The 115343-nt window shown below is 73.0% G+C and carries 103 protein-coding genes and 1 riboswitch (1 of these 104 running past the window's edge); of the genes, 63 read left to right on the forward strand and 40 right to left on the reverse strand.

The annotated features are described in order from the left end of the window. Nucleotides 1-120: 120 nt before the first annotated feature. On the forward strand, nt 121-825 hold the full coding sequence (locus tag IC607_RS14530; protein WP_191788139.1) for an alpha/beta fold hydrolase: 705 nt from the start codon (nt 121-123) through the stop codon (nt 823-825). Between the two features lie 3 nt (nt 826-828). Here the strand turns inward: IC607_RS14530 and IC607_RS14535 are convergent, their stop codons facing one another. Beyond that, nucleotides 829-1629, reverse strand: a complete 801-nt coding sequence (locus tag IC607_RS14535; protein WP_370526273.1) for an ROK family protein — start codon at nt 1627-1629, stop codon at nt 829-831. 38 nt (nt 1630-1667) lie between these two features. On the opposite strand from IC607_RS14535, the gene truA reads away from it, so the two are divergent. Next, on the forward strand, nt 1668-2561 hold the full coding sequence (gene truA / locus IC607_RS14540) for a tRNA pseudouridine(38-40) synthase TruA (RefSeq protein ID WP_191788140.1): 894 nt from the start codon (nt 1668-1670) through the stop codon (nt 2559-2561). Nucleotides 2562-2576: 15 nt separating this feature from the next. Here truA and IC607_RS14545 read toward each other — a convergent pair whose 3' ends face one another. Both IC607_RS14545 and IC607_RS17545 read right to left on the reverse strand, forming a co-directional pair. Beyond that, nucleotides 2577-3023 carry a DUF5709 domain-containing protein gene (locus tag IC607_RS14545; RefSeq protein ID WP_191788141.1) on the reverse strand — a complete coding sequence of 149 codons (447 nt, stop codon included), beginning with the start codon at nt 3021-3023 and terminating at the stop codon, nt 2577-2579. A gap of 39 nt (nt 3024-3062) precedes the next feature. Continuing rightward, on the reverse strand, nt 3063-3362 hold the full coding sequence (locus IC607_RS17545; protein ID WP_370526274.1) for an excalibur calcium-binding domain-containing protein: 300 nt from the start codon (nt 3360-3362) through the stop codon (nt 3063-3065). A 114-nt stretch (nt 3363-3476) separates the two neighbouring features. Here IC607_RS17545 and IC607_RS14555 point away from each other — a divergent pair, with 114 nt between their 5' ends. Both IC607_RS14555 and IC607_RS14560 read left to right on the forward strand, forming a co-directional pair. Continuing rightward, the gene (locus tag IC607_RS14555; protein WP_191788142.1) at nt 3477-5159 is read left to right on the forward strand and encodes an ATP-binding cassette domain-containing protein; all 1683 of its coding nucleotides are present in this window, start codon (nt 3477-3479) and stop codon (nt 5157-5159) included. 99 nt (nt 5160-5258) lie between these two features. Next, complete coding sequence (locus IC607_RS14560) at nt 5259-6224, forward strand: AraC family transcriptional regulator (RefSeq protein ID WP_191788143.1); 966 nt, start codon at nt 5259-5261, stop codon at nt 6222-6224. A 27-nt stretch (nt 6225-6251) separates the two neighbouring features. Here the strand turns inward: IC607_RS14560 and IC607_RS14565 are convergent, their stop codons facing one another. Further along, complete coding sequence (locus tag IC607_RS14565) at nt 6252-6851, reverse strand: LysE/ArgO family amino acid transporter (protein ID WP_191788144.1); 600 nt, start codon at nt 6849-6851, stop codon at nt 6252-6254. A 72-nt stretch (nt 6852-6923) separates the two neighbouring features. On the opposite strand from IC607_RS14565, the gene IC607_RS14570 reads away from it, so the two are divergent. From IC607_RS14570 to IC607_RS14595, 6 genes are all read left to right on the forward strand, one after another. Next, entirely contained in the window at nt 6924-7859 is a 936-nt protein-coding gene (locus IC607_RS14570; protein ID WP_191788145.1) for a LysR family transcriptional regulator ArgP, read from the forward strand. A 230-nt stretch (nt 7860-8089) separates the two neighbouring features. Continuing rightward, nucleotides 8090-8539 carry a 50S ribosomal protein L13 gene (gene rplM / locus IC607_RS14575; RefSeq protein ID WP_191788146.1) on the forward strand — a complete coding sequence of 150 codons (450 nt, stop codon included), beginning with the start codon at nt 8090-8092 and terminating at the stop codon, nt 8537-8539. A 32-nt stretch (nt 8540-8571) separates the two neighbouring features. Continuing rightward, nucleotides 8572-9060: a 30S ribosomal protein S9 gene (gene rpsI / locus IC607_RS14580; protein ID WP_191788147.1), complete on the forward strand. Its 489-nt coding sequence runs from the start codon at nt 8572-8574 to the stop codon at nt 9058-9060. A gap of 126 nt (nt 9061-9186) precedes the next feature. Then, nucleotides 9187-10533 (forward strand): phosphoglucosamine mutase, encoded by a 1347-nt coding sequence (gene glmM, locus IC607_RS14585; protein WP_191788148.1) that lies wholly within the window; start codon nt 9187-9189, stop codon nt 10531-10533. Between the two features lie 15 nt (nt 10534-10548). Next, entirely contained in the window at nt 10549-11196 is a 648-nt protein-coding gene (locus IC607_RS14590) for a peptide deformylase (RefSeq protein ID WP_191788149.1), read from the forward strand. A 183-nt stretch (nt 11197-11379) separates the two neighbouring features. Next, entirely contained in the window at nt 11380-11988 is a 609-nt protein-coding gene (locus IC607_RS14595; RefSeq protein ID WP_191788150.1) for a hypothetical protein, read from the forward strand. A gap of 46 nt (nt 11989-12034) precedes the next feature. On the opposite strand, the gene coaA is transcribed toward IC607_RS14595, so the two are convergent. Further along, complete coding sequence (gene coaA / locus IC607_RS14600; RefSeq protein WP_191788151.1) at nt 12035-12982, reverse strand: type I pantothenate kinase; 948 nt, start codon at nt 12980-12982, stop codon at nt 12035-12037. A 113-nt stretch (nt 12983-13095) separates the two neighbouring features. Between coaA and glmS the strand changes: the two genes are divergently transcribed. Genes glmS through IC607_RS14615 form a run of 3 tightly spaced genes read left to right on the forward strand, consistent with a single transcriptional unit; the run spans nt 13096 to nt 15646 of the window. After that, a complete protein-coding gene (gene glmS / locus IC607_RS14605) occupies nt 13096-14952 on the forward strand; it encodes a glutamine--fructose-6-phosphate transaminase (isomerizing) (protein ID WP_191788152.1) in 1857 nt (618 codons plus the stop codon). Then, nucleotides 14952-15296 (forward strand): MazG-like family protein, encoded by a 345-nt coding sequence (locus IC607_RS14610; protein WP_191788153.1) that lies wholly within the window; start codon nt 14952-14954, stop codon nt 15294-15296. Before glmS ends, IC607_RS14610 begins: the two co-directional genes overlap by 1 nt. Then, nucleotides 15293-15646 (forward strand): holo-ACP synthase, encoded by a 354-nt coding sequence (locus IC607_RS14615; RefSeq protein ID WP_191788154.1) that lies wholly within the window; start codon nt 15293-15295, stop codon nt 15644-15646. The genes IC607_RS14610 and IC607_RS14615 overlap by 4 nt, the downstream gene beginning before the upstream one ends. A gap of 18 nt (nt 15647-15664) precedes the next feature. Here IC607_RS14615 and IC607_RS14620 read toward each other — a convergent pair whose 3' ends face one another. Next, nucleotides 15665-16432, reverse strand: coding sequence for an SDR family oxidoreductase (locus IC607_RS14620; protein WP_191788155.1), 768 nt, complete (start codon nt 16430-16432; stop codon nt 15665-15667). A 127-nt stretch (nt 16433-16559) separates the two neighbouring features. Between IC607_RS14620 and IC607_RS14625 the strand changes: the two genes are divergently transcribed. After that, complete coding sequence (locus IC607_RS14625; RefSeq protein ID WP_191788156.1) at nt 16560-17405, forward strand: helix-turn-helix transcriptional regulator; 846 nt, start codon at nt 16560-16562, stop codon at nt 17403-17405. 16 nt (nt 17406-17421) lie between these two features. Here the strand turns inward: IC607_RS14625 and IC607_RS14630 are convergent, their stop codons facing one another. Next, nucleotides 17422-18408: an LLM class F420-dependent oxidoreductase gene (locus tag IC607_RS14630; protein WP_191788157.1), complete on the reverse strand. Its 987-nt coding sequence runs from the start codon at nt 18406-18408 to the stop codon at nt 17422-17424. Nucleotides 18409-18467: 59 nt separating this feature from the next. On the opposite strand from IC607_RS14630, the gene IC607_RS14635 reads away from it, so the two are divergent. From IC607_RS14635 to IC607_RS14665, 7 genes are read left to right on the forward strand one after another with little or no spacing between them, the layout of a single operon-like run. Beyond that, complete coding sequence (locus IC607_RS14635; RefSeq protein ID WP_191788158.1) at nt 18468-19976, forward strand: NAD(P)H-hydrate epimerase; 1509 nt, start codon at nt 18468-18470, stop codon at nt 19974-19976. Further along, nucleotides 19973-20596: a nucleoside/nucleotide kinase family protein gene (locus tag IC607_RS14640; RefSeq protein ID WP_191788159.1), complete on the forward strand. Its 624-nt coding sequence runs from the start codon at nt 19973-19975 to the stop codon at nt 20594-20596. Before IC607_RS14635 ends, IC607_RS14640 begins: the two co-directional genes overlap by 4 nt. Before the next feature lie 46 nt (nt 20597-20642). Then, entirely contained in the window at nt 20643-21806 is a 1164-nt protein-coding gene (gene alr / locus IC607_RS14645) for an alanine racemase (RefSeq protein ID WP_191788160.1), read from the forward strand. Beyond that, nucleotides 21803-22357 carry a tRNA (adenosine(37)-N6)-threonylcarbamoyltransferase complex ATPase subunit type 1 TsaE gene (gene tsaE, locus IC607_RS14650; RefSeq protein WP_191788161.1) on the forward strand — a complete coding sequence of 185 codons (555 nt, stop codon included), beginning with the start codon at nt 21803-21805 and terminating at the stop codon, nt 22355-22357. The genes alr and tsaE overlap by 4 nt, the downstream gene beginning before the upstream one ends. A 4-nt stretch (nt 22358-22361) precedes the next feature. After that, nucleotides 22362-23036: a tRNA (adenosine(37)-N6)-threonylcarbamoyltransferase complex dimerization subunit type 1 TsaB gene (gene tsaB, locus IC607_RS14655; RefSeq protein WP_191788162.1), complete on the forward strand. Its 675-nt coding sequence runs from the start codon at nt 22362-22364 to the stop codon at nt 23034-23036. A gap of 7 nt (nt 23037-23043) precedes the next feature. Then, nucleotides 23044-23535 (forward strand): ribosomal protein S18-alanine N-acetyltransferase, encoded by a 492-nt coding sequence (gene rimI / locus IC607_RS14660; protein ID WP_191788163.1) that lies wholly within the window; start codon nt 23044-23046, stop codon nt 23533-23535. Beyond that, nucleotides 23532-24368: a sulfurtransferase gene (locus IC607_RS14665; protein ID WP_191788164.1), complete on the forward strand. Its 837-nt coding sequence runs from the start codon at nt 23532-23534 to the stop codon at nt 24366-24368. Before rimI ends, IC607_RS14665 begins: the two co-directional genes overlap by 4 nt. A 38-nt stretch (nt 24369-24406) precedes the next feature. Here IC607_RS14665 and IC607_RS14670 read toward each other — a convergent pair whose 3' ends face one another. Further along, entirely contained in the window at nt 24407-24949 is a 543-nt protein-coding gene (locus IC607_RS14670; RefSeq protein ID WP_191788165.1) for a hypothetical protein, read from the reverse strand. A 121-nt stretch (nt 24950-25070) separates the two neighbouring features. Beyond that, a complete protein-coding gene (locus IC607_RS14675; RefSeq protein WP_191788166.1) occupies nt 25071-25712 on the reverse strand; it encodes a malonic semialdehyde reductase in 642 nt (213 codons plus the stop codon). An 87-nt stretch (nt 25713-25799) separates the two neighbouring features. Between IC607_RS14675 and tsaD the strand changes: the two genes are divergently transcribed. Continuing rightward, the gene (gene tsaD / locus IC607_RS14680) at nt 25800-26840 is read left to right on the forward strand and encodes a tRNA (adenosine(37)-N6)-threonylcarbamoyltransferase complex transferase subunit TsaD (protein ID WP_191788167.1); all 1041 of its coding nucleotides are present in this window, start codon (nt 25800-25802) and stop codon (nt 26838-26840) included. A gap of 55 nt (nt 26841-26895) precedes the next feature. On the opposite strand, the gene IC607_RS14685 is transcribed toward tsaD, so the two are convergent. Together IC607_RS14685 and IC607_RS14690 are read right to left on the reverse strand one after the other, a co-directional pair. Continuing rightward, the gene (locus IC607_RS14685) at nt 26896-28044 is read right to left on the reverse strand and encodes a glutamate--cysteine ligase (protein ID WP_191788168.1); all 1149 of its coding nucleotides are present in this window, start codon (nt 28042-28044) and stop codon (nt 26896-26898) included. After that, nucleotides 28044-29225, reverse strand: a complete 1182-nt coding sequence (locus IC607_RS14690; protein WP_191788169.1) for a class I SAM-dependent methyltransferase — start codon at nt 29223-29225, stop codon at nt 28044-28046. The genes IC607_RS14685 and IC607_RS14690 overlap by 1 nt, the downstream gene beginning before the upstream one ends. Nucleotides 29226-29468: 243 nt before the next feature. Here IC607_RS14690 and groES point away from each other — a divergent pair, with 243 nt between their 5' ends. Further along, entirely contained in the window at nt 29469-29765 is a 297-nt protein-coding gene (groES, locus tag IC607_RS14695; RefSeq protein WP_191788170.1) for a co-chaperone GroES, read from the forward strand. A 90-nt stretch (nt 29766-29855) separates the two neighbouring features. Here the strand turns inward: groES and IC607_RS14700 are convergent, their stop codons facing one another. After that, the gene (locus tag IC607_RS14700) at nt 29856-30110 is read right to left on the reverse strand and encodes a hypothetical protein (protein ID WP_191788171.1); all 255 of its coding nucleotides are present in this window, start codon (nt 30108-30110) and stop codon (nt 29856-29858) included. A gap of 119 nt (nt 30111-30229) precedes the next feature. Beyond that, nucleotides 30230-30526, reverse strand: coding sequence for a WhiB family transcriptional regulator (locus tag IC607_RS14705; protein WP_191788172.1), 297 nt, complete (start codon nt 30524-30526; stop codon nt 30230-30232). A gap of 345 nt (nt 30527-30871) precedes the next feature. On the opposite strand from IC607_RS14705, the gene IC607_RS14710 reads away from it, so the two are divergent. From IC607_RS14710 to guaB, 3 genes are all read left to right on the forward strand, one after another. Further along, entirely contained in the window at nt 30872-31891 is a 1020-nt protein-coding gene (locus tag IC607_RS14710; RefSeq protein WP_225225114.1) for a MerR family transcriptional regulator, read from the forward strand. 138 nt (nt 31892-32029) lie between these two features. Continuing rightward, complete coding sequence (locus tag IC607_RS14715; protein WP_191788173.1) at nt 32030-32704, forward strand: LuxR C-terminal-related transcriptional regulator; 675 nt, start codon at nt 32030-32032, stop codon at nt 32702-32704. Nucleotides 32705-32783: 79 nt separating this feature from the next. Beyond that, nucleotides 32784-34292: an IMP dehydrogenase gene (guaB, locus tag IC607_RS14720; protein ID WP_191788174.1), complete on the forward strand. Its 1509-nt coding sequence runs from the start codon at nt 32784-32786 to the stop codon at nt 34290-34292. A 72-nt stretch (nt 34293-34364) separates the two neighbouring features. Here the strand turns inward: guaB and IC607_RS14725 are convergent, their stop codons facing one another. Both IC607_RS14725 and IC607_RS14730 read right to left on the reverse strand, forming a co-directional pair. Next, nucleotides 34365-35936 (reverse strand): UDP-N-acetylglucosamine 1-carboxyvinyltransferase, encoded by a 1572-nt coding sequence (locus IC607_RS14725; protein WP_225225115.1) that lies wholly within the window; start codon nt 35934-35936, stop codon nt 34365-34367. Between the two features lie 107 nt (nt 35937-36043). Beyond that, the gene (locus tag IC607_RS14730) at nt 36044-36763 is read right to left on the reverse strand and encodes an exonuclease domain-containing protein (protein WP_191788175.1); all 720 of its coding nucleotides are present in this window, start codon (nt 36761-36763) and stop codon (nt 36044-36046) included. 153 nt (nt 36764-36916) lie between these two features. On the opposite strand from IC607_RS14730, the gene IC607_RS14735 reads away from it, so the two are divergent. Beyond that, nucleotides 36917-38041, forward strand: a complete 1125-nt coding sequence (locus IC607_RS14735) for a GuaB3 family IMP dehydrogenase-related protein (RefSeq protein ID WP_191788176.1) — start codon at nt 36917-36919, stop codon at nt 38039-38041. 13 nt (nt 38042-38054) lie between these two features. Here IC607_RS14735 and IC607_RS14740 read toward each other — a convergent pair whose 3' ends face one another. Next, complete coding sequence (locus tag IC607_RS14740) at nt 38055-39068, reverse strand: glycosyltransferase family 4 protein (protein ID WP_191788177.1); 1014 nt, start codon at nt 39066-39068, stop codon at nt 38055-38057. Between the two features lie 235 nt (nt 39069-39303). On the opposite strand from IC607_RS14740, the gene IC607_RS14745 reads away from it, so the two are divergent. From IC607_RS14745 to IC607_RS14760, 4 genes are read left to right on the forward strand one after another with little or no spacing between them, the layout of a single operon-like run. After that, nucleotides 39304-40431 (forward strand): glycosyltransferase, encoded by a 1128-nt coding sequence (locus IC607_RS14745; protein ID WP_370526282.1) that lies wholly within the window; start codon nt 39304-39306, stop codon nt 40429-40431. Next, nucleotides 40431-41444 carry a glycosyltransferase gene (locus IC607_RS14750; protein WP_191788179.1) on the forward strand — a complete coding sequence of 338 codons (1014 nt, stop codon included), beginning with the start codon at nt 40431-40433 and terminating at the stop codon, nt 41442-41444. The genes IC607_RS14745 and IC607_RS14750 overlap by 1 nt, the downstream gene beginning before the upstream one ends. Next, nucleotides 41441-42931, forward strand: a complete 1491-nt coding sequence (locus IC607_RS14755; RefSeq protein ID WP_191788180.1) for a glycoside hydrolase family 130 protein — start codon at nt 41441-41443, stop codon at nt 42929-42931. Before IC607_RS14750 ends, IC607_RS14755 begins: the two co-directional genes overlap by 4 nt. Further along, nucleotides 42928-43326, forward strand: a complete 399-nt coding sequence (locus tag IC607_RS14760; protein WP_191788181.1) for a cupin domain-containing protein — start codon at nt 42928-42930, stop codon at nt 43324-43326. The genes IC607_RS14755 and IC607_RS14760 overlap by 4 nt, the downstream gene beginning before the upstream one ends. Nucleotides 43327-43353: 27 nt before the next feature. Here IC607_RS14760 and IC607_RS14765 read toward each other — a convergent pair whose 3' ends face one another. From IC607_RS14765 to IC607_RS14780, 4 genes are read right to left on the reverse strand one after another with little or no spacing between them, the layout of a single operon-like run. Next, nucleotides 43354-44220 carry an ABC transporter ATP-binding protein gene (locus IC607_RS14765; protein WP_370526317.1) on the reverse strand — a complete coding sequence of 289 codons (867 nt, stop codon included), beginning with the start codon at nt 44218-44220 and terminating at the stop codon, nt 43354-43356. Beyond that, on the reverse strand, nt 44211-45272 hold the full coding sequence (locus IC607_RS14770) for a FecCD family ABC transporter permease (RefSeq protein WP_370526283.1): 1062 nt from the start codon (nt 45270-45272) through the stop codon (nt 44211-44213). Before IC607_RS14770 ends, IC607_RS14765 begins: the two co-directional genes overlap by 10 nt. After that, nucleotides 45269-46321, reverse strand: coding sequence for an iron ABC transporter permease (locus IC607_RS14775; protein WP_191788182.1), 1053 nt, complete (start codon nt 46319-46321; stop codon nt 45269-45271). The genes IC607_RS14770 and IC607_RS14775 overlap by 4 nt, the downstream gene beginning before the upstream one ends. A gap of 7 nt (nt 46322-46328) precedes the next feature. Further along, nucleotides 46329-47387: an iron-siderophore ABC transporter substrate-binding protein gene (locus IC607_RS14780; protein ID WP_191788183.1), complete on the reverse strand. Its 1059-nt coding sequence runs from the start codon at nt 47385-47387 to the stop codon at nt 46329-46331. Between the two features lie 207 nt (nt 47388-47594). Between IC607_RS14780 and IC607_RS14785 the strand changes: the two genes are divergently transcribed. The 8 genes from IC607_RS14785 to IC607_RS14820 all read left to right on the forward strand — a co-directional run bounded on the left by IC607_RS14785 (nt 47595) and on the right by IC607_RS14820 (nt 56049). Then, the gene (locus IC607_RS14785) at nt 47595-48356 is read left to right on the forward strand and encodes a DeoR/GlpR family DNA-binding transcription regulator (protein WP_191788184.1); all 762 of its coding nucleotides are present in this window, start codon (nt 47595-47597) and stop codon (nt 48354-48356) included. After that, a complete protein-coding gene (pfkB, locus tag IC607_RS14790; protein ID WP_225225116.1) occupies nt 48353-49300 on the forward strand; it encodes a 1-phosphofructokinase in 948 nt (315 codons plus the stop codon). The genes IC607_RS14785 and pfkB overlap by 4 nt, the downstream gene beginning before the upstream one ends. Continuing rightward, nucleotides 49297-49752, forward strand: a complete 456-nt coding sequence (locus IC607_RS14795; RefSeq protein ID WP_191788185.1) for a fructose PTS transporter subunit IIA — start codon at nt 49297-49299, stop codon at nt 49750-49752. Before pfkB ends, IC607_RS14795 begins: the two co-directional genes overlap by 4 nt. Beyond that, nucleotides 49749-51275 carry a PTS fructose transporter subunit IIC gene (locus IC607_RS14800; RefSeq protein WP_191788186.1) on the forward strand — a complete coding sequence of 509 codons (1527 nt, stop codon included), beginning with the start codon at nt 49749-49751 and terminating at the stop codon, nt 51273-51275. The genes IC607_RS14795 and IC607_RS14800 overlap by 4 nt, the downstream gene beginning before the upstream one ends. 26 nt (nt 51276-51301) lie before the next feature. Beyond that, nucleotides 51302-51589: an HPr family phosphocarrier protein gene (locus IC607_RS14805; RefSeq protein WP_191788187.1), complete on the forward strand. Its 288-nt coding sequence runs from the start codon at nt 51302-51304 to the stop codon at nt 51587-51589. After that, nucleotides 51586-53292: a phosphoenolpyruvate--protein phosphotransferase gene (gene ptsP, locus IC607_RS14810; protein WP_191788188.1), complete on the forward strand. Its 1707-nt coding sequence runs from the start codon at nt 51586-51588 to the stop codon at nt 53290-53292. Before IC607_RS14805 ends, ptsP begins: the two co-directional genes overlap by 4 nt. A 113-nt stretch (nt 53293-53405) precedes the next feature. Next, nucleotides 53406-55052: a succinic semialdehyde dehydrogenase gene (locus tag IC607_RS14815; RefSeq protein WP_191788189.1), complete on the forward strand. Its 1647-nt coding sequence runs from the start codon at nt 53406-53408 to the stop codon at nt 55050-55052. A 52-nt stretch (nt 55053-55104) separates the two neighbouring features. Then, the gene (locus IC607_RS14820; RefSeq protein WP_191788190.1) at nt 55105-56049 is read left to right on the forward strand and encodes an RDD family protein; all 945 of its coding nucleotides are present in this window, start codon (nt 55105-55107) and stop codon (nt 56047-56049) included. A 35-nt stretch (nt 56050-56084) separates the two neighbouring features. Here the strand turns inward: IC607_RS14820 and IC607_RS17920 are convergent, their stop codons facing one another. The 4 genes from IC607_RS17920 to IC607_RS14840 all read right to left on the reverse strand — a co-directional run bounded on the left by IC607_RS17920 (nt 56085) and on the right by IC607_RS14840 (nt 62370). Beyond that, nucleotides 56085-56267 carry a hypothetical protein gene (locus tag IC607_RS17920; RefSeq protein ID WP_370526284.1) on the reverse strand — a complete coding sequence of 61 codons (183 nt, stop codon included), beginning with the start codon at nt 56265-56267 and terminating at the stop codon, nt 56085-56087. Nucleotides 56268-56465: 198 nt separating this feature from the next. Beyond that, entirely contained in the window at nt 56466-57710 is a 1245-nt protein-coding gene (locus IC607_RS14830) for an acetate/propionate family kinase (protein WP_191788191.1), read from the reverse strand. Continuing rightward, nucleotides 57707-59791 carry a phosphate acetyltransferase gene (gene pta / locus IC607_RS14835; protein WP_191788192.1) on the reverse strand — a complete coding sequence of 695 codons (2085 nt, stop codon included), beginning with the start codon at nt 59789-59791 and terminating at the stop codon, nt 57707-57709. The genes IC607_RS14830 and pta overlap by 4 nt, the downstream gene beginning before the upstream one ends. Before the next feature lie 101 nt (nt 59792-59892). Next, nucleotides 59893-62370 (reverse strand): phosphoketolase, encoded by a 2478-nt coding sequence (locus tag IC607_RS14840; protein WP_191788193.1) that lies wholly within the window; start codon nt 62368-62370, stop codon nt 59893-59895. A gap of 281 nt (nt 62371-62651) precedes the next feature. Between IC607_RS14840 and IC607_RS14845 the strand changes: the two genes are divergently transcribed. After that, nucleotides 62652-63584, forward strand: coding sequence for an SURF1 family protein (locus IC607_RS14845; protein ID WP_370526286.1), 933 nt, complete (start codon nt 62652-62654; stop codon nt 63582-63584). Nucleotides 63585-63591: 7 nt separating this feature from the next. On the opposite strand, the gene arfB is transcribed toward IC607_RS14845, so the two are convergent. The 3 genes from arfB to IC607_RS14860 are packed head-to-tail and all read right to left on the reverse strand — an operon-like array spanning nt 63592 to nt 67686. After that, nucleotides 63592-64023 carry an alternative ribosome rescue aminoacyl-tRNA hydrolase ArfB gene (gene arfB, locus IC607_RS14850; protein ID WP_370526287.1) on the reverse strand — a complete coding sequence of 144 codons (432 nt, stop codon included), beginning with the start codon at nt 64021-64023 and terminating at the stop codon, nt 63592-63594. Nucleotides 64024-64030: 7 nt separating this feature from the next. Beyond that, on the reverse strand, nt 64031-65770 hold the full coding sequence (locus IC607_RS14855) for an ABC transporter ATP-binding protein (RefSeq protein ID WP_191788195.1): 1740 nt from the start codon (nt 65768-65770) through the stop codon (nt 64031-64033). Continuing rightward, nucleotides 65767-67686, reverse strand: a complete 1920-nt coding sequence (locus tag IC607_RS14860; RefSeq protein ID WP_191788196.1) for an ABC transporter ATP-binding protein — start codon at nt 67684-67686, stop codon at nt 65767-65769. The genes IC607_RS14855 and IC607_RS14860 overlap by 4 nt, the downstream gene beginning before the upstream one ends. A gap of 171 nt (nt 67687-67857) precedes the next feature. Here IC607_RS14860 and guaA point away from each other — a divergent pair, with 171 nt between their 5' ends. The 3 genes from guaA to IC607_RS17925 all read left to right on the forward strand — a co-directional run bounded on the left by guaA (nt 67858) and on the right by IC607_RS17925 (nt 71026). Next, nucleotides 67858-69429, forward strand: a complete 1572-nt coding sequence (gene guaA / locus IC607_RS14865; protein WP_191788197.1) for a glutamine-hydrolyzing GMP synthase — start codon at nt 67858-67860, stop codon at nt 69427-69429. Between the two features lie 88 nt (nt 69430-69517). Further along, nucleotides 69518-69982 (forward strand): DUF3817 domain-containing protein, encoded by a 465-nt coding sequence (locus IC607_RS14870; protein ID WP_191788198.1) that lies wholly within the window; start codon nt 69518-69520, stop codon nt 69980-69982. A gap of 204 nt (nt 69983-70186) precedes the next feature. Next, entirely contained in the window at nt 70187-71026 is an 840-nt protein-coding gene (locus IC607_RS17925) for a hypothetical protein (protein ID WP_370526288.1), read from the forward strand. Between the two features lie 91 nt (nt 71027-71117). On the opposite strand, the gene IC607_RS14880 is transcribed toward IC607_RS17925, so the two are convergent. Both IC607_RS14880 and IC607_RS14885 read right to left on the reverse strand, forming a co-directional pair. Then, nucleotides 71118-71714 carry a hypothetical protein gene (locus tag IC607_RS14880; RefSeq protein WP_191788199.1) on the reverse strand — a complete coding sequence of 199 codons (597 nt, stop codon included), beginning with the start codon at nt 71712-71714 and terminating at the stop codon, nt 71118-71120. Beyond that, the gene (locus IC607_RS14885) at nt 71711-73243 is read right to left on the reverse strand and encodes a PspC domain-containing protein (RefSeq protein ID WP_191788200.1); all 1533 of its coding nucleotides are present in this window, start codon (nt 73241-73243) and stop codon (nt 71711-71713) included. Before IC607_RS14885 ends, IC607_RS14880 begins: the two co-directional genes overlap by 4 nt. 158 nt (nt 73244-73401) lie before the next feature. Here IC607_RS14885 and IC607_RS14890 point away from each other — a divergent pair, with 158 nt between their 5' ends. The 5 genes from IC607_RS14890 to pcrA all read left to right on the forward strand — a co-directional run bounded on the left by IC607_RS14890 (nt 73402) and on the right by pcrA (nt 79258). After that, nucleotides 73402-74772 (forward strand): PspC domain-containing protein, encoded by a 1371-nt coding sequence (locus IC607_RS14890; RefSeq protein ID WP_370526289.1) that lies wholly within the window; start codon nt 73402-73404, stop codon nt 74770-74772. 46 nt (nt 74773-74818) lie between these two features. Continuing rightward, entirely contained in the window at nt 74819-75481 is a 663-nt protein-coding gene (locus IC607_RS14895; protein WP_191788201.1) for a response regulator transcription factor, read from the forward strand. Between the two features lie 56 nt (nt 75482-75537). Then, entirely contained in the window at nt 75538-75885 is a 348-nt protein-coding gene (locus tag IC607_RS14900) for a hypothetical protein (RefSeq protein ID WP_191788202.1), read from the forward strand. Nucleotides 75886-75997: 112 nt separating this feature from the next. Next, a complete protein-coding gene (locus IC607_RS14905) occupies nt 75998-76477 on the forward strand; it encodes a DUF456 domain-containing protein (protein ID WP_191788203.1) in 480 nt (159 codons plus the stop codon). Nucleotides 76478-76570: 93 nt separating this feature from the next. Next, nucleotides 76571-79258, forward strand: a complete 2688-nt coding sequence (gene pcrA / locus IC607_RS14910; protein ID WP_191788204.1) for a DNA helicase PcrA — start codon at nt 76571-76573, stop codon at nt 79256-79258. Nucleotides 79259-79290: 32 nt separating this feature from the next. Here pcrA and IC607_RS14915 read toward each other — a convergent pair whose 3' ends face one another. Both IC607_RS14915 and IC607_RS14920 read right to left on the reverse strand, forming a co-directional pair. Beyond that, nucleotides 79291-79932, reverse strand: a complete 642-nt coding sequence (locus tag IC607_RS14915) for a Clp protease N-terminal domain-containing protein (protein ID WP_191788205.1) — start codon at nt 79930-79932, stop codon at nt 79291-79293. After that, nucleotides 79932-80141, reverse strand: a complete 210-nt coding sequence (locus tag IC607_RS14920) for a helix-turn-helix domain-containing protein (protein WP_191788206.1) — start codon at nt 80139-80141, stop codon at nt 79932-79934. Before IC607_RS14920 ends, IC607_RS14915 begins: the two co-directional genes overlap by 1 nt. A 209-nt stretch (nt 80142-80350) precedes the next feature. Here IC607_RS14920 and IC607_RS14925 point away from each other — a divergent pair, with 209 nt between their 5' ends. The 4 genes from IC607_RS14925 to IC607_RS14940 all read left to right on the forward strand — a co-directional run bounded on the left by IC607_RS14925 (nt 80351) and on the right by IC607_RS14940 (nt 86203). After that, complete coding sequence (locus IC607_RS14925; RefSeq protein WP_191788207.1) at nt 80351-82345, forward strand: acyltransferase family protein; 1995 nt, start codon at nt 80351-80353, stop codon at nt 82343-82345. Nucleotides 82346-82508: 163 nt separating this feature from the next. Continuing rightward, entirely contained in the window at nt 82509-83696 is a 1188-nt protein-coding gene (gene sucC / locus IC607_RS14930) for an ADP-forming succinate--CoA ligase subunit beta (protein WP_191788208.1), read from the forward strand. Nucleotides 83697-83727: 31 nt separating this feature from the next. After that, entirely contained in the window at nt 83728-84606 is an 879-nt protein-coding gene (gene sucD / locus IC607_RS14935) for a succinate--CoA ligase subunit alpha (protein WP_191788209.1), read from the forward strand. A 325-nt stretch (nt 84607-84931) separates the two neighbouring features. After that, nucleotides 84932-86203, forward strand: a complete 1272-nt coding sequence (locus IC607_RS14940; RefSeq protein WP_191788210.1) for a DUF6350 family protein — start codon at nt 84932-84934, stop codon at nt 86201-86203. A 44-nt stretch (nt 86204-86247) separates the two neighbouring features. Here the strand turns inward: IC607_RS14940 and IC607_RS17930 are convergent, their stop codons facing one another. Continuing rightward, nucleotides 86248-86940: a hypothetical protein gene (locus IC607_RS17930; RefSeq protein WP_225225117.1), complete on the reverse strand. Its 693-nt coding sequence runs from the start codon at nt 86938-86940 to the stop codon at nt 86248-86250. A gap of 180 nt (nt 86941-87120) precedes the next feature. Here IC607_RS17930 and IC607_RS17935 point away from each other — a divergent pair, with 180 nt between their 5' ends. Then, complete coding sequence (locus IC607_RS17935) at nt 87121-87588, forward strand: formyltransferase family protein (RefSeq protein ID WP_370526290.1); 468 nt, start codon at nt 87121-87123, stop codon at nt 87586-87588. Between the two features lie 70 nt (nt 87589-87658). Here IC607_RS17935 and IC607_RS14955 read toward each other — a convergent pair whose 3' ends face one another. Then, entirely contained in the window at nt 87659-88726 is a 1068-nt protein-coding gene (locus IC607_RS14955; RefSeq protein WP_191788212.1) for an NAD-dependent epimerase/dehydratase family protein, read from the reverse strand. 233 nt (nt 88727-88959) lie between these two features. Here IC607_RS14955 and IC607_RS14960 point away from each other — a divergent pair, with 233 nt between their 5' ends. Beyond that, a complete protein-coding gene (locus tag IC607_RS14960) occupies nt 88960-89688 on the forward strand; it encodes a TetR/AcrR family transcriptional regulator (RefSeq protein WP_191788213.1) in 729 nt (242 codons plus the stop codon). 42 nt (nt 89689-89730) lie between these two features. Further along, nucleotides 89731-89818: riboswitch (ZMP/ZTP riboswitch) on the forward strand. Between the two features lie 40 nt (nt 89819-89858). After that, the gene (purH, locus tag IC607_RS14965) at nt 89859-91496 is read left to right on the forward strand and encodes a bifunctional phosphoribosylaminoimidazolecarboxamide formyltransferase/IMP cyclohydrolase (RefSeq protein ID WP_191788214.1); all 1638 of its coding nucleotides are present in this window, start codon (nt 89859-89861) and stop codon (nt 91494-91496) included. A 110-nt stretch (nt 91497-91606) separates the two neighbouring features. Here the strand turns inward: purH and IC607_RS14970 are convergent, their stop codons facing one another. After that, the gene (locus IC607_RS14970; RefSeq protein ID WP_370526292.1) at nt 91607-92980 is read right to left on the reverse strand and encodes an NAD(P)/FAD-dependent oxidoreductase; all 1374 of its coding nucleotides are present in this window, start codon (nt 92978-92980) and stop codon (nt 91607-91609) included. A gap of 43 nt (nt 92981-93023) precedes the next feature. On the opposite strand from IC607_RS14970, the gene IC607_RS14975 reads away from it, so the two are divergent. Then, a complete protein-coding gene (locus IC607_RS14975; RefSeq protein ID WP_370526293.1) occupies nt 93024-93566 on the forward strand; it encodes a DUF3017 domain-containing protein in 543 nt (180 codons plus the stop codon). Nucleotides 93567-93713: 147 nt separating this feature from the next. Here the strand turns inward: IC607_RS14975 and IC607_RS14980 are convergent, their stop codons facing one another. Continuing rightward, entirely contained in the window at nt 93714-94826 is a 1113-nt protein-coding gene (locus tag IC607_RS14980; protein WP_191788217.1) for an aquaporin, read from the reverse strand. A gap of 323 nt (nt 94827-95149) precedes the next feature. On the opposite strand from IC607_RS14980, the gene IC607_RS14985 reads away from it, so the two are divergent. After that, entirely contained in the window at nt 95150-96367 is a 1218-nt protein-coding gene (locus tag IC607_RS14985; RefSeq protein WP_191788218.1) for an NADP-dependent isocitrate dehydrogenase, read from the forward strand. Nucleotides 96368-96723: 356 nt separating this feature from the next. Here the strand turns inward: IC607_RS14985 and IC607_RS14990 are convergent, their stop codons facing one another. After that, nucleotides 96724-98310, reverse strand: coding sequence for an HNH endonuclease signature motif containing protein (locus IC607_RS14990; protein WP_191788219.1), 1587 nt, complete (start codon nt 98308-98310; stop codon nt 96724-96726). 162 nt (nt 98311-98472) lie between these two features. Between IC607_RS14990 and IC607_RS14995 the strand changes: the two genes are divergently transcribed. Together IC607_RS14995 and pulA are read left to right on the forward strand one after the other, a co-directional pair. Continuing rightward, the gene (locus IC607_RS14995; protein WP_191788220.1) at nt 98473-99477 is read left to right on the forward strand and encodes a malate dehydrogenase; all 1005 of its coding nucleotides are present in this window, start codon (nt 98473-98475) and stop codon (nt 99475-99477) included. Nucleotides 99478-99910: 433 nt separating this feature from the next. Then, nucleotides 99911-106951, forward strand: coding sequence for a pullulanase-type alpha-1,6-glucosidase (gene pulA / locus IC607_RS15000; protein WP_191788221.1), 7041 nt, complete (start codon nt 99911-99913; stop codon nt 106949-106951). 53 nt (nt 106952-107004) lie between these two features. On the opposite strand, the gene IC607_RS15005 is transcribed toward pulA, so the two are convergent. The 3 genes from IC607_RS15005 to IC607_RS15015 all read right to left on the reverse strand — a co-directional run bounded on the left by IC607_RS15005 (nt 107005) and on the right by IC607_RS15015 (nt 110206). Then, a complete protein-coding gene (locus IC607_RS15005; RefSeq protein ID WP_191788222.1) occupies nt 107005-107898 on the reverse strand; it encodes a carbohydrate ABC transporter permease in 894 nt (297 codons plus the stop codon). Next, nucleotides 107895-108800 carry a carbohydrate ABC transporter permease gene (locus IC607_RS15010; RefSeq protein ID WP_191788223.1) on the reverse strand — a complete coding sequence of 302 codons (906 nt, stop codon included), beginning with the start codon at nt 108798-108800 and terminating at the stop codon, nt 107895-107897. The genes IC607_RS15005 and IC607_RS15010 overlap by 4 nt, the downstream gene beginning before the upstream one ends. Before the next feature lie 104 nt (nt 108801-108904). Further along, entirely contained in the window at nt 108905-110206 is a 1302-nt protein-coding gene (locus tag IC607_RS15015) for an ABC transporter substrate-binding protein (protein ID WP_191788224.1), read from the reverse strand. Nucleotides 110207-110555: 349 nt separating this feature from the next. Between IC607_RS15015 and IC607_RS15020 the strand changes: the two genes are divergently transcribed. From IC607_RS15020 to IC607_RS15035, 4 genes are read left to right on the forward strand one after another with little or no spacing between them, the layout of a single operon-like run. Then, the gene (locus tag IC607_RS15020) at nt 110556-111737 is read left to right on the forward strand and encodes an ROK family transcriptional regulator (RefSeq protein WP_370526294.1); all 1182 of its coding nucleotides are present in this window, start codon (nt 110556-110558) and stop codon (nt 111735-111737) included. Continuing rightward, the gene (locus IC607_RS15025) at nt 111734-112828 is read left to right on the forward strand and encodes a substrate-binding domain-containing protein (protein WP_191788226.1); all 1095 of its coding nucleotides are present in this window, start codon (nt 111734-111736) and stop codon (nt 112826-112828) included. Before IC607_RS15020 ends, IC607_RS15025 begins: the two co-directional genes overlap by 4 nt. Then, on the forward strand, nt 112825-113589 hold the full coding sequence (locus IC607_RS15030; RefSeq protein ID WP_225225118.1) for an ATP-binding cassette domain-containing protein: 765 nt from the start codon (nt 112825-112827) through the stop codon (nt 113587-113589). The genes IC607_RS15025 and IC607_RS15030 overlap by 4 nt, the downstream gene beginning before the upstream one ends. Then, on the forward strand, nt 113586-114779 hold the full coding sequence (locus tag IC607_RS15035; protein ID WP_191788227.1) for a sugar ABC transporter permease: 1194 nt from the start codon (nt 113586-113588) through the stop codon (nt 114777-114779). The genes IC607_RS15030 and IC607_RS15035 overlap by 4 nt, the downstream gene beginning before the upstream one ends. A gap of 46 nt (nt 114780-114825) precedes the next feature. On the opposite strand, the gene IC607_RS15040 is transcribed toward IC607_RS15035, so the two are convergent. Then, nucleotides 114826-115343, reverse strand: the 3' portion of a protein-coding gene (locus IC607_RS15040) for a PHB depolymerase family esterase (RefSeq protein ID WP_191788228.1). The gene runs 874 nt beyond the window's last position; 518 of the gene's 1392 nt are visible here — the last part of the coding sequence; the start codon falls outside the window, past its right edge; the stop codon is at nt 114826-114828.

Consider the following 115343-nt stretch of genomic DNA (forward strand, 5'->3'; position numbering starts at 1 on the left):
CACCGAGACCTACCGGTGCCTAAGACGTCAACTCGCCCGCACCATCTACAACACCCTCAACCACAGCCGAGCAGCCCACAGTGGCGCCCTCTCGGCCGCGGCTTGACATAGGAGATTCGCATGGCCGTCCCCGTCGTCCTGGTGCACGGCCTGCGCACGTCGTCGACGATGTGGCGCCCGCAGGTCGACGCGCTGCGGTCGGCGGGCCACGAGGTGACGGCGGTGGACCTGCCCGGCCACGGGCGCAGGGTCGACGAGGAGTTCACGCTCGACGGCGCGGTGGAGACGGTCGCCGAGGCCGTGCACGGCTCGGGCGGCCGGGCGCTCGTCGTCGGACTGTCGCTGGGCGGCTACACGGCGATCGCGCACGCCGCGCGACATCCGGAGCAGGTCGCGGGGCTGGTGGCGGCGGGGTGCTCGACACGGCCGACCACCGTGGTGCTGCGCGGCTGGGAGGTGCTCGCCCGCGGCATCGGCCTGCTGCCGGACCGGGGTGCCTGGCTCAACCAGGCCCTCGTGGACGTGACGCTGCCGGCCGACGGCGCGTTCGACGTGGGCGCGGGGGGCTTCGCGCTCGACGTGACGGTCCCGGTGCTGCGCGCGATGCGGGCGGCGCGGCCCCTGGAAGACCTGGCGCAGGTCCAGGCGCCTGTCTGGGTCGTCAACGGCCGCTACGACCACTTCCGCGCGCAGGAGCGGCGGTTCGTCGCGGCCTGCACGGACGCCCACCTCGTCGTGATCCCGCACGCGACGCACCTGGTCAGCGTGCTCGCGCCGGTCGCGTTCACGCGCGTGCTCCTGGAGGTGGCGGCGCAGGTGGCGTGAGCGTCAGTGGGCGTCACCGGCGCCGCGCGGCAGGTCCCAGGCACGCACGCCGCCGACGATGCCCGCCTGGTTGGGCACGACGACCACGTGCTCGCCGAGGCGTTCGAGCACGGTGGGGGAGATGTTCCGTGAGTTCCCGCCGCCCAGGTAGAGCCGGTCCCAGCGGAACACGGGCCACAGGCCCTCGACGACGCGCTGGACACGACGTGACCACAGGCCGTTGCCGAGGCGTCGACGCTCCGTCTGGCCGACGTACGCGTCGTACGTGACGCCCCACCGCACGGGCGCGTGGGAGAGCTCGAGGTGCGGGGCGAGGCGGCCGCCGTCGAAGAGGGCGGCGCCCAGGCCCGTCCCGAGGGTGAGCATGAGCTCGAGGCCCGTGCCGGAGACCACGCCGGCGCCGTGCACCTCGGCGTCGTTGAGGACGAGCGTCGGCAACGCGAGGCGCTGCTCGACGAGCGCGCGGACGTCGCACCCCGTCCACGCTGCCTCGAGGACGGGGTCGACGGCCGTCCGCGGGCCGGCGCGCGTGACGTAGTGGGGGGTCGCGACGACGACGCCGTGGCGGATCATCCCCGGCACACCGACGGTGACGCGCTGCGCGGCAGGTAGGTCGGCGGCGATCTGCGCGATCGTCTCGACCAGCACGGCAGGGGGCAGCGGGTACGGCGTGGGGACCCGGACCGCGGGTGCGTGCAGCGTCCCGTGCGCGTCGAGCACGGACGCCTTGATCCCGCTGCCGCCGCAGTCCACGGCCAGCGTGTAGGGAGCCACGTCGTGCGCGGCGGCGTCCGGGCGGGTCACAGAGGTCACCGTATCCGCCCGTCGCCTACCGTGGGCGGGTGATCAGGCTGCGCTTGGACCTCGCCTACGACGGCACGGACTTCGCCGGGTGGGCGTCGCAGCCGGGCCTGCGCACCGTGCAGGGCACGCTGGAGGCGGGCCTGGCGACGGTGCTGCGCACGGGTCCGCGGGGCACGCCGGCGCCGCGCGTGACCGTCGCCGGCCGGACGGACGCCGGGGTGCACGCGCGCGGCCAGGTGGCGCACGTGGACGTCGACGACGACGGCCTCGCCGCCGCCCGCGGCCGCAGCGAACGCGATCCGCTCGACGCGCTCACGTCCCGGTTGGCGGGTGTGCTGCCCGACGACCTGGTGGTGCGTCGCGTCGTGACGGCGCCGCGCGGGTTCGACGCGCGCTTCGGCGCGGTCCGACGGCGGTACGCGTACCGGATCTGCGACGACCCGGGCAGCCGCGACCCGTTGGCCCGCGCGCACGTCCTGTGGCACCGGCGTCCGCTGGACGTCGAGGCGATGGCCGCCGCCGCTCGCCCGCTCGTCGGGCTGCACGACTTCGCGGCGTTCTGCAAGCCGCGCGAGGGTGCGACGACCATCCGCACGCTCGAGGTGTTCGGCTGGCGCCGTGACGAGCAGGGGCTCGTGGTGGCCGACGTGCAGGCGGACGCCTTCTGCCACTCGATGGTCCGTGCGCTCGTCGGGGCGGCGGTGGCGGTCGGCGAAGGCCGGCGGCCGGTGGCGTGGCCGGCCGACCTGCTGGCCGGGCGGCGCCGCGACGCCGCCGCCCACGTGGTGGCCGCGCGCGGTCTGACGCTCGAGGCCGTCGAGTACCCCCCGGATGCCGAGCTGGCGGATCGCGCCGCGCAGACCCGGGCGCGTCGCGGCGCGATCGAGGGGATGGCTCAGGGCGCGGCAGCCGACGCGCTCGGCTGCTGCTGACGTCGTCGGGCGAGGTCAGTCCTCGTCGTCGTCGTGGTACCTGTCCTCGTCGACGTACTCCTCCTCGACCAGGTGCACGGCCGCCTCCTCGGCGCTCGCGGCGCCGCCCGAGACGCCCGCATCGAGGGCGAACGAGTCGTTCCCGCCGGCCTCGACGGCCTCGTCGTCGGCGACCAGGCGGCCGGCCCGGAACTCCTCGCGGTCGCCGCTGACCTTGGGACGCTTCTCCCAGACGTCGGGCTCCTCCTGTCGCGCCCGCTGGTCGATCGTCTCGCGGTGCGACTCCTCCCACGCGGTCTCGCCGTAGTGGGTGGCGCGGTCGCGCTGCGGCGGGCTGTAGCCCTCGTCGAGCAGGTCGTCGACGCCGCGGTCGACCAGCGTGTCCTCGCGCGAGAGCTGGTCGGTGTCGCCCTCGCTGCCGAGCTCGGGGTCCTGGCTGGTTCCGGAGGTGTCATCACTCATCCCACGACCTTCGCACCCCGACGCGGGGTCCGCCAGAGGTCAGCGCTCGCAGGCGATGCCGTCCTTGTCACGGTCCAGCTTCTTGTTGGCGGCGTAGAGCGCGGCGCTGACCTTGGGCTTGTACGTCGAGGCCGCGCGGACCTTCTTTCCGTGCGAGGTCTTGGTGTTGTGGACCTTGGAGCTCTTGGCGACGCCGCCGGCGTACTTCTTGTGCAGAGCGGTGCAGTTCTTGTAGCTCGTCGCGTGGGCGGCGGTGTGGACGGGGGCGGCCTGGGCGGCGGCCGCCGGGACGACGAGCAGGGCGGCGGCCGTCACGACGGCGGCGAGGGTGCGGCGCACGAGGACTCCTTCGAGGTGGGTGACGAGAGATGTATCGGCACAGCGGTGCTGTGTGATGACGGCGACGGTCGAAAGGATTCGTCGTGGGGGAGCAGCACCGTCCACACTCATCATGTGGGACACATCGACATCGCAGGCGTGACCTACGTCCTGTCCGACGGACGCCAGCTGCTCGACGAGGTCACGTTCCGGGTGGCGGACGGGGCGCGCGTCGCCCTCGTCGGCCCCAATGGCGCGGGGAAGTCGACGCTCCTGCGGATCGTCGCGGGTGACGAGGCGCCACACGGCGGCACGGTCGGTCGAAGCGGCGGGCTGGGCGTCATGCGGCAGGACATCGGCCGGGTCGACGACGACCGGACGATCCGGGACCTGCTCGCGTCGCTCGCGGCGCCGGCGATCCGGGACGCGGCGATGGAGCTGGCGGCCGCCGAGCTGGGGATCATGACGGTCGACGACGAGCCGGCGCAGATGCGGTACGCGCAGGCGCTCGTCGACTGGGCGGACGTGGGTGGCTACGAGGCCGAGGCGGGCTGGGACCGTGTCACCGACGCCGTCCTGTCGATCCCGTTCGACCGCGCGCAGGACCGCGAGGTCCGCACGTTGTCCGGCGGTGAGCAGAAGCGGTTGGTGCTCGAGGCGCTGCTGCGCGGGCCTGACGAGGTCCTGCTGCTCGACGAGCCCGACAACGCGCTGGACGTGCCCACCAAGCGCTGGCTCGAGGAGCGGCTGGTCGCCTCGGACAAGACCATCTTGTTCGTCAGCCACGACCGCGAGCTGCTGGCCCGCGTCGCGACGCAGGTGGCGACGTTGGAACCGACCGTCGTGGGGGCGTCGGTCTGGGTCCACGGCGGGAGCTTCGCGACGTACCACCAGGCCCGCGAGGACCGCCGCAACCGGCTCGAGGAGCAGCTGCGCCGCTGGGACGAGGAGCACGCCAAGCTCAAGGAGCTCGTGCTCACGCTGAAGACGAAGTCGGCTTTCAACGACGGGCTCGCCTCCCGCTACTCGGCCGCCCAGACCCGCCTGCGCAAGTTCGAGGAGGCCGGCCCGCCGACCGTCCTGGCCCGCGAGCAGCGCGTGCACGTGCGCCTCCGGGGCGGCCGGACCGCGAAGCGCGCCGTGGTGGCGACGCACCTGGAGCTGACGGGCCTCATGAAGCCGTTCGACCTCGAGGTGTGGTTCGGCGAGCGGGTCGCCGTGCTCGGGTCCAACGGATCGGGCAAGTCGCACTTCCTGCGCCTGCTGGCGGGCGGCGGCAGCGACCCCGGCCCCGAGCACCTGCCCGCGGGAGAGACGCCGGTGGCTCCGGTGAACCACGCCGGCCGGGTGGTCCTCGGGTCGCGCGTGCGGCCGGGCTGGTTCGCGCAGAACCACGCGCACCCCGAGCTCGTCGGGCGCACGCTGCTGGAGATCCTGCACCGCGGCGACGACCACCGATCGGGCCTGGGGCGCGAGCAGGCGAGCCGAGCGCTCGACCGGTACGAGCTCGTCGGGGCCGCCGAGCAACGGTACGAGACGTTGTCGGGGGGCCAGCAGGCGCGCCTGCAGATCCTGCTGCTCGAGCTGGGCGGCGCGACCCTCCTGCTGCTCGACGAGCCGACGGACAACCTGGACCTCCACTCGGCGGAGGCGCTCGAGGCCGGGCTGGAGGCGTTCGAGGGCACGGTCATGGCGGTCACGCACGACCGGTGGTTCACGCGCACGTTCGACCGGTACCTCGTGTTCGGTGCCGACGGATCGGTGGCCGAGACGCCCGAACCGGTGTGGGACACGGCGCGCGTGGTCCGCGCGCGCTGACCGCGGCGCCATGCCGACCCGGAGGACGGCTCCGGCGAGCTCCGCAGCACGGCAATCCCTGCAGGGACACGGACTCGGTCCCCGTTGCAGGATCGAGACATGACAGAGACGAACCGTCTGCGGGAGATCCTGCAGCTGGTCGAGGACTCCTTGGACGAGCCCCGTCTCGCCGGCAGCGACCTGGCGCGGCGGGCGTACCTCTCGCGGTTCCACTTCGACCGCCTGGTGCACGCGACCCTGGGCGAGCCGACCGGACGTTTCCGGCGCCGTCTGCTGCTCGAGCGGGCGGCCTACCGGCTGGCCCGGGGGAACGACACCGTCATCGACGTCGCTGCCGAGGCCGGCTACGAGTCCCCCGACGCCTTCACCCGCGCCTTCGTGCGTGCCTACGGCTGCACGCCGAGCGCCGCCCGTCGCGGTGGTCCTCCCGGACCACGTCGTGACTTCCGGCTGCCGACACCGAGCAGCATCCACTTCCACCCGCCCGGCGGGCTCCGCCTGCCGGCACCCGAGAGGAGCGACGCCATGGACGTCCTCACGAAGATGTACGAGCACCACGTCTGGTTGACCGGCCAGATCGTCGACCGCCTGGACGGCGTGGACGACACCGCCCTCGACCGGTCCATCGGGCTGGACGTCGAGGGCATCGACGAAGCCCCGTCGCTGCGCGTCCTGACCGACCGCCTCGTGCGCCAGCTCGAGATGTGGGCGGCGGCCGTCGAGGGTGCGGAAGAGATCCCCGTCGGGGGGACGTCCGTCGGCCAGCTCCGCGAACGCCTCGACGACGCCGAACCGCGATTCCGTGCGGCGGTCGTCGAGCCGGTGCGAAACGGCCACGCCGACGACGCCTTCGTCGACGCGACCTGCATGCCGCCCCAGACGTTCTCCTTGGGCGGGGTGCTGGCGCACGTCCTGACGTTCTCCGCCGTGCGGCGGACGCTCGCGGTCGGGGCACTGGCGACGGCGGGAGTGGACGACCTGGGATCGGGGGACCCGATGGGGCACGTGGGCGGCACGGGCGACGACGCCTCGACGATCTCCCGCACCTTCGTCGAACGCCGCTAGGCCCGGTGGCGGCCCGCCGCTGCACGGTCACGCCACGAGCAGCACCGCGAGCGTCGCCATGACGGCGGCCACCACCAGGTCGAGTGCCCGCCAGGCTGACGGCCGCGCGAAGAGCGGCCGCAGCCCGCGGGCCCCGAAGCCCAGCACGGTGAACCACGCGACGCTGGCGACACCGGCACCTGCCCCGAACGACCACGCGGCCGGGTCGTGCTGGTGCGAGAGCGAGCCCAGCAGCACCACGGTGTCAAGATAGACGTGCGGGTTGAGGAAGGTGAGCGCCAGGCACGTGCTCACGATCGGACCGCGCGCGGCGGGACCGCTGGCTGCGGGGTCGAGCACCGCCGGGCGCCGGGCACGACGCACGGCGTTCGTCGCGAGAACGAGCAGGAACGCGGCACCACCCCATCGCGTCGCGGACAGGACGTGCGGGTGGGACGTCACGACGACGCCCAGGCCGGCGACACCGCACGCGATCAGCAGGAGGTCCGCTCCGGCGCAGACGGCGACGACGGGCAGCACGTGCTCGCGCCGAAGCCCCTGGCGCAGGACGAAGGCGTTCTGGGCGCCGATCGCGACGATGAGCGAGAGACCGGCGAAGAACCCGGCGAGCAGAGCGGTGGTGGACACGGTGGACGACGCTAGGAACCACCAGACATGAAGTCCAGCGCATGTTTCTGAAGATGCATTAGAATCTCTCACATGGCACTGGATGCGGACCAGCTCGCGGCCCTGGCTGCGGTGGCCCAGGAAGGCAGCTTCGACGCCGCTGCCCAGCGGCTTCACGTCACACCGTCGGCCGTCAGCCAGCGCGTCAAGGCGCTCGAGCAGGCCGTCGGCCGCGTGCTCGTGCTGCGCACGCGGCCCTGCCGCGCGACGCCGGACGGTGAGGTCCTCGTGCGGCTCGCGGGGCAGCAGGAGCTCCTGGGCAGGGACGCGATGGCGCAGCTGCAGCCGCCGCGCTCCCGCAACCCGCGCGCTCCGGTCGCCGCCCGCCGACTGGCCGTCGCCGTGAACGACGACTCGCTGTCCACCTGGTTCCCGGCCGCGGTCGCCGACCTGCCGGCGGACGTGCTCCTCGACGTCCGGCGCGAGGACCAGGACCTGTCCGCCGACCTGCTGCGCGACGGGACTGTGATGGCCGCCGTGACGGCTGATCCTCGCGTGGTGCAGGGATGCCGGGTGCAACGCCTCGGCGCCATGCGCTATCTGGCCGTCGCCGCAGGTCAGCGACGTGCGCAGTGGTTTGGCGACGGGGTCGGTGCGGAGGCGTTCGCCGCGGCGCCGTTGCTCGCGTTCAACCGGGAGGACGGGCTGCAGGAGCAGTTCGTCGCGAGCGTCGTCGGGCGGCGCACCGTCACGCCGAACGTGCACCACGTCCCCTCGCAGCAGGCGTTCGTCGCGCTGATCCGCGCCGGGCTGGGGTGGGGGATGGTGCCCGAGGCCGCCGCACGCGAGCTCATCGCGGCCGGCGACGTCGTCGAGGTCAGCCCCGGCCGCCAGCTCGACGTCCCCCTGTACTGGCAGCACTGGGCGCTGCGCACGCCCACGCTCGACGACCTGACCGAGCGCGTCACGCGTGCCGCCGCGGCGGCACTGCGGCCGGTGCGCCGGCACGGGCCGCCGTCGGCGCGTTGATCCCGCGCGCGGAGGACCCTGATTTTGACCGTCCGCGGAGCCCCCGGGTAATCTTGTGAGTCGTTGTGCGTCCCCGAACGCTGGCCGGTGTACTCAGCACCCGCCGCGTCGGCAGGGCAGGTGATCCCACTCGCCGGTCCGCGGATGCCACCGACCAGCCATCATCGGCACACCCGCGGCTTGCGGGTGCTCGCCGTGACACGACGCAACACGAAACGAAGGCTACGACCGTGCGCACGTACACCCCGAAGCCCGGCGACGTCGAGCGGAACTGGTACGTCATCGACGCGACCGATGTCGTCCTGGGCCGCCTGGCCACTCATGTGGCCACGTTGCTGCGCGGCAAGCACAAGGCGACCTACGCTCCCCACGTCGACGGCGGTGACTTCGTCATCGTCATCAACGCGGAGAAGATCGCGCTGACCGGCAACAAGCGTGAGACCAAGCTCGCGTACCGGCACTCCGGCTACCCGGGCGGCCTCCGCGCCACCACGTACAAGGACCTGCTGGACAAGAACCCCGAGCGGGCGATCGAGAAGGCCGTCGCGGGCATGATCCCCAAGACGAGCCTCGGCCGTCAGCAGCTCGGCAAGCTCAAGGTCTACGTGGGCGGCGAGCACCCCCACGCGGCCCAGCAGCCCCAGCCCTTCGAGATCACCCAGGTCGCGCAGCAGGCCTGAGGCCGCAGCGCGTAGAGACGACAGGAATCACCGTGGCAGAGACGACGGTCGACATCGACCTCGAGGGCGACGAGACCCCCACCAGCTACACCTCCGAGACCGCTGCGCCCACCGGCCGCGGCCAGAGCATCACGGCCCCCGGCCAGGCGCTCGGTCGTCGCAAGGAGGCCATCGCCCGCGTTCGCCTGGTGCCCGGCACCGGCGAGTGGACGATCAACGGGCGCAAGCTCGAGGACTACTTCCCGAACAAGGTTCACCAGCAGCTGGTGAACTCCCCGCTGAAGCTCGTGGACGTCGAGGGTCGCTTCGACGTCGTCGCGCGCATCACCGGTGGTGGCGTCTCCGGCCAGGCCGGTGCGCTGCGCCTGGGCATCGCCCGTGCGCTCAACGCGATCGACGCCGAGCACAACCGCCCGGCGCTGAAGAAGGCCGGTTTCCTGACCCGCGACGCCCGCGTCGTCGAGCGCAAGAAGGCCGGTCTCAAGAAGGCCCGCAAGGCTCCGCAGTACTCGAAGCGCTGATCCACGCGCCTCGCACGATGGCCCCGGCCGGTCGCACGACCGCCGGGGCCATCGGCATGTCCGGATGTACCGGCACACGTGCCGCCGCAGGACTAGCGTGCTGCGGGAACGACGAAGGGGTCTGACATGGGTCAGCTGTTCGGGACCGACGGGGTCCGTGGGCTCGCCAACCGCGACGTGACGGCCGAGCTCGCGCTCGACCTGTCGGTCGCGGCCGCGCACGTCCTGGGGAGCCGAGGCGAGTTCGTGGGGCACCGGCCGCGGGCCGTCGTCGGGCGCGACACGCGCATCTCCGGCGAGTTCCTGGCGGCGTCGGTGGCTGCGGGTCTCGCCTCGGCGGGTGTCGACGTGCTCAACATCGGCGTGCTGCCCACCCCGGCCGTCGCCTACCTGACGGCGTCGCTCGGCGTCGACATCGGCGTGGTGCTGTCCGCCTCCCACAACGCGATGCCCGACAACGGGATCAAGTTCCTGGCGCGCGGCGGGCACAAGCTCGACGACGACCTGGAGACGGCGATCGAGGCGCGGATCGGCGAGGAGTGGGAGCGGCCGCTCGGCGGTGACGTCGGCCGGATCCGGATCGACCCGGGCAGCGCCGGGGCGTCGTACGTCGAGCACCTCGTCGGCACCATCGACACACCGCTGACGGGTCTGCGCATCGCGGTCGACTGCGCCAACGGCGCGGCCAGCGAGGTGGGTCCGGCGGCGCTGCGGGAGGCCGGCGCGGACGTCGTCGTCATCAACGCGTCCCCGGACGGCCGCAACATCAACGAGAAGTGCGGTTCCACGCACCCGGAGCAGCTGCAGGCGGCCGTGGTCGCGTCGGGTGCCGACCTCGGCGTCGCGTTCGACGGGGACGCCGACCGCTGCCTGGCGGTCGACGCGTCGGGCGTCCTGGTCGACGGCGACCAGATCATGGGTGTGCTGGCGGTCGCGATGCGTGACCGCGGGGAGCTCGTCGAGGACACCCTGGTCACCACCGTCATGAGCAACCTGGGTCTGCGGCTGGCGATGCGCGACGCGGGCATCGCGACCGTCGAGACGGGGGTGGGGGACCGCTACGTCCTGGAGGCGATGCGGGCCGCGGGCTTCAGCCTCGGTGGCGAGCAGTCCGGTCACATCATCATGGCTCGCCACGCCACGACGGGCGACGGTGTCCTGACCGCGCTGCAGCTCGCCGCACGCGTCCGGGCGACCGGCCGGCCGTTGCACGAGCTCGCGGGCATCGTCCGGCGTCTGCCGCAGACCCTCGTCAACGTCAACGGCGTCGACAAGGCGCGCACGGACGACGGTGTGCTCGCCGACGCAGTCAAGCGGGCCGAGGCCACGCTGGGCGACACCGGGAGGGTGCTGCTGCGTCCGTCCGGTACGGAGCCGCTGGTGCGTGTCATGGTCGAGGCCGCGACCCAGTCCGCCGCCGACCGCGTGGCCGCCGAGCTCGCGGACGTGGTCCGCGACCGGCTCGCGCTGTAGCTGTCGAGGGCTGACGTGACCGATCGTGACCGCGCCCTGCGGGAGCTCGCGCTGCGCCTGCTCGACGACGCGGGGGCCGGGTCCGCACCCATCGTGCGTGCGGGCCACCCCGCCCTGCGCGGTGTCGCCGTGCCCTACGACGGCCAGCTGGACGACGACGAGCTGGCGGGTCTGCTCGCGCTGCTGCACCGCACGATGCGGGCCGCCCCGGGGGTCGGCCTGGCCGCGCCGCAGGTGGGTCTGCCGCTGGCGATCGCGGTGGTGGAGGACCCCGGTGTGGCGTCGCAGGAGGTGGCTTCCGTGCGCGAGCGTGTGCCGCTGGAGTACCGGGTGCTGCTCAACCCGGCGTACGAGCAGGTCGGGGACGACCGCGTCGCGTTCTACGAGGGCTGCCTCAGCGTGCCCGCGTACCAGGCGGTCGTCGCGCGGTGGCGCGCGGTGCGCCTGACGGGCCAGGACGAGCACGGCCGGGCGCTCGACGAGGTCGTGACCGGGTGGCCGGCGCGCATCGTCCAGCACGAGACCGACCACCTGGGCGGGATGCTGTACCTGGACCGTGCCGAGCTCCGGTCGCTCGCCGCGGCCGACGAGACGGGCCTGCGATGGGCGTCGCAGCCGCGTCCCGAGCTCGCCGCCGAGGCGCTGGGGTTCCCTCTGCCCTGACCATGGGACCGGTCACAGTTTGCTCACGATCGGGTCGCGAGGCCTAACGATCGTGCATCGAACGGGTGAATGGACGTCACCCGCTCGTACGCTCGGACGTGGGTCGGCGCCGTCGCCACCCTCCACCACGTGGCACCCGCTCGGAGCGGGTTCCTCGTCGCGCGCCGGGAAGGAGAGGGCACCATGGCCACGCGTCGCGCTGTCGTCGCCCTGCTCGGCGCGTGCACGCTCGGGCTCCTGGCGGGGTGCAGCGCCGACGACGGCGGGGCCGACTCCGCCGGGTCGTCGGCGGCCGCCGTCGTCGCACCCGCCGCGGACTGCCAGTCTCCCCAGGTCCTGGACGCGCTGGGCCTGACGCCCGCGCCCGGTACGGCCGCGACGACGCCCTCGTCCGCGACGCCGCACCCGGACGCACCCTCGGAGGGGACCGTGCCGCGCACATTCGTCGCCGTGAGCGCGCTCGCGTGCACGCCGGGCGGCCAGCTCACCGACTCCGCCGGGACGTGGAGCTCGGTGCAGGCCACGAGCCGCGACGGTGACATGACGGCGCTGAAGTCGGCCCTCGAGCTGCCGTCGCGCGAGTCCACCGACACCGCCACCTGCGACGACGTGCCGCTGCAGCTGTGGCTCGTGGATGCGCTCGGCCGGGCCGTGCGCGTCCAGGTGCCCACGGACGCCTGCGGCGTCGGGCCACGTGCGGAGGTCGGCAAGGCCCTCGCGGGTCTCACGACCACGGACACCGCGACCTACCCGGTCGGGCTGCTCGTCCCGTCGTCGTCCCCGAGCCCGTAGGCCTCAGGTCTCCGACCCCTAAGCCTCAGGTCTCCGACCCCAGCCCTCAGATCTTGCGCAGCCGCACCCGCTCGACCGAGTGGTCGCGTCCCTTCGTGAGCACCAGGTCGGCGCGGCTGCGCGTCGGCAGGATGTTCTGCTCGAGGTTCGGGGCGTTGATGGTGTCCCAGATGCGCTCGGCGCGTTCAACGGCCTCGTCGTCGGACAGTGCGGCGTACCGGTGGAAGTACGAGTTCGGGTCCGCGAACGCGGTGCTCCGCAGCGACAGGAACCGGTCGACGTACCACTGCCGCACGTCCGGCGTGCGGGCGTCGACGTAGATGGAGAAGTCGAAGAAGTCGCTGACCGCGAGGTTGGACGCGCCCTCCGTGCTGGGTCGTGCGGGCTGCAGCACGTTGAGACCCTCGACGACGAGGACGTCGGGCCGCTCCACGACGATCTCGCGCCCGGGCACGATGTCGTACGTCAGGTGGTCGTAGACGGGGGCCCGGACCTCGGGCCGTCCGGCCTTCACCTTGGAGATGAACCGCAGCAGCGCGCGCCGGTCGTACGACTCCGGGAAGCCCTTGCGCTCCATCAGACCGCGGCGCTCGAGCTCGGCGTTCGGGTAGAGGAACCCGTCGGTGGTGACGAGCTGGACGCGCGGCGTGGCGGGCCAGCGGGCCAGCAGCTCGCGCAGCAGGCGGGCGGTCGTGGACTTGCCGACGGCCACCGAACCGGCGACGCCGATGACGAAGGGCGTCGCGACGATGTCCTCGCGCAGGAAGGTGCTCGACGCCTGGTGCAGGCCGCGCGTCGCCTCGACGTAGAGGTCGAGCAGGCGGGAGATGGGACGGTAGATCGCGTCGACCTCTGCCAGGTCGATGGGGTCGCCCAGACCGGCGAGCCGCTCGACGTCGGCGTCGGTGAGCGGCAGGGGCGTGGAGGCCGACAGGCGTGTCCACGCCTCCCGGTCGAGGTCCACGTACGGCGTGGACGGGGTCAGCGCGGGCACGGTCCGATTGTGCCGGACGCGGGCCGTCGGGACCCGCCCGGGCTGCGGGCGCGCGGTGTGACGTCCGCCGCGCGGCTCCGGGAGCGTCGTCGGCCCCGGATAGACTCGCCGCCATGTGTGGAATCGTGGGTTACGTCGGGAGCCAGCAGGCCAGCGGACGTCCGCTGGACGTCGTGCTCGAAGGGCTGCGGCGCCTGGAGTACCGCGGCTACGACTCGGCCGGTGTCGCCCTCGTCGGTCCGGGCACGGGCCTCGAGACGGCGAAGAAGGCCGGCAAGCTGGCCAACCTCGTGGAGGAGCTCGACGCGCGCCCGCTCGACGACTCCACGGCCGCCATCGGTCACACGCGGTGGGCGACGCACGGCGGGCCCACGGACACCAACGCGCACCCGCACGTCGCCGGGCGTCTCGCCCTGATCCACAACGGGATCGTCGAGAACTTCGCGTCGCTCAAGGCCGAGCTGGTCGCCGACGGCGTCGAGTTCGTCTCCGAGACGGACACGGAGGTCGCCGCTCACCTCGTCTCGCGCGCCTATGACGCGTCGGGCGACCTGACCGCCGCCATGACGAGCGTCGTGCGCACGCTGCACGGCACGTTCACGTTGCTGGCCGTGCACGCCGACGACCCGAGCACCGTGGTCGGCGCGCGGCACGACTCGCCGCTCGTCGTCGGCCTCGGCGAGGGTGAGAACTTCCTCGGCTCGGACGTGTCGGCCTTCATCGCGCACACGCGTGAGGCGCTCGAGCTGGGCCAGGACCAGGTCGTGACCATCACGCCCGACGACGTGCGCGTGACGGACTTCGACGGGCAGCCCGCCCAGGCCCGCCGCTACACGGTGGACTGGGACGCCGCCGCCGCGGAGAAGGGCGGCTTCCGCTCCTTCATGGACAAGGAGATCCACGACCAGCCGCAGGCCGTCGCGGACACCCTGCTGGGCCGCACGGACGCGCGCGGTCGCCTGGTGCTCGACGAGGTCCGCATCGACGAGTCCGTGCTGCGGGCCGTCGACAAGATCGTCGTCATCGCCTGCGGGACCGCCGCGTATGCCGGCCACGTCGCCAAGTACGCGATCGAGCACTGGTGCCGCATCCCGGTGGAGGTCGAGCTCGCGCACGAGTTCCGCTACCGCGACCCCGTGGTGAACGAGCGCACGCTCGTCGTCGCCGTCTCGCAGTCCGGCGAGACCATGGACACGCTCATGGCCGTGCGCCACGCCCGCGAGCAGGGCGCGAAGGTCCTCGCCATCGTCAACACCCACGGCTCGACGATCCCGCGCGAGTCCGACGCGGTGCTCTACACGCACGCCGGCCCGGAGATCGCGGTCGCCTCCACCAAGGCGTTCCTCTCTCAGATCACTGCCGCCTACCTGCTGGGGCTCTACCTGGCGCAGCTGCGCGGCAACAAGTACGCCGACGAGGTCACGGAGATCCTGCGCGAGCTGCGGGCGATGCCGGAGAAGATCCAGCAGGTCCTGGACCGTGCGGGCCGGGTGCGCGAGATCGCGCGCTGGATGGTCGACACGCAGTCGGTGCTGTTCCTCGGCCGGCACGTCGGGTTCCCCGTCGCGCTGGAGGGCGCGCTCAAGCTCAAGGAGCTCGCCTACATCCACGCCGAGGGATTCGCGGCGGGCGAGCTCAAGCACGGTCCCATCGCGCTCATCGAGCCCGGTCAGCCGGTGTTCGTCGTCGTGCCGTCCCCGCGTGGCCGGGACTCGCTGCACTCCAAGGTCGTCTCCAACATCCAGGAGATCCGCGCCCGCGGCGCGCGCACGCTGGTGATCGCCGAGGACGGCGACGAGGCCGTGCGGCCGTACGCCGACGAGGTGTTCTACGTGCCGCAGTCGCCCACGCTGCTCGCGCCGCTGCTGGCCGTGGTGCCGCTGCAGGTCTTCGCGTGCGAGCTCGCGACGGCCAAGGGTCTGGACGTCGACCAGCCGCGCAACCTCGCCAAGTCCGTCACGGTCGAGTAGTGGAGATCGCGGCCGCGCAGCGCGAGATCGAGACGATCTCGCGGGTCTACGGCCGCCTGTTCGACGTCGAGCGGACCGACGACTGGCTCGTGCTCAAGCTGCACGAGGAGGTCGGCGAGCTGACGCAGGCGTTCCTCAACCGCTCCGGCCGGACCCGCGACCGGGGTCTGAGCGCGGGGGAGGCCGACGACGCCGTGCGGGCGGAGCTCGCCGACGTGCTGGCTCACGTGCTGCTGCTCGCCGAGCGTTTCGGCGTCGACCTCGACGCCGCCCTCGAGGACAAGTGGTTCCAGTACCGGCATCTGATCACGGACGCCGACCGCACGGACGGGCCGGCCGCATGATCGTCGGGGTGGGCATCGACGTCGTCGACGTCGCGCGCTTCGTCGCGACTCTGCACCGCGTGCCGTCACTGCTCGAACGGCTCTTCACGCCCGAGGAGCGCGAGATGCCCGAGACCTCCTTGGCGGCGCGGTTCGCCGCCAAGGAGGCCATCGCCAAGGCGCTCGGCGCCCCGCCGGGGATGAGCTGGCAGGACGCGACCGTCCGACGGGTCGCCGGTGCGCAGCCCGTCGTCGAGGTCACCGGGACCGTGCAGGCACGGGCCGACGAGCTGGGCGTGAGCCGGTTCCACCTCTCGATCTCGCACGACGCCGGCATCGCGTCGGCGATCGTGATCGCGGAACGCGACTGACGGCTCGGGGCTGACGGCTCAGGCGCGCCCCATGCCCTGGCCGCCGGCCGCCTCGATGCGCTGCCCCGTCACCCAGCCCATGCCCTCGGCCAGGATCGACGCGGCGGCGCGACCGACGTCGTCGGGCTCCCCGACCCTGCCCATCGCGCTCGATGCCGCGATGCGCTCGCGGTACTGCTCGTTGTCGCGGATGTTGCCGCCGGCGAAGTCCGTCGCGGTGGCGCCGGGCGCCAGCACGTTGACCGCGATCCCGCGGCTGCCGAGGGACTTGGCCAGGTAGCGGCTGTAGACCTCGACGGCACCCTTCATGGCGGCGTACACCGAGTACGCGGGGTTGACGAGGTTGACGGTGAGGCCGGTGGAGACGTTGAGGATGCGGCCGCCGTCCGCGATCAGCGGCAGCAGCTCCTGGGTGAACATGACGACGCTCAGGACGTGGACGTCGAACAGGCGCTGGACCTCGTCGGCGTCGGTGGCGCCCAGCGGCGTCTCGCCGGACGAGCCCGCGTTGTTCACGAGGATGTCGAAGGTGTCGCGCGACCAGACGTCGCGCAGCGCGGAGCGGACGGAGTCGGCGAACGTCGCGTGCGATCCCAGGTCGGTGGTCTCGAGCGGCAGCGCGACGGCGCGGCGCCCGGCCGCCTCGACGGCCGCCACCACGTCGGCCGCCTCGGTTGCGCCGGTGCGGTAGGTGATCAGCACGTCGACGCCGCTGTCGGCGAGGGCGAGGGCGGTGGCGCGGCCGAGGCCGCGGGAGCCGCCGGTGATGAGGGCGATGCGAGTCACGAGGGTGCCTTTCGTCGGAACGTCGGTGCGTCCATGCTGCGTCGCGGCGCCGTGCGCAACCAGGCCGAGCCTGTCCGGGGATCGGCGATCCCTGGTTCCGGGGCGGGCCACCACGCACCATGGACCCATGGACCGCACCCAGCTCGCCGACTTCCTGCGCACGCGTCGCGAGGCGATCCAGCCCGAGGACGTGGGCCTGCCGCGGGGGCAGCGCCGCCGGGCGCGCGGGCTGCGCCGCGAGGAGGTGGCGGCGCTGTGCGGGATGTCGGCCGACTACTACGGGCGGCTCGAGCAGGGCCGCGGCCCGACGCCGTCGGAGCCGATGCTCGCCGCGATGGCCCGCGGTCTGCGCCTGACGACGGCCGAGCGCGACCACCTGTTCCGGCTCGCGGGTCACCACGCCCCGGATCGCGTCGGCGTCGACGAGCACATCGCCCCCGGCATCCTGCGCATCCTCGACCGGCTGCAGGACACCCCGGCGCAGGTGGTGACGGAGACCGGTGAGACGCTCGCGCAGACGCCACCGGCCGTGGCGCTGCTGGGGGACCAGACGTCGTACACCGGCCTCGCGCGTTCGACCGTCTACCGCTGGTACGCGGACCCCGCCTCGCGCGACGTCTACCCGCGCGAGGACCACGCGGAGCGTGGTCGCACGTTCACGGCCGAGCTGCGGGGCGCGTACGCCCGCGGTGGCCGCGGATCACGCGCGGCCGCGATCGTCGAGGCGTTGTCGGCCCGGAGCCCGGAGTTCGTGGCGGTGTGGGCCGAGCACGACGTCGACGACAAGCACGCCCGGACCAAGCGCATCGCGCACGCCGAGGTCGGCGTCCTGACGCTCGAGTGCCAGACGCTGCTGGACACCGACAGCGGTCAGCGCCTGCTGGTGTTCACCGCCACGCCGGGCTCGCCCGACGCGGACCGGCTCGCGCTGCTCGCCGTGATCGGTGCGCAGCGGATGAGCTCGTCGGGCTGAGCCGTGTGTCGTCGGCTCAGCGCAGCTCGGGGATCACCTGGGACTCGAACAGCTCCATGCTGCTGCGGTCGTAGGCCGCGTCGGCGAAGTAGATGATCGCGTAGCCGAGGCCGAGCCCCGCCATGTGCTGCAGCTTCTCGACGACCTGCTCGACCGTGCCGACCAACGGGCCGTTGCGGAAGTCCTCGGCGAGCTGCGGTGCCCGCTCGGGCAGCGTGAGGGCGTAGTGCTCCTCGATCCACGCGATCCGGTCGTCGACGTCCGCCTGCGTCTCGCCGATGACGATGTTGTAGTTGGCCGACCGCACGATCTCGTCGAACGGCCGCCCGATGGCGTCGCAGTGCCCACGCAGCACGTCGGACTTGTGCGCGAACGTCTCGGGCGTGCCGTCGAAGTTGGTGTACTGCGCGTGCTCGGCCGCGATGCGCAGCGTCTTGCGCTCGCCGCCACCGGCGATCCACAGCGGGGGGCCGTCCTCCTGCAGCGGCAGGGGAGCGAGCTGCGCGCCGGCCACCTGGTAGTGCTCGCCGTCGAGCGTCGCGACACCGTTGGTCCACAGCTGCTTGAAGATCTGGACGCCCTCGTCGAGCATCGCGATCCGCTGGCCGGCGGTCGGGAAGCCGTAGCCGTAGGCGCGCCACTCGTGCTCGTACCAGCCGGCGCCGATGCCCATCTCCACGCGTCCGCCGGAGATGACGTCCGCCGTCGCGGCGACCTTCGCCAGGTAGGCGGGGTTGCGGTACGCCATGCACGTGCACATCTGGCCGAGGCGCACGCGGCTCGTCGATGCGGCGAAAGCGCTGATCAGGCTCCACGCCTCGTGCACGGACTCCCCGTTGGGCTCCGGGACCGCGTGGAAGTGGTCGTACACCCACAGCGACTCCCACCCCTCGGTGGCGTCGACGTGCTGCGCGAGGCCGTTCATCACCGCCCAGTGCTCGCGGGGCTCGATGCCCGTCAGGTCCTGCCGCCAGCCTTGGGGGATGAAGGTTCCGAAGCGCATGCTCCGCACGTTACCCCGCCCGTGTGGCCCGTGCGGCAGGGAGCCGACAAGATGGACGTGTGCTGCTCTCCTGGACGTCCGCGCAGGTCCGCGCCGCCGAGGAGCCCCTGCTCGCGGCGGGGGTCCCGCTCATGGACCGGGCCGCCTTCGCGCTCGCGACGCGCGTGGGCGCGCTGCTGCGCGAGCGACGGGGGCGGACGACCGGTGCGCGTGTGCTGCTCCTGGTGGGGCCGGGCAACAACGGTGGTGACGCGTTGTTCGCGGGCTCGCACCTGGCCCGCCGGGGAGTGCGCGTCGTCGCCGTCACGGCCGGCGACCGTGTGCACGGTGCCGGGGTCGCCGCGCTGCGCGAGGCGGGAGGGCTGGTCGCTCGCGCGAACGACGACGTGCGGGCGCTGGCCGCCGCCGCGGACGTCGTGCTCGACGGCCTGCTCGGCATCGGTGCGTCCGGCGGTCTGCGCGGTCGGGCGGCGGAGCTCGTCGCACTGGTCGGGCAGGGGCGCGAGGACGACGAGGCGCCGGCGCTCGTCGTGGCGGTGGATGCGCCGTCGGGCATCGGCGTCGACGACGGCGCCGTGAGCGGGAGCGTGCTGCCGGCGGACGTCACGGTGACGTTCGGCGGCGCGAAGCCGGGGCTCCTGCTGCCGCCGGCGACCTCCGTGGCGGGTCGGGTCGAGGTCGTCGACGTCGGCCTGGAGCTGCCGGACGCACCGGCGGTCGCGCGCCTCGAGGACGACGACGTCGCCGACCTGTGGCCGGTGCCGGGGCCGCAGGCGCACAAGTACACGCGTGGAGTCGTCGGCGTGATCGCCGGTGCGCGCCGCTACCCCGGGGCCGCGGTGCTCTCGACGACCGCCGCGGTGCTGACCGGCGTGGGCATGGTCCGCTATCTCGGTGACGTGGCCGACCTGGTGGTGGCGCGTCGACCGGAGGTCGTGCCGGGGGTCGGGCGGGTGCAGGCGTGGGTGTTCGGTCCGGGCGTCTCGCCCGACGACGCTGCGCAGCGCCGCCGCATCGAGCACGCGTGGGAGGGGGTGCAGCAGCGCGGTGAGGCCGCGGTGTGCGACGCCGGCGCGCTGGCCCTGCTGCCCGCGCACGTCGGTCCGCACGTGATCATCACGCCGCACGCCGGCGAGCTCGCGACCGTGCTGGGCACACGGGGGGAGCGTGTCGACCGGGCCGGCGTCGAGGCGGAACCGGTGCGCTGGGCTCGCCGGGCGCACGAGCTGACCGGGGCGACCGTGCTGCTCAAGGGGCACGTGACCGTCGTCGTCGGCGCCCAGGAGGCGGTCTACACGCAGGCCGACGCGCCGGCCTGGCTCTCGACCGCCGGGTCGGGCGACGTGCTGGCCGGCCTGCTCGGCGCGTTGCTCGCGGGCCGGGCCGACGACATCCACGAGGACCCGTCGCTCGCCGCCGCGCTGGGTGCCGCGGCCGCGCTGGTCCACGGGCGCGCCGCGCACCGGGCCAACCCGCACGGGCCCGTGAGCGCCCGGATGGTCGCCCGCGCGCTCCCGGACACGATCGCGGAGCTGCTCACCGGGCGCACCGCACACCCGTCCGCGTGAGCGGCACGTCCGCCTCGCTCGACGAGGCGCTGGGGCGTGCCCGCGCGCTCGTGGCCGACGGGAGCCGCCGGTTGCTCGGCATCGCGGGTGCGCCCGGCGCGGGCAAGTCGACGCTCGCGGCGCACGTCGCTGACGAGCTCGGCGGACGGGCCGTCGTCGTCCCGATGGACGGCTTCCACCTGGCGCAGAGCGAGCTGGAGCGGATCGGGCGCGCCGACCGCAAGGGTGCGCCCGACACGTTCGACGCGGCGGGCTTCGTGGCGCTGCTGCGGCGGCTGCGGGTCGCGGACGCCACCGTCTACGCGCCCGAGTACCGGCGCGACCTGCGCAACCCCGTCGCCGGCGCGATCGCCGTGCCGCCGGACGTGCCGCTCGTCGTCGTCGAAGGGAACTATCTGCTGCTGTCGTCGCACGGGTTCGGGCCGGTCGCGGACCTGCTCGACGAGGCATGGTTCGTCGCGCCCGACGACGACCTGCGGCTGGACCGCCTCGTCGCACGGCACGTCGCGTTCGGCAAGACGGCGCAGGCCGCGCACGACTGGTCGCACGGACCCGACGAGGCGAACGCGCGCCTCGTCGCGGCGACCGCGGCGCGTGCGGACCTGCGGGTGGTCCCGTGACGTGCTGCTGCGCCGGGAGCGGAGCGGGGATGGGAGACTGGAGCCCGTGAGCTGGTTCCCCGCGCGTGCCGTGATCGACGACGCCGCCATCGCCGCCAACGTGCGCAGCCTCGCCGCCCACGCCCCGACCGCGCAGGTCATGGCGGTCGTCAAGGCCGACGCCTACGGGCACGGCCTGGTGCCGAGCGCCCGCGCTGCCCTGGCCGGTGGGGCCGCGTGGCTCGGCGCGGCCCAGGTGGGCGAGGCGATCGAGCTGCGCCGCGCGGGCGTCGTCGGGCCCCGCGTCCTGACCTGGCTCTACGCACCCGGCGCCCCTCTCGCCGACGCGCTCGCGGTCGACCTGGACCTGTCCGTCGCCGCGCCGTGGGCGCTGGACGAGGTCGCGACCGCCGCGCGCGTCGTCGGGCGTCCGGCCCGCATCCACCTCAAGGTCGATACGGGTCTGGGGCGCAATGGTCTGACCCCCGACCAGCTCGCGGGCCTGCTGCCGGACGCGCTGCGCGCGCAGGCCGAGGGGGCGGTCGAGATCGTCGGCGTGTGGTCGCACCTGGCGTTCGCCGACGAGCCCGAGCACCCGACCGTGCGCGCGCAGGAGCAGGTGTTCGCGGACGCCGTCGCGCTCGTCGAGAGTGCCGGTGCCCACCTCGAGGTCCGGCACCTGGCCAACTCCGCCGCCACGCTGACCGCGCCCCGCGCGCATTACGACCTCGTGCGGCCGGGCATCGCGGTCTACGGGCTCTCGCCCGTCCCGCAGCTCGGCTCGTCGGCCGACTTCGGGCTCGTGCCGGCCATGACGGTCGAGGCCGAGCTGGCCACCGTCAAGCCCGTCCCCGCGGGCCACGGCGTGTCCTACGCGCACCAGTACGTCACGCCGCGCGACACCGTCCTCGGGATCGTGCCGATGGGGTACGCCGACGGGGTGCCGCGGCACGCGTCGGGCACGCAGGACCACGTCGGCGGCCCCGTCCAGGTGGGTGGCCGCCGGCTGGGCGTGGCCGGCCGCGTCTGCATGGACCAGGTGGTGGTGGACCTGGGCCCGGACGCGACCGAGGTCGCGGGGGACCGCGTCGTGCTGTTCGGGAACGGCGCGGACGGCGGCCCGACGGCCCAGGACTGGGCACAGGCCGCGGGCACCATCTCGTACGAGATCGTGACCCGGCTGGGCGCGCGCGTGCCGCGCTCGCACATCAACTCGGAGGGACAGCAGTGAGCGAGCAGACCATCGTCCGGCTCCCGGACGCCGACGCGACGCGCGGCTTCGGTCGTGCGCTGGCCGACATCCTGCGGGCGGGGGACCTCGTGGTCCTGACCGGTGATCTGGGCGCCGGCAAGACGACGCTGACCCAGGGCCTCGGCGCGGGCCTGAACGTGCGCGGTCAGGTCGCGTCGCCCACGTTCATCATCGCGCGCGAGCACCCGCCGCTGCCGCGCCCCGACGGCTCGCGCGGCCCGGCCCTCGTGCACGTCGACGCCTACCGGCTGGGCTCGCTCGACGAGGTCGACGCGCTGGACCTGGACGCGAGCCTGGACGAGGCCGTCACCGTCGTCGAGTGGGGGGCCGGCTGGGTCGAGGGGCTGTCCGCCGACCGTCTGGAGGTCGCGATCCAGCGGCCGCGCGGCGGCCAGGCGGACGGGACCGCCGACACGCCGTCCGGCGCCGAGGCCGACGACCCCGCCGGCGGCGAGCGCGTCGTGACCGTGACCGCCGTCGGACCGCGGTGGGACGGCGTCGCCCTCCCGAGCGCACCAGTGGCAGGCTGAGACCGTGCCCGTCCTCGCTCTCGACACCTCCGGCGCGGTCGCCGTCGCCCTGACCGACGACGCCGGGGCCGTCCTCGCCGCCCGCTCCGACGACCAGCAGCGCCACCACGCCGAACTGCTCGCCCCGATGATCGCGGCCGTCCTGGCCGAGGCCGGTGTCGACCGCCGCGACCTGTCGGCGGTCGTGGTCGGTACCGGCCCCGCGCCCTTCACCGGGCTGCGGGTCGGGCTGGTCAGCGCCCGCACGCTCGCGCTCGCCCTCGGCGTCCCCGCGCTCGGCGTGCCGTCGCTCGACGCGATCGCCGCGGCCGCGTCGCGCGACCTCGAGCCGGGTGCCGACATCGTCGTCGGGACGGACGCCCGCCGCCGCGAGGTCTACTGGGGCACGTACCGCGTCGTCGGCGCGGGCTCGGTCGAGGTCGTCCTACCCCCGCAGGTGGGTGCGGCGGCCGACGTCGTGGTCCCGGCCGGTGCGACCGTCGTCGGGCGAGGCGCGCTGCTGTACCCCGACCTGGGCGCCGGCTCGGTCGACGGGCACCTCCTGGACCCGGACCCCGCCGAGCTGGCTCGCCTGGCGATCGAGCGCCGGGCGCAGGGCCTGGACCTGCCGACCGTGCCGCTGTACCTGCGCCGGCCGGACGCCGTGCCGAGCGCCGCGAGCAAGCGCGTCCTGGGCTGACGTCGGCATGGCTGACGTCGGCACGCCCGCGCTGCGCGTCCTGACGCGCGCCGACCTGCCCGCGCTCGAGCGCATGGAGCGCGAGCTGTTCGGCTCGGGGGCGTGGTCGCGCGCGATGCTCGCCGAGGAGCTCGACGGCCCGGGGCGCTGGTACGTCGGCGTCGAGGACGCGGGCGCGCTCGTCGGCTACGCCGGGCTGTGGTTCGACGGCGACGACGCGCAGGTCATGACGATCGGCACCGATCCCGCCCACCAGGGTCGCGGCCTGGGGCGCGTCATGCTCGACGCGCTCGTCGCGCAGGCCCGAGCGTGGCGAGCCGCGTCCCTGCTGCTGGAGGTCCGGGTCGACAACGAGCCCGCGCTGCGGCTGTACCGCGGCGCCGGCTTCGAGCAGCTCGGGCTGCGCAAGGGCTACTACCAGCCCGAGAACGTCGACGCCTGGACGATGCGGCTGCCGCTCGTCGCGGGTCCCGTCACCACCGGAGGAGAGGCACCATGACCAGTCGCGACGAGGTCCTCGTCGACGCACCCACCCTTGCCGACCTGCTCGCCGGCGACGAACCGCCCGTGCTGCTGGACGTGCGCTGGGCCCTGGGCCGCACGGACGGTCGCGACCAGTACCTGGAGGCGCACCTGCCGGGCGCGGTCTTCGTCGACCTGGACGCCGAGCTGGCCGCGCCGCCGAGCGCTCAGGACGGCCGCCACCCGTTGCCCGCGGTCGACGACCTCGAGGCCGCGGCGCGCCGCTGGGGTGTGCGCGACGGCGGTGCGGTCGTGGTCTACGACGCCGGTCCGGGGACGTCGGCGGCGCGTGCGTGGTGGCTGCTGCGGTGGGCCGGCCTGGCCGACGTGCGCCTGCTGGACGGCGGTCTCGCGGCGTGGCAGGCAGCCGATCTCGCGGTCGAGGCCGGCGACGTGGAGGCCGAGGCCGGCGACGTCGTCGTGCGACCCGGCGGCATGCCGACGATCGACGCCGACGGTGCCGCGACGTGGGACGGCCCGCTCCTGGACGCCCGGGCGACGGAGCGCTTCGTCGGCGACGTCGAACCCGTCGACCCGCGCGCTGGCCACATCCCGGGCGCGGTCTCCGCGCCGACGGCCGACAACGTCGGCGCCGACGGCACGTTCCTGGCCCCCGAAGCGTTGCGCGACCGCTTCCGCGCGCTGGGAGCCGCCGCCGGCGCACCCGTCGCGGTCTACTGCGGTTCCGGCGTGACGGCTGCCCACCAGATCGCGGCCCTGGCCGCGGCGGGCATCGACGCCGCCCTCTACCCGGGCTCGTGGTCGCAGTGGTCGAACGACGCCGCCCGCCCGGTCGCGACGGGGATCTGAGGGCGTCGCTCTGAGGGCGTCGCTCGAAGGGCGGGTCGTCAGGCTGGTTCGCGCGCCAGGTCGACGAGCCACGTGGGATCGGACCCGCGGCTGAGCTCGACCTGCTGCCAGAACGCCACCACGGCCGCCTGCTGCGCATCGCTGAGGTAGTGTCCGGCGGCCTTCGACCGTTCGACGCCGACGAGGCCCGAGATCATCACCCGAACCGTGCGGTCGCCCTGGGTCTCCGTGCGGATCACACGGTTCCCGTCGCCCGGGACGCACGACGGCGCGGCGTCGCTCGCGTCGTCGCAGACCACGCCGCTCAGCTCGCCCTCCTGGAAGATCAGGATCGGGGCCTCGCGCCCGGCCTCGTCGATCTGGGTGCTGGCCGACAGCATCTGGAAGTACGGCGGGAGGGACGTCGGTGCCAGGGCGTCGTGCCGGGCCCGGACCTGCACAGCGGCTTCCCTGCTCATGGTCACCATCGGATCCTCGGTGGGCGTGCTGGTACTGCCCACCCCCGTCGTGACCGCCACCCCGGCAGCGGCGACGCCCGCGACGGCGACACCACCCCAGAACGCTCGACCGAGACCGATCACGGTTCCCCCTTGTTCCGCCGCCGCGTAACGGACGGCACGGGACGAACGTAGCGGACCCGGACGTGCGGGAGGGCCGCGATCCCGGGTGGGATCGCGGCCCTCGCCGTGCTGCGTCAGCCGGTCAGACGGTCAGGGAGACCTCGTCGTAGGTGTGGCGGGCGCCGCGGGGGTAGTGCGTGCCCTCGCCCTCGCGGTGGCCGACGTTGATGATGAGCTGGCTCTGCCAGCCGTTCTCGGCGAAGAACTCGGCGTCCACGCCGGCGGTGTCGAGGCCGGCCATGGGGCCCGCGTCCAGACCGGCGGCACGCAGGCCGACGATGAGGTAGCCGAACTGGATGAGCGTGTTCATGCGGGCCATCTGCTCGCGCTGCTCGACCTGCGGGTCCAGGGCCTCGCCGAGGGCGGCCATGTGCGGCGCCAGCGTCGGCATGTGGCGGTGGAAGCCGGGGTCCGAGGCGACGATCAGCGTCACCGGCGCGGCCAGCACGCGGTCGCGGTTGCCCTCGTTGACGTGCTTCGACAGGCGCTCGCGGGCCTCGGGCGTGCGCACGACGAGCAGGCGCAGCGGCGTGGTGTTGATCGCGGTGGGGCCCCACTTGATGAGGTCGTAGACACCGGCGAGCTCCTCGTCGGTGACGGGCTCGTCCGTGAACGCGCCGACGGTCCGCGCGGAGCGGAACAGCAGATCGGCGACGTCGTCGGCGACGGCGAGCGAGGGCGTGGGGAAGTCGAGTCCGTCGAGGACGGTCGTGTCAGTGGTCATAACTGATTCAAGGTTCAACGATCGGGACGTGTTCCGTGATCAGGCGTGATGCTCGTCACCGTGCGTCCCACCCCTATCCTGGGGCGCATGGCTGAACCCCTCGTGCTCGGGATCGAGACCTCCTGCGACGAGACGGGCGTGGCGCTCGTGCGCGGGCACGACCTGCTCGTCGACGCCGTCGCCTCGTCCGTCGACGAGCACGCGCGCTTCGGCGGGATCATCCCCGAGATCGCGTCGCGTGCGCACCTCGAGGCGATGGTCCCGACGATCGAGCGCGCGCTCGCCACCGCCGACGTCTCGCTCGGCGAGGTCGACGCGATCGCGGTGACAGCCGGCCCCGGCCTCGTCGGGCCCTTGACGGTCGGTGCGTCCGCGGCGAAGGCACTCGCGATCGCGCTCGACAAGCCGCTGTACGGCGTCAACCACGTCATCGGGCACGCGGTGGTCGACGAGCTCGTCGACGGGCCGTTCCCCGAGCGCGTCATGGCGCTCGTCGTGTCCGGCGGACACTCGTCGCTGCTGATGATCGACGACACCGTGAACGTGACCGAGCTCGGCTCCACGCTCGACGACGCCGCGGGCGAGGCCTTCGACAAGGTCGGCCGCCTGCTGGGCCTGCCGTACCCCGGCGGCCCGCACATCGACCGGCTCGCGCGCGAGGGCAACCCGGCCGCGATCCGCTTCCCGCGCGGGCTGACCGCACCGAAGGACCAGGCCAAGCACGCCACGGACTTCTCGTTCTCTGGCCTCAAGACCGCCGTCGCGCGCTGGGTCGAGGCCCGGCAGGACGCCGGCGAGGAGATCCCGCTGGCCGACGTGTCCGCCTCGTTCGCCGAGGCCGTCGCCGATGTGCTCACGGCCAAGACGATCGCCGCCGCGAAGGCTCACGGCGTGCAGACGCTGGTGGTGGGCGGCGGGTTCTCCGCCAACTCGCAGCTGCGCGACATGGCCGCCCGCCGGTGCGAGGAGGCGGGGATCGAGCTGCGCATCCCGCCCATCCGCTACTGCACCGACAACGGCGCGATGATCGCCGCGCTCGGCTCGGCCGTCGTCCGCCGCGACCTGCCGCCGTCGTCGCTCGACATCCCGGTCGACTCGTCGATGCCCCTGACGACCGTGCTCGTCTGAGGATTCCAGGGATCCGGCGCGTCGGGCGAGCCGACTCCTCGGAATCGTCCGGGCGTCAGAGCGGGCGGGCGGCCTTGAACTCGGCGACCAGGGAGTCGGCGACGGCGCTCAGGTCGCCCGCGTTGCGGCGGGCAACGGCTCGTTGGCGCTGGTACGACGCGCCCCGCCGCAGGATGACGCGCACCTGCTCGAGCTCCTCGGTGCAGCCGAGGCGTTCCGCGACGGGTGCGAGGTCGGCGAGCCACTTCTGGACGGAGTCGGTGACGAGCTCCTCGTCGCCCGCGTCGTTCGTGATGATGATCGCGTCCATGCCGTACCGGGCCGAGCGCCACTTGTTCTCCTGCGCGAACCACGGCGGCAGCGTGGGGAGCTGCTCACCGCGGTCCAGCATCGAGGAGAAGTGCTCGACGAAGCAGTGCGTGAGCGCCGAGATGGCGCCGACCTCGAGCAGGTTCGTCGCGCCGTCCGCGATGCGCATCTCAAGCGTGCCGAACCGCGGGGCGGGGCGGATGTCCCAGCGGACCTCGTCGAACTGGTCGATGACACCCGTGTGCATCATGTCGCCGACGTACTGCTCGAGCTGCTCCCAGCGGTCGAACCCGAACGGCAGGCCGGCCGTGGGCAGCTGCTGGAAGAGCAGCGCGCGGTTGGAGGCGTAACCGGTGTCCTTGCCGGCCCAGAACGGGGACGACGCCGACAGCGACTGGATGTGCGAGAACACCGTGAGCATGGCGCGCGAGATCGGCAGCACCTTGTCCCGGTCCTCGATGCCGACGTGCACGTGGACGCCGTAGATGAGCATCTGCCGGCCCCACCACTGCGTGCGGTCGATGAGCGTGGCGTAGCGCTGCTTGTCGCTGACCTTCTGCGTGTCCCAGTGCGCGAAGGGGTGCGTGCCGCCGCCCATGAGGTCGATCCGCAGCGGCTCGGCAGCGGCGGCGACCTCGGCGAGGGCCTCGCGCAGGTCCTCGACCGCCTGGCCGATCGTCACGCACTTGCCTGACGACACCTCGACCGTGTTGCGCAGGAGCTCCTGCGTGATGTGGGGGTGGTCGGTGCCGTCGGCGGGCCGCACGGCCGCGAGGATGGTCTCCGCGGCCTGGCGCAGGTCGCCGGAGTCCGCGTCGACGAGCGCGACCTCCCACTCGATCCCGACCGTGGACCGCTCCGAGCGCGCAAAGGGCAGCTGCACCGCGTCCGCCATCACACCACCTCCACGACGAGCACCTGCTGGTGACCGGCCACGCGGGTCAGGACGATCGTCGCACCCTGGTCCCCGCGCAGGTCGAGCTGCTTGCGCAGCTGCTCGGGGACGACCGCGGTGCCGCGCTTCTTGATGGTGAGGCGGCCGACGCCGCGCTCGCGCAGGTAGGTGCGCAGGCGCTTGAGGCCGAACGGCATGGTGTCGAGGACGCGGTACGCCGTCGCGGTGGGGGTAGGGACCAGGTCGTCGGACGTCACGTAGGCGATCGTCGGGTCGACGAGCCTCCCGTGCACGCGCTGGGCGACCTCGCCGACCAGGCCCGAGCGGATCACGGCCCCGTCGGGCTCGTAGAGATAGGCGCCCACCGGTCCCGCCTCCGCATCGAAGGGGCCGTCCGGTCCGGGCGCGACGACGGTCGACGCGCCGTCGGCGAGCAGGAGGGCCGAGCGGCCCGGCCCTTCGGGCGCCAACGGACCGAACCACAGCCCGACCTCGACGACGTCGCCGCCCACGGAGACCCACTGGGCGTGCGCGTCGTCGGGCAGCGCGCTGTGCGGGATGCCGGGACCGAGCTTGAGGCCCAGGGCGGGGACCTTCTCCCGCAGCGACAGCACCGCGTCCAGCGGGGGAGCGTAGGCCGACGGGTCGAACAGGCGGCTGCCGTGCGCGGTGCGCCGGGCCGGGTCCGCGTACAGCCCGTCGATGCCGGTCAGGTCCTGCGTCAGGCCGTCCCCGTGCCGGACGGTGGCCTCGGGGAAGTGCCGCAGGTTCACCGTGGCGATGGCGGCCGTCATCTCGTCGACGTCGGACGCGGTGACGCGCAGCCCCACACCCGCGAACGCCATCGCGTCCGCCCCGATCCCGCACGTCAGGTCAGCGACGTGCGTCAGCCCGGCGTCGCGGTAGCGCCGGGCGTGGTGCGCGGCGACCTCCAGCCGGGTCGCCTGCTCCAGGCCCGCCTGCGTGAAGAGCATGCCGTCGGCGAAGTCGCCCAGCTTGGTGTGGGCCTTGGCGCGCAGCCGCGACTGGGTGAGGGCAGCGGAGACGAGCACCGGGTCGAGGCCTTCGGCGCGCAGCCGCTGCGACAGCGGCATGGCCAGCTTCTCGTCGTACGGTGGCAGCGCGGACAGCAGCGCCCACCCGTCGGGGGCGAGCAGGGCGGTCAGGCCGGCGGCGTCCACGCGCCGATCCTTGCACGCGGTCGTCGTCCGCCGCGCCGCGAGGAGCCGGCCGTTCGCCCGCAGCGAGCACGAGTCCGACTTCTGGCACTCAGGTTGACCGAGTGCTAACGCGTTCCTAGAGTTGGCAACTGGCACTCTCGGATCGAGTGTGCCAACGCGCCCCAGGTCCCGGCACCCGCGACGACGTGGCCCGACGGCGTACCAACATCGCTGAACTACTCACACGCGAAGGGGAGGTCCGCTGTGTCGGTCTCCATCAAGCCCCTCGAGGACCGGATCGTCGTCAAGACGCTCGAGGCAGAGACGACGACCGCCTCCGGTCTCGTCATCCCGGACAGCGCCAAGGAGAAGCCCCAGGAGGGCGAGGTCCTGGCGGTCGGCCCCGGTCGCATCGACGACAACGGGAACCGCGTGCCGCTCGACGTGGCCGTCGGCGACAAGGTCATCTACTCCAAGTACGGCGGCACCGAGGTCAAGTACGCCGGCGAGGAGCTGCTGATCCTCTCGGCTCGCGACATCCTCGCGGTCGTCGTCAAGTGATCTGAGGGGGCGCCACCCGGCGTCCCGCGCGGCCCCCGCGGAGCTCGTCCACGACGAGCGCCGCGGGGGCCGTTCTCGTCGGCGCGGGCGTCAGCCGTCCGCGCACACCGCGAGGGTGTCGCCGGTCGTGAGGTCCGCACACGTCTGCCGCGTGACGACCTGCTCGCCGAAGGAGTCGGCGGTGGAGTCCGTGGTCATCTCGATGCCGTCGATGCCCGCTCCGGTGCGGTACCGGGTGACGATCGGGTCGCCCTCGGTGGTCCAGCTCGTGAGCTGCAGCTCGGCGCCGGTCCCGTGGGCGGCCTCGGCTCCGGCGCGCAGGCACGCCCACGCCTCGTCCGGCACCTGCTCGCGGCCCTGCGCGCCGAACGTCCCGCACGACGCCGGCGGGCGGGTCGGGATGTGCAGAACCCCACCGATCGGGTGACCGGTGGGGTTCGCGGAGATTCAGGTCGGGTGGAGCGTCAGACGGCGCGTGTGGTGCGCGTGCGCTGCGACAGGATCGCGGCCCGCTCGTCCTCGGACAGGCCGCCCCACACGCCGTAGGGCTCGCGCACCTGGAGCGACTGCTCGCGGCACTCCTTCATGACGGGGCAGGTGGCGCAGATCGCCTTGGCCGCCTCGGCGCGGCGCCGGCGGGCCGACCCACGCTCGCCCTCGGGGTGGAAGAAGAGGTCCTGGTCGGCGTCGCGGCACGCGCCGTCGAACTGCCACTCCCACAGATCCATCACCGGTCCGGGGAGTCGCGAGATCTCGGCCATGAGTTCCTCCTGAGGCTTCTGCGGCGCCGGGCGCCGGCCGTCTGTGCTGCACGGTCATGGGTGGTGCGAAGTTCGGGTGCCGCCGTGGCGACGAGCGAAACGTTACAACCGCGCCAGAAGTTGTTCAAGGCCCGTTCGCAAGTTTTCTTGCTGAATCGAAATCCACAGGGTTGTCCCAAGGCTGTGGCTGAGCCGATGTGCGCACCGTGGCCCGTGATCGTCGCGATCATGCAGGTGGTGCGCGCGTCGGGCGGACGTGTCGTGACGATCGTCACCCGTCAGCGCGTCGGGTCTGACCCGCGAGGTTCGGCGCGCGCCGCCGCGCACGGCTGGCAGAATCGCGCCATGACCGGATCCCGCGACGAGCGTGCGAGCGGCGCGGACGCGATGCCGGCGCGATCGGACCGGCCGAACCCATCGGGCGGCGGTGTGGAGGCCGGTGCCGGGGACGGCGTGCCGGCCGACGGGCCCGCGCTCGCGGTCGCGGCGGTCGCTCGGAGGCTGGGTGTCGCGCCGGCGACCCTGCGCACCTGGGACCGGCGGTACGGGCTCGGCCCCAGCGAGCACTCGGCGGGTGCGCACCGGCGCTACTCGCCCCAGGACGTCGAGCGCCTCGTCGTCATGCGTCGGCTCACGCTCGAGGGTGTGGCTCCGGGGGAGGCGGCGCGAGCGGCGCTGAGCGGCGCCGCGCTGCCGGGACCGGGGCTTGCCGCCGTGACGCACGCGCCCGCGGTCGTCACCGTCTCGATGGTCGTCGACGCCGCGATGGTCGACGACGCCGCCGCCTGCGGTCGTCTGCTGGCCATGGACCCCGACGGGGACGTCACGCGCTGGTGGACGGACCTCGCCGCGCCCGTCCTCGAGGCGCTGGCCCGTCGGACGGTCCTGGACCGACCCGGTGCCGATGCAGCCCGCACCGTGGAGCACGCCGCGCTCGACGCGCTGCGGGCACGGACGGGTCCGCGGTCCGCGCGCCCGGCGCCCGTCGTCCTCGTCCTGTGCCCCGTCGGCGTCTCGCGTCCCCTCGTCGCCCACGTCCTCGCGGCGGCCCTGGCCGCGGAGGGTCTCGATGCGCGCATCGTCGGCGGACCGACGGGTGAGCGCCAGGTGCTCGAGCTCGTCGCGATGACCCGACCGCGCGCCGTCGTGACGGTCGCGCCGCGTACGGCGCGGGACGTGGCTGCGGTGGCGCGCGTGGGCGCCGAGCACGCGGACGTGCCGCAGTTCGTCATGTCGGCCGACGTCGCCGACCTGGTGATCCCCGTCGGTGCGTCGATCCACCGGGCCCGGACCCTGCAGGGACTGGTGCCCGAGGTCCTCGCCGTGGCGTCCGCCGGGTCGACGCCCGAGGCAATCCGCCCATAGAGCCTCCTAACCGGCGCGTCAAGACGGCGATCGGGGCAGATTACGGACACCGGCTAACGTCGGTGTCCCGCCCCGCCGATACCCAGGGAACAGCTGACGTGGTCGTCGGCGAATTCCGGTCCGGGGGAGGTAGCACGCATGGCGGGAGTCGTGGTGTGTCACGGCTCGACAGTCGTGCGCGAGAGGCTCGTGGTGACATCCATCGGGGTGCCCACCTTGAGCCCCGTGCGCGCCGCGGCGAACGTCGAGGAGCTGCTGGCGCACGCGCGTCGCAACCCGCCGGCGATCGTGCTGCTGGACGCGCACATCCCTGCTCCCGGAGCCAACGAGGCCATCCGCCGGCTGCGGGCCGTCGCGCCCTCGGCTGCGGTCGTGCTCCTCGCGGCGTCGGACGACCAGGTCGCGCTCGACCGCGCGCTGTCCCTGGGTGCGCGCGGTTTCCTTGCGCCCGACGTGGGGCGGCCCGAGCTGTCGGCCGTCGCCGCGCACGTCCTGGCCAGCCCCACGCTGCCGGCGCCGGAGCGTCAGGTGAACGAGGTCCCTCACCCGTCCGTCCCGCCGCTCGCGGACCTGGCGCCGGAGACCGTCGAGGCGCCTGCACCGCTGCCGAGCGCCCCGGTCGTGCTCACCAAGCGTGAGATCGAGGTGCTGGTCGGCATGAGCAACGGGCGGTCCAACGCGCAGATCGGCCAGGAGCTGTTCCTCTCCGAGGACACGGTCAAGACCCACGCCCGTCGGCTGTTCCGCAAGCTGGGCGCGTCCGACCGGGCGCAGGCCGTCGCGATCGGCCTGCGCGGCGGCCTCATCCGCTGACGGTCCGCTTCGTCCACACCGCCGACTGAACCCCGAGACAGGGGTTCGGACGGGCGCGCGGGCGACGTACGATTGCCCGATGACGGAGCAGGTGCACGACCCGTTCGCCCTCACGGGACTGACCTACGACGACGTCCTCCTCCTGCCCGGAGAGACGGACGTCATCCCCAGCGAGGTCGACACGACCTCGCGGCTGACGCGTGAGCTCACCGTGCGGGTGCCGCTGCTGTCGGCCGCCATGGACACCGTGACGGAGTCGCGGATGGCCATCGCGATGGCCCGCCAGGGCGGCATCGGCATCGTGCACCGCAACCTGTCGATCGAGGACCAGGCGCACCAGGTCGACCGGGTCAAGCGCTCCGAGTCGGGCATGATCACCGACCCGGTGACCGTGGGCCCGGACGTGACGCTCGCCGAGCTGGACCGTCTGTGCGGCGTGTACCGGGTCTCGGGTCTGCCCGTGGTCGACGACGCCCAGCGCCTGCTCGGCATCATCACCAACCGCGACCTGCGCTTCGTGCCGGGCGACGAGTTCGCCACGCGCCGCGTGCGCGAGGTCATGACGCCCATGCCGCTCGTGACCGCACCCGTCGGGATCGCGCGCGACGACGCCGCCGCGCTGCTGGCCAAGCACAAGATCGAGAAGCTCCCCCTGGTCGACGACGCGGGTGTCCTGCGGGGCCTGATCACCGTCAAGGACTTCGTGAAGTCCGAGCAGTACCCGCTCGCCACCAAGGACGCCGAGGGGCGCCTGGTGGTCGGTGCGGCGATCGGTTTCTTCGGTGACGCCTGGACGCGGGCCACCGCGCTCGTCGACGCCGGTGTGGACGTGCTCGTCGTCGACACCGCGCACGGCCACGCCCGGCTGCTGCTGGAGATGATCCAGCGCGTGAAGTCCGACCCGGCCACCCGCCACGTGCAGGTCATCGGCGGCAACGTCGCCACGCGTGCCGGTGCGCAGGCCCTCGTGGACGCGGGCGTCGATGCCGTCAAGGTCGGCGTCGGCCCGGGCTCCATCTGCACCACCCGCGTGGTCGCCGGTGTCGGCGTCCCTCAGGTCACGGCGATCTACGAGGCGTCGCTCGCGACGAAGCCCGCAGGTGTCCCGCTCATCGGCGACGGCGGCCTGCAGTACTCGGGCGACATCGCCAAGGCGCTCGTCGCCGGCGCGGACACCGTGATGCTGGGCTCGCTGCTGGCCGGGTGCGACGAGTCGCCCGGGGACCTCGTCTTCGTCAACGGCAAGCAGTACAAGCACTACCGCGGCATGGGGTCGCTCGGTGCGATGGCGTCGCGCGGGCGCGTCTCCTACTCCAAGGACCGCTACTTCCAGGCAGACGTCACGTCCGACGAGAAGATCGTGCCCGAGGGCATCGAGGGTCAGGTGCCCTACCGCGGTCCGCTGTCGGCTGTCGCGCACCAGCTCGTCGGCGGCCTGCACCAGTCGATGTTCTACGTCGGCGCGCACACCATCGACCAGCTCCAGGACCGCGGCCGGTTCATCCGCATCACGCCGGCGGGGCTCAAGGAGTCCCACCCGCACGACATCCAGATGACGGTCGAGGCGCCGAACTACACGCGCGGCTGACGACCTCGCACGCAGGAACGCCGCGCCCGGCGACGATCGCGGGCGCGGCGTTGGCGTGTCAGGGCTTCCGGCTCAGTCGCGGAACGTCTCGATCTGCGCGCCCAGCTCGACGAGGCGCTCCTGGAGCTGCTCGTAGCCGCGGGCGATGATGTCGACGTCGCGCAGCACCGCGGTGCCCTTGCTGGCCAGCATCGCGAGCAGGATGACGACCGCGGGGCGCAGGGCGGGCGGGCACGAGATCTCCGCGCCCGACCAGTGCGCCGGGCCGGAGACCTGCAGGCGGTGCGCGTCGAGCAGCCGGACGTCGGCACCCAGCCGGGTCAGGTCCGTCAGGTGGATCGCCCGGCCGTCGTAGACCCAGTCGTGGATGAGCGTGGTGCCCTGCGCGCACGCCGCGATGGCGGCGAAGAACGGCAGGTTGTCGATGTTGAGGCCCGGGAACGGCATCGCGTGGATCTTCTCGATCGCATGCAGCTCGCTGGGGTGCACCGTGATGTCCACGAGGCGCGTGCGGCCGTTGCGGGCGGCGTACTCGGCCGACAGCGTGACACGCTGACCCATCTCCGCCAGCGTGGCCAGCTCGATCTCCATGAACTCGATCGGCACCCGGCCCACGGTGATCTCGGAGTGCGTCACGATCCCCGCCGTGAGCAGGCTCATGGCCTCCACGGGGTCCTCGGAGACGGCGTACTCGACGTCCGCGTCGATGACCGAGCGGCCGTGCACGCGCAGCGTCGTCGTCCCGATGCCGTCGATCCGCACGCCCAGCAGCTCCAGGTAGAAGCACAGGTCCTGGACCATGTAGTTGGGGCTCGCGTTGCGGATGGTCGTGACGCCGTCGCGGCGGGCGGCCGCCATGATGACGTTCTCCGTCACGGTGTCGCCGCGCTCGGTGAGGACGACGGACAGGTCGTGTGTGCTGGGGGCGTCCACGACCGCCTGGTACTCGCCCGCGGTGGCGGTGATCGACAGGCCGAACGGGCGCAGGCCCACCATGTGCGGCTCGACGGTGCGCGTGCCGAGGTCGCAACCGCCCGCGTAGGGGAGCCGGAACTCGTCGCGGCGGCCCAGCAGCGGGCCCAGGAACATGATGATCGACCGGGTGCGCCGCGCGGCGTCGGCGTCGATGCTGTCGAGGTCCAGGCCGTCCGGCACCTGGATCTCCAGGTCGCGGCCGTCGGGTGACCACACGGCCCGCACGCCGATCGAGCGCAGCACGGTGACGATGCGGTCGACCTCGACGATCCGCGCGACGCCGCGCAGCCGCGTGGTGCCGCGGTTGAGCAGCGACGCGCACAGCAGCGCGACCGCGCCGTTCTTGGACGTGTTGACGTCGATCCGGCCGCTGAGCGGGTGGCCGCCGTGCACGCGCAGGTGCGTGCGCTGCGGGCCGCCGAGCGTGACGATGGGGGAGTCCAGCGCTCCGCCGATGCGGGTGAGCATCTCGAGGCTGACGTTCTGCGCGCCCTGCTCGATGCGGTGCACAGCCGACTGGCTGGTGCCGAGGCGCTCGGCGAGCTGGGCCTGCGTGAGGCCGCGGTGCTGGCGGGCCGAGCGGACCAGCGACCCGACCGCCAGCAGCGGGTCGGGGGCGATCGGCAGTGCGGCCGTGGTGGTGGGGACGAAGGACTCGGTCGTCGTCATGCGGCCGAGCGTATCTCACGGATGAGATATGGCAACGGGTTTGACCCGGAGATTTCGCCCACAGCCTGCTCGACAGATGTCAGGTGTGAGATATCAGCAGGTCCGCGTCACCACAGCGTGCCGACGGGTTCACGCACGGGCCAGTGGCCGGCGGCGCCGGGGCCGTCGAGGCCACGCTCGGTGCGCCACGCGTTGAACGCCTCGGCCCACGCCCGGTGCGCCGTGACCTGGTAGGCGTGCAGCTCGTCGAGGTCCAGGTCCGCCAGGTGCGGGAAGCGCCCGACGATGCGCTCGAGCACGTCCAGGGTCGCGACGACGTCCACGTCCGCGCTGTGCAGCGAGCCGGACTCCGTGACCTCGTAGTACCCGCACAGGTCGACGAGCTTGCGCTTGCCCTGCCGGTAGCGGTCCGCGGCGCGGTCGAGGACCAGCGGGTCGATGACGGGCCGCGGGTCGCAGCACAGCCGGTCGGGGACCGTGGGCAGGCGGTGGCGGCGCAGCTCGGCGTCCAGCAGGCACAGGTCGAATGCGGCGTTGTAGGCGACGACCGGGACGCCGTCGCGCATCGCCTGGGCGATCTCCTCCGCGATCTCGTCGAGCGCCCCCGCCGGCGCCACGCCGTGCTCCTGCGCGTGCTCGGTGGAGATGCCGTGGATCTGTGCCGCGGCCTCCGGGATCGGCACACCCGGGTCGATGAGCCAGGTGCGGATCGTCGTGCCGCCGGCGTCCCGGCGCACGAGCGCCGCGGTGACGATGCGGTCGGAGTCGACGTCGACGCCCGTCGTCTCGGTGTCGAAACCGAGCAGGGGTCCCGCGCTCCAGGTCATCGTCCTCGTCCTTCGTCGTGCTCTGTCGTCCTTCGTCAGCATCGCACCGGCCACCGACACGACCCGGCAGGCGGCCCCGCGTGCCGCGGATCGGGTCGAACCGGCAGGTGGGCCGGTTCGGGTGTGCGACGTCGGCCCCGGTAGCCTGGGCGGGTGAGCAACGAGATCGAGATCGGACGCGGCAAGCGAGGCCGCCGCGCGTACTCCTTCGACGACATCGCCGTGGTGCCCTCGCGCCGCACGCGCGACCCCGAGGAGGTCTCGGTCGGCTGGCAGATCGACGCCTACCACTTCGACCTGCCGGTCGTCGCGGCCCCGATGGACTCGGTCATGAGCCCCGACACCGCGGTGGCGCTGGGCCGCCTCGGCGGGCTCGGTGTCCTGGATCTCGAGGGACTGTGGACGCGCTACGACGACCCGACGCCGCTGCTCGCCGAGATCGCGGAGCTGGACGCCTCGCGCGCCACCGCCCGCATGCAGGAGATCTACGAGGCGCCGATCCGCCCCGAGCTCATCACCGAGCGGCTGCGCCAGGTCCGCGACGCGGGCGTCACCGTCGCCGGGGCTCTGTCGCCACAGCGCACGCAGGAGCACTGGCGCACGGTCGTCGACGCCGGCGTCGACCTGTTCGTCATCCGCGGCACGACGGTCTCCGCCGAGCACGTCTCCGGCCACGCCGAGCCGCTCAACCTCAAGCGCTTCATCTACGAGCTCGACGTGCCCGTCATCGTCGGCGGTGCGTCCACGTACACCGCGGCCCTGCACCTCATGCGCACCGGCGCCGCGGGCGTCCTGGTCGGCTTCGGCGGCGGCGCCGCGCACACGACGCGCACGTCGCTCGGCATCCACGCGCCCATGGCGACCGCGGTCGCGGACGTCGCCGCGGCGCGTCGCGACTACCTCGACGAGTCTGGCGGCCGCTACGTGCACGTCATCGCCGACGGAGGAGTGGGCCGCTCGGGCGACCTGGTCAAGGCCGTCGCGTGCGGGGCCGACGCCGTCATGCTGGGAGCCGCGCTCGCTCGTGCCACCGACGCACCCGGCCGCGGGCACCACTGGGGGCCCGAGGCGCACCACAGCAAGCTGCCCCGCGGCGAGCGCGTGGAGGTCGGCACGGCCGGCAGCCTCGAGCAGATCCTGTTCGGCCCCGGTCACACCGCGGACGGCACGCTCAACCTCATCGGTGCACTGCGTCGCGCGATGGCGACCACCGGGTACTCGGATCTCAAGGAGTTCCAGCGCGTCGAGGTCGTCGTCTCGCCCTACCAGCCGCACTGAGCAGACGGGGCGTTCAGCGCGGCGGTCCGCCCGTGTCGACGACGTGCCGGAACAGGCGCTCGTAGTCGTCGATCATCCGGGCGGCGGAGAACCGGGCGACCGCGTCCGCCCGGCACGCCGCACGGTCGAGGCCCCCGACCATGCGTACCGCCGCCACCGCCTCGTCGACGCTGCCGACGAGCGCCCCGGAGACGCCCGGCCGCACGATCTCCGGCATGGACCCACGCGCCCAGGCGACCACCGGTGTGCCCGTGACCAGCGACTCCACCACGGACAGGCCGAACGGCTCGTCGAACGCGATGAGGTGCAGGAGGGCGACGGCGCCGCCGAGCAGCCGGTCCCGCTCCGTCGGGCCCACCGGTCCGACGTAGGTCACGGACCGACCGTCGACCAGCGGTGCGACCTCCTCGCGGTAGTACCGCTCGTCCTGCACGATGCCGGCGATGACGAGCGGCAGCCCCGCGCGCCGCGCGACCTCGACCGCCGCCGCCGTCCCCTTGTCCGGGTGGATCCGGCCGAGGAACACCAGGTATTCGCCGGTCCCGGCCCCCAGGCTGAAGCCGTCGACGTCGATGCCGTGGTGGATGGTCGCGGCGTACGTCAGGTCCGGGTGCCGGTCCGCGTCGCTGATCGCGACGTAGTGCGCGACGTCGTCGTACGCCCGGAACACCGGCACGATCCGCTCCGAGGAGAAGCCGTGGATCGTGGTCACCACGGGGGTGCGGGTGAGGCGGCTGAAGACGAGCGGGAGGAAGTCGAACTGGTTCGAGACGACGTCGAACTCCTCGGCGGCCTCGAACAGCCCCGCGATGTGCAGCGCCTCGTGCACCTTCGCGTCGAGCGACCGGTCCTCCTCGTAGCCCGTGGGCGCCGTGGCTCGCAGCCGCGCGGACGTGAGTGAGTCCGCGGTCGCGAAGAGCGTGACGTCGTGGCCGCGCTCGACGAGCCCCTCGGTGAGCGTCGAGGCGACCTGCTCCCACGGCCCGTAGTCGCGCGGTGGGACCCGGTGCGCGATCGATGCCAGCACGGCGATCCTGACGGCAGCCTCCCGGGGTCGTCTGCGAGCCTACGTCGGGTGCAGCGCGTCGGCGCGGGTTACCCTTGCCGGGCACCACCATCTGGACCGGGTTCCGACCCGGTCACGGCGCGGACCCTCGGGTCGGCGCCCGGGACGCGGCCCCCCTCCTCTCCGTGCACGGCGGCACCCTTGCCGCGATCCAGCCACGCGAGAGCAGGACTGTATGGGCGTCAGCCTCGGCATCGTGTCCACCTATCCCTCGACCCAGTGCGGCATCGCGACGTTCTGCGAGTCGTTGGTCATGGCCCTGGCCCGTGCCGGCGCACAGGTGGGCGTGGTCCGGGTCGTCGACGAACCGGACCGGCCGAGGGCCCCCGTCGTCCACGACTGGGTGGCGGGGGAGCAGGGCGCGACGCAGCGCGCGGCCGCGGTGCTCGACGGGTTCGACGCGGTGCTCGTGCAGCACGAGTACGGGATCTTCCCCGGTGCGGACGGCGAGGAGGTGCTCGACGTCGTGGCGCGCCTGCACGTCCCTGTCATCACCGTGCTGCACACGGTCCTGACCCAGCCGACCCCCAACCAGCACCGCGTGCTCGCCGGCCTCGTGGCGCGCTCGGCGGCGCTCGTGACCATGACCGAGACGGCTCGCGACCGCCTGCTCGCCGGCTGGGTCGTCGACCCGACGCGCGTCACCGTCATCCCGCACGGCGCCGTGGACAACCGCAGCCATGTCGTGGGCGCGTGGACAGCGGTCCCGCCCGAGCGACGCACGGTGCTCACGTGGGGGCTGCTGTCCGAGGGCAAGGGCATCGAGTGGGCGCTCCTGGGCCTCGCGGAGCTGGGCGAGCGGATCGCGCTGCCGACGTATGTCGTGCTCGGACAGACCCACCCGCGCGTCCTGGAGCGGGAGGGCGAGGCGTACCGCGACCGGCTGGTCCGGATGTCGCGGGACCTCGGCCTGGGCGACACCGTGCGGTTCGACGGCCGCTACCTGGCCGGTCCGGTCCTGCGTCGCGCCGTGCGCGCGTGCGACGTGGTGCTGCTGCCGTACGACTCGCGCGACCAGGTCACGTCGGGTGTCCTGACCGAGGCGGTCGCGGCGGGCAAGCCGGTCGTGTCCACGGCGTTCCCGCACGCCGTCGAGCTGTTGTCGGGCGGTGCGGGTGCCCTGGTCCCGCAGCGTGACCCGTCGGCCATCGCCGCGGCGCTCGAGCGCGTGCTGACCATCGACGGCGTCGCCGAGCGGATGGCGGCCGTCGCCCGTGGGCTGACACGCGAGCTGCTGTGGCCCACGGTCGCCGAGCGGTACGTCGCGCTCGCGGCCGGGCTGCGCGACGCGCGGGGCGCGGCCGCCCTCCGCCCCGCCGTCTGATGGACGCGCGGCTGCGCTTCGACCACCTGGAACGGCTCGCGACGCCGACGGGTCTGTACGAGCACGCTCGCGGGGTGGTCCCGCGCGTCGAGCACGGGATGTGCGTGGACGACGTCGCCCGCGCGCTGCTCGTCGCCGCGCGGACCCCGGAGCCCGACGGGGGGCTGGTGGCACTCACCGATATCTTCCTGGCGTTCCTCGCCGACGCGCAGGCGCCCCAGGGGCTCATGCACAACCGACGCACCGCCGGCGGCGACTGGGTCGACGTGCCGTCGGCCGACGACCACTGGGGCCGTGCGCTGTGGGCGTGGGGAACGGCGGTGCGACGGTCGTCGTCGACCGCGGTCGTCGCCGGGGCGCGGCACGCGGCACACGTGGCGATGGCCGCCCGCTCCGTCCACCCGCGGGCGACCGCCTACGCGGCGCTGGGTGCCGTGCAGATCCTCGCCGCGGCACCCGATGACACCCGCGCCTTCGCCCTCCTGCGTGACGCCCGCGTCGCGCTCCGGGCGGACCCACCGGGCCCGGGCGCGCGCTGGCACTTCGGGCGGCTGACGTACGCCAACGCGGTGCTGCCCGAGGCGATGATCGCGATCGGTGACGCTCTCGGTGACGCCGACCTGCTGCGCGACGGCCTCGCGCTGCTGGAGTGGCTGGTCGACGAGCAGACGACGGGCCGTCACCTGTCGGTGGTACCCGCCGGCGGTCGAGGGCCCGGTGACGCACGGCCCGGCTTCGACCAGCAACCGATCGAGGTCGCGTGCCTGGCGGAGGCGGCCACGACCGCCTGGTCCGCGACCGGGGTCGACGACTGGCTCGGCGTGCTGGCCATGTGCGTCGGGTGGTTCGAAGGCGACAACGACGGCGCGCTGCCGATGCGCGACGCCACGACCGGCGGCTGCTACGACGGGCTGCTGCGCGGTTCGGTGAACACCAACCAGGGTGCCGAGTCGACCCTGGCGTGGCTCGCGACCCAGCAGCTCGGCCTGGCGGGCGTGCGGGCCGTGCGATGAGTCCCGACCCCGACTGGGTGCGACGGACCGACGTGGCGCTGCGCCCGGACCGGGCCCGCGTGGTGAGCGCCCTGTTCCTGCCCGGCCAGGAGACGGTGACCGCGGGCGAGTCGCGGTCCGCGCAGGTGGTGGAGCGGGTGCTGGCCCTGTCCGACGACGACGTCGCCGCCGAGCTCGACGAGCTGGCGCGGGCCTTCGACGAGCGTCACCGCGACCTGCGGACCGTGTGGGCCGAGCACTTCGCTCTCGTCGAGCACCGCGTCCCGGACCCGCGCGCGCTCGGCGCGGCGCGGCGCCTCCTCGTCGGCGCGGCCTTCACGCACGAGGTCGCGATCGAGGGTGCGGCGCTGTGCAACCCGTCGATCGTGCCGCACCCCGACCAGGCGGGGCTGGCCCCCGGGGCGACGCGGTTCGTCCTGACGCTCCGGGCGGTCGCCGAGGGGCACGTGTCGGGCGCGGAGCTGCGCGCGGGGACGATCGACGCGGCCGGGTCGATCATGCTGGACGCCGCCCCGAGGTTCGCGGTCCGGGCGGACGCGCGCCCGGCGTCGTACTCGCGGGCGGGCTTCGAGCACCAGCTCGACGACTTCGGCGGGGACCTGACCAACGCCCGCTTCGTGCTCGCTTCGCTCGGCGACACGTTCGACCGCGACGAGCTCGACCGGGCGCTCGCGGCACTGCGTGAGCAGAAGCTCACGCGGGGAGCGGCGGTGCGCACGATCGAGCTGTTCGAGCGGATGGCGGACTGCTCGTACGCGGTGGAGTTCCCGCCGGACTCCGCCCTGGCGGAGCGCGTGCTGCTGCCCCGCGGTCCCGCGGAGAGTCACGGCATCGAGGACGTGCGGATGGTGCGCTTCGACTCCGGCGAGTACGTGGGCACCTACTCCGCGTACGACGGCTACCGGGTGTATATGCAGATGCTGCGGACCTGGGACTTCGTCTCGTTCACCGCGACGGCACTGAGCGGTCCGGGCACGCGCGACAAGGGCCTGGCGCTGTTCCCGCGCGCGGTCGGTGGCCGCCACCTCGCCCTCGCGCGAGCCGGCCGGGAGAGCAACGGCGTCTGCGCCTCGGCGGACCTGCTGCGCTGGGACGAGCCCGTGCCTGTGCAGCGGCCCGAGCAAGGGTGGGAGGCCGTCCAGCTCGGCAACTGCGGGTCCCCGATCGAGACCGAGCAGGGGTGGCTTGTGCTCACCCACGGCGTGGGTCCGATGCGCGTGTACAGCATCGGCGCCGTGCTGCTCGACCTCGAGGACCCGACCGTGGTCGTCGGCCGCCTGCGCCGCCCGCTGCTGACGCCCGCGCCCGACGAACGGTCCGGTTACGTGCCGAACGTCGTCTACTCGTGCGGCGCGATGGTCCACGGCCGCACGCTCGTCCTCCCGTACGGGCGGAGCGACACGACGACCGGGATCGCCCTGGTCGACCTCGACGCGCTGCTCACCGAGCTGCGCACGGGAGCACCCTCGACGAAGGAGGACCGATGACCGATCCGCACGCGGAGTTCTCGCGCACCCAGCTGCAGGACAAGCCGTGGGGCCACGAGGCCATCTACGCGGCGGGAGAGCACGGGTACGTCGGCAAGCTCATCGCCGTGACGGCCGGGCATGCGTTGAGCCTGCAGTTCCACGAGGAGAAGGACGAGACGCTGAGCGTCGTCTCCGGAGAGGCGACCTTCGAGCACGGCGTGTCGGCGGACCGGCTCGTGTCGCGGGTCATGCGGCCGGGGGACACCGCGCACGTGCCCGCGAGGCTGCTGCACCGGATCACCGCGACCAGCGACCTCGTGTTCGCGGAGTCCTCGACGGCCGCACCGGGATGGCGCGACGACGTCACGCGGCTCGAGGACCGGTACGGCCGCGGCGGCACGACGAAGCCGTGACCTGCCGCCTCGCTGCTGAGGCGGGGCTCAGCGCAGCGCGTCGGCCGGCAGCGGCGACTCCGGGGCGGAGCGCTCGTCGTCGCTCGCCGCTGCCGTGCCGCTGTGGTGCCGGCCGACCGGCAGGACCAGCGGCGTCCGCGACACCGGGTCGGTGATGACGCGGGCCGACATGCCGAACACGTCGGCGACCATCTGCTCGGTGACGACCTCGGCGGGGGAGCCCTGCGAGTACAGGCGTCCGGAGCGGATCGCCACCAGGTGGTCGGCGTAGCGCGCGGCGAGGTTGAGGTCGTGCAGGACCATGACGATCGTCGTCCCGCGCCGCCGGTTCAGGTCCGTGAGCAGGTCCAGGACCTCGACCTGGTGCGCGACGTCGAGGAACGTCGTCGGCTCGTCGAGCAGCAGCACGTCGGTCTGCTGGGCCAGGGCCATCGCGATCCAGACGCGCTGGCGCTGTCCGCCCGACAGCTCGTCGATCGAGCGGTCCGCGAGGTCCAGGGTGTCGGTCGCGGCGAGGGCCTCCTCGACCGCGACGTCGTCGTCGTGCGTCCAGCGCCGGAACCAGCCCTGGTGCGGGTAGCGGCCGCGACCGACGAGGTCGGCGACCGCGATGCCCTCGGGGCTGACCGGCGTCTGGGGGAGCAGGCCCAGCACGGTGGCGACCTCGCGCGACGGGAGGTCGCCGATGGGCCTGCCGTCCAGCAGCACGGTGCCCGAGGTGGTCTTGAGCAGACGAGCCATCGCGCGCAGCAGGGTGGACTTGCCGCACGCGTTGGCCCCGACGATCGTCGTGATCGCACCCTGCGGGATCTCGAGCGTCATGTCGTGGACCACGACGCGCTCGTCGTACCCGATCGTCGCGGCCTCGACGGCCAGCGTGTGCTTCACAGGGATCCTCCCGAGCGGTTGGACCTGGCCAGGAGCCAGAGCAGGTAGGGCGCGCCCAGCACGCCGGTGACGACCCCCACCGGGAACCGGAGGCCCAGCAGGTGCTGACCGGCGTAGTCACCGACGAGCACGAGCAGCGCGCCGACGAGCGCCGCCGGCCACAGCAGCGGTCCGCTGCCGCGCACCAGACGGTGGGCGATGGGGCCGGCAAGGAACGCGACGAACGCGATCGGCCCGGCGGCCGCGGTACCGACGGAGACGAGGGCGACGGCCACGACCAGCAGCACGAGCCGGCTGCGGTCGGCGGAGACACCGAGCGCGGTCGAGGCGTCGTCGCCCAGCTGGAGCGCCGAGAGCGGACGGGACAGCACGGTCGCGAGCGGCGCGAGAACCGCGACGGCGACCGCGAGCGGGCGGACGACCGGCCAGAAGGCAGAGTTCAGGCTGCCGGTGAGCCAGCGCATCGCCTCGTTCACGTCGTAGATCGCGGCGCGGGACAGGGTGTACGAGATCACGGAGTCGAGCATCGCCCCGACCGCGATGCCGATCAGGATCAGGCGCGTGCCGTGCACGCCGCGACGCCACGAGAGCGCGTAGATGACCCCGGCCACGCCGATGCCGGCAGCGACGGCGACGGCCGACAGGGCCGGCCCGCTGATGCTGAAGGCCGTGATGGCGACGACCGCTGCGGCGCTCGACCCCGCGCTGATACCGATGACGTCGGGGCTGGCCAGGACGTTGCGGAGCATGGTCTGGAACATGACACCGCCCATGCCGAACGCGATCCCGACCAGGATCCCGGTCAGCGCGCGGGGCAGTCTCAGGTCGCCGACCGTGAAGCTCGCACCGTCGACGTGCTGGCCCAGGACGACGCGGAACACGTCGACCGGCGAGTACGAGCGCTCGCCGACGCACAGCGTGAGAAGAGTGACCGCGAGCAGGGCGACGACGAGCACGACGAGCACCAGCCGCCAGCGGCGCGACCGGGCACGCCGGCCGGCACCGACGAGGGCACCGGGAGCCGCGGCGGACGCGGGGGTGGTCAGGGTCGCTGTCACAGCTCACGCACCTTGCTGCGGCGGATGATCACGATGAAGAACGGGGCGCCGAGAAGCGCCGTCATGATGCCGACCTCGAGGTCCTGGGGGCGGGTCAGGATGCGGCCCAGGACGTCCGCGCCCAGGAGCAGCGCGGCGCCGAACGCGGCGGAGTACGGCAGGAGCCAGCGATGCGTGGGTCCCGTGAAGGTGCGGGCCAGGTGGGGCATGACCAGGCCGACGAAGGCGATGGGGCCGGCGATCGCCGTCGCGGAACCCGCCAGCAGGACGGCGGCGGCGGCGCCCAGCAGCCGGATGCTCCCGGTCCGCTGACCGAGCCCGACGGCCAGGTCGTCCCCGAGCGCGAGCGCGTCGAGCCCACGGGCCGACGCCAGCGCCAGCAGCGCACCGACGACGAAGAACGGCAGGACCTCGCCGATCTGCGTGAAGTCGGCGCGGCCGAGGGAGCCGACCTGCCAGAACCGGAAGCTCTCGAGCACGTCGTTGCGGGCGAGCAGGACCATGGAGACCATCGAGCTGATGGCGGCGGTCGTCGCGGCGCCGGCCAGCGCGAGCTTGAGCGGTGTGGCGCCCTCGCGGCCCAACGAGCCGATGGCGTACACGAGCCCGGCCGCCAGGGCGGCGCCGAGGAACGCGAGCCAGATGTACTGGTTCAGGTCGGAGAGGCCGAACCACGCGATGCCGACGACCACGAGCAGCGACGCACCGGCGTTGACGCCGAGGATCCCCGGGTCGGCCAGCGGGTTGCGCGTCAGGCCCTGCATGACGGCGCCGGCCAGGCCGAGCGCGGCACCGACGAGCAGGCCCAGCACGGTGCGGGGGATGCGGGCGTGCACGGCGGCCTGTGCGATGTCGTCGGGCGCGGGGTTCAGGACGCCACCGACGACGTCCGGCCAGCTGACGACGCGGGAGCCGAACGCGAGCGACGCGACGGAGAAGAGCACCAGCACCGCGACGCAGACGAGCAGGCCCAGCACGCGTCGCCGACGCATCGACACCGGCCGCCCCCCCCAGGGGGCGACCGGTGTGGGTGCTGGTGCCAGGGTCATGCGTAGGTCACTTGACGTTCTTGGCCGCGGCCTCGAACAGGTCGAGGTACTTGTCGAGGCCCCACGGCACGGACAGGATCGTCGGGCCGGAGGTCGACGCCGCGAACGGGGTGTTGTCCGGGACGACGACGACCGCACCGTTCTTCACCGCGGGGATCTTGCCGAGCAGCGGGTCCTTCTGCAGCCACGCGAGCGTGGTGTCGTCGCCGTAGGTGACGAGGATGTCGGCGTCGGAGAGCTTGTCGGCGTTCTCCGAGCTGATGTACCCGCCGAACCCGGTGAGCTCGCTGAAGCCGGCCACCGAGGGCGCCACCTTCATGCCGAAGTCCTCGACGTACTGCACGCGGGCGTCGACGCCGGTGTAGATCCAGAGCTTGCTCTTGTCGGCCTTGTCGGCGGCCGTGTAGACGAACGTCTTGCCGGCGATGTCGGGCCGGGTCGCGAGCGCGCTCGTGATCTGCTTCTCGATCTCGTCGATCTTGGCCTGCGCCTCGGCCTTCTTGCCGATGGCCTCGCCGTCGACCAGGGCCATGTCGCGCCAGTTGGTGCCCCACGCGACCGTGGGGAAGGAGACGGTGGGGGCGATCGCCGAGAGCGTCGTCCAGTCCTCCTTCGTGATGCCGGACTGGGCGGCGAGGATGACGTCGGGGTTCGTGTCGTTGACGGCCTCGAAGTCGGTGCCGTCGGTCTCGTCGAACAGCTGGGGCGCCTTGTCGCCTGTCGCGCCGAGCTTCTGCAGTGCGTCGTACGCCCACGGCAGGACGCCGTCGCCGTTGTCGTCGCCGTAGTTCGCCTTGGCGAAGCCGACGGGCACGATGCCCAGCGCGATCGCGACGTCCTGGTTGCCCCACGCGATGCTCGCGACGCGCTCAGGCTGCTTGTCGATCGTCGTCTCGCCGAACGTGTTCTTGAGCGTCACGGGGAACGCGTCGGCAGCGGCGGAGGCCGTGTCGCTGGACGTCGCGGCGGGCGTGGCGTCGTCGTCGCCCGACGAGCAGGCGGCCAGGGCCAGGGCCGCGACGGCGGCAAGAGCAGCGAGCCGGGCGGGCCGGAGTGCGGTGCGCATGGGAGTCCTCGGATCGGGATCGGATAAGGCGAGCCTCACCTTACGGCCCGCGGACCCGATCCGGGAATCGGGACGTGCGTCACAAGCCCGTTCCCACACCCGTTCATGTCCGAATGACTTTGAATCTCTTGACATCTGTCCGTTTCGAGTCCATTCTCAGTGTCAGAAGGGCCGGAACGGACCGGTTCGCAGGACATCGGAGCTGATGTGTACGCACCGGAGCGGCACCAGAAGATCCTCGCCACCGCGCGGGCCGACGGTCGGGTCGACGTCGCGGGCCTCGCGGCCACCCTGGACGTGACACCGGAGACGATCCGGCGCGACCTCACCGCGCTCGAGCGGCACGGGCTGGTCCGGCGCGTCCACGGCGGGGCCATCCCCGTCGAGCGGCTCGGCTTCGAGCCCGGCATCGCAGACCGCGAGGGCATGCTCGCAGGGGAGAAGGAGCGCATCGCCAAGGCAGCGCTCGACGAGCTGCCGGACGGTGGGGCGGTCATCCTCGACGCCGGCACCACGACCGTCCGCCTGGCCGAGCTGCTGCCCGACGACCGCGACCTCACAGTCGTGACGCATGCGCTCCCCGTCGCGACGGTCCTCGCGCCGCGGCCCAACATCACGCTGCACCTCGTCGGGGGGACCGTGCGTGGGCGGACCCTGGCGGCCGTCGGGTCCTGGGCCCTGCGCGAGCTGGGCGAGATCCACGCCGACGTCGCCTTCCTGGGGACCAACGCCATCAGCGTCGAGCACGGGCTGAGCACACCGGACCTGTCGGAGGCCGCGGTCAAGCAGGCGCTCGCCGCGGCGGCCCGTCGCACGGTGGTCCTCGCGGACCACACCAAGCTGGGCCGCACCGACTTCGCGCACGTGGCGCCGCTGTCCGCCGTGGACACGCTCATCACCGACTCCGGCGCGGCCGTCGAGCTGGTCGACGAGCTCGAGGCCGCCGGCCTGCAGGTGGTGCGCGCATGATCGTCACGCTCACCCCCAACCCGAGCCTCGACCGCGCGCTCGACGTGCACCGGCTGGTGCCCGGCGAGGTCGTCCGCGCGACGGCCGTCCACGTCCACCCGGGCGGCAAGGGCACCAACGTCAGCCGCGCGCTGGTGCGGCACGGGGTCGCGTCGCGCGCAGTCCTGCCCGTCGGCGGCGCGGACGGTGAACGGCTCGTCGAGCTGCTGGCCGCGCAGGGTGTCCCGGTGGTGGCGGTCCCCGTCGCCGGCGACACCCGCACCAACATCACGCTCGCGGAGCGGTCGGGGACCACGACGAAGATCAACGCCCCCGGCGCCACACTGTCGGGCGCGGAGGTGGACGCCCTCCTCGGTGCCCTCGCCGCGGCGCTCGACGGCGCGAGCGGGCTCGTCGCCGCCGGGAGCCTGCCCTCGGGTGCCACCGACGACCTCTTCGTCCGCGCCGCCGCGCTCGCGGCGGACCGCGGCATCCCGTTCGCGCTCGACACCTCGGGCGAACCGCTCGAGCGGTCCGCGCGTGCGGGCGGGCTGGACCTGCTCAAGCCCAACGACAACGAGCTCGCGGCGCTCGTCGGGCGCCCGCTGACCACCGTGGGGGACGTCGTCGACGCCGCCCGCGAGGTGATCGCAGCCGGGACGCGGTACGTGCTGGTGTCGCTCGGCGCGCACGGCGCGCTGCTGGTCACCGGCGAGCGCACGTGGTGGGCCGGCGGCGAGCCGCTGGTCCCGCTGTCCACCGTCGGCGCGGGGGACATGACCCTCGCCGGCTTCCTGTCTGCGGACGGCCCCGCCGCCGACCGCCTCCGCACGGCCGTCGCGTGGGGGCGCGCGGCCGTGCGCATGCCCGGTACCGCCGTACCGGATCCCGCAGCCGTCGACCTCGCCGCCGTGCGGGTGCTCGAGGCCCCCGACCCCCGCCTCACCCCGAAGGAGCTGCTGTGAGCACCCCACTCATCACCGCGGACCTGGTCGCCGTCGACCTGGCCGCAGCGGACCGCGACGACGCGACCCGCCACCTCATCGGCCTGCTGGCCGCGGCCGGCCGCGTCACCGACGCCGACGGCTTCCACGCCGACGTCCGGGCCCGCGAGGCGCAGATGGCGACGGGGATGCCCGGCGGGATCGGCCTGCCGCACGCCCGCTCGGAGCACGTCACCGCGCCCAGCCTGGCCATCGGCCGGCTGACGCAGGGCGTCGACTGGGGTGCCCCCGACGGCCCCGCGACGCTCGTCTTCCTCATCGCCGCGCCCGCGACGGGCGAGGGCGACCACCTGCAGATCCTGGCCGCACTGGCGCGGCGTCTGGTCCACGAGTCGTTCACGACCTCGCTGCGGGAGGCGCCCGACGCCGCCACCGTCGCCGAGATCGTCACCCGAGAGGTCGTGCCGTCATGAAGTTCGTCGCCGTCTCCTCCTGCCCCACGGGCATCGCCCACACGTACATGGCCGCAGAGGCGCTCGAGCAGGCCGGCCGCGCCGCCGGCCACGAGGTCGTCGTCGAGACCCAGGGTGCCGCCGGCTCGACACCCCTCGACCCCGCCGTGATCGCCGCGGCCGACGGCGTCATCTACGCCGCGGACCTCGAGGTCCGCGACAAGGAGCGCTTCGCGGGCAAGCCGTTCGTCGACGTGGGTGTGAAGAAGGCCGTGCACGACGCGCCGGGCGTCCTGGCCGCGGCGATCGCCGCGGTGGAGGCGGGAGTGCCTGCCGCCACGTCGGCCGCCGTGCACACGCCGTCGCCCGCCACCAAGGTGGACAGGAACGCGAGCGTCGGTACCCGGGTCCGGCAGTGGCTCATGACCGGCGTCAGCTACATGATCCCGTTCGTCGCCGCGGGCGGCATCCTCATCGCGCTCGGCTTCATGCTGGCCGGGATCGCGTGGGACGGCGGCAACGGCGCCGTCGAGGTCACCAAGATCCCGGTCACCGACCTCGTGTCGAACTTCGACCCGACGTCGCTGCAGCAGTGGTCGGCGGTGCTGTTCCAGACCGGCGCGCTCGCGTTCGGGTTCCTGGTGCCGGTGCTGTCCGGGTTCATCGCCTACGCGATCGCCGACCGGCCGGGCCTCGTGCCCGGGTTCGTCGGTGGCGCTGCGTCCGTCGCCGTCGGCGCCGGCTTCCTGGGCGGCCTGGTCACCGGCTTCGTCGCCGGTGGTCTGGCCTGGTGGATCAGCCGCTGGAACGTGCCGAAGGGCGTGCGCGGGGTGATGCCCGTCGTCGTGACGCCGCTGCTGAGCTCGCTGCTCGTCGGCATCATCACCCTCGTCGTCATCGGTCGGCCCATCGCCGCCGCGATGGACCACCTCAGCGACTGGCTCAACGGCCTGTCGGGGAACAACCTGGTGCTGCTGGGGGCCCTGCTCGGCGCGATGATGGGCTTCGACCTGGGTGGTCCGGTCAACAAGGTCGCCTACACGTTCGCCGTGACCGGCCTCGCGACGGAAGGCCTGACGGCCGACGCGAACCAGTACAAGATCATGGCCGCGGTGATGGCCGCCGGCATGGTCGCGCCGCTGGCCATGGCGCTCGCGACGACCGTCCGCAAGAGCCTGTTCACCCATGCCGAGCGCGAGAACGGCAAGGCCGCGTGGCTGCTGGGTGCCTCGTTCATCTCCGAGGGCGCCATCCCGTTCGCCGCGGCGGACCCGTGGCGCGTCATCGTGTCCTCCGTGGTCGGCTCGTCGGTGGCCGGTGCGGTGTCGATGGCGTTCGGCGCCGGACTGCGTGCCCCGCACGGCGGCATCTGGGTGCTGCCCCTGATCTCGAACTTCTGGGGCTTCCTGGTCGCGGTGCTCGTCGGCATGGTCATCAGCTGCGCCATCGTCATCGCGCTCAAGAGCGCACGCCCCAGCGCGGTCGTCCAGGCCGAGCAGGCCGCCGACGCCCAGCTCGCCGCCGCCGTCGCCACGGCCGCCTGAGCCCGCCACCCGGAGAGGAAACCACCATGTCCCAGCGCACCGTCGCCGTCGCCTCCCGCGTCGGCCTGCACGCCCGGCCCGCCATGATCTTCACGCAGGCCGTCGAGGCCTCGGGCGTCCCGGTCACCATCGCCCGCCCGGGCGGCGAGCCCGTCGACGCCGGGTCGATCCTGTTCGTGATGTCGCTCGGCGTGCCGTCGGGCGAGGAGGTCAGGCTCGAGGCCGACGGCCCCGACGCCGACCGCGTCCTCGACGAGCTGGTCACCCTGCTCGCGACGGACCTCGACGCACCAGAAGCCTCGGAGGCGTCGTGACCACCGGCGTCGCGGTCGTCCTGCAGGGTGTCGGCGTGGGGCGCCGGGCCGCGGTCGGGCCGGTCGCCCGGGTCCAGCCCGTCCCCGCGGTGCCGGGCGACGCGCCGCTCGTGGTCGGCGGCGAGGTCCTGACGGGGGAGCGGGCGCAGGAGGTGGTCTCCCGGGCGTTCGCCGACGTGTCCGCCGCGCTGGCCGGCCAGTCGCGCCGCGCCACCGGCACGGTCAAGGACGTCCTGGCGGCCACGGCGCAGATGGCCGACGACCGCGCGCTGCGCAGCCAGGTGCTGACGCGCGTCGGCGCGGGCGAGCCGGTCGTGGCCGCCGTCGACGGGGTCGTCGAGACGTTCGCGACGATGTTCACGCAGGCCGGCGGCTACCTCGCCGAGCGCGTCACCGACCTGCGCTCCGTGCGCGACCGCGTGGTCGCGGCGGCGATGGGGCTGCCGGCGCCGGGCGTGCCCGAGCTCACGGAGCCGTCGGTCGTCGTCGCGACCGACCTGGCGCCCGCCGACACCGCCGCGCTCGACCTCGACAAGGTCCTCGCGATCGTCACCGAGCTGGGCGGACCCACGGGGCACACCGCGATCATCGCCGGGCAGCTCGGCCTGCCGTGCCTGGTGCGCGTGCACGGGGTCACGGACCTGGCCGACGGGACGCGGGTAGCGGTCGACGCTGCGAGCGGGCTGGTCACCGTGGACCCCGACGACGCGCTCGTGGCGGAGCTCGACCGCCGCGCGGCGGCCGAGCGGGCACTCGAGTCCGACACCGACGCCGGAGCCACCGCCGACGGGCACACCGTGCAGCTCCTGGCCAACATCGGCACCGCCGCCGATGCCGTCCGGGTCGCGGGCACTGCCGCGGAGGGGGTCGGGCTGTTCCGGACCGAGGTGCTCTTCCTCGAGGCCACCGCCGAGCCGACGGTCGCCGAGCAGTCCGCCGCGTACGCCGCGGCCCTGGCAGCGCTGCCCGGCCGCAAGGTCGTCGTGCGCACGCTCGATGCGGGCGCCGACAAGCCGCTGGCCTTCGCGACCCAGCCGGACGAGGAGAATCCCGCGCTCGGCGTGCGCGGCTACCGCCTGGTGCGCACCAACGCCGACCTCGTCGAGCACCAGCTCGAGGCCCTCGCCCAGGCGCAGCGCAGCACGGGGCAGGCGCCGTGGGTCATGGCGCCCATGATCGCGACCGCCGACGAGGCGCGCGACTTCGCGCGCCGCGCCCGGGCGCACGGCATCGAGCGCGTCGGCGTCATGGTCGAGGTGCCGTCCGCGGCGCTGCGCGCGGCCGAGATCCTCGCGGAGGTCGACTTCGTCTCGCTCGGCACCAACGACCTGGCGCAGTACACGATGGCGACCGACCGGCTGCGCGGTGAGCTGGCCGACCTGCTGGACCCGTGGCAGCCGGCCGTGCTGGACCTGGTCGCGGCGACCGCCCGCGCAGGGACGCAGCTCGGCAAGCCGGTGGGTGTCTGCGGCGAGTCGGCCGCCGACCCGGTGTTCGCGCTCGTGCTCGTCGGGCTCGGGGTGACGAGCCTGTCGATGTCGTCGGGTGCGCTGCCCGCCGTGCGGTTCGCGGTGCGGAGTCACACCCTCGAGCGGTGCCGCGAGCTGGCCGCAGGGGCGCTCGCGGCGGCGTCGGCACAGGCCGCGCGCGACGTCGTCGTCGACGGGCTGGACCCGGACGTCCGCGCGGCGCTGGGCGTCTGAGGGCGTCGGCGTGCTGCCCGTCCGGGCGGCACGCCGCGCCGACCGATCGACTGGCCGATAGACGGCGCGGCGCGTCGCCGGTCCGGGCCGGACTCGCGCGTACGCTGGCGAGCATGGCGCACGATCCTTCCGGAACCGGCCCCGCCGAGCTGTACGACCCCGAGTCGGACCCGCTCGCGACGTACGTGCTGGAGCCCGACGACGTCCGACCGCTGCTGGCCCGCATCGTCGCGTCGCCCGGCGCCTCGACGCACACGTCGCTCGCACCGTTCACGGGCGCCCCGATCGCAGCGGTGCCGCTGTCGACGCCCGACGACGTGGCGCGCGCGGCCCGCACGGCCCGGGCGGCACACCGGCTGTGGGCCGCCCGTCCGCTGCACGAGCGCACGGCGGTCCTCCTGCGCTTCCACGACCTGGTGCTCGACCGGCAGAGCGACGTGCTCGACCTCATCCAGGTGGAGAACGGCAAGGCCCGCGTCGCGGCGTTCGAGGAGGTCGCCGACATCGCGCTCGTCGCCCGCCACTACGCCGCGCGCGCCGGCCGCTACCTGCGCACGCGTCGCGTCCCCGGCGTGGTCCCGGGCCTGACGAGCACGCGCGTGCTGCGCCACCCCGTCGGTGTGGTCGGCATCATCGCGCCCTGGAACTTCCCCCTCACGCTGACGATCGGCGACGTCCTGCCCGCGCTCGTGGCCGGCAACGGCGTGGTGCTGCGGCCCGACCCGCAGACGGCGCTGACCGCGCTGTGGGCCGCCGAGCAGCTCGAGGAGGCCGGGCTGCCGGCCGGCCTGCTGCAGGTCGTCGTCGGCGACGGGCCGACGGTCGGCGCGGCCGTCGTCGAGCACGTGGACCACGTGTCGTTCACGGGCTCGACGCGGACGGGGCGGATCGTCGCAGCCCAGGCGGGCGAGCGTCTGGTCCCGGCCACACTGGAGCTCGGTGGCAAGAACCCCATGTACGTGGCGGAGGACGTCGACGTCGAGGTCACGGCCGAGGGTGCCGTGCGCGCGTGCTTCGTCGGCACCGGCCAGGTGTGCGTCTCGATCGAGCGGATGTACGTCCACGAGGACGTGTACGACGACTTCGTCGAGGCGTTCACGCGCCGCACGCGTGCGCTACGCCTGGGCGCCGGGCTCGACTACCGCGCCGAGGTCGGGTCGCTGACCTCGGCGGCGCAGCTCGCGACCGTCGTCGAGCACGTCGAGGACGCCGTCGGGCACGGCGCCACCGTGCTGGCCGGGGGCGTGCACCGCGCCGACCTGGGCCCGTGGTTCTACGAGCCGACGATCCTGACGGACGTCCCCGAGCAGGCGCGCCTGTACCGCGAGGAGACGTTCGGCCCCGTGGTCGCGCTGTACAAGGTCGCGTCCGACGACGAGGCCGTGGCCGCCATGAACGACAGCGAGTTCGGCCTCAACGCGAGCATCTGGACCGCCGACACCCGCCGCGGCGCCGCGCTCGCACGCCGCGTCCGGGCCGGCAGCGTCAACGTCAACGAGGGGTACGTCGCCACGTGGGGTTCGGTCGGCGCACCGCAGGGTGGCGTCGGCTCGTCGGGCCTCGGTGCCCGCCACGGTCGTGAAGGCCTGTGGGAAACGACCCGCCTGCAGACCGTGGCCGTCCAGCACGGCGTGCACGGGCTCGCGGGCGGCCGCATCCCGAGCATCGGGCTGAACCGGCTCTTCGAGCTCGGCACCGCGACCTGGCCGGCCGTCTACACCGAGCTGCTGCGCGTCATGAGGGCTGCCCGCCTGCCCTGATCCGGAGGCCGAACCAGGCCCACGCGGCGGCGCTTCCTGCCAGGATGCACGCATGACGACTGCGACCGCGCTGCTGGTCGATCCGGCGGTCGTGCCGTCGGTGCCGTACGCGGGCTGGGGGCGCCGCGTGCTGGCTTCCCTGCTCGACGCGGCCGTCCTGAGCGCGGTCGCCTGGCTCAGCACGGGAGCGACGCTCGGCTGGGACGCCGCGATCGTCGTGTGGGGATGGAGCGGGGAGCACCGCTCGTCCTGGTGGATCGTCGCCGCCTACGTCGGCATGCTCGTCCTGCAGGCCCGCACCGGGAGGACGCCGGGCAAGCAGGTGGCGGGCGTCGTGGTGGTCCGGGAACGCGACGGCCGGCCGGTGGGGCTCCTGGGCACCGTCGGGCGCACGCTCGCGCACCTGCTCGACGCGATCCTGTTCATCGGCTACCTGCGCCCGCTCTGGGATCCGCGCCGGCGGACGTTCGCCGACTCGCTCGTTGGCTCCGTGGCGCTGGTGAGCGCGTCGCGGTGGACGTCGGGCCCCCGGCGCTCCCGCGTCGCCACCATCGCCGCGACCGTCGCTGTCGCCGGTGCGCTCACCCTGGTCCTGACGCCTGCCACGGTCAAATCTGCCGGAGCAACCTCCTGCCGCGTGCCCGCGGGTGTCGAGCTGGACGGGCTCTGGTGGGACGTGGCTCCGGGCGTCGAGACGCGCCTGGGCATCACGCGCACGCGACCCGACGCCCCGGAAGGCACAGTGGTGTGGAGCACGTCGACCACCGTCCCGGCCGAGGACGGGACGCAGCTCGAGGTGCGCGCGGAGGACGGCCGGGTGGTCGGGAGCGCCACCTTCGACGCCGGCACGCTCGCCGACGACTACTCGGGCAGCGAAGAGCTGACGATCCCCACCCTGGGTGGTCCGGTCGACGTCGACGCGCTCCCGGTGTCCGCCCGGCTGGTGCGACGGGACGGCACGGTCGTCGAGCTGTGCGCGACGAAGGACCGTGCCTGACGCAGCCGGTGACGCTCCCCGGCGGTGCGTCGCGCTCAGCCCGCGGCGATGATCGAGCAGATGTTGCCCGCCGGGTCGGTGAACCACGCGATGAGCGGGCCGTCGTTCCTGGCCACGTAGTCGTCGTCCGTCGTGTCGCCGTACTTCTCGAACGGGACGCCGCGCTCGCGCAGCGCCGCGACCGTGCCCGGTACGTCGTCGACCGCGAAGTTGAGCACGGTGTACGACGCCGGCTGGTGCGCGGGACCCTTGGGGTACCCAGCACGTCCTTGCCGCTCAGGTGCAGCCAGAGCATGCCGTGGTCCACGCTCACGTCGAGGCCGAGGGTCTCGCCGTAGAACGCCTGCGCGGCGGGGACGTCGTCGGTCGAGAACCCGCTGAACGCGTTGCTGAGATCCATGCTGTGCTCCGGTTCGTCAGGCGTGCCCCACCGCTGCGGGGTCCGCGTCGTCGCGGGACAGGCCCGCACCCTCGGTGACCTCGAGGGCCTGACGCGCGATGGCCAGCTCCTCGTTCGTCGGCACGACGAGGACCGTCGTGCGGCTCCAGTCCGCGGAGATGATCGTCGGCGCCTTCTTGCGCCCGGCGTTGCGCTCGGGGTCGAGCGCGATGCCGAGGCCTTCGAGCCCTGCGCAGGCGGCGGCACGGACCTCGTCGTCGTTCTCGCCCACGCCCGCGGTGAATACGAGCACGTCGAGCCGGCCCAGCACCGCCAGGTACGCCCCGATGTACTTCTTGAGCCGGTGCGCGTAGACCTCGAGCGCCACGCGGGCGTCCTCGTCACCGTCGGCGACGAGCTGGTGGATCGCGCGCAGGTCGTTCTCCCCGGCCAGGCCCTTGAGGCCCGAGCGGCGGTTGAGCAGGTCGTCGACGTCGTCGACGCTCATGCCCGCGTTGCGTTGCAGGTGGATGAGCACCGCGGGGTCGAGGTCGCCCGACCGGGTGCCCATCACGAGGCCCTCGAGCGGCGTCATGCCCATCGACGTGTCGACCGCCTTGCCGCCCAGCACGGCAGACGCCGACGCGCCGTTGCCCAGGTGCAGCACGATCGTCGCGAGGTCCTCCACGTGCCGGTCCAGCACGCGTGCCGCCTCGTGCGCGACGAAGTGGTGCGACGTGCCGTGGAACCCGTAGCGCCGCACGCCGTGCTCGCGCGCGACGTCGCGGTCGATCGCGTACGTCGCCGAGGCCGGGGGCAGGCCGTGGAAGAACGCCGTGTCGAACACGACGACGTGAGGGACGTCCGGGAGGAGCTCGCGCGCGACGCGGATGCCGGTCACGTTGGCGGGGTTGTGCAGGGGAGCCAGCGGCGAGAGCGCGTCGATCTGCGCGACGACGTCGTCGTCCACGAGCACGGGCGTGGAGAAGACCGACCCGCCGTGGACGACGCGGTGCCCGACGGCGACGACACCGGCCGACGTGAGGTCGGGGCCGACCTCCTCGAACAGTCCCAGCACGGCGCGAAGGCCCTCGCCGTGGTCGCCGATCGGCTGCTCCCGCTCCACGGTCGTGTCGCCGGACGTGTGCTTCAGCGTCGCGGAGTCCTCGCCGATCCGCTCGACGATCCCGGAGGCGACGGCGGTCCCCACGACGGGGTCGACCAGCTGGTACTTGATCGACGACGACCCGGAGTTGACGACCAGGACGGTGGCGGTGCTCATCGGGTCTCCTGCGTGGTGTCGGACGCGGCCTGCGCCTGGATGGCGGTGATCGCGACGGTGTTGACGATGTCCTGCACGAGCGCGCCGCGCGACAGGTCGTTGACGGGCATCCGCAGGCCCTGCAGCACCGGCCCGATGGCGACGGCGCCCGCCGAGCGCTGGACGGCCTTGTAGGTGTTGTTGCCGGTGTTGAGGTCGGGGAAGACGAAGACGGTCGCGCGACCGGCCACGGCGGAGTCCGGCAGCTTGGTCTTCGCGACCGACGCGTCGACGGCCGCGTCGTACTGGATCGGGCCCTCGATCGACAGGTCGGGTCGGCGCTCGCGGACCAGCGCGGTCGCGGCGCGCACCTTCTCCACGTCCGCCCCCGTGCCGGACTCGCCCGTGGAGTAGGACAGCATCGCGATGCGCGGCTCGATGCCGAACTGCACCGCGGTCTGCGCGGAGGAGATGGCGATGTCGGCGAGCTGCTCGGCGCTCGGGTCGGGGATGACGGCACAGTCGGCGTAGACCAGGACGCGGTCCTCGAGGCACATGAGGAAGCAGCTCGACACGCTGTTGACGCCGGGACTCGTCTTGATGATCTCGAACGACGGCTTGATGGTGTGCGCGGTGGTGTGTGCCGCCCCCGACACCATGCCGTCCGCGAGCCCGAGCTTGACCATCAGCGTGCCGAAGTACGACACCGACGGGACGATCTCGCGGGCCCGCTCGACGGTCATGCCCTTCGCGGCGCGCAGCTGCGCGTACTGCTCCGCGAACCGGGTCACCCACTGCTCGTCGTGCGGGTCGATCACGTCGGCGTCGTCGAGCGACAGCCCCAGCTCGGTGGAGCGCGTGCGGATCGCGGTCTCGTCGCCCAGCAGCGTCAGGCGCGCGACCCCGCGCTGCAGCAGCGTGGACGCGGCCCGCAGGATGCGGTCGTCGTCGCCCTCCGGAAGGACGATGTGCTTGCGGTCGGCGCGAGCCCGGTCCAGGAGCTCGTACTCGAACATGAGCGGCGTGACGACCTCGGGCCGGGCCACGTCGAGTGCCGCGAGCAGGGCGGGGCCGTCGATGTGCTGCTCGAACGTCGCCAGCGCGGTGTCGACCTTGCGCTGCGAGTCGGCCGTCAGACGTCCGCGTGTGGAGGCCGCCGCGCTCGCGGAGCGGAACGAGCCGAGCGTCGTCGCGATGATCGGCAGGCGGCTGCCCAGCCCCTCGATGAGACGCGCGATGGTGGGAGCCGGGCGGAAGCCGCCGTTGAGGATGATGCCCGCCAGGTTGGGGAAGCCCTCGGCCTGGTGGGCGAGCAGCAGGCCCAGCAGCACGTCGGACCGGTCGCCCGGGGTGATCAGGACGGCGCCGTCGGCGAGCCGGTCCAGCAGGTGCTCGATGGACATGGCGCCGACGAGCACGTCGAGCACCTCGCGTGCGAGCAGCTGCTCGTCGCCGGAGATGAGCTCGCCGCCCACGGAGTCCATGAGCTGGCGGACGGTCGGCGCCGTGAGCAGGGGTTCCTCCGGGAGGGCCCACGCCGGGATGTCCGCGCTGGTCAGCGCCGCGCGGACGGCGTCGAGCGAGCCGGGGGCCGTGCGGTTCGCGACGACCGCGGTGACCTGGGCGTGGTTCGCGTGCAGCTCGGCCACCGCGACGGACGCGGCCTGCGCGACGCCGTCGGGCGTGCGGCCGCGCCCGTTGACGACGAGCACGACCGGCGCGCCCAGGTTGGCGGCGATGCGCGCGTTGTAGGCCAGCTCGGTGGGGCTGGCGACGTCCGTGTAGTCGGTGCCGACCACGACGACGGCGTCGCACCGGTTCGCGACCTCGTGATAGCGCGTCACGATGCGCGACAGCGCCGCCTCCGGGTCCGGGAGCAGCTCCTCATAGGTCACCCCGATGCACTCGTCGTACTCCAGGTCGACGCCGTCGTGCTCGAGCAGGAGCTCGAGGACGAAGTCCTTCGTCTCGGTCGAGCGCGCCACGGGGCGGAACACCCCCACGCGCTGCACGGTGCGGCTCAGGAGGTCGACCAGACCCAGTGCGACGACGGACTTGCCGGTGTCACCCTCGGGTGAGGCGACGTAGATGCTGCGGGCCACGGTGGGGCTTCTCCTGTGCTGGTCGAGCGGGGGTGGTGCTCGTGCTGGTGCGGTTCGTGAGCCGGGGAGGGCCCGGTGCGGGCCCTCCCCGGCTGGTTCAGCTACTCGTTGTCACCGCCGGTCGAGAGCGTCGCCTCGACCTGGCTGCTGTCCGCCGCGTCCTGCGCGTCGGGCCACACCCAGTCGCGCACCTCGGGCAGGTCGTCGCCGTGCTCGCGGGTGTACTGGCGGGCCGTGATGCGCGCGTCCTGCATCTTCTGGCGCAGGTTGGCCTGGGTGGTGGCCAGGTGCGGCACGTTGTCGATGACGTCGATGACCAGGCGGTAGCGGTCCAGGTCGTTGAGCATCACCATGTCGAACGGCGTCGTCGTCGTCCCCTCCTCCTTGTACCCGCGCACGTGGATGTTCTTGTGCCCGTTGCGGCGGTACGTGAGGCGGTGGATGAGCCATGGGTAGCCGTGGTAAGCGAAGATCACCGGCCGGTCCGCCGTGAACAGGCCGTCGAACTCCTTGTCCGACAGACCGTGCGGGTGCTCCCGCTCGTCCTGCAGACGCATGAGGTCGACGACGTTGATCACGCGGACCTTGAGGTCCGGGATCTCGCGGCGCAGGATGTCGGCCGCGGCCAGCACCTCGAGCGTCGGGACGTCGCCGGCTGCGCCGAGCACCACGTCGGGCGCCTCGCCGGCGACCTCGGTGCCCGCCCACTCCCAGATGCCCAGGCCGCGCGTGCAGTGCGCGACGGCCTGGTCCATGGTCAGGAAGTTGGGGGCCGGCTGCTTGCCGCTGACGACGACGTTGACGTACTGCCGGCTGCGCAGGCAGTGGTCGTACGTCGACAGCAGGGTGTTCGCGTCCGGCGGCAGGTACACCCGCACGACGGACGCCTTCTTGTTGACCACGTGGTCGATGAACCCGGGGTCCTGGTGGCTGAACCCGTTGTGGTCCTGGCGCCAGACGTGGCTGGAGAGCAGGTAGTTGAGGCTCGCGATGGGCCGGCGCCACGGGATCTCGTCGGTCACCTTGAGCCACTTGGCGTGCTGGTTGAACATCGAGTCGATGATGTGGATGAACGCCTCGTAGCAGTTGAACAGCCCGTGGCGGCCCGTCATGAGGTAACCCTCGAGCCATCCCTGGCACTGGTGCTCCGAGAGCATCTCCATCACGCGGCCCGCGCGGGCCAGGTGCTCGTCGACCTCCTCGCCGTAGAACTGCGCGTTCCACTGCTTGTCGGTGACCTCGAAGACGGACTGGAGCCTGTTCGACGCGGTCTCGTCAGGCCCGAAGATCCGGAAGTTGTCCGGGTTCTGCCGGATGACGTCCGTGAGCCAGTTCCCCAGGATGCGCGGAGCCTCCGCGAACGAGCCGCCCGGCGTGGGGACGTCGACGGCGTAGTCGCGGAAGTCGGGCAGGCGCAGGTCCTTGAGCAGCAGGCCCCCGTTCGCGTGCGGGTTGGCGCTCATCCGCAGGTCGCCCTCCGGGGCGAGCGCGGTGATGTCGGCGGAGACCTTGCCGTCCTCGTCGAACAGCTCGTCGGGCCGGTAGGACGACAACCAGTCCTCGAGCACCTTGAGGTGTTCCGGGGTGTCCCGGGCGTTGGCCAGCGGCACCTGGTGGGCGCGCCACGATCCGGTCGTCTTCTTGCCGTCGATGTAGTCCGGCCCGGTCCAGCCCTTGGGCGTGCGGAACACGATCATGGGCCAGCGCGGACGCTGCTCGTTGCCGTCAGCCGCCGAGCGCTTGATCTCCGCGATCTCGTCCAGGACCTCGTCGAGCAGCGTCGCGAACCGGCGGTGCACGTCCAGGTGGGACTCGTCGTCGAAACCGGCGACGAACATGTGCGGCTTGTGGCCGTAGCCCCGCATCAGGGAGTCGAGCTCGTCGTCCTCGATGCGGTCCAGGACCGTCGGGTTGGCGATCTTGTACCCGTTGAGGTGCAGGATCGGCAGGACGACGCCGTCCTGGTTGGGGTTGACGAACTTGTTGGAGTGCCAGCTGGTGGCGAGCGGGCCCGTCTCCGCCTCGCCGTCGCCGACGATGGCGGCCACGAGCAGATCCTTGTTGTCGAACGCGGCGCCGTACGCGTGGCTCAGCGCGTAGCCGAGCTCGCCACCCTCGTGGATGGACCCCGGCGTCTCCGGCGCCACGTGGCTGGGGATGCCGCCCGGGAAGGAGAACTGGCGGAACAGGCGGCGCAGGCCCTCCGCGTCCGGCGTCATGTCCGGGTACACCTCGGTGTACGTCCCGTCGAGGTACGCGTCCGCCACCAGGCCGGGTCCGCCGTGGCCCGGACCGATGATGTAGATCGTCGACTGCTGGCGCGCGGCGATGGCGCGGTTGAGGTGCGCGTACAGGAAGTTGAGGCCCGTCGTGGTGCCCCAGTGGCCCAGCAGACGGGGCTTGACGTGGTCACGCGTCAGGGGTTCCCGCAGCAGCGGGTTGTCCAGGAGGTAGATCTGGCCCACCGACAGGTAGTTCGACGCGCGCCACCACTTGTCGATCCTGGCCAGGGTCTCGTCGTCGATCTGACCGCCGCTGCCAGTCCGCCAGGCGGTGGGCTCGGTCGTCGTCGTGCTCATGCGTGCTCCCCGTCGTCGGCCGCCAGGGGTTGTGCCTGACGGTTCGGTTACACCCTCCTGCGCGCCCGCCAAGGTCGACCGGGACCTCGGTCCCCGACGAGCCGCGGCACGTCATGGCACGCACCGTCCATACAACCGCACATTCGCCTGCGGCGCAGCGGGCGTCGCGCATCTCACGCGACGCGGGCAGTCGAGCCTCTGCGCAGGTCATCTGTGTTTTCGACGACCGTCGCGACGGACCCACCGATCCGGACCGGACCGTCGACGGGTTACCGTGGAACGTGCCCGATCCCGCGACCGTGACGCCGCCGACCGGCGACCCCGCCGCGCCCGGTCGCGGCGAGGGCGCGTCGACGGGCTTCGAGCCGCCGGTCGCACGACCGGACGAGCGTGGCCTCCCGTCCGATCCGCCGTCGGACCCGTGGGGCGTCGCGCCCCGGCGTCCGCCGACGACGATGCTGCGGGCCGCCGTGCGGCCGCGCATGATCGTGCTGCTCGTCGTCCTGCTGGGAGCCGCCTACGTCTGCGGCAGGCTCGGCGCGTGGCAGCTCGACCGGGCCCAGATCCGGGGAGCCGGCGCCGAGGCGAAGCACGTCGCCGCGCAGATGGCCGCCCCCGCCGTGCCGATCGACGAGGTGCTCGCACCCCAGACGTCGTTCCGTGGTGACGCCGTGGGGCGCAAGGTGAGCGCGGTGGGGACGTACGACGCCGACGGGCAGCTGCTGGTGCCGGACCGCGCGCTCGACGACCGCACCGGCTACCTGATCCTGACGCCGCTGCGGACCGCCGACGGCGTCCTGCCCGTGGTCCGCGCCTGGATCCCGACGCCGGACCTCGCCTCCGCCCCTCCGCCGGGGACCGTCACCGTCACGGGCTACCTGCAGGCGTCCGAGCAGGCGGGCAGCGGCATCGGCGACGGGCGGACGGACGCGATCAGCTCGGCCGAGCTGATCGGCACCTGGGGTGGGCCCATCTGGACCGGGTACCTGGTCCTGGCGTCGTCGGACCCGCCGCAGCCCGTGGACCTGGCCCTGCTGGGGCTGCCGCGCGCCCCCGGCCAGGGGCTCAACATCCAGAACCTCGCCTACGCCGCGCAGTGGTGGATCTTCGGCTCCTTCGCCGTGCTCCTGTGGCTGCGGCTGGTGCGCGACGAGGCACGCGGCGACTCCGACGACGACACGGATGACCGTGAGGCGGCACCCTCCGCAGGCTGAGGGCTGATCAGCGTTCGGGCGGGCGGCGCCGCAGCTGTTTGACGCTGCGACGCCGTTGCTCGTCGGCCTTGCGGCGCTCGCGGGACGCGCGGCTCGGGCGGGCGGCGCGTCGCGGGGGCCCCGGGGGAGCAAGGGCCTCGTCGAGCAGTGCCGTGATGCGAGCGACCGCGGCCTCGCGGTTGCGCAGCTGCGAGCGGTGCTCGGAGGCGGCGACGGTGAGGATCTCGTCGTGCAGCCGATGGGCCAGTCGCACGACGGCGCGCTCACGCTGGGCCTCGCTCGCCCAGGCGATGCCGTCCAGGTCCACGGACAGCTCCACGCGGGAGTCGGTCGTGTTCACGCCCTGCCCTCCCGGTCCGCTCGAGCGCGAGAAGCGCCACGCGAGGGCGTCGTCGGGCACGACGACACCCCCGCGCAGCACGATCAGACCGGGTGTCACGTCCGGCTCACGCCTGCTCGTGCTGCCAGCTGTGCCACAGCGCGGCATAGTCGCCACCGGCGGCCACGAGCTCGTCGTGCGGGCCGATCTCGCTGATCCGACCGCCGTCGACCACGGCGACGCGGTCGGCGTCGTGCGCGGTGTGCAGGCGGTGGGCGATGGCGACGACCGTGCGGCCCTCGAGCACACCGTTGAGCGAGCGCTCCAGGTGTCGGGCGGCGCGCGGGTCCAGCAGGGACGTCGCCTCGTCGAGCACGAGCGTGTGCGGGTCGAGCAGCACCAGCCGCGCCAGGGCGATCTGCTGCGCCTGGGCGGGCGTCAGCGGTGCCCCGCCGGAGCCCACCTCGGTCGACAGTCCGTCGGGCAGCGCGTCGACCCAGCCGCGGGCGTCGACCGCGTCGAGCGCACGCAGCAGCTCGGCGTCGTCCGCACCCTCGTCGGCCAGGCGCAGGTTGTCCGCGAGCGTCCCGACGAACACGTGGTGCTCCTGCGTCACGAGCGCGACGTGGCCGCGCAGCTCGTCGAGCGGCAGGTCCACCAACGGCACGCCGCCGACGGTCACCGAGCCGCCCGTGGGCGGGTGGATGCCCGCGAGCATGCGGCCCAGCGTCGACTTGCCGGCTCCCGACGGACCGACGACGGCCAGCCGCTCGCCGGCCGCCAGGTCCAGGTCGATCGAGTGCAGCACGTCGTGACCCTCGCGGTAGGCGTACCGCAGACCGCGCGCGGCGATGTCCTCGTCGGCGGGCTGCGCCGGGCGCTCGACCCGGTCGGTCTCCACGAGCTGGACGCCGACGATGCGCGCGAGCGACGTGGCCGCCACCTGGATCTCGTCGACCCAGAAGATCAGCTCCCACACCGGGCCGGTGACCTGGTACGTGTAGAGCACGATCGTGGTGACGGTGCCGAGCGTGACGTAGTCGTTCGAAGCGAGGTACCCGCCCCACACCAGCACGGCCACGGGCGCCAGCACGAACGCGAGGTCGACCGCCGGGAACAGGATCGTGCGCAGGCGCAGCGTCGCCTTCTCGGCCACGAACGCCTCGCTGAGGTCCGTGTTCACGCGGCCCATGCGCCGCTTTCCCAGGCGCAGCGCGTCGACCGTCCGGGCGCCCTCGACGGACTCCGTGATGGTCCCGTTGAGCGCCGCGTACGCGGCCGACTCGCGCTGGTAGGCGGGAGTCGCGCGCTTGAGGTACCAGCGCACCACGGCGACCATCGTCGGCACGCCTACGAACATCGCGATCGCGACCAGCGGCGACATGATCAGCGTCGCGATCACCGTCAGCGTGATGGTCACGACAGCGACGATCACGCGCGGCACGCCGAACCGCACCGCGTGCTGGAGCCGGTTGATGTCGTTCGTCGTGCGCGAGACGAGGTCGCCCGTGCCCGCACGCTCCACGGTGGACAGCGGCAGCGAGGTGACCGTCTCGATGAACTCCTCGCGCAGCTGGGCGAAGACCATCTCGCCGAACACCATCGACGACCGCTGGGCGAACCGGATGAGCACCGTCTGCGCGAGCACGGCGGCGGCGCCGACCGCGATGAGCGTGTCCACGTACCCCGTCGTCGTGCCGTCGGCGACGGCGTCGACCAGGCGACCCAGCAGCCACGGACCGGCCAGGCCGGCAATCGCCGCGAGCGTGTGCAGCGCCGCGATCCTGGTCAGCGGGCGGCGGTGGAGGCGGAAGAGGTGGCGGGTGTAGGCGCGCACCTGCGCGGAGTCCGCGATGGGCAGCTTCACGACCGGCCTCCTGTCCTGGGTGGTGTCGTCGGGTCGAGCTCGTGGTCGTCGAGGTCGTCGTCGAAGGTCGCGAGCAGCTCGTCGAAGGCCTCGTCGGCGATCGGGTCGTCGTCCGTGCCGGCCGCGTCGAGCGCACGTCCGTCGACAGCATCTGTGATGATCGTGACGCCGTCGGCGGGCGTGCTGTCGTCGAGCCGGCGCCCGACGACGCGGTGGTAGGCAGGCGCCCACGGTTCGGCGGACTCGAGCAGCGTGGCGTGCGTGCCGCTCGCGACCAGGACACCGTCCTGCACGAACTGCACCTCGTCGACGTGGTCGAGCACGAGCGGGGACGCGGTCACGACGAGCGTCGTCCGGCCGCCGCGCGCGTCCACGAGGCGCGCGGCGATCCGCGCCTCGGTGTGCGCGTCGACGGCGGACGTCGGCTCGACGAGCACCAGGATCTCCGGGTCCAGCAGGAGCGCGCGCGCCAGGGCGACGCGCTGGCGCTGCCCGCCGGACAGCGAACGCCCCTTCTCCGGCAGCTCGCCCGCCAGTCCTCCCGGCGTGGAGTCGACCACGTCGTGCGCGTCCGCCAGTGCGATGGCGCGCAGCAGACGCTCCTCGTCCTGCGGGCCGTGCACGTCCAGCTCGGCGGCCAGCGTGCCGGAGAACAGGTGCGGCGTCGCCTCGGCGACCACCACCCGCTCGCGCAGCGCGGTCTTGTCGAGGTCGGCCAGCGGCGTGCCGCCCAGCGTGACAGGGGTCGATGCCTCCGCCTCGTCGTCGAACCGACCCAGGCGCGTCGCGATGCGCGCTGACTCGTCGGGATCGGCGCTCACGAGCGCGACCAGGCGGCCCGCGTCGACGTGGACACCGCTGGTGGTGTCGACGAGCGGTGCTCCGGCCGCCGGCATGGGGGCCTTGCCCGGCGTCGCGCCCGACGACGGCACCACGCGCAGCACGTTGATGACCTTGCCGGCACCCACGTGTGCGCGGGTCGCGGCCTGGACCATCATGGTCGCGTTCTGGACGGGCCAGCCGAGGAACGCCGCGTAGCCGTACGTCGTGACGAGCTGACCCGCCGTGATGGTGCCGTCGATCGCCATGTGCGCGCCGAGCCAGACCAGCACGACGACGAACGCGCCGGGCAGCAGCACCTGCAGGGCGTCGAGCCACGACTGCGTGCCCGCGACGTCGACGCCGCGCTCACGGACGCGCTGCGACTGCTCGCGGTACCGCGCGTTGAACACGCCTTCGCCCCCGATCCCCCGCAGGATGCGCAGGCCCGAGACGGTGTCCGAGCCGAGTGTCGTCAGGCGGCCGGACGCGTCGCGCTGGGCGACCTGACGGCGCTGCAGCGGGCGGATGAGCGCCGCGAGACTCACGGCTACGGCGGGCAGGCCCAGGATCACGACGAGGCCGAGCGGCACCGAGATCCGCAGCATGAGGACCGCGGCGATGCCGTAGGCGACGATGCTGCCGACGAAGCGCGCGAGCACCGCGAACAGCTCACCGACGCGCAGGGCGTCGTTGGCGACGGCCGAGACGACCTCACCCGTGGGCAGCTCGGCCGTGATGGCGTGACCCGAGCGGGACACGGTCCGGCCGACGAGCTGGGACGACGTGAACGAGGCCCGCAACCAGTTCGCGACGTCGTACCGGTGCCCGACCGCTCCGGCGGCGGCGCTGACGAGACCGAGGAACCCGAGCAGGGCCGCAGAGCGCCACAGGTCGGCGCCGAACCCGTGGGCCAGGCCGGAGTCGATGGCGTGCCCCGTGAGCAGGGGGAGGGCCGCCTGGCACGCGAAGAGCACGATCCCCAGCAGCACGGCGACGCCGAGGATCCCCCACTGGCGGAGCGTCAGCCACCACAGGTAGCGGACGGGTCCGGACAGCGGCGGGTTGCCGGGGTCGTCGAGGGGGAGATTTCGCACCCGTCAACGTTACGTGGCGGTACCGACACGACCCGAACCCTTTTCCGAGGCTGACGCCGTAGACGGACCGAACGGGCCGTTGCCCGCCTGGCTACCCCCTTGGGTCCCCCGAAGGGGCCGGCGCGGTGGACGGTGGCCGAGCGCGCGCCCGCGCCCGACTACCCTGGGGCGGTGACTTCCGAGCCGCAGACCTCCCACAGGCCCGTTCTCGTCGTCGACTTCGGCGCGCAGTACGCGCAGCTCATCGCGCGCCGCGTGCGCGAGGCCAGCGTGTACTCCGAGATCGTCCCCCACACGGCCTCCGTGGCGGACCTGCTCGCCAAGGACCCCGCGGCGATCATCCTGTCCGGCGGCCCGTCCTCGGTCTACGCCGACGGCGCCCCGTTCGTCGACCCCGCCCTGTTCGAGGCGGGGGTGCCGGTCCTCGGCATCTGCTACGGCTTCCAGGCCATGGCGGCCGCGCTCGGTGGGACCGTCGCGCAGACGGGCCAGCGTGAGTACGGCGGGACGGCCGTCGAGGTCACGACGTCCGGCACGGTCCTGTCCGGCAGTCCCGAGCAGCAGACCGTGTGGATGAGCCACGGCGACGCGGTGCACGCCGCGCCCGACGGGTTCGAGGTGCTGGCCACGTCCGCGGGTTCGCCCGTCGCGGCGTTCGAGGACCGCGAGCGGCGCCTGTTCGGCGTGCAGTGGCACCCCGAGGTCAAGCACTCGCCGCTCGGCCAGAAGGCCCTCGAGAACTTCCTGTACTCCGGTGCCGGCCTCGCGCCCGACTGGAACCCCGGCAACGTCGTCGCCGAGCAGGTGGACCGCATCCGCGCCCAGGTCGGCGACGCACGCGTCATCTGCGGGCTGTCCGGTGGCGTCGACTCCTCCGTCGCCGCGGCGCTCGTCCAGAAGGCCGTCGGCAGCCAGCTGACCTGCGTCTTCGTCGACCACGGGCTGCTGCGCTCCGGCGAGGCGGAGCAGGTGGAGGTCGACTTCGTCGCGTCCACCGGTGTCCAGCTGAAGGTCGTCGACGCGCGCGAGCGGTTCCTCACCGCGCTCGCGGGCCACACCGACCCCGAGACCAAGCGCAAGATCATCGGCCGCGAGTTCATCCGCGTGTTCGAGGACGCGGCGCGCGAGATCGTCGATGGCAGCGACGAGGAGGTCAAGTTCCTCGTGCAGGGCACGCTGTACCCGGACGTCGTCGAGTCCGGCGGCGGCGAGGGGGCCGCGAACATCAAGTCGCACCACAACGTGGGCGGCCTGCCCGACGACCTGCAGTTCGAGCTCGTCGAGCCGCTGCGCGCGCTGTTCAAGGACGAGGTCCGCGCGGTCGGCCTGGAGCTCGGGGTACCCGAGGGCATCGTCTGGCGCCAGCCGTTCCCCGGCCCCGGCCTGGGCATCCGCATCATCGGCGAGGTCACCGCCGAGCGCCTCGACATCCTGCGCGCGGCCGACGTCATCGCCCGCGAGGAGCTGACCAGGGCCGGCCTGGACCGCGACATCTGGCAGTGCCCTGTGGTGCTGCTCGCCGACGTGCGCTCGGTGGGCGTGCAGGGCGACGGCCGGACCTACGGCCACCCGATCGTGCTGCGGCCCGTCTCGTCCGAGGACGCGATGACGGCCGACTGGACGCGACTGCCCTACGACGTGCTGGCGACCATCTCCACCCGCATCACCAACGAGGTGCCTGAGGTCAACCGCGTCGTGCTCGACGTGACGAGCAAGCCGCCGGGCACGATCGAGTGGGAGTGAGCACCCCCACACCCTGAGGTGGGCCGGATCGCGTCGGGACGGCGCGATCGTCGGTGAGAATCGCAGGGACGATCGAGAGGAACCACCCGTGAGCGAGACTCCCACCGGCGCGCCCGAGCCGACCCCCGCCGCTTCGTCGGCCGCGCCTGCTCCTGCGTCCGCGACCGCCGCACCTGCTGTCCGACCGGCCGACGCCGCGTGGGCGCGCAAGGCCCGCGGCGCCCTGCAGCGGTATCGCGTCATGGCGTGGATCACCGGCACGATGCTGCTCCTGCTCACCGTCGTCGTGCTGCTGAAGTACGTGTTCCACGCACCGGGCTGGGACACCGAGGGGGACTGGCGCAACGACCTCGGCAAGTACATCGCCATGGCGCACGGCTGGATCTACGTCGTGTACCTGTTCACGGTCGCGCACCTGTGGGCGACCATGCGCTGGCGCCTCGGCCGACTCACCACGCTCGCCGCCGCCGGCGTCGTGCCCGTCATGTCGTTCATCCTCGAGCGCAAGGCGCACGCGCAGGCCCTCGCGCGCATCGAGGCCGCCGAGCGCTGACCGCGCGAGCGCACCACGCCGCCGCATTCGCGTCGCCGCGGCGCGCGGCGACAATTGTGCCGATTCGACACGCATTCGGTGCATGTGTCGATACAGTCGACCTGCAGTGATGCATCCACGGGGGCCGTCACGACCCTCGCCGGACCCGGTCCCGGGTCCGGGTTTCGCGTAGCGAGTGTTCGCGTCGATGGAAGGAACCGGGTCATGGCGGCATCTGGCAAGGGCAAGTCAGGCGGGGTCAAGGGCATCGGGCTCCTGACGATCATCTTCGGCATCATCTTCGTGGTCGCGGGCGCGGTCACGTGGGGTGCGATCACGACGAACCTGGGTGCCGAGAAGATCACGGTCTCCGACGATGCGGAGGCCTTCCAGGGGCAGCTCGTCGACACGCCGTGGGAGGCCTGGGTCCAGGCCGACGTGATCGACAAGCACGCCACGGAGATCGGCGGTGGCAAGACGTACGCCGAGCTGCCGCAGGACGACCCGAACCGTGACACGGTGATGACGGCCTCCTTCCTGCGCGCCTCGCTGTTCACGTCCGTCGTGGCCTTCGGCGTCGCGCTGCTCGTGGTCGGCATCGGCGTGGTCCTGCTGTTCCTCGGCTTCGCGCTGCGCAAGGTGGGGTCGCGGCTCGCGGACATCGACGGAGCAGCTGTTCCGGTCGCAGCATCTGGGCCTGCCCCCGCACCTGCCCCCGTCGCTGCTGCTCCGGTCGCCGCGCCCGCCGCTGCCCCGGTTGCTGCGGCGCCGGCACCTGCCGCGCCGCCCGCGCCTGCGGAGTCCGCGCCCGCGCCCACCCGCGTCGTCCCCGCTGGGAGCCCCGACCCCGTGGCACCCAGCGGTACGGCGGCCGGAGCCCCCGACCCGGTGGTCTCGCCCGTGACGTCGCACGCGTCCGAGGCGCCGGCAGCCGAGACGCGCGCCGCTCCCGCCGCGGACGAGCCGGCCAATGTCTCGGACGCCCCCGCTGCGGACGGCCCGCCCCGGTCGTCGACCCCGAGCCACCTGGCCGACGAGTCCCAGGACAAGCCGCCGGCGGTCTGACGCCGTTCACGACGACGGGCGGCCGTCCCTCATGGGATGGTCGCCCGTCGTCGTGCTGTGCCCTGGTGACCTTCGGCGGCAACCCGCTGGTTCAGGCGGCGCCGGCCGATCCTCGCGAGGAGCGAGGTCCGCGGTGTCGGGAGCCAGCAACGATCGAGCCCACCAGCAGCGCCGCACCGCCCCCTGCGAGCAGGACGATCAGCGCGAGACCTGCGTCGATCCGTGCACCGCCCGCCCACGCGATGATCCACACGCCGGCTGCCGCGAGCATGAGGCCCCAGACCGCCGTCCCCACCCGGAGCCGCGTGGAGACCGGGCGCCGCGGCGGGTAGCCAGGTGCTGGGGTCGCGGCAGGGCTCGCGGCTGCGACCGCCGGATCCTCCGAGGCCTGGCGGTCTGCACCCTTGTCGAGCGAGATGCGAGGAGCGGCGGAAGGGGCAGACCCGGGTTCGGGGCTCGTGCGAGCCGCGGGCGTCGTCGGGTCGGCGTCGGCGTCAGGCTGCAAGCCGGTCACCGGCCCCGTCCGCGACTCGCTCGCCGGCTCGCTCACGGGTTCGCCGACCGGCTCGCTCGCGGGGAGGGCCTGCGTGTCGGTCAGGTCCTCGAGCCCGGCGCTCGACGGGTCGAGCTCCGGGCTCCCGGCTGCGTCGGTGCCCTCGGGCTCGGGCTGTGGGTCGATGCGGTTCATGAGTCCTCCCGGACGATCGTGACGTTGCCGGCCCCGACGCTGAGCTGCAGGTCGAGCTGGGGGTGGCCGGCGGCCGACGCCTCGTCGGCGAAGGACCGGCTGCGGGTGGAGACGCCGTCCATGCTCTGGGTCGTGTCGCCCACGTCCCAGGTGAGCTGGCCGGCGCGCAGGTGGACGTCGGCCTCGACAGCGGTGTCCTTGCCGACGGTGACGGTCAGGTTCCCGGCGCCGAGCGAGACCGGGACCACGAGCGGCGTGCTGGTCATGGGGACGTCGGACAGGTCGAGGTGGACGTCGCCGAACACCTGGCTCACGCCTTCTGCGGCCTGGTCGCGGGTGGTGGCGGTGAGCGTCGTGTCACCGGCGAACCGCTGCGTGCCGGCGTCCCAGCGCCAGTCGGAGTCGGCCGACGCGCCGAGCGGCATCGCGACCAGGATCCCGGCGATGGCGAGGAAGCCCAGGACGCCGCTGGAACGCCCGCGCAGGCCGGACACGAGGATGCCGAGCCCCGCCAGGACCACGCCGATGCCGACGGTCGTGAGGACCACGGGCCCGGTGAACGAGTCGTTCCTGCTCGCGGCGAGCAGGGCGGCCAGGGCGATGAGCGTGAGGCCGACGACCACGCAGACCGTCGCCGCGCCCGGACCGACGACGCGGGGCTTGTCCCACGACGGGTTCCAGGTCGCCCGGGGATGGTGCGCGTTCACCGGCCCGGGCTGGTGAGCTGCGGGTCGCTGTGCGGCGCCTGAGGCGTCGGCGGCCGCCGGGTACGTCTGCGCGGGGTACGTCTGCGCGGGGTACGTCTGGGTCGGATGAGTCTGGGTCGGATAAGTCTGGGTGGGGCTGGCCTGGGTCGCGTATGGCTGAGTCGGGTACGCCTGGGCCGCGGACGCCTGAGGGCCGTACGGCTGGGTCGCGCCGGCCTGGTCCGGCGAGGGCGGGGTCGGCGCACCGGGCGCGTAGGGCCGCGCCGGCGCGATGGGGCCACCGTTCGAGCGTGCGAGCGGACGCACCGCCAGGACGATGACGACGATCACCGCGACGACGAACGCCGTCCAGGCGATGCCGGTCACGAGCCCGAAAAGCGCGTGCGCCGGGCCGGGACCCCAGCCCCACCCGACGGTGTGCCCGCCGCGCCCCAGGCCGATGACGACGAACGCCGCGGCGCCCAGCAGGGCGATGTCGAAGCGGCCGGCGATGACCTCCTCGAGGTGGATGCGACCGTCGCGTCGCTCCGGCAGCAGCATCCAGGCGAGCCCGTACAGGACCAGGCCGAGCCCCCCGAGCAGCACGGACGCCGCCAGGATGCCGCGCCACACCAGCGGGTCGAGGCCGAACCGGTTGCTCAGGCCGGCGCAGACGCCGCCGATCCAGCGGTCGTCCGCACGCTGGATGTCGAGCCGGCGCAGCCCGGCGAACATCCGGTCCGTCACGGACGGCTGGGGCGGGAGCGGTGGCGTCGGACCGGTGGGAGGCACCTCGGCGCGAGGCGCCGCGCCGAGGTCGTCGTCGGGGCTGTTCGTGTCCATGCCTCGATCCTGCTCGCCGCGCGGTCGGGCGGGTATCCGGCGTCACCCTGATCCGCACCCTGAGTCGACCCGGAACGAGTGGCCGTAGGCCCCTGATCCTGGTGCGGAACGGGGTGGAACGGCCCCGTCGGCCTGCGCGACGTGTGACGATCGACCCTGTGACTTCCGTCCTCCCCGCCGCCGCCGGTGCGCCCGCCGTGGGCGCTCGGCTCCCGCTGCGCCGTCCCGCGACCGGACGGTGGCTCGCGGGGGTCGCCGCGGGTCTGGCCGCCCACCTCGCGGTGCCGGTGCTCCTGGTACGGGTGGCGTTCGTGATCCTCGCGCCGGCCGCCGGGATCGGGTTCCTGCTCTACGGCTTCTGGTGGCTCACGGTCCCGGCCGGCGACCCGCTCCGCGCGGCGCAGGAGGCGCGGCCAGCCGTGCTCGCGCGGCTCGCCCGGCGCCAGCCCGACGACGCCGCGGACGGTGCTGAGGGCCGCGAGTCGCGACGGTGGCCCGTCACGGACGTCGCCGTCGGTGTCCTGCTCGTCGTCGTCGCCGTCGTGCTGCTGGAGGTGAGGGCCGGACGGCTGAACCTGCGCTGGGTGCTGCCGTCCCTCGTGCTGCTGGCCGGGCTGGGGCTGGCGTGGAGCCAGCTCGACTCGAAGCACCGGGGCCGGCTGCGCCGGCGCGCCGGGGGCCGGACGCCCGTGTCGGTCCTGCGCCTGTTCGGCGGGGTCGTCCTCGCCGGGGTCGGTGTCCTGCTGATGGTCGGGCAGGGCGTGGGGCACGGGGTCGAGGCCGGCACGCTCGTGCAGTCCGTCGTCGCTTCGCTCGCGGTGCTCGCGGGCGTGGCGCTGGTGCTCGCACCCTGGTGGCTGCGGCTGGTGCGTGAGCTCGGCGACGAGCGCGCGGCGCGGGCGCGGGAGGCGGAACGGGCGGACATCGCCGCCCACCTGCACGACTCCGTGCTCCAGACGCTCGCCCTGATCCGCTCGCGCGCGGACGATCCCAGCGAGGTAGCCCGGATGGCGCGCGCGCAGGAACGTGAGCTCCGGGAGTGGTTGTACGACGACCGACCCGTCCCTGGTACATCGATCGCCGCAGCACTGCGGGGGATCGTCGCGGAGGTCGAGGACTCGCGCTCGGGCCCCACAGGCGACCCGGTCGCCATCGAGACCGTGGTCGTGGGTGACCGTGTCCCGGACGCCGACGCCGAGGCCGTCCTCCAGGCGACGCGTGAGGCGCTGGTCAACGCGGTGGTGCACGGCCGGCCGCCGGTCTCGCTGTATCTCGAGGCGGGTCCGACGAGCATCGAGGTCTTCGTGCGCGACCACGGGGCCGGCTTCGACCTGGAAGACGTCGGACCGGACCGGTTCGGCGTCCGGGAGTCGATCATGGGCCGCGTCAGGCGCCGAGGCGGGCAGGCGACGGTGACGTGCCGCCCCGGGCGCGGTACGGAGGTGCACCTGCAGATCGGGCCAGGTTCCGGTGCTGCTGCGGAGGTGACCGCCGGCGAGGGTCCGCGCGACGAGGCGGACGGACGATGACGAGGACGGGCGATGACCGAGGACGGGCGATGACCGAGGACGGGCGATGACAGAGCAGGCAGCCGTGGACGTGGTGCTCGTCGACGACCACCACCTTTTCCGGACCGGCGTGAAGGCGTCACTCGACGCGGGGGTGCGGGTGGTCGGCGAGGCCGACACGGTGGATTCCGCCGTCGCGCTGATCCGCGAGCTCCAGCCGCCCGTCGTCCTGCTGGACGTGCACCTGCCGGGCGGTGACGGTGGCGGCGGGGCCGAGGTCATCCGGTCCTGCGCCGACCTTCTCGCCACCACGCGGTTCCTGGCGCTGTCGGTCTCGGACGCGTCGGAGGACGTCGTGGCCGTCATCCGCGCGGGTGCGCGCGGGTACGTGACCAAGGCGATCGACGGCGTCGCGCTGTCCGACGGCGTGCGGCGGGTGGCGGGTGGCGACGCCGTCTTCTCGCCCCGGCTCGCGGGCTTCGTGCTCGACGCCTTCGGAGCCGCCGCGGGCGACGTCGCGACCGGGGACGACGAGCTCGACCGCCTCTCCGCGCGCGAGCGTGAGGTCATGCGCCTCATCGCCCGCGGGTACTCCTACCGTGAGGTCGCCGCCGAGCTGTTCATCTCCATCAAGACCGTCGAGACCCACGTCTCCGCGGTGCTGCGCAAGCTCCAGCTGTCCAGCCGGCACGAGCTGACCCGCTGGGCCGCGGCGCGGCGCCTGCTGTAGTGGTCGTTCGTCCCACGATCTGACACGGCGTCAGATCGAGGCCTACCCTGGGCCCCATGAAGACGCTCCTGCACATCCTGCTCGTCCTGCACCTGCTCGGCTGGGCCATCGTCCTGGGCGGCGTGCTCGTCAGCATGCGGCCGCCGAAGCTGCCCAAGGGCGTGCTGCACGGCATCCTCACGGCGCTCGTCACGGGTGTGCTCATGGTCGGGATCGCGGAGTCGAGCGACACGATCGACGACCCGGACATGGCCAAGATCACCGTGAAGCTGCTGGTCGCGCTCGTCGTCACGGCGCTGGTGATCGTCGGGGTGCGCAAGCCCGCGAAGGTCACGACCGGGCTGCTCGGCGCGATCGCGGGCCTGACCGCGCTCAACGTCGCCATCGCGGTGCTCTGGCGCTGATCGAGCAACCTGCCACAGGTGGCGTCAGCACCGCGAGCGAGGGAGCTGCCGCCGTGGCAGGGTTCGGCTCACAGGCCGCCCGTCCGGGGGGCCGACGCCTGCGGGAGGTGCGGTGACGACGCTCGACCTGCTCGTCGGCGTCGTCGTGGTCGTGGGGCTGTTCGGGGTCGTCGTCCAGGTGCTGCCCGGCGCGCTGCTGGTGCTCGGCGCCGTCGTCGTCTGGGGCGTGGTCACCGGCGGTGCGGTCGGCTGGACCGTGCTCGCCGTGGCCGTCGTGGCGACGGGGGTCGCGATGGTGGGCAAGTACGTGCTGGCGGGCCGACACCTCGCGCGGGGCGGGGTCCCGTCGTCGGCCGTCGTGTGGGGCGGTGTCCTGGGCGTCGTCGGCTTCTTCGTGATCCCCGTCGTCGGGCTCCCGATCGGGTTCCTGCTCGGCACGTACCTGGCCGAGTGGGTGCGCCTGCGCAGCCCCGGGCCGGCGTGGCGCGCGACGGTCGTGGCCCTGCAGGCCACCGGGATCACGATCGTGGTCGAGCTCGCGGGGGCGCTGCTGGCCACGGGAGCGTGGCTGACGGGCGTCGCCGTCGCGTGAGCCGATCCGGGTGGACCGGGCTCGTGTGACCCTCGTCCACAGGCGGCGTCGAAGACCCCGTCTGTCGGTGGTGGCGCCTACCCTGGGAAGGCCATGACGTCGCTCTTCGATCACCTCGCCCTCCCGCTGCCCGACTCCGCCCGTGGACCTGTCGGCGGAACCGCCTCCGGGGCGGTCCAGCACACCCGTCGCGGGGACCCGTCGGGTCTGCCGCGCGTGATGGCACCACGCACGGATGGGGCCGACGACGAGGCCGAGACCGAGCTGTCGGACCAGGACAGGCACCGGGCGGCGGACGGCGAACGGCGCCGCGCGGAGGCGGCGGCTCTGCTCGACGGGCTCAACCCGCAGCAGCGTGACGCGGTCGAGCACCACGGTGGGCCCCTGCTGATCGTCGCCGGCGCCGGCTCGGGCAAGACCCGGGTGCTCGCGCACCGGATCGCCTACCTGCTCGCGACCGGCCGGGCGCGAGCCGGGCAGATCCTGGCCATCACGTTCACCAACAAGGCCGCCGCTGAGATGCGTGAGCGCGTCGAGCAGCTGGTGGGCCCGGCCGCCGGGCGCATGTGGGTCTCCACGTTCCACTCGGCCTGCGTGCGGATCCTGCGCCGCGAGGCAGCCACGCTGGGCCTGCGATCGAGCTTCTCCATCTACGACGCCGCGGACTCCCAGCGCCTGCTCACGCTCGTCGCGCGCGAGCTCGAGCTCGACCCCAAGAAGTACCCGCCCAAGGCGCTCGCTCACAAGATCTCGGCGCTCAAGGACGAGCTCGTCGACCCCGAGGAGTTCGCGCGAACGTCGGGCGGCGGCAGCGCCAACGACTTCGACGCCGCTCTCGCCCAGGTCTACACGCGCTACCAGGCGCGGCTGCGACAGGCCCACGCGCTCGACTTCGACGACCTCATCATGACCACGGTCCACCTCCTGCAGGCGTTCCCGCAGGTCGCCGAGCACTACCGGCGGCGGTTCCGGCACGTCCTGGTGGACGAGTACCAGGACACCAACCACGCCCAGTACGTGCTGGTGCGCGAGCTGGTGGGCAGCGACGTCGTGCGGTCCGATGCCGCCCCCTCGGGTGCGGGTGCCGCGTCGGGCGCCGTTGCAGGAGGCGGAACCGACGACGTGCCGGCCGCGCACCGCGGTGTGCCGCGCGGGGAGCTGACGGTCGTCGGTGACGCGGACCAGTCCATCTACGCGTTCCGTGGCGCGTCGATCCGCAACATCCTCGAGTTCGAGGCCGACTACCCGGACGCGCGCACCATCCTGCTCGAGCAGAACTACCGCTCCACGCAGACCATCCTGTCGGCCGCCAACGCCGTCATCAGCCGGAACCCGGGCCGCAAGCCCAAGCGGCTGTGGACCGACTCGGGGCAGGGGGCGCAGATCGTCGCCTACGTGGCGGACGACGAGCGCGAGGAAGCCCGGTTCGTGGTCGAGGAGATCGACCGCCTGGGCGACTCCGACTCCGTGCGACCCGGGGACGTGGCGGTCTTCTACCGCGCCAACGCCCAGTCCCGCGCGATCGAGGACGCCCTGGTGCGCGTCGGGCTGCCCTACAAGATCGTCGGCGGCACCCGCTTCTACGAGCGGCGGGAGATCAAGGACGCGGTCGCCTACCTGCGGGCCGTGGCCAACCCCGACGACGACGTGAACCTGCGTCGCATCCTCAACGTGCCCAAGCGCGGGTTGGGGGAGCGGTCCGAGGCGATGGTCGCGAGCTTCGCGGAGCGCGAGCGCATCTCGTTCGGCGCAGCGCTCGAGCGCCTCGACGAGGTCCCCGGCCTGGGCACGCGAGCCGTCACCGGGCTGAGCGGCTTCGTCGAGATGATGTCCGACCTGCGCTCGCTCGCCGAGGACGGCGCCGGCCCCGCCGAGGTGCTGGGCGCGGTGCTCGACCGCTCGGGCTACCTCGCGGAGCTGCGCGCCAGCGAGGACCCGCAGGACGCCTCGCGGGTGGAGAACCTGGCGGAGCTGCACGCCGTCGCCACCGAGTTCGAGCAGTCCGAGCCCGACGGCGACCTGGCCGACTTCCTGGAGCGCGTCTCGCTCGTGGCGGACTCGGACCAGATCCCGACGCCCGACGGTGGCGACGAGGACGGGGACGAGGCGGCCGGGTCGAAGCCCGAGCCCGGTGTCGTCACCCTCATGACGCTGCACACGGCCAAGGGGCTCGAGTTCCCGGTCGTCTTCCTCACGGGCATGGAGGACGGCACGTTCCCGCACATGCGGTCGCTGCAGGACGTCGATCAGCTCGCCGAGGAGCGGCGCCTCGCGTACGTCGGCGTGACCCGTGCGCGCGAGCGGCTGTACGTGTCGCGTGCCGCGGTGCGGACCGCGTGGGGCGTGCCCAACGAGTTCCCGCCCAGCCGGTTCCTCGACGAGCTGCCCGACGAGCTCGTCGACTGGCGTCGCCGCGAGTCGTCCACCTCCCAGCTCCGCGGCGGGTGGGGGTCCGGGTTCGGTTCCGGCGGTTCGCGGTCCGGCGGCTACGCGTCTGGTGGTTACGGGGCAGGTGGCTACGGGTCTGGTCAGCGCAGGACGGAGCGAGAGCAGCGGCCCGCGTTGCCGTCGACGGGCGCGACGTTCGGCTCCGCGACCCCGCGGGCCGCCGGCGACATCCCCGCGCTGGCGATCGGCGACCGCGTCACCCACGACGCCTACGGCCTGGGCACGGTGATCGCGCTCGAGGGCGCCGGTCCCAACGCGGTGGTCAAGGTCGACTTCGGCAGCGAGGGGAGCAAGCGGCTGCTGCTGCGGTACTCGCCGGTCACCAAGCTCTGACCGGTTGGTGGGCCGCCCAGCGGCCCACGCTCTCAGGCAGGACGGGCCGCGCGGGCGCGCTCGACGGCGGATGCCGCCCGCGGCGCGGTGACGCCGACGGATGCGAGGGCGGACTGGGCGGGGGAGCCGTCGAGCTGGGCCGCCGCGACCAGCAGGTGGCCGGCGTCGAGCCGCCGGTCGTGAGCGGCGACGGCCGTGCGCAACGACTGCTCGAGCAGGCGCTTCGCGTCAGGGGAGAACCCGGGGCGGCGACGCCGTCCGGTGGGCGCGGGGCGTTCGAGCGCGCCCGCCCCGAACGTCTCCTCGACCTGCCGGCGGACCGCCGCCAGGTCGATGCCGATCCCGGCCAGTGCATCGGCATCGAGCGAGCCGGGGTCCGTCTCCGCTGCATCGAGCGTCCGCGGGTCGACGTCGTGCGTGTCCGTGTCGGACCGCCCGACCTCGTGCGGGTCCGCGGTGCGTGAGCCGGGCGCGAGCGCGCGGTCGACGGCCGGACGCAGCACGGTATCGGAGACATCGAGCACGGCCAACGCGTCAGCCGCGACCGTCCGCGGCTCCGCGGCCAGGGCGAGCAGGACGTGGGCCGAGGTGATCTGCGCGTCGCCTCGTCGGCGGGCGATGCCCTGCGCCTGGGTGACGGCGGCGCGTGCGTCGGCGGCGAATCGTTCGAACATCAGGGGTACCTCTTCCCGTACTTCTTGTGGACGGCCTGCCGGCTGACGCCGAGCGCGTCGGCCACCTGCTGCCAGGTCCAGCCGAGCGCGCGGGCCCGGCCGACGTGCAGCGACTCGAGCCGGTCGGCGAGGTCGTGCAGCGAGCGGACCGCGCGCAGGCCCTCGTCGGGCTGCGCACCGGAGGCGGCTGTGAGGAGGTCGTCGGCCATATCCGTCAACTTAGATTGACACCGGGCGCGTGTCAATGCGAGTTGACGAATCGGCTCGGGTCGTGCCTGGTGCGACCGCCGTCAGAGCGTGGCGGACGGACGGTGTGATGTGCCGCTCGGCGACACGCCGAGCGGGCGTCGGCCGGGCACGAGAGGAGCGACGTACCGTCGAAATCGGACACCTTGGCGACCGGTCCGGTGAGGCGGCTATGAGCATCGACACCAGGGCGACGGGTGCCGATGCGCGCAGCCCGCGACCTGAGAGCGCGTCCGCCGGACCCGACCCGGCGGGGCGGCCCGGCCGACGTCCCGGTCGGATCCGCGGGCTGGACGGTCTGCGCGCGCTCGCGGTCGTCGCCGTCATCGCCTACCACCTGTACCCGGGCACGCTGCCAGGCGGGTTCCTCGGGGTCGACGTGTTCTTCGTCGTCAGCGGCTTCCTGATCACCACGCTGCTGCTGCGCGAGGTCGCCGAGCTCGGACGGCTCCGGCTCGGGCGGTTCTGGGAGCGGCGCGCGAGGCGGCTGCTGCCCGCCCTCGCCCTGGTCGTCGTCGTGTCCGTTCCGATCGCCTGGTGGGCCGACCCGGACCTGGTGGTCGGCATCGGCCGGCAGGTCCTGGGCGCCGCGACGTTCTCCACCAACTGGCTGGCCATCACCGCCGGGTCCAGCTACTTCGACGCCACCCAGCCCGAGCTGTTCGCGCCCTTCTGGTCGCTCGCGATCGAGGAGCAGTTCTATCTCGTCTGGCCGGTCGTGCTCGTCGTGCTGCTGGTGGTGTGCCGGACGCCGCTCGTCCGGGCGCGGGTCGCGGCCGGCGGTGCGCTCGCCTCGGCGCTGGCCATGGCCGTGGTCTTCCACCCGGGCGACGACCCGACCCGGGTGTACTACGGCACGCTGACGCACGCCTTCGGTCTGCTCCTCGGTGCGAGCGCGGCCTTCGCGTGGGCGGGGCGCGACGAGCTGTGGCCCCGACGGGCGTGGGTCCGCTGGGTCGGGCCAGGTGCGCTCGTCGGCCTCGCCGCGCTGGCCTTGACGATGAACGCCCAGAGCACGATCGCGTACCGCGGCGGGATCTTCGCCGCGTCGCTGCTCGCGCTCGTCGCCGTCACGGCGTGCACGGTGCCGGCCGACGGACGGGACCGGCTGGACGCGCAAGACCGGCAGGATCGGGGCGGCGTCGCACGGGCCGGATCGGGCGACGGCTATGTCCGCGTGCTCGAGGCGCGACCGCTCGTCTGGATCGGCGAGCGGTCCTACGGCCTCTACCTGTGGCACTGGCCCGTGATCCTGGTGGTCGCCGCCGTCCTGGGGGACACGCCAGGAACGTCGACCTGGTGGCGGACCGCCCTGGTCGCGGTCGTGGCGACGACCGCGCTCGCGTGGGCCAGCTATCGGTGGGTCGAGGCGCCGGTGCGTCGGCGGGGTGCCCGCTCGACGTTCAGCGCGGCGCGCGCGGCTGTGCGCGGCGGGCGTCGGCCCGCGCAGGTCGCGCTCGCGGCTGCGGGCGTCGCGGTGCTCGCCACGGCCGCCGTCGTGGCCTTCGGCCCCGCGCAGTCGTCGGCCCAGAGGTCGATCGAGGCGGCGCAACGCCAGATCGCCGCGCAGGAAGCGGCCGCCCGCACGGCCGCGGCCCAGAAGGAGGCGCAGAAGAAGGCGGCGAAGGACGAGGCGGGCGTGCTGCGGGAGACGGACGCGGACGCCGACGACTGGACGGTCGACGCCGACCAGGTGTCGGCCTACGGCGACTCGGTGCTCTCGGCGGCGGCGCCCACGCTCTACGACCACTTCCCGGGCATCACGATCGACGCGAAGCCGATCCGCAAGTGGGTCGACGCGGCCCCGATCATCGAGAAGGCCGCCGACGAGGGGACGCTGCGGCCCTTCGTCGTCCTGAACTTCGGCACCAACGGCGGCTTCCAGTTCAAGGGGTCGACGAAGGCGGTCGAGCGGATCCTCGACGCGATCGGTCCGGACCGCAAGGTCGTCGTCGTGACGATCAACGGCATCAGCAGCTGGGTGCCGGCCGCGAACGAGAAGCTCAAGGCGATGGTCGCCGACCGACCCAACGTCACGGTCGCCGACTGGAACGCGTACGTGCACGACCACGCGGGCCTGCTGCACACCGACCGGACGCACCCCAACATGGCCGGGGTGCAGAAGTACGCGGCGGTGCTGCGCGACGTGCTGACCGCGGACGGGTGACCCCAGGAGCCTCCGCGGGGTGGCGAACGCCATATCTCTCGATGTGAAGAGACCTGGGGCGGGCGGATACCATCGAGCGGGCGCTGTGGCCTACCCGATGCCGCAGAGCACGCCGCAGACCGTGGGCGACACCGACCGTGGGCGATGAGAGGAACCGGACCAGGTGGACCTGTTCGAGTACCAGGCACGAGACATCTTCGAGAAGCACGGTGTTCCCGTGCTCGGCGGCGTGGTCGCCACGACCCCCGACGAGGCCCGCGCGGGCGCCGAGCAGCTGCTCGGCCCTGACGGAGGCGTCGTGGTCGTCAAGGCGCAGGTCAAGGTGGGCGGTCGCGGCAAGGCCGGCGGCGTCAAGCTCGCCCGCTCGGCCGACGAGGCGCGCGAGAAGGCCGAGGAGATCCTCGGCATGGACATCAAGGGCCACACGGTCCACCGCGTCATGATCGCGGCCGGTGCCAAGATCGCGCAGGAGTTCTACTTCTCGCTGCTGCTGGACCGCGCCGAGCGCCGCTACCTGGCCATGTGCTCGGTCGAGGGCGGCATGGAGATCGAGGAGCTCGCCGTCGAGCGTCCCGAGGCCCTGGCCCGCGTGGCCGTCGACCCCCGCGTCGGCATCGACCAGGCCAAGGCCGACGAGATCGTCGAGGCCGCCGGCTTCCCGACCAAGACGTCGCCCGAGGTGTCCGCCAAGGTCGCCGACGCGATCCAGAAGCTGTGGCTCGTCTACCGCGACGAGGACGCGACGCTGGTCGAGGTCAACCCGCTGGTGCTGACCGAGGACGGCGAGATCGTCGCGCTCGACGGCAAGGTCACGCTCGACGGCAACGCCGAGTTCCGTCACGCCGACCACGCCGAGCTGGAGGACGCCGCCGCTGCGGACCCGCTCGAGGCGCGCGCCAAGGAGAAGGACCTCAACTACGTCAAGCTCGACGGCGAGGTCGGCATCATCGGCAACGGCGCGGGGCTCGTCATGAGCACGCTCGACGTCGTCGCCTACGCGGGCGAGAAGCACGGCGGCGTCAAGCCCGCCAACTTCCTTGACATCGGCGGCGGCGCCTCGGCCGAGGTCATGGCCGCGGGCCTCGACATCATCCTGACGGACCCGCAGGTCAAGTCGGTGTTCGTCAACGTCTTCGGCGGCATCACGGCGTGCGACGCGGTCGCCAACGGCATCGTCGCCGCGCTCGAGATCCTGGGCGACGAGGCCTCCAAGCCGCTCGTCGTCCGGCTCGACGGCAACAACGTGGTCGAGGGCCGGCGCATCCTCGCCGAGGCCGGCCACCCGCTGGTCACCCTCGCGGACACCATGGACGGCGGCGCCGACAAGGCAGCCGAGCTGGCCAACGCCTGAGCCCCCTGACGTAGAGAGAAGCAGACACACCATGGCCATCTTCCTGACCGAGGCATCCAAGGTCATCGTCCAGGGCATGACGGGCTCCGAGGGCACCAAGCACACGACCCGCATGCTCGCCTCCGGCACCAACGTCGTCGGCGGCGTGAACCCGCGCAAGGCAGGGACGTCCGTCGCGTTCGGCGAGACCGAGGTCCCCGTGTTCGGCTCCGTCTCGGAGGCGATGGAGAAGACGGGGGCCGACGTCTCCGTCATCTTCGTGCCACCGGCGCACACCAAGGGCGCCGTCGTCGAGGCGATCCAGGCGGGCATCCCGCTCGTCGTCATCATCACCGAGGGCGTCCCGGTGGCCGACACCGCCGAGTTCTTCGCGCTCGCGCAGGACAAGGGCGTGCGGCTCATCGGCCCCAACTGCCCGGGCCTGATCAGCCCCGGGAAGTCCAACGTGGGCATCATCCCCGCCGACATCACGGGCCCCGGCCGCGTCGGCCTGGTGTCCAAGTCGGGCACGCTGACCTACCAGATGATGTACGAGCTGCGGGACTTCGGGTTCTCGTCGGCCGTCGGCATCGGTGGCGACCCGATCATCGGCACGACGCACATCGACGCGCTCGCGGCGTTCGAGGCGGACCCCGACACCGACGTCATCGTGATGATCGGTGAGATCGGCGGCGACGCCGAGGAGCGGGCCGCGGCCTACATCGCCGAGCACGTGACCAAGCCGGTCGTCGGCTACGTCGCCGGCTTCACGGCGCCCGAGGGCAAGACGATGGGCCACGCCGGCGCCATCGTCTCGGGCTCGTCGGGCACCGCGCAGGCCAAGAAGGAGGCCCTCGAGGCCGCCGGTGTCAAGGTCGGCAAGACGCCGTCCGAGACCGCCGCGCTTGCGCGCGAGCTGCTCAGCGCCTGAGCCGTACCCTCTCCGACGCCCGTCCGTCGGCTGCTCCTGCGAGAGCAGTCGGCGGGCGGGCGTCGTCGTACGCCCGCCGTCCGCCTCGTGCCTGCACGTGTGATCTTCGTGCAGGCGGTCCGACGCGCCGGGCCGCCTGCGGCATCGGTGCGGCGTGCGAGGCGACGATGGCCGCGTGAGCCAGTCGCGACCCACTTCCCCCGGATCCGCGGTCGGCGACCGCGGATCGTCGGGCGGTCGGTCCGCCGGGCGCGGTGCCGGACGAGCCGGAGGCGCGTCGGCCGGCCCGGGTCGAGGCCGTCGCCAGCGCACCGACACCGGTTCCGTGCCGTCGGTGGGCGCCGGTGTTCCTGCGTCCGCCCGCGCCGTGGAGTCGCGGGACGAGGTCTTCCTCGGCAGCGCACTGGACGGCGCCCCGCGCTGGGTGTCCGGCGTGCTGGCTGCGGTGCAGGCGGCGGTCCTGTCGCTGCTGGTCCTCGTGCTCCCCGCCGTCGCGAGCTTCGTCGCCACGGCCGCCGACCCGGCCAACTCCGGGGTCTCGTGGTTCCGGGCGGTCCGCGTGGGCGTCGCGCTCTGGCTCGCCGGTCACGGTGTGCCGCTCGAGGTCAGCGGCTCTTCCGTCACGCTCGTGCCGCTCGGTGTCACCGCGCTCGCGACGTTCGCGTGCTACGCGTCCGCACGACGCTCGGGGATCCCCACCCGCTCGGGCCTGGCGGCGGCGGTCGGCACCTACGTCGTGCTCGTACTCGTCGTCGCGCTCGCGAGCGGGGTGGGACCCGGTGGCGTCGCGCGGGCGGTCGTCGGAAGCGTCCTCGTCGGCGGCGTGGGACTGGGGTGCGGCCTCGCGGCGCGCCCGGGTGCGCCGTCGGTCCGCGTCGTCACCGCGCCGCTATTGGCCCGCGTGCCCGCCGCGGTGCGGGTCGGCGCCGGCGGTGGTGCGGTGGCGGTCGGCCTGCTCGTCGCGGTCGCGTCCCTGGTCACGTCATTGTGGGTGATCGCCGGTCTCGCGACCATCCGCGACGTGGTGGACGGGCTCTCCCTGGACCCCGTGGGCGGGACGGTGCTGGCGTTCGCCGAGCTCGTCTTCGCGCCCAACCTGGTGGTCTGGTGCATCGCGTGGCTGGCGGGTCCCGGTTTCGCCGTCGGGCTGGGGACGCACTTCGCGCCGCACGAGGTCGTCGCCGGGCCGATGCCGGCGGTCCCGCTGCTGGGCGCGTTGCCGAGCAACACGCTGCCGGGCGCCTGGCGCTACCTGACGCCTCTGCTGCTGGTGGGTATCGGAGCGCTGGCCGGCTGGTACGTCCACCGCCGACTGCGCCCCGCCCGGTGGTGGCACCCCGTCGTCGCCGTGCTCGCCGCGTCGGCCGTCGCGGCACTGCTCGTCGGGTTCCTGGTGCTGCTGGCGTCCGGGGGAGTGGGACCGGGCCGCATGACGCACGTCGGCGCGTCCGCCCTGCTCGTCGCCGTCGCGGTCGGGTGGCCCGTGCTGCTCGGGTCGTTGCTCGTCGCCGTGCCCGCCGACCCTGTGGTGCGTGCGGGAGTACGCGCGCGGGTACGGCGCACAGGCTCCCGGCGGGGCGCGACGGACGACGACTGAGGCGGCCGCCCGGCGCGCGGACGTTCAGCCTGCGCTGCGGGTCCTCAGCTCGTGCTGCGGGTCCTCAGCTTGTCCTGCCAGTTCTCCAGCCCCTGCCGGAAGTCCTGCTCGCACTGCGCTCGCGCGGTGTGCGTGAGCGCATCGGCGAGGCAGGCCTGCCGCTCGGCCTGCAGCGGCCAGAGCAGCAGCATCCCGCCCGCGACCATCGCCCACACGGCCGAGATCGCGATACCCACGATCAGCATGGGGACGAGAGCCCCGCGGACGTGGGCGCGGCTCGCGGACAGGGCGGCACGGATGCCGTAGACGACCGCGGCGACGATGAACGGGAGCGCCAGGGCCTGCCACGGGATGTGCAGCGTGCCGAGGATCGCGGACGCCAGCAGCAGCAGGCCGAACGTCCGGGCGTGGCCGCGTGCCTGCGCCGCGCCTTCGGGATCGGTCGGGATCGGGGGCGGCACGGGCTGCTGCCCGGGGTGCTGCTGGCGGAAGCCCTGGTGGGTGGGGTGATGATGCGGGTGGGGCGGCACCTGCACACCGTGCGGTCCCTGGCCTTGCGGTCCCTGGCCCTGTGCTCCCTGACCCTGGGGCTGCTGGGCCGGGGCGGGCAGGTCGTCGCCCACCGGCGCGGACGTTGGAGGGCCGTGCGTGCCGGTGGGCGCCGGCCGGCCGTGCGCGCCCGGGCGGTCGGCGTCGGGGCGACGACCGTCCTCAGGAGGCGCGTAGGGGTTGCTCACGCGGACATTCTCGCCCACCGCGGCGACGGGCGCGCCCGCCATCCGCACGTCGAGCCGCCGGGGCTGGGCCAGCCGCGCCGCACACCGCCGGATAGGGTTCCGCAGGTGGTTCCCTCGCGGTCGTCGTCGCCCCAACCCGCAGCGCCCAGGCATGCGACACGTCAGGCGGGACGGATCGTCGTGCTCGTCTCCGCGCAGGACGAGGGACTCGCGGACCTGCTGGTGGCGCACGCGGCCTCCGCGTTCGGCGGCCGCGTCGTCGGCGTCGTCGCCGACCGCGGTGAGACGCGCGCGATCGACGCCGCGCGCGGGGCCGGCGTCCCGGTCGCCGTCGTCGCGCAGCACGACTTCCCCGACCGGGCGGCGTGGCGCACCGCGCTGGCCGGCGCGGTGGCGGTGTTCTCGCCCGACGTCGTGGTTCTGGCAGGGTTCGTGACACCCGTCGGGCAACCGCTGCTCGACAGGTTCGAGGGCCGCGTCGTCGCCGACCACAGCTCGGCTCACGGCACGGTGATCGTGGTCGACGAGCCACGACGCCTCGTCGGGGTCGTGGGTGAGATGGTCCGCGGCGATCGGGCCGGCGGCGGCGAGTCCCGTCGACCGGGAGCCCCGGCGACGGGCCCGGTCGCGCGCCGCTCGAGCCGCTGACGGGCGCGAGCCGCTCGGGCCCGGCGGCCCGTGACTCGTCGAGCGACCGTCAGCGGCTCGTCGCAGGCCGTCAGCGGGAGACGTGCTGAGGAGCTGCCAGGTGCCCCTGCCACCAGGCGGTGGTCGCGCGGGCGATCGCGTCCCACGGGGTCGCGGCGACTCCGAGCGCGCTCTCGCTGGCACGGGAGTCGACGACGAACGGCGCGTCGAACTGGTACAGCACGCGCACCACCTCGCGCACGGGCGGCTTGAGCAGGCCGATCACCTTCAGTGCTCCGGCCGGCACGGGCTTGATCGGGGGCACGGGGACGTCGGCCTGCTGAGCGAACAGTGCGACCAGCTCGGCGTAGGAGATCGCGCCGTTCGTCGGGGCGATCCACGGCCTGCCCCACGCTGACTCCTGGTCGGCGGCTGCGGCCAGGGCGGCGACGTAGTCGGGCAGGTACGTCCACGCGTGCGGCTGGTGGGCGTCGCCGACGGGGTGCAGGGCCTTGCCTGCCAGGAGCGGACCGAACAGGCTCGCACCAGCGTGGGCAGGCCCGGTCGTGCCGGGCCCGACGTAGTCGCTCGCGCGGACCTCCGTCGCGCGGACGCGTCCGGCCTCGTGACGTGCCAGCGCGTCGTGCCACATCTGCGCGCGCACCTCGCCCTTGCGCTCTGTCGGGCGCAACGGCGTCCGCTCCGTCATGGCTCCCGAGCCCGCGCCGTACCCGTACAGGTTGGCGGCCGTCACCAGCACGGCTCCTGTGTGCTCCGCGGCATCCATCGCGGCCTCGTTCAGTGCGGGCCAGAGCTCGGGCCAGCGGTCGTAGCGCGGGTTCGCCGCGTTGATGATCGCTGCCACGCCCGACCCGGAGCCGGTCGCCGAGCCAGTTGCCGAGCCGGTCGCAGGGCCGGTCATCGAGCGACGCGGCGACCCCGCCGCCGCGTCGAGGACCGCACGCGTCAGGGCGTCGGCATCGGAGGCATCCGCCGCGACGTGCCGGACGCGTCCCGGTGCGGCGGCCCGGTCGTCGTCGGACACGACGGTGGGCGCGCCCGACCGGGAGACGACCACGACGTCGTCGCCACGACCCGCCAGGTGCCGTGCGAGTGCGGATCCGACGGGTCCCTTGCCGAGGACGACGTAGCGAGCCATGAGTGCCTCCGAGAAGAAGTGAGAGCGGCGCTCTCGAACAAGAGCAATGCTCCAGAACGGATGTCCTCGATGTCAAGAGCAGTGCTCACATTGCAGAACGCCGCTCTCTTCGAGATCATGCGGGAATGACGGAGAGTGACGAGTCCTCGACACCAGCCGACCCCGCTGGTCCGGCCGAGCCTGAGGCGCGAACGCCTCGCGAGCGAGCGCGCCTGGCGTTCACGGCTGACCTGATGGGGGCTGCGCGCCGTCGGGTGCGCGAGGACGGGGCGGCGCAGCTCTCGCTCCGCGCCGTGGCGCGGGATCTGGGCGTCGCGTCGTCGGCCGTGTACCGCTACGTCGACTCGCGTGACGCGCTGCTGACGCTGCTCGTGATCGAGGCGTTCGACGGCGCCGGTGCGGCGTGCGAGGAGGCGGCCGAGCGGGCGATCCGCGCCGGCGCGGATCCCGCCCGGACGTGGCTCGCGGTGGCGCGGGGCTTCCGGACGTGGGCGCACCACGATCGGCACTCCTTCGAGCTGATCTACGGCACGCCGGTCCCCGGTTACCTCGCGCCGCAGGACACCGTGCGGCACGCGACGCGCGTCTGGGGCGTCCTCGGCGCGACCGTCGCGCGCGCTCTCGCCGACGGCACCCTGCAGCCGACCGGTCCGCGTCTCCCGGCCGCCGGCATGGTGACCGACGGGGTCCTCGAGTTCGCGCGAGGAGTGGGCGGCCCGGGTGGGATCGCGGGGACGGGCGCCGACGACGTGCCGGACGGCGCCTCGGACGACGACATCGCGGCGGGGGTGGTCCGCTCCGCCGTGCTGTTCGCGGCGCTGCTCGGCGCGGTCTCGATGGAGCTCTACGGCCACCTCCACGGTGTCATGACGGACGCCGACCGCGTCTTCGACGTCACGATGGCGACGGTCGCGGCGGGCGTCGGCCTGCACGTACCCCTCGACGACGTGACCGCGGGCTGAGCCGCACAGGGGTGCCAGGGCGCGTGGGCGCCCGGTAGAGTCGGTGCCGGTCGTGACTGGCGCAGGTGGGGACAACCACCGGGGAGCGGCCGCAGTTCCCTGCCGTGCACCGCCCGCCTGGGTGCCTGGGTCTCGACGCCCCGTCCATCGACCCCAGCCAGGAGATGCGCATGAGCCACGCCCCCGCCCCGATCACCTCCGACGTCCCGCCCGACCTCGAGGATCCGTCGACCCGCCGACGCCTGCGCCGTGCGCTGGTCAGCGTCTACGACAAGACCGGCCTCACCGAGCTGGCCGCCGCGCTGCACGCCGCGGGCGTCGAGCTGGTCTCGACCGGGTCCACCGCCAGCACGATCGCGGCCACGGGTGTGCCGGTCACACGCGTCGAGGACCTGACCGGGTTCCCGGAGTGCCTGGACGGGCGCGTCAAGACGCTGCACCCGCGGGTGCACGCTGGCGTGCTCGCCGACACGCGTCGTCCCGAGCACCTCGCACAGCTCGACGACCTCGGCATCGCTCCGTTCGAGCTCGTCGTCGTGAACCTGTACCCGTTCACGGCCACGGTCGCGTCGGGCGCAGGACCCGACGAGTGCGTCGAGCAGATCGACATCGGCGGGCCGTCCATGGTGCGCGCGGCCGCGAAGAACCACCCCAGCGTGGCCGTCGTCGTCGACCCCGCGCGGTACGGCGACGTGACCGCGGCCGTCGCGGCCGGCGGGTTCACGCTCGGCGAGCGTCGTCGGCTCGCCGCCGCAGCGTTCGCCCACACGGCGGCCTACGACGTGGCGGTGTCGTCGTGGTTCGCGTCGTCGTACGCGCCCGACGAGTCCGCCGCGGACTCGGGCTTCCCGGGCGTGCTCGGTGCCACGTGGGAGCGGGGCGACGTCCTGCGCTACGGCGAGAACCCGCACCAGAACGCGGCACTGTACCTCTCCGACGAGGGTGTGGCCGGCCGCGGCCTCGCGGGGGCCGAGCAGCTGCACGGCAAGGCGATGAGCTACAACAACTACGTCGATGCCGACGCTGCATGGCGAGCCGCGCACGACCACGACGCGCCCACGGTCGCGATCATCAAGCACGCCAACCCCTGCGGCATCGCGGTGGGCACCGACGTCGCCGACGCGCACGCCAAGGCGCACGCGTGCGACCCCGTCTCGGCGTTCGGCGGCGTCATCGCCACCAACCGCACGCTCACTGCGGCGGCCGCCGAGCAGATCGCGCCCATCTTCACCGAGGTCGTCCTGGCGCCCGACTTCGAGCCCGAGGCCGTCGAGATCCTCAGCCGCAAGAAGAACGTCCGCGTGCTGCGCGTGCAGGCCGCGGTCACGGCCGACGTCGAGCTGCGGCCCGTCACGGGCGGCGTGCTGCTGCAGCAGACCGACCGGATCGACGCGGCCGGCGACGACCCGAGCACGTGGACCCTGGCGACCGGGCAGGCCGCCGACGAGGCGACGCTCGCCGACCTCACCTTCGCGTGGCGGGCGGTGCGGGCCGTGAAGTCGAACGCGATCCTGCTCGCGTCCGACGGCGCGTCGGTGGGTGTCGGGATGGGCCAGGTCAACCGGGTGGACTCGTGCAAGCTGGCCGTCGAGCGTGCCAACACGGGCGACGTCGAGCGGGCCCGAGGTGCCGTCGCGGCGTCGGACGCGTTCTTCCCGTTCGCCGACGGCCTGCAGGTGCTGCTCGACGCCGGCGTGCGGGCCGTCGTCCAGCCCGGGGGGTCCGTGCGCGACGAGGAGGTCATCGCGGCGGCCGAGGCGGCCGGCGTGACCCTCTACCTGACGGGGACGCGCCACTTCGCGCACTGAGCAGTGTGGGTGCCCCGCCGGCGGACCGACGTCATGGTCCGCCGGCGGGGCATCTGCGTCGGTGCGTCAGACCAGCGCCCCCCAGCGGCCGGCCGGCTCAGCGTGGCAGGTCAGCGCACCTGCGCCGCACGCAACGGCTGCGCGGTCACGGCGGCGACGTCGCGGTCGAGCCGCGGCAGGTCGAGGTCCCCGAACAGACGCCGAGCCGCGCCGACGTCGCGCGGGCGGTCGACCGTGAGGATCGCGCTGAGCGTCTGCTCGCCCGCACGGAACCAGAGGGCGGACCAGCCTTCGCCTTCTGACGGATCGCCCCGCAGCACCACGTCGTCGGCCTCGTCGGGCAGGCCGAACAGCGTCAGGTCGTGACCGAGCTGCGTCGAGAAGACGTACGGCACGGGGTCGGCTGCATCAGCTGCTCTGCCACTCCCTGTGCCATTCCCTGTTTCATTTCCTGCGCCAGGTCCAGCGTCGTCGGCGCCTCCGCCGGCCGTCCTGCGGGCGCGCACGAGGTCCGCCGCCAGGATGGCAGGCCCGCGCAGCGCACCGTCCCAGTGGCCACCGGGCACCCAGCCGTGCCGCCGCGACCGTCGTCGGGCGACGTCACCGACGGCGCGCACCCGACGGGACGCACCGATGACCGCGTGGTGCTCGTCGACGCGCAGCGAGCCGTCGAGGTCGCGGGGGAGGGCGTCGCCGAGCCAGTCGGTCGCGGGCCGCGCACCGACGGCCGCGAGAACCACGTCGGCGGGGACGCGCGTCCCGTCGGCGAGCAGGACGCCGTCCTCGTCGACGCCCGCCACCTGGGCAGCGGTGCGCAGCTCGACGCCCACGTCCGCGAACCACCCGGTGGCCAGCGCCCCGACGCGCGCGCCCACGGCGCCGGCGAGTGGTGCGGGACCGGCCTCGAGCACGGTGACCCGTGCCCCGACGGCCGCCGCGACGCCGGCGACCTCCGCGCCGATCCAGCCCGCCCCGATCACGACCAGCCGCGCCCCCGGCACCACTCGAGCGCGCAGTGCGGCGGCGTCGTCGGCCGTGTGCAGGACCAGGGCGTGCTCCCAGCCGGGGACCCGGCGCGCCCGGGCGCCGGTGGCGAGCACGACGGCGTCGGCCGAGACCTCGCCCCCGCTCGCGGTGCGCACGACGACCTCGTCCGGTGCGAGCCGCAGCCCCGTCGCGGGCTCGGCCAGCCGGGCGTCGTCCGCGAGGTGCACCAGGTCGACGCCGAGCTCCTGGGACAGCCACGCCGGCTCGGTGCGATCGAGCAGGTGCTTCGACAGCGGCGGACGGTCGTACGGCGCACGGCCCTCGCCGCCGAGGACCGTGAGGTGACCGTCGAAACCCGCTTCCCGCAGGGCGCCGACGGTCTGCGTCGCGGCCAGGCCCGCACCGACGACCACGATGCGGCGCGGTGACGTGGCGAGATCCTCCGTCGGTGCGGCCCCGTCGAGCTCGGACGGGGGCGGCGCGGTCGGGGACGTCACCCGCGCAACGGTAGTCTCCCGGGACAGGAGGATCATCGTGGTCGTGAAGCGAGCGGACGGTTCGGCATCTCAGGTGCCCGACGAGGTGGAGCAGGCGCGGCTCGTCGATGCGCAGGACGCGCGCGACGAGCGGGCGGCCCTCATCGAGCAGACGTCGGGTTCCGCGCAGGAGTCGAGCTCCGAGCACGCGTCTCGCGATGACGTGGCACCTCGCGACGAACGGACCCAGCAGGCCCGCGATGCACAGGTGAGTGACGATCAGGTCGCACTGGCACGCGCCGTGCACGAACGCGATCCGCGTGCCATCGCGCGTGCGTCGTTGGATGCCGGCCGCAACGTCTCCCTGTGGTGGACGAGCGCCGGTGTCGTCGTCGCGCTCGTCGTCTCGCTCGTCGTCGGGACGCGGGCGGGCGCGTACACGCTCGCCGGCGTCCTCTTGGCGGGCGCGGTCGCCCGGCTGCTGCTGCCGTCACCTGGCCCGCTCGCGATCTCGGTGCGGGCGCGGTGGATCGACGTCACGATCCTCGGCGTGCTCGCGGCGAGCATCGGCCTGCTGGCACAGCTGCTTCCCGGCAACACGCTCTGACCGGGCCGTCGTCGACGGCCGCACACACTCAGGGCCCGCCGCCCGCAGAACGAGCGAAGCGCCCGACCTGACGGTCGGGCGCTCCGTTCGTTCCGGCGTCGGCCGGAGGGGGCGGCGGTCGGTTCGACGAGCCGGCCCCCGGCAGGCTCAGGCCTGGCGCTCGTTCACGACGAGGACGTCCTCGTCGGTGACGTAGACGTCGTCCTCACCGAGCAGGTTGTCGTCCGCCGGCTCGGCGGCGAAGGCGCGGTAGATGAGGCCCGCGATCGCGCCACCGAGCAGCGGGGCCACCCAGAAGAGCCACAGCTGCTTGAACGCCCAGCCCTCGGAGAAGATGGCGGCGGCCGTCGAGCGGGCCGGGTTGAGCGACGCGTTGGTGACGGGCATCGCGATCAGGATGAGCACGGCGAGCGTGAGACCGATGGCGAACGGGCCGACGACGCTCTTCGAGCGACGGTCGGTGACACCCAGGATGACGCCGACGAAGACGGCCGTGACGACGGCCTCGATCAGCAGCGCCTGGAGCAGCGAGAACTGCACCGCGCCCTGCGAGCCGGTCCCGAGCGGGGAGTGCTCGCCGAATCCGTTCGCGACTGCCGAGAAGAAGTTGCGCACGGAGCCCTTGCCGTCCTGTGCGACCGCGCCCGGGAGCTTGGACGGAACCGAGATGAAGAGGACCGCGGCGGCGATCGCGCCGCCGACGAGCTGGGCCACCCAGTAGGGGACCACGTCGCGCCAGGACGTGCGGCCCGCGAGGGCAGCACCGAACGTCACCGCCGGGTTGAAGTGTCCGCCCGAGACGTAGCCGACGGCAGCGGCACCACCGGCGACGGCGATGCCGAACGCGAGCGCGACGCCGAGTCCGCCGGCGCCGCCACCCGTCGCAGCGAACGTGGAGCTCGCGTAGAGCGCGACACCCAGGCCCGCGAGGACCAGGAAGAACGTGCCGAAGACCTCGGCGCCGAGTCGCGCGACGAGCGACGGGCCCGTGACGATCGCCGTACCGGCAGGGACGACGTACGCGTCGATCTCCTCGACGGTGACGTCGGCCTCCTCGTCGTCGACGACCGGTGCAGCCGCGGCAGGCGCAGCGTCGGGCTTGGCGAACGTGGGCGGCTCCGGCGTGGCGTCGGGCTGCGTAGCCGCGGGTGCGGCCGAGTCGGCGTTGGTGGCGTCGGATGCAGTCGCGTCGGCCGCCGCCGCTGCGGTGACCTCCTCGGGCTCCGGCGAGCCGGCGACCGGGTCAGGTGTCTGGGACATGTTGGTCCTGTCATGTGTGATCGAGATCGAAACGGGCGTGGGCCAGCGTCCTGCGCGAGCCGCCCTTGACGGCCAGCATGCCAGGCCAGGCACCCTGCGTCACCGCAACAGGCGGACAAATCGCATCCTGGACGCCTGTGAGTTGGCTGGACGTGCGGTGGCGGGCGCCGCGATCGCGGGCTGTGCGGGCCGGAGGGACCCGGATCGACCAAGTCTCTCGATGTCGAGTAATCTTTCCTGCGGACGCAGGAGCCCGCGCGACCAACAAAGGTCGCCGCAGGGGTGCCTCATCCCCGCTCAGTCACCAGCACAGGAGATCCCGCATGGCGAAGATCAAGGTTGTCGGCCCGGTCGTCGAGCTCGACGGCGACGAGATGACGCGCATCATCTGGCAGTTCATCAAGGACCGTCTGATCCACCCCTACCTCGACGTCGACCTGCGGTACTACGACCTGTCGATCCAGAACCGCGACGCGACCGACGACCAGGTGACGATCGACGCCGCCCACGCCATCAAGGAGCACGGCGTCGGCGTCAAGTGCGCGACGATCACGCCTGACGAGGCGCGCGTCGAGGAGTTCGGCCTGAAGAAGATGTGGGTCTCGCCGAACGGCACGATCCGCAACATCCTGGGCGGTGTCGTCTTCCGCGAGCCGATCATCATCTCGAACATCCCGCGCCTGGTCCCGGGCTGGAACAAGCCGATCATCATCGGCCGTCACGCCCACGGCGACCAGTACAAGGCCACCAACTTCAAGGTGCCCGGCGCCGGCACCCTGACGCTCACGTACACCCCTGCAGACGGCTCCGAGCCGCTCGTCCAGGAGGTCGTGACCTACCCCGAGGCCGGCGGCGTCGCGATGGGCATGTACAACTTCAACGAGTCGATCCGCGACTTCGCGCGCGCCTCGTTCGCCTACGGCCTGCAGCGCGGCTACCCCGTGTACCTGTCGACCAAGAACACGATCCTCAAGGCCTACGACGGCGCCTTCAAGGACATCTTCCAGGAGGTGTTCGACGCCGAGTTCGCGGCCGACTTTGCCGCTGCCGGTCTCACCTACGAGCACCGCCTGATCGACGACATGGTCGCTGCTGCCATGAAGTGGGAGGGCGGCTACGTCTGGGCGTGCAAGAACTACGACGGCGACGTGCAGTCCGACACCGTCGCTCAGGGCTTCGGCTCGCTCGGCCTCATGACGTCCGTCCTCATGACTCCCGACGGCCAGACCGTCGAGGCCGAGGCGGCCCACGGCACGGTCACGCGGCACTACCGCCAGCACCAGGCCGGCAAGCCGACCTCGACCAACCCCATCGCGTCGATCTTCGCCTGGACCGGCGGTCTCAAGCACCGCGGCAAGCTGGACGGCACCCCCGAGGTCACGGAGTTCGCCGAGACGCTCGAGAACGTCGTCATCACGACCGTCGAGAGCGGCAAGATGACGAAGGACCTCGCCGCGCTGGTCGGTCCCGAGCAGGAGTGGCTGACGACAGAGGACTTCCTCGCAGCCCTCGACGAGAACCTGGCTGCCCGCCTGGGCTGACAGTTCCGCGCACGGCGCGAACGCCGGGTGGTCCTTGACGGGACCGCCCGGCGTTCTGTCGTTTCATGACGGCCCGCGGTTCCGGGCGCGGGCGTGAGCTGGGCGCGCCGGGCTGGCGGAACGGTGATGAGCACACGGCGACGAGTGCGCGCAACGACAAACGCGTGCCAGTACGAGTGCGTGCGAGGACGCGCGTGTACGACGGCGAAGGCGGGCGCGGACGATGGCGATGGCGTTGGCCAGTGCGCCCCGCCGGTGGGCGGAGGCGTGGAAGCGGACGAACGAGTTCGGGCAGGTGCTTGCGTCGCTGGAGCCAGGTAAGTCTGGAGGCCTTGGGTGCTGCTCGTGCGCCGCGGCTATTGGCGCCGGTGGAGGAGTCCGCGGTGGTGGAGGGTGTCGAGGAAGTGGGTGGGTGAGCCGGTGGCGGGTCGCCAGTTGTCGTGGGGGTCGTGGGGGTGGTGGAGCCAGGGTGGTGGTTGGACCCATGGGGTGCCGTCTTGCATGCGGATCTGCCATCCGTTGGTGTCGATGGTGCGGTGGTGGTGCCAGCACAGCAGGACGCCGTTGTGGGTGTGGGTGCCGGACGGGTTCTGGGCGTGGGGGGTGACGTGGTGGACTTCGCACCAGGCGGCGGGGACGTGGCAGTCGGGGATGATGCAGCCGCCGTCGCGCAGGGTGATGGCGCGGCGTTGGTGGGGTGTGAAGGTGCGGGTGGGGGACCAGATCGCGGTGATGGCGCCGTGGTGGTCGTAGGTGATGTGCTGGGTGGCGCCGTGGCAGGTGAGCTGGTCGACGGCGCCTGGTGACAGGGGCAGGGGGGCACCGAACTGGTTGCCGCTGAACACGGCCCCGGCGCCGTAGCGGCGCTGGTGCGTGCTGGTGTCCTTGTCCGGGTTCTGGTTGCGGGTGCCGCTGCCGGTGCCGGTGCCGGTGTGGGTGCCTGGGTGGCGAACGGCGACCAGGACGGTGGGGGAGTTGCCGGCCAGGGAGCTCTGGTCGGCGACGCGGGCGGCTGCGGACAGGGCTGAGGCGAGGATGTCGTGCATGAGCTGGGGCCGGGTGCGTGGGTCTCGTCCGAGGTGCGACGTACCGACCTGCCCTGCGGTGTTGGTGTCCTCGTTGTTGGTGGGCGGGGCGTCCACGTCGGGGGTGCGGGGGTTGGTGGCGGCGTCGGCGTAGGCGGCGAGCATGGCGGCGACCTCGGGCAGGAGCAGGCCGGTGATCTTGATCAGGCCGTGGTGGGTGGCGCCCAGGCGCAGGGCTCGGCGTGCCAGGGTGGGTTGGTCGTCGGGTTCGGTGCCGTCCTGGTCGAGGAACTGGGCCCAGGTGCGGGCCTGGATGCGCACGGAGTCGGCGTCCAGGCGGGCCCGCCCACCGGGGGTGGGTGCGGCGCATGCGGTGACGAGCTCGTCCTCGGCGGCGGCCACGGCCTGGTCGCCGGCGACGTCGCGGACGGGGTTCAGCTCGTCGATGATCCGGGTCGCAGCGTCGGTGTTGATGCGGCCTTCGTGCAGGGCGGCGGCGACGTGCGCGAACCGGGCCGGCAGCGGGCGTCCGTCCAAGGTGGTGGGTGCGGTGGTGGCGTGTCCGAGTCGCAACCATCGGGACACGGAGATGTCGGCGGCGCCGGTGAGGCGTCGGATCAGCTCGCGGGCGTTGCGGCACCCGCGTCGGGCGGCCAACGACGACGTTCCCAGGCCGCGCCCGGATCGGTCGTCGACCTCCGCGGCCAACCGGGCCCGCCACGCGTCCGCTCGTCGGGCGGCAGCCTCGGCCTGACCGAGCGCGGCGAGCACGTCCTCATCGCTCCACCCGGCGACCCCGACCAGATCACCGCCCAGCAGATCGACAGCACTCCCGCGAGCGTCGCCGTCGGCCGGACGGGACGCGGTAGATCCCGCGCCCTGGTCCGGCGAACCGGTGTCGCTCCCGTCGGTGAACATGGACAAATCCTCCCACCGACCACTGACACAACCTTGTACACATGTTCGAACCGTGAGACGATTGCCGTGCGGCGGAGCGCCGTGGGCGCGCGCTCGGGGTAGCGTGCCGAGGGTGGCCGAGAAGGCCCGCGACCAGCACGTCGACGACCCTAGGAGAACGCCGTGACCTCCCCGAACCTCGCTGCCCGTCCCGTCAACGTCACGGTCACGGGTGCCGCCGGTCAGATCGGGTACGCGCTGCTCTTCCGGGTCGCGTCGGGTCAGCTGCTGGGTCCGGACGTCCCGGTCCGGCTGCGTCTGCTCGAGATCCCGCAGGCGGTCAAGGCGGCCGAGGGCACGGCGATGGAGCTCGACGACTGCGCGTTCCCGCTGCTCGCAGGGATCGACATCGTCGACGACGTCACGGCGGCGTTCGACGGCACGAACGTGGCGCTGCTCGTCGGTGCCCGCCCCCGGGGTGCGGGCATGGAGCGCGGTGACCTGCTCAGCGCCAACGGTGGGATCTTCGGGCCGCAGGGCGCGGCGATCAACGCCGGCGCGGCCGATGACGTCCGCGTCCTCGTCGTCGGGAACCCTGCCAACACCAACGCGTGGATCGCGTCCCAGCATGCGCCCGACGTGCCGCAGGAGCGCTTCACCGCGATGACGCGCCTGGACCACAACCGGGCGGTCGCGCAGCTCGCGAAGCGCACGGGCAGCACGGTCGACGACATCCGCCGCCTCGCGATCTGGGGCAACCACTCGGCGACGCAGTATCCCGACCTGACGCACGCGACGGTCGGCGGCCGCCGGGCGCTCGATGTCGTCGACGACGAGCAGTGGGTGCGTGAGACGTTCATCCCCACCGTCGCCAAGCGTGGCGCTGCGATCATCGAGGCGCGCGGTGCCTCGTCGGCCGCCTCCGCCGCGAACGCCGCGATCGACCATGTCCACACGTGGGTGACGGGGACGCCGGACGGGGACTGGACGTCCGCGGGTGTCGCGTCCGACGGTTCCTACGGCGTGCCGGAGGGGCTGATCTCGTCGTTCCCGGTGACCGCGGCGGACGGGAGGCTCACGATCGTGCCCGACCTCGAGATCGACGAGTTCTCCCGCGCGCGCATCGACGCCTCGGTCGCCGAGCTTGTCGAGGAGCGCGACGCGGTCAGGGCGCTCGGCCTGGTCTGACGGAGGTTTGGTCGGGCGCGGTTTGGTCTGACGCTGCCTGGTCTGACGCTGACTGGTCTGACGCTGCCTGATCTGACGCGGCCGCGTCTGGCGTCCGGCGCCGGGGCGCCCAGGCGCTCGCTCGACGACGAGCGGGTGTCTGCGGACATCCGGTCGCGCCTGCCCGTGGTGCCCGGGCTATACGTCGTCGTGCCGCCCGACCAACGCCGCCCGACCAACACCGCGCATCTTCGCCGCAACTATTGCTGCAAGTTGCTGCAAGCCGGTACGGTTCCGGACAACCCCACCACGAGGTCGTGGCGAGGGTCGTCGAGCAGGACCCACGCTGCCCGCGACGTGCACCGCCGATCGTGGTGCGCTGCGCGCATCGCGTGCGCCCCACCCGTGCCCCGCATGCCCGCGCGCCGCAGCGCGGAGACGAAGGAGTCAGCGCATGTCCAGCGCCCCCGCGCTCACCCGCCGCACCCCGCACCTCCCGGCCCGAGCCAGGCGAGTGATCTCGGGCGCCGCAGCGCTCGCCCTCGCGCTCGCCGGGGTGACGGTCGCCCAGCAGACCGCATCCGCCGCCGCGACGACGTACTCGCTGGTGGGGAGCCTGCAGTCGGAGATCGGCTGCGCCGCGGACTGGGACCTCACGTGCACGGACGGCGACCTCGCGCCGGTCGCTGGCGAGGACGGTCGGTACGCGGGGGAGGTCACGCTCCCCGCGGGCAGCTACGAGTTCAAGGTCGTCGGGGACCACGGCTGGGACGAGGCGTACGGTTTCGGCGGCTCGAGCGCGGCCGGCGCGGCGAACGTCCCGCTGGTCCTGAAGGGCAGCACGCGCCTGGCGGTGTCCTTCGACCGCGCGACGGGCCGCACGAGCCTGACCCCCCTGGACCTGCAGGCCGACGCGGAGCAGGACCCGAAGCCCGTGGCGCCCGTGCGCGAGCCGGGCTCGGGTCAGCAGTTCTACTTCGCCATGACGGACCGCTTCGCCAACGGTGACACGAGCAACGACCGCGGCGGACTCACGGGTGACCGCCTCACCACCGGCTTCGACCCCACGAGCAAGGCGTTCTACGAGGGCGGCGACCTCGCGGGGCTGCGCGGCAAGCTCGACTACATCAAGGGTCTGGGCACCACCGCGATCTGGCTCACCCCGAGCTTCACGAACAAGTACGTGCAGGGCATCGGCACCGACGACGTCTCCGCCGGCTATCACGGCTACTGGGTCACGGACTTCACGAAGATCGACCCGCACTACGGCACGATGGCGGAGCTGGACGGCCTCATCGACGCCGCCCACGCCAAGGGCCTGAAGGTCTACTTCGACATCATCGCCAACCACACGGCGGACGTCATCCAGTACACCCAGACCGGCGACCACCCGTACGTCCCGCTCGCGACGAGCCCGTACAAGGACGCCGACGGCACGGCGTTCGACCTCGCCGACGTCACGGGCAAGACGTTCCCGGAGATGAACGCCGACTCGTTCCCGTACACCCCGGTGGTCCCGGACGACGAGAAGGACGTCAAGGTGCCCGCCTGGCTCAACGACCCCACGCTGTACCACAACCGCGGTGAGTCGACCTATGCCGGCGAGTCGTCGACGACGGGGGACTTCGGCGCGCTCGACGACCTCATGACCGAGAACAAGACCGTGGTCGACGGCATGGCCAAGATCTTCGAGGACTGGGTCGACGTCGGCATCGACGGCTTCCGCATCGACACCGTCAAGCACGTCAACATGGAGTTCTGGAAGTCCTGGACGACGCAGGTCATGGACCACGCGCACGACGAGGGCAAGAAGGACTTCTTCATGTTCGGCGAGGTCTACGACGCCGACGCGACCAAGACGAGCCCGTACGTGCGGAACACCGACATGAGCTCCGTCCTGGACTTCTCCTTCCAGTCGGCGGCCTCCGGCTACGCGGGCGGCGGCTCGGCCAAGAGCCTGCAGGGGCTGTACGCGTCCGACGACTACTACACGATGCCCGACTCGAACGCGGCGGCCCTGCCCACCTTCCTGGGCAACCACGACATGGGCCGCATCGGCTACTTCCTGGCCGGCACGTCCGACGCCGAGCAGCGCGACGTCCTGGCCCACCAGCTCATGTTCCTCACGCGCGGCCAGCCGGTCGTCTACTACGGCGACGAGCAGGGCTTCGTCGGCACCGGCGGGGACAAGGACGCGCGGCAGTCGATGTTCGGCACCCAGGTCGACGAGTACGCCGACCAGAAGCTGATCGACGGCACGACGATGGGCACGTCCGACCACTTCGACACCTCGAGCCCCCTCTACCGGGACATCGCGGAGCTGGGCGCGCTGCGCCAGGCGAACCCGGCGCTGTCCGACGGTGCGCAGGTCGAGCAGTACACGGCCGACGGCACGGGCGTCTACGCGTTCTCGCGCGTCGACCGCGACGACCAGGTCGAGTACCTGGTGGCCGTCAACAACGCGACGACGAGCAAGCAGGCGACCTTCACGCCGTTGAGCCCGACCGCGACGTTCGAGGGCATCTACGGCACCGACACGGGCGGCGCGTCGGACAAGGCGCCCGGCGAGGTCACGGCCGACGGCGACGTCACGCTGACCGTCCCGGCGCTGTCGGCCGTGGTCTACCGTGCGACGACGAAGCTCCCGGCACGGATCGCGCCGGTCACCGCGACCTTCGTCGGTGACCCCGGCGAGCCGGTCAAGGCGCTGAACCCGGTGGCCGTGACGCTCGACGAGGAGGCGTACGCCGAGACGACGTTCTCCTACCGCGTCGCGGGCGACGGCGACTGGACGACGCTCGGCACCAGCGACACCGGCTCCCCGCGCGTGTTCCACACGACCTCGGGCCTGGACGCCGGATCGCTCGTCGAGTACCGCGCGGTCGTCGTCGACGCGAGCGGCAACACGTCCGTGACCAGCACCTACGCGACCGTCGGCGAGGGCTACGGGGGCGGCAGCCCCGTGGAGGCCGACGCGGCGAGCAAGGTCACCATCCCCGGCGACCACAACAACGAGATGGGCTGCTCGGCCGACTGGCAGCCCACCTGCACCGACGCGGAGCTGACCCTGCAGGCCGACGGCCTTTACTCGGGCTCCTTCCACCTGCCGGCCGGCACCTACCAGTACAAGGTGGCGATCGGGGCCGCCTTCCACGAGGCCGCGGGCGACGAGAACGGCGGCTGGCACGAGAACTACGGCGTCGACGGCGTCAAGAACTCGGCGACCGGCAACGTCAGCTACACCGTGACCGATCCGGACAAGCCAGTGACGTTCTGGTACGACCCCAGCACGCACCGCGTCACCAACGACGCGGCCGGTGCGGTCTACACGGTCGCCGGTGACTTCCAGTCCGAGCAGGGCTGCACGTCCGACTGGAGCGCCACCTGCCTGACCGGCCTGCTGGCCGACCCGGACGGCGACGGCACCTGGACGTACACGACGTCCGCGATCCCGGCGGGCAGCTACGAGGCGAAGGCGATCCGCGACCTGAGCTGGGACACCAGCTACGGGACCTCGTCGGGCGGGAACGTCGCGTTCTCCGTGACGGCCGAGACCCCCACGGTGACCTTCAGCCTCGACACCACCACCGGGGTGCTGAGCACCGACGCCGCCCAACCGCCCACGGACCCCGGCAGCGGCGGCGACCTGCTGGTCACCGTCCCGGGAAGCCACAACTCCGAGATGGGCTGCGCGGCCGACTGGTCGCCCGACTGCACGCAGGCCGTGCTGGCCAAGCAGCCCGGCGGCGTCTACGCCGGCACCTTCACGCTGCCCGCGGGCGACTACGAGTACAAGGTCGCGATCGGCGGCACGTGGGACGAGAACTACGGCGCCGGCGGCGTGCGCGGGGGTGACAACGTCACGTACACGCTGACGAAGTCGACCGACGTCACCTTCGTCTACGACCCCGTGACGCACGCCTTCACCAACAACGCCGCGGGCCCGCTCTACACGCTCGCGGGCAGCTTCCAGTCCGAGCTGGGGTGTTCGGCCGACTGGCAGCCCGCCTGCCTGGCGGCCTGGCTGCAGGACCCCGACGGCGACGGCACGTACACGTTCTCGACGACGAAGCTCCCGACCGGCGCCTACGAGGTCAAGACGACGACGGGCAGCTGGGACGAGAACTGGGGCGCCGACGGGGTCGCGGGAGGAGCCAACATCGCGTTCTCCGCGACCCAGGGCAAGCAGGTGCTGTTCACGTTCGACTCCGCGACGCACGTCCTGACCGTCACGGTGGCCGACCCGCCGCTGCTCGGCACGGGCCAGCAGCGCGCGCACTGGGTCTCGCGGGACACGCTCGCGTGGCCGCGCGACCTGCTCCCGGCCGGGGCCGACCCCGCCGACCTGAGCTGGGAGCTCGAGACGGCCTCGTCGGGCGGCCTCGCACTGGCCGACGGTGAGGTCACCGGCGGTCAGGCGCACGAGCTGACCTACGACAGCGTCGGCCTCGCCCAGGCCGTCACGGACCGGTACCCGGCGCTGAAGGGTTACGTGGCCCTGCACCTGAGCGCGGCCGACGCGGCCGACGCAGCCGATCTCCTCACCGGTCAGCTCGCCGTCCTGCAGCGCACCGGCGACGACGCGTCGGCCTGGACCGGGGTGCAGATCCCGGGCGTCGTCGACGACCTCTACGCGTCGGCGAAGGACGCCGACCTGGGTCTGACCTGGGACGACGCCACCCCGACGTTCGCCCTGTGGGCGCCGACCGCCAAGCACGTCGACCTGCTGGTCCAGGCCGGCAGCACCACTGCCGAGCCGCAGCGCGTCGCCGCGACACGGTCCGACGACGGGGTGTGGCGCGTGCGCGGCGAGGCGGGATGGAAGAACGCCGCCTACCGCTACGACGTCCAGGTCTACGTGCCCTCGACCGACGAGGTGGAGCACAACGTCGTCACCGACCCGTACTCGGTCGCGCTGACCACGAACTCCACGCACTCGGTGGTCGTCGACCTCGACGACCCGAGCACGCAGCCGTCGCTGTGGGCCGACACGCCCGCGCCGACCATCGAGAAGGCCGTCGACCGCAGCATCTACGAGCTGCACGTGCGCGACTTCTCGATCAAGGACCTGACGGTCCCCGCCGACGAGCGCGGCACGTACCTGGCCTTCGCCCGGGACAGCGCCGGGACCAAGCACCTGCGCGCGCTCGCCGCGGCGGGCCTCAACACGGTCCACCTGCTGCCGACGTTCGACATCGCCAGCATCCAGGAGGACCGCACCAAGCAGGCGACGCCCGACTGCGACCTGGCGTCGTACGGTCCCGCGTCCAGCGAGCAGCAGGCGTGCGTCGCGAAGACCGCGGACACGGACGGCTTCAACTGGGGCTACGACCCGTACCACTACCTCGCCCCGGAAGGGTCGTACGCGACCGACCCGGACGGCGCCGCGCGCGTCGGCGAGTTCCGCACGATGGTCGGCGCCCTGCACGCCACGGGCCTGCAGGTGGTGCTCGACGAGGTGTTCAACCACACCGCGGCATCGGGCCAGGCGGACACGTCGGTCCTCGACAAGGTGGTGCCCGGCTACTACCACCGCCTCAACGCGGTGGGTGCGGTCGAGACGAGCACCTGCTGCCAGAACGTCGCCACCGAGCACGCCCTGGCGGGCAAGCTCATGGTCGACTCCGTGGTCCTGTGGGCCAAGGAGTACAAGGTCGACGGCTTCCGGTTCGACCTCATGGGCCACGCGTCCAAGCAGAACCTTCTGGACGTCCGGGCGGCGCTCGACAAGTTGACCCTGGCCAAGGACGGCGTCGACGGGAAGAAGACCTACCTGTACGGCGAGGGCTGGAACTTCGGCGAGGTGGCCGACGACGCCCTGTTCACCCAGGCGCGCCAGGGCAACCTGGGCGGCACGGGCATCGGAACCTTCAGCGACCGGCTGCGCGACGCCGTGCGCGGCGGCGGCCCGTTCGACGAGGACCCGCGGGTGCAGGGCTTCGGCTCCGGGGTCTACACCGACCCCAACGGCGCCGAGGCGAACGGGACGGCCGACGACCAGCTCGCGACCGCCCAGCACGACGCCGACCTGGTCCGCCTGGGCCTGGCCGGGAACCTGCGGGACTACGCGTTCACGACGAGCGACGGCAGGACGACCAAGGGCAGCGAGATCGACTACAACGGCCAGCCGGCGGGCTACGCCGACGAGCCCGACGAGGTCATCACCTACGTCGACGCCCACGACAACGAGACCCTGTGGGACTCGCTCACCATGAAGCTGCCCGTGGCGACCACGATGAGCGACCGCATCCGCATGAACACGCTGTCGCTCGCGACGACCGCGCTCGCGCAGACGCCGTCGTTCTGGAACGCCGGCGCGGACATGCTGCGCAGCAAGTCGCTGGACCGCAACAGCTACAACTCCGGGGACTGGTTCAACGCGATCGACTGGACCGGCGCCGACAACGGGTTCGGCCACGGCCTGCCCCAGGCCGCCGACAACCAGGCGAAGTGGGACTATCAGCGTCCGTTGCTGGAGAACCCAGCGCTCAAGCCGACCGCGGCCCAGGTCGCGACGGCTTCCGACCAGGCGCAGGACTTGCTGCGCCTGCGCACCTCCAGCCGGCTGTTCCGGCTCGGCACCGCGGCCGCGATCGAGCAGAAGGTGACGTTCCCGGGCAGCGGCTCCGATGCCGTACCGGGCGTCATCACCATGAGCATCGACGACACCGTCGGCGCCGACGCCGATCCCGCGCTCGACGGCGCGCTGGTCGTCTTCAACGCCGGCACCAAGGCGGTGACGCAGAAGATCTCCGCGCTCGCGGGCCGGGACTACGCGCTCTCGTCGGTCCAGGCGCACGGGGCCGACGAGGTCGTGAAGGCAACCACGTGGGACACGGCCACCGGGACCGTCACCGTGCCGGCCCGCACCGTCGCCGTGCTCGTCGACGCCCAGGAGAAGGGCGGCACCGACCCGACGCCCACCCCCACCCCGACGGTCACCCCGACGCCGACCGCGTCCCCGAGCCCGTCCGCCACGCCGTCGTCGTCGGCCACCCCGACGACGAAGCCGACGCACCCGACGCACCCGACGCACCCGACGAAGCCCACGCACCAGCCGACCCCGAAGCCCACCAAGCCGGGGCACACCAAGCCCGGGCACGGCAAGGGCAAGCCGCACCTGTCGCTGTCGGTGGGCAAGGTCCGCGCGGGCGGCGCGGTGCACGTCAAGGGCTCGGGCTTCACGCCGGGGGAGCGGGTCCAGGTGTGGCTGCACTCGGAGCCGGTGCTGCTGGTGGCGACCGACGCGAGCGCGAGCGGCGCGCTCGATGTCACCGTGACCGTGCCGACCGACACGCCGGCGGGCTCGCACCACCTGGTCGTCACGGGCATCTCGTCGGGCCTGAGCGCGCAGGCGGCGCTGACGGTCCTGTCCGCGTCCGACCCTGACGCCCTGGGCGCGACGGGCTTCGAGCCCGGGCTGGCGGGGCTGGCCGCGCTCATCCTGCTCTGCGGTGCGGCCGTGCTCGTCGTCGGCCGCAGGCGCCGGGCATGACGAAGGGCGCCGCTCCCCGAGGTCGGGGAGCGGCGCCCTCGCGGCGTCCGGCCTCAGCCCTTGACGGAGCCCGACATCAGGCCGCCGATGAAGTACTTGCCCAGGAGCACGTACACGAGCAGCGTGGGCAGCGACGCGAGCAGGGCGCCCGCCATGGAGACGCCGTAGTTCTGCAGCAGTGCACCGTTGGCGAGGTTGTTCAGCGCCAGTGTGACGGGGCCGTTCTGGCTGGAGGAGAAGAACACCGCGAACAGGAAGTCGTTCCACGCGGACGTGAACTGCCAGATGAGCACCACGACGAACGAGGGGATCGAGATCGGCAGGACCACCGACCAGTAGGTCCGCAGCATGCCGGCGCCGTCCACGCGGGACGCCTCGATCAGCTCGTTGGGGATCGACTGGTAGTAGTTGCGGAAGATCAGCGTCGTGATCGGCAGGCCGTAGATGACGTGCAGGATGATCAGCGACGGGATGCCGCTGGGGATGTGCGCACCCTGCATGAGCTTGAGCAGGGGGATCATCACGGCCTGGTAGGGGATGAACATCCCGAACAGGATCAGCGTGAACACCAGGTCGGCGCCCTTGAACCGCCAGCGCGAGAGCACGAAGCCGTTCATGGACCCCAGCAGGGAGGAGATGACCGCGGCCGGGATCACCATCTCGACCGTGCGCAGGATCGCGGGCGACAGCGCGGTCCAGGCCGCGCTCCAGTTCTCCATGGTCCAGTGCTGGGGCAGGTTCCACGCGCGGGTCGGCGAGGCGTCCCCGGTCCCCTTGAAGCTGGTGATGATCAGCACGTAGACGGGGATCAGCACGATCAGCAGGAAGAGCAGCAGCAGGGCGTACTTGACCGTCCGGCCCACGCTGAAGCGGTCGCGGCCGCCCTTGCCGCCGGCGGCCACGGGTGCCTTGATCGGCGCGGTCAGGGGTTCGGTGGTGGTGGTCATGCGCGCTTCTCCGCCCGCGAGATGTGGACGAGGTACGGGATGATCAGCACGGCGACGATCACCAGCAGGATCACGCCCACCGCGGCGGCGTCCGCGTAGTGGAAGCTCGACTTGAGCACGTACATGTCGACCGCGGGAACCTTGGTCTGGTAGTTCGCGGGCTTGGAGATCGACATGATCAGGTCGAACGCCTTGAGCGACATGTGGCCGACGATGATGACGGCCGACAGCGCCACGGGCGACAGCTGCGGGAAGATCACGTGCCGGTACATCTGCCACGTCGTCGCGCCGTCGATCTGCGACGCCTCGCGCAGCTCCTCCGGGATCCCGCGGAAGCCGGCCAGGAACAGGGCCATGACGTACCCCGACAGCTGCCAGATCGCGGGGATCGCGATGGCCGCGATCCCGTAGTTGACGTTGTTCCACCAGTTGTTCTGCAGGAAGTCGAGCCCGATCATCTGGAACAGCCTGTTGAGGCCGGACGCGGACTCGCCCTGGTTGGAGTTGAGCAGCCAGCGCCACACCACACCGGAGGCGACGAAGGAGACGGCCATCGGGAACAGGTAGATGGACCGGAAGACGCCCTCGAAGCGCACCGGTCGGTCCAGCAGCCAGGCCCAGAGGAAGCCGAACAGCATGGTGCCGACCAGGAAGACCACGGTGTAGATCACCAGGTTCTTCAGGGAGTGCTGGAAGTCGGGCGAGCTCAGCAGCTTGGTGTAGTTGTCGAACCCGACGAACGACGTCGGCTTGACGCCCGTCGCCTGGGCGGCCGTGTTCATGTCCGTCGTCGACGTGTGGGCGTTGACGGCGAGCAGGCCGTAGACGAAGACGGCGAGCAGGATCAACGACGGGGAGATCATCAGCAGGGGAGGACCCCAGCGGCGCAGGTTGCGTGGCATGTGTGTTCCTAGCGTGACGGGCGCCCGCGGTGAGGCGGGACGGTCGGTGTGACGGTCCCGCCCCCGGCAGGGGAGCGGGACCGTCACCGGTCGAGCGTCTGCGGTCAGCTACCGGCAGCGGCCGACGCGAGGTCCTTCTGGTACTGCGCCAGGTCCGAGGCGCCGGTCGTGAACTTGCTGGTGGCGTCCGAGATGGCCGTCAGCGTCGCGACCGGTGCCGCCGCGCCGTGCGCCAGCGAGGAGACGATCGTGTCCTTGCCGAACGACTCCATGGCGGACTGCTGGTACTCGGAGAAGTCCGAGGCCTTGGCGTCGTTGCGCGCCGGGATGGAGCCCTTCGCCTTGTTGAACGCGGTCTGGCCCTCGGCCGAGCTGATCGTCTGGAGCCAGTTCTTGGTGCCGCCCGGGTGCTTGGCGCCCTTGGGGAGCGTGAACGAGTCGGCCAGGAAGTCGAAGACGCCGTCCGTGCCGGGGACCGGCTGGTAGGTGTAGTCGGCGGGAGCCTTCTTGCCGGCGGCCTCGAACGCAGCCTCGGCCCAGTCGCCCATGACGTTGAAGCCGGCCTGGCCGTCGATGATCTGCTGCGTCGCGTCGGGCCAGTCCAGACCGTCACGGTCGGTGTTGGTGTAGCTCATGAGCTTCTGGAAGTCCGTGAGCGCCTTGGTGACGTCCGAGCCGTTCCAGTCCGTCTTCCCGTCCCACAGGCCCGAGTAGCCGTCCGCGCCGAGGTCCGCGATGAGCACGGTCTCGAGCAGGTTGACCTGCGTCCACGTCGTCGCGACGGACAGGGCCGTCTTGCCGGAGGCCTTGACCTTGTCCAGCGCGGCGAACCAGTCGTCCATCGTGCTGTACGTGGCGGCCGGGTCCAGCCCGGCGTCCTTGAGGACGGTCGGGTTGGCCCACATGACGTTGGCGCGGTGGATGTTCGACGGCACCGAGTAGATCTTGCCGTCGACCGTCAGCCGGTCGATGAGGTCCTTGGGGAAGACGTCGGTCAGGCCGAACTCCTTGTACAGGTCGGAGACGTCCTCGATCTGGCCGGCGTCGATGTAGTCCTGCAGCTCCGCACCGGCGTGGGCCTGGAACGTGTCCGGCGGGTCGCCCGCCTGCAGGCGCGACTGGAGCAGGTCCTTGGCCGCGGAACCGGCACCGCCGGCGACCGCGCCGTTGACGAACTTGGTGTCGGGGTGCTGCTCGCCGAACACCTTGACCAGGGCGTCGAGCCCCAGCTTCTCGGAGCCGCTGGCCCACCAGGTGAAGACCTCGACCTCGCTGGCGTCGCCGCCCGTGCTGCCGCTCGTGCCGTTGTCGCTCGCGGTGTCGTCGCCCGAGCTGCAGGCCGCGAGCAGCAGGGTGCTCGCGGCGAGCCCGGCCGTCAGGGCCGTGAGGGTACGTCGTGTACGCATGATGCTCCTACGTCGTCGTTGATCGCTGTGGAAGCCGGAGGGGCATGGCAGGTGCAGCCCTGTCAGAACCGCCCCGTCGTGGTCTGCGGCGCTGCCCTGCGCCGGAACCGAACAGCGCTCAGCAAACTCGTGTTCGGCCTTGACGTCAAGAAATGAAGCCAGCGGAGACCAAATCGTAATCTTCGGTTCAGGGGCCGCACTCAACTCGTGCTCTGGGCGGCCGGGCACGAGGCCCACCGTCGCGCGCCGCCTGCTCCGGCGCTGGTCCTGGGCGCGGCACCCGCGTGATTCCGCGCCGCTGCCGACGTCGATCGCCCGATCGGCGCGCTCCGGGATGTACTGTTCGCGGGTGGTCGATGACCGAGTCACGCCGGGCTCGCAGACTTCACTCCGTGAAGCCAACCGGGCGCGCATCGTCAACGCCGTCCAGCAGCGTGGCTCGCTCACGCAGGTCGAGCTGGCCGGCCTCACCGGCCTGTCCCCGGCCACCGTCTCCAACATCGTCAACGAGCTCACGGGCTCGGGCGTGCTGCACACGTCACCGACCACCCGCAGCGGCCGGCGCGCGCAGCAGGTCACGCTGGCCCGCAACCTCGGCCTCGTCGCCGGCCTGCACTTCGGGTCCCGGAGCCTGCGGGTCGCGCTGTCCGACGTCGCGCACCGGATCGTCGCCGAGCAGCGACTCCCGCTCGCGCCCGACCACCGGGCCGACGCCGGCCTGCAGCGTGCCGCCATGCTGGCCGAGGAGATGGTCGCGTCCGTGGGCGCGACCATGCCCGAGGTGCTGGCCGTCGGCGTCGGCATCCCCGCGCCCGTCGACGTGCGCACCGGCAAGGTCGCCACGCGCGGCCTGCTCCGCGGCTGGGACGGCGTGCCCGTCGCGGAGGTCCTCGGGGGCCTGCTCGCCACGCCCGTCCACATCGACAACGACGCCAACCTCGGTGCGCTCGCCGAGCAGCGGCTCGGGGCCGCGCGCGGGCGCCGCCACGTCGTCTACCTGCGCGTCTCCCACGGCGTCGGTGGTGGGCTCGTGCTGGGCGGCGAGGTCTACCGCGGCCGCATCGGTGCGGCCGGAGAGCTGGGGCACGTGACCATCGACGACAACGGCACCGTCTGCCGGTGCGGGAACCGGGGGTGCCTCGAGACCTTCGTCGGCGCGGGCGCGATCCTCGAGACCTTGCGCGGCAGCCACGGCCACCTCGCCCTGCGCGACGTCATCACGCGTGCCGAGCAGGGCGACCCCGGGTGCCGGCGCGTGCTCAGCGACGCCGGACGTCACCTCGGCATCGCCGCCGCGAGCGTCTGCAACGTCATCGACCCCGAGGTCGTCGTGATCGGCGGGCAGCTCGCCGAGGCCGGGGAGATGCTGCTCGGCCCCCTGCGGGCCACCCTCGGCGAACGCACCATCCCCAGCGCGGCCGGGCCCGTCGAGGTGGTGCAGGGCGAGCTCGGCCCGTCGGCCGAGGTACGCGGTGCGCTGGCGATCGCCCTGGACCGCGTGAGCATCCCCATCGGGATGGTGACCTCGTGAGCCGGCGCGTGCTCGTCGTCGTCGCCGCGCTGGTGGCCGTGGTTCTCGGCGTCGGAGGCTGCGCCACCGCGGTGTCGCCCGGTGGCCGGCCGCCGTCGGACCAGATCATCGCCCTGCTGCTGCCCGAGTCCAAGGCCGCACGGTACGAGAGCGTCGACCGCCCGTCGTTCGAGCAGACGGTAGCCCGGCGGTGCCCGCGCTGCCGGGTGCTCTACGCCAACGCCGACCAGGACGCCGCCCGTCAGCAGCAGCAGGCCGAGTCGGCGCTGACCCAGGGCGCGGGGGTCCTCGTCCTCGACGCCGTCGACGCGACGGCCGCCGCGACGATCGTCACCAAGGCGCAGGTGCGCGGCGTCCCCGTCGTCGCGTACGACCGGTTCATCGCGGACGCACCCCTGGACTACTTCGTCGGGGTCGACGGGGCGCGCGTGGGCCGGCTGCAGGGTGAGGCGCTCGTGCGGGCGCTCGGCCGTGGCTCCGAGCCGCCGCTCGAGCAGGACGACGGGATCCTCGTCGTGAACGGCTCCCCGACCGACCCCAACTCGGTCCGGTTCCGCGCCGGCCTCGCCGCCGCCCTGCAGGGCACGCCCGTCCGCGTCCTGGCGGAGTACGACACCCCGGACTGGAGCCCCGACAAGGCGCAGGCGTGGGTCAGCGACCAGCTCACGCAGTACGGCTCGCGCGTCCGGGCCGTGTACGCCGCGAACGACGGCGAGGCCGGGGGAGCGATCTCGGCCATGCTCTCGGCCGGCTTCGACCCCGTGGCACCCGTGACCGGACAGGACGCCGAGCTGGCCGCCGTGCAGCGCATCGTCGAGGGCACCCAGCTCATGACGGTCTACCGGGCGCTGTCGGAGCAGGGGCGGACGGCGGCCGAACTCGCCATCCGCGTCCTGCACGGCGAACGTCCCGTCACCACGTCCCGCATCGACGGCGTGCCCTCGCAGCTGCTGGCACCCACAGCCGTCGACATCACCAACGTGCGCCGCGTCATCGTCGACGGCGGCGTCTTCACCACCGAGGAGATCTGCGTGCAGCCGTACACACGGGCGTGCGTGGCCGCCGGCCTGCTGGACGGGGAGGCCCGATGAGCGCGATGCCTGAGCCGGCCGAGGGGGTGCGCCCCACGCCCGTCATCTCGTTGCGCGGGGTCTCCCGGAGCTTCGGGGCCGCGCGTGCGGTCCAGGGGATCGACCTGGACGTCCACGCCCACGAGGTCGTCGCGGTGGTCGGGGACACCGGGGCGGGCAAGTCGACGCTCGTCGGCCTGCTCTCAGGTGCGCTGCAGCCCGACGAGGGCAGCGTGCTGGTCGACGGCGCCGCGGTGACGCTCGCCGACCCTGCCGCCGCGCGCGCTCTCGGCATCGTCGGCGTCTTCCAGGACCTGGCGCTGTGCGCCAACCTCGACGTGGTGCAGAACCTGTTCCTGGGCCAGGAGTCGATCCGCGGAGGCCTGCTCGACGAGGTCGTGATGGAGAAGGAGGCGTGGCGCGTCCTGGGGCAGCTCGCCGCCCGCGTGCCGTCGCTCCGCGTGCCCGTGGCCGCGCTGTCCGGGGCGCAGCGCAGGTCGGTGGCGATCGCCCGCGCGCTGCTCGGCGAGCCGCGCGTCATCCTGCTCGACGAGCCGACGGCGTCGCTCGGCCTCACGCAGGTCGCCGAGTTCCTCACGCTCGTCGAGCGCCTGCGCGAGCGCGGCCACGCCGTCCTCATCACGAGCCACTCGCTGACCGACGTGCAGGCCGTCGCCGACCGCATCGTCGTGCTGCGCCTGGGGCGCACCAACGGTGAGTTCGACGCCGACCGGGTCACCTACGAGGACCTGCTCGCCGCGATGACGGGGGTGGCGCGATGACGGGGCCGACGCCGGTCGTCGCGCCCGCCGGGCGCGCCGGTGCGTTCTGGCAGCGCCTGCGGACCGGGGAGATGGGCAGCCTGCCGATCGCGGCCGTCCTCGTGCTGATCTGCCTGGTGCTCCAGGCGCTCAACCACTCGTTCCTGTCCAGCGACAACCTGGTGAACCTGACCCAGCAGTCCGCCGCGACGGGCATCATCGCGCTCGGCGTGGTCCTGACGCTGCACCTGGGGCAGATCGACCTGTCGGTGGGCGCCGTCTCCGGCCTCGCTGCCGCCGTCGTGGCCGTGGGGTCCGTCAGCCTCGGCTGGCCCCTGACGCTCGCGGTGCTCGCCGCGCTCGCGGCGGGCCTGGTCGTGGGTCTCCTGTACGGCCTCGTGTACACGCGTCTGCGCGTGCCGAGCTTCGTGTTCACGCTGGCCGGGCTGCTCGTCGTCGGCGGGATGCAGCTGCGGGTGCTGGGGGAGACCGGGTCGGTGAACCTCCCGTTCCAGGCGTGGCTGGTGCGCTTCTGCCAGACGGCTTTCCTGCCGCAGGCCGTCGCATGGGTGGTCGTCGCCGTCGTGGTCGGGATCTACGCCGCCTCGCGGCTGCACGACCGCTCGCGCCGCATCGCCGCCGAGCTCGCCGCGCAGTCGCTCGGCTCGGTGCTGCTCCGCGTCGGGGTGCTCGCCGTGGTGCTGGGTGCAGCGGTCGGGTACCTGGGCACCAACCGCGGCGTCGGGGCGGTGTTCGCCCTGTTCGTCGGGCTGGTCGCGGTCGTCGACCTGGTGCTGCGCCGCACGCGGTGGGGGCGGTTCGTGCGGGCCGTCGGGGGCGACGTCGAGGCGGCCCGGCGCGCCGGCGTGCCCGTGCGCCGCGTGCTCGTGTCCGTGTTCGTCGCCTGCTCGACGCTCGCCGCGCTGGGCGGTGTGGTCGCCGCGGGACGGCTCGCCGCGGCCAACCAGGACACCGGTGCGGTGGACGTGACGCTCACCGCCGTGGCCGCTGCCGTCATCGGCGGGACCAGCATGTACGGGGGCCGCGGTTCGGCCTGGTCGGCGCTCCTCGGCATCCTCATCGTGCAGTCCATCTCGACCGGGCTGACGCTGCTGAACCTCGACCTGTCCGTGCGCTACGGCGTCACGGGGATCGTGCTGGCCGTCGCGGTGGTGATCGACGCGCTGCAGCGGCGCGCTCGCGAGGCATGATCCGGTCCCGGCCGGGCGGAGTGCTCGACCGGGACCGGTACCTCGATCACGCGAGGGTGCAGGTCCTGCCGTTGAGCGTGAACGCCGTCGGTGCGTTGTTGCTACCGCTGTAGGCGCCGTTCAGGCCGAGCTGGACCGAGCCTCCCGCCGGGACGACGCCGTTCCACGCCGCGTTCTGCGCCGTGACCGTGGAGCCGGACTGGGTCGTCGTGGAGCTCCAGGCCTGGGTCACCGTCTGGCCGGACGGGTACGTCCAGGACAGCGTCCAGCCGTTGAGCGCGACGGACGTGCGGAACGTGATGTTCGCCGTGAACCCGGTGTTCCACTGGTTCACCGAGTACGCCACCGAGCACGTGCCGGGTGTGGGCGTGACGGTCGGAGTGGGAGTGGGAGTCGGGGTCGGGGTCGGCGTGACGGTCGGTGAGGGCGTCGGCGTCGGCGTCACCGTGGGCGTGGGCGTGGGCGTGGGTGTCGGGGTGGGCGTCGTCGCGTCCAGCCCGAAGAAGTGGATGGCCGCTGCCGCGTCGACGGGCAGGCCGTGCCCGACGTTGGCGAGACTGTTGG

This window comes from Cellulomonas sp. JH27-2, assembly GCF_014837175.1.
Lineage (GTDB): Bacteria > Actinomycetota > Actinomycetes > Actinomycetales > Cellulomonadaceae > Cellulomonas.

Bases quoted from the DNA above. Each gene is read 5' to 3' on its own strand.
- IC607_RS14530 (WP_191788139.1), top strand. From the start codon at position 121: ATGGCCGTCCCCGTCGTCCTGGTGCACGGCCTGCGCACGTCGTCGACG.
- IC607_RS14545 (WP_191788141.1), bottom strand. From the start codon at position 3,023: ATGAGTGATGACACCTCCGGAACCAGCCAGGACCCCGAGCTCGGCAGC.
- IC607_RS14560 (WP_191788143.1), top strand. From the start codon at position 5,259: ATGACAGAGACGAACCGTCTGCGGGAGATCCTGCAGCTGGTCGAGGAC.
- IC607_RS14570 (WP_191788145.1), top strand. From the start codon at position 6,924: ATGGCACTGGATGCGGACCAGCTCGCGGCCCTGGCTGCGGTGGCCCAG.
- glmM (WP_191788148.1), top strand. From the start codon at position 9,187: ATGGGTCAGCTGTTCGGGACCGACGGGGTCCGTGGGCTCGCCAACCGC.
- IC607_RS14595 (WP_191788150.1), top strand. From the start codon at position 11,380: ATGGCCACGCGTCGCGCTGTCGTCGCCCTGCTCGGCGCGTGCACGCTC.
- glmS (WP_191788152.1), top strand. From the start codon at position 13,096: ATGTGTGGAATCGTGGGTTACGTCGGGAGCCAGCAGGCCAGCGGACGT.
- IC607_RS14615 (WP_191788154.1), top strand. From the start codon at position 15,293: ATGATCGTCGGGGTGGGCATCGACGTCGTCGACGTCGCGCGCTTCGTC.
- IC607_RS14625 (WP_191788156.1), top strand. From the start codon at position 16,560: ATGGACCGCACCCAGCTCGCCGACTTCCTGCGCACGCGTCGCGAGGCG.
- IC607_RS14630 (WP_191788157.1), bottom strand. From the start codon at position 18,408: ATGCGCTTCGGAACCTTCATCCCCCAAGGCTGGCGGCAGGACCTGACG.
- rimI (WP_191788163.1), top strand. From the start codon at position 23,044: ATGGCTGACGTCGGCACGCCCGCGCTGCGCGTCCTGACGCGCGCCGAC.
- IC607_RS14665 (WP_191788164.1), top strand. From the start codon at position 23,532: ATGACCAGTCGCGACGAGGTCCTCGTCGACGCACCCACCCTTGCCGAC.
- IC607_RS14675 (WP_191788166.1), bottom strand. From the start codon at position 25,712: ATGACCACTGACACGACCGTCCTCGACGGACTCGACTTCCCCACGCCC.
- tsaD (WP_191788167.1), top strand. From the start codon at position 25,800: ATGGCTGAACCCCTCGTGCTCGGGATCGAGACCTCCTGCGACGAGACG.
- IC607_RS14685 (WP_191788168.1), bottom strand. From the start codon at position 28,044: ATGGCGGACGCGGTGCAGCTGCCCTTTGCGCGCTCGGAGCGGTCCACG.
- IC607_RS14705 (WP_191788172.1), bottom strand. From the start codon at position 30,526: ATGGCCGAGATCTCGCGACTCCCCGGACCGGTGATGGATCTGTGGGAG.
- IC607_RS14710 (WP_225225114.1), top strand. From the start codon at position 30,872: ATGACCGGATCCCGCGACGAGCGTGCGAGCGGCGCGGACGCGATGCCG.
- IC607_RS14715 (WP_191788173.1), top strand. From the start codon at position 32,030: ATGGCGGGAGTCGTGGTGTGTCACGGCTCGACAGTCGTGCGCGAGAGG.
- guaB (WP_191788174.1), top strand. From the start codon at position 32,784: ATGACGGAGCAGGTGCACGACCCGTTCGCCCTCACGGGACTGACCTAC.
- IC607_RS14725 (WP_225225115.1), bottom strand. From the start codon at position 35,936: ATGACGACGACCGAGTCCTTCGTCCCCACCACCACGGCCGCACTGCCG.
- IC607_RS14730 (WP_191788175.1), bottom strand. From the start codon at position 36,763: ATGACCTGGAGCGCGGGACCCCTGCTCGGTTTCGACACCGAGACGACG.
- IC607_RS14750 (WP_191788179.1), top strand. From the start codon at position 40,431: ATGGACGCGCGGCTGCGCTTCGACCACCTGGAACGGCTCGCGACGCCG.
- IC607_RS14755 (WP_191788180.1), top strand. From the start codon at position 41,441: ATGAGTCCCGACCCCGACTGGGTGCGACGGACCGACGTGGCGCTGCGC.
- IC607_RS14760 (WP_191788181.1), top strand. From the start codon at position 42,928: ATGACCGATCCGCACGCGGAGTTCTCGCGCACCCAGCTGCAGGACAAG.
- IC607_RS14775 (WP_191788182.1), bottom strand. From the start codon at position 46,321: ATGACCCTGGCACCAGCACCCACACCGGTCGCCCCCTGGGGGGGGCGG.
- IC607_RS14780 (WP_191788183.1), bottom strand. From the start codon at position 47,387: ATGCGCACCGCACTCCGGCCCGCCCGGCTCGCTGCTCTTGCCGCCGTC.
- pfkB (WP_225225116.1), top strand. From the start codon at position 48,353: ATGATCGTCACGCTCACCCCCAACCCGAGCCTCGACCGCGCGCTCGAC.
- IC607_RS14800 (WP_191788186.1), top strand. From the start codon at position 49,749: ATGAAGTTCGTCGCCGTCTCCTCCTGCCCCACGGGCATCGCCCACACG.
- IC607_RS14805 (WP_191788187.1), top strand. From the start codon at position 51,302: ATGTCCCAGCGCACCGTCGCCGTCGCCTCCCGCGTCGGCCTGCACGCC.
- IC607_RS14815 (WP_191788189.1), top strand. From the start codon at position 53,406: ATGGCGCACGATCCTTCCGGAACCGGCCCCGCCGAGCTGTACGACCCC.
- IC607_RS14820 (WP_191788190.1), top strand. From the start codon at position 55,105: ATGACGACTGCGACCGCGCTGCTGGTCGATCCGGCGGTCGTGCCGTCG.
- IC607_RS14830 (WP_191788191.1), bottom strand. From the start codon at position 57,710: ATGAGCACCGCCACCGTCCTGGTCGTCAACTCCGGGTCGTCGTCGATC.
- IC607_RS14840 (WP_191788193.1), bottom strand. From the start codon at position 62,370: ATGAGCACGACGACGACCGAGCCCACCGCCTGGCGGACTGGCAGCGGC.
- IC607_RS17925 (WP_370526288.1), top strand. From the start codon at position 70,187: ATGGCGGCATCTGGCAAGGGCAAGTCAGGCGGGGTCAAGGGCATCGGG.
- IC607_RS14880 (WP_191788199.1), bottom strand. From the start codon at position 71,714: ATGAACCGCATCGACCCACAGCCCGAGCCCGAGGGCACCGACGCAGCC.
- IC607_RS14885 (WP_191788200.1), bottom strand. From the start codon at position 73,243: ATGGACACGAACAGCCCCGACGACGACCTCGGCGCGGCGCCTCGCGCC.
- IC607_RS14895 (WP_191788201.1), top strand. From the start codon at position 74,819: ATGACAGAGCAGGCAGCCGTGGACGTGGTGCTCGTCGACGACCACCAC.
- IC607_RS14900 (WP_191788202.1), top strand. From the start codon at position 75,538: ATGAAGACGCTCCTGCACATCCTGCTCGTCCTGCACCTGCTCGGCTGG.
- pcrA (WP_191788204.1), top strand. From the start codon at position 76,571: ATGACGTCGCTCTTCGATCACCTCGCCCTCCCGCTGCCCGACTCCGCC.
- IC607_RS14915 (WP_191788205.1), bottom strand. From the start codon at position 79,932: ATGTTCGAACGATTCGCCGCCGACGCACGCGCCGCCGTCACCCAGGCG.
- IC607_RS14920 (WP_191788206.1), bottom strand. From the start codon at position 80,141: ATGGCCGACGACCTCCTCACAGCCGCCTCCGGTGCGCAGCCCGACGAG.
- IC607_RS14925 (WP_191788207.1), top strand. From the start codon at position 80,351: ATGAGCATCGACACCAGGGCGACGGGTGCCGATGCGCGCAGCCCGCGA.
- sucD (WP_191788209.1), top strand. From the start codon at position 83,728: ATGGCCATCTTCCTGACCGAGGCATCCAAGGTCATCGTCCAGGGCATG.
- IC607_RS14955 (WP_191788212.1), bottom strand. From the start codon at position 88,726: ATGGCTCGCTACGTCGTCCTCGGCAAGGGACCCGTCGGATCCGCACTC.
- IC607_RS14960 (WP_191788213.1), top strand. From the start codon at position 88,960: ATGGGGGCTGCGCGCCGTCGGGTGCGCGAGGACGGGGCGGCGCAGCTC.
- purH (WP_191788214.1), top strand. From the start codon at position 89,859: ATGAGCCACGCCCCCGCCCCGATCACCTCCGACGTCCCGCCCGACCTC.
- IC607_RS14980 (WP_191788217.1), bottom strand. From the start codon at position 94,826: ATGTCCCAGACACCTGACCCGGTCGCCGGCTCGCCGGAGCCCGAGGAG.
- IC607_RS14985 (WP_191788218.1), top strand. From the start codon at position 95,150: ATGGCGAAGATCAAGGTTGTCGGCCCGGTCGTCGAGCTCGACGGCGAC.
- IC607_RS14990 (WP_191788219.1), bottom strand. From the start codon at position 98,310: ATGTTCACCGACGGGAGCGACACCGGTTCGCCGGACCAGGGCGCGGGA.
- pulA (WP_191788221.1), top strand. From the start codon at position 99,911: ATGTCCAGCGCCCCCGCGCTCACCCGCCGCACCCCGCACCTCCCGGCC.
- IC607_RS15005 (WP_191788222.1), bottom strand. From the start codon at position 107,898: ATGACCACCACCACCGAACCCCTGACCGCGCCGATCAAGGCACCCGTG.
- IC607_RS15010 (WP_191788223.1), bottom strand. From the start codon at position 108,800: ATGCCACGCAACCTGCGCCGCTGGGGTCCTCCCCTGCTGATGATCTCC.
- IC607_RS15015 (WP_191788224.1), bottom strand. From the start codon at position 110,206: ATGCGTACACGACGTACCCTCACGGCCCTGACGGCCGGGCTCGCCGCG.
- IC607_RS15030 (WP_225225118.1), top strand. From the start codon at position 112,825: ATGAGCGCGATGCCTGAGCCGGCCGAGGGGGTGCGCCCCACGCCCGTC.
- IC607_RS15035 (WP_191788227.1), top strand. From the start codon at position 113,586: ATGACGGGGCCGACGCCGGTCGTCGCGCCCGCCGGGCGCGCCGGTGCG.